This window comes from Xenorhabdus anantnagensis (assembly GCF_028598555.1).
In the GTDB taxonomy this organism is placed as follows: Bacteria; Pseudomonadota; Gammaproteobacteria; order Enterobacterales; family Enterobacteriaceae; genus Xenorhabdus; species Xenorhabdus anantnagensis.
The window spans coordinates 288356-403698 of sequence record NZ_JAQRFN010000001.1 but is presented as its reverse complement, the minus strand read 5'-3'; the positions used below and the strand labels follow the sequence as shown (position 1 = coordinate 403698).

Genomic DNA, 115343 nt, shown 5'->3' with positions numbered 1-115343 from the left:
TTTGTTATTCACCGGGAACGATTGGTGGTGGAAATCATTTTGCTGAATTGCAGCAATTAGATGAAATTTATCAACCGGATATTCTTGAAACCTGGCAGTTGAGCAAACAACAACTTTTGTTATTAGTGCACAGTGGTTCACGCGGCATGGGACAAATGATCCTTGAACAACATGTTCGTGAACATGGGCACGGTGGATTGGTGGCATCCAGTCCACAGGCACGGAATTACTTTCAGCAGCACCAACAAGCGTTGGATTATGCTTGTTTTAACCGCCAGTTGATTGCAGAAAGAATGTTAAAACGTTGGCGAGTGAATGGAGAGCGTCTATTTGATGTTTCACATAATTTGCTTACCCAATGCACTGTCGACGGTACTACTGGATGGTTGCATCGTAAGGGAGCAACTCCCGCTGATGAAGGGCCGGTGATTATTCCGGGATCCCGTGGAGATTATAGCTATCTGGTTCAGCCTTTGAGCAGCGAAAGCAGTTTGTTTTCCCTTGCTCACGGTGCGGGACGGAAATGGATGCGTGGGGAATGTAAGGAGCGTTTGAGTGGGCGCTACAATGCTGTCCAACTTTCGCGTACAGCATTAGGTAGTCGTGTCATTTGCTTAGATAAGCAATTGATTTTCCAAGAAGCACCAGAAGCGTACAAACCTATCAGCGGTGTAATGGACGCAATGCTACAGGCTGGTTTGGTGAAATTGATAGCACGGTTGAAACCTGTTCTGACATATAAAACACGGGGAGGCAACGAATGATTTTGTTGCAAATTTCTTCGGCTCAAGGGCCTGATGAATGCACGCTCGCTGTCAAAAAAGCGTTAGAACGCTTGATTCAAGAAGCCACAAAATTAAATGTTATTGTGGATATTTTGGAAGAAGAACAGGGACAACATGCCGGTACATTACGTTCTGTATTAATTGTCATTCAGGGAGAAAAAGAGCAGCAACTGTTTAAACGTTGGAACGGCACTATCAAATGGATTTGCGAAAGCCCGTGGCGAGAAGGGGCAGGCCGTAAAAACTGGTTTATTGGTGTGACGCAATTTGATCCTATACAAGAAATGATGGAAAGCGACATTAGGTTTGAAACGTCAAAAGCTTCTGGGCCAGGTGGCCAACATGTCAATAAAACAGAGTCAGCGGTTAGAGTAGTACATATTGCTAGCGGAATTAGCGTTAAAGTGCAGTCTGAACGCAGCCAGCATGCTAATCGTCGACTCGCCCGTTTATTGTTGGGGCATAGGCTTCGGCAGTTGCAAAACATGCAGCAAGCACAGCTAAAAGCCGAACGACGTTTATTTCACCATCAGGTTGAAAGAGGAAATGCAGTGCGTACTTTTATTGGGATGAAATTTACGCCGCAAGATTAATATGTGTCCAGTAGCTGTCAAATCACAGCATGACAGTAATTAAATACTGTCAGTCATTGTAATTTGAGTTGGCAGAATTAATGAAGTAGAGCGACAACGTAAGTTAGTCGCTCTACAGGATCTTATTTTGTTCTCTCGGATAAAACATGCTTTGTTTGTGCATTGCATGCTTTGATAGATTTAACCAGCGATTCGTCAAAATGACGAGGGCTTGGGAAGACTTGTTTATTTTTTCTGATTTCTGAGACTGTTTGTTTGATAGATGCAATAAATTCATCTTTATTACTATTGATCTCTTTAAGATCAAATCCTTTGCTACTTAATTCCTTTAAGGCCTTTTGGGCTATCGCATCAGGGGAATCATGGGTTTTAAATGCTTCTACAGAGGCTTTCCCAAACAAGCTACAATAAGTTTCTGCAGTTTTATCTACATTAGCATGTGCGGCATATGAGAAGAGCGGGGCAAGGAAAATCGGCAATAAAAGACGTTTCATAATTTCCTCTTGATCGGCTATACCATTATTGGCTATACCATTATTGGCTATACCATAATAGTGGTGGCAACTGTAACTGAAATGACAACATTAACAATAGTACATAATTCAACGTTTGCGTTGAGTCTCAGTACATAGTGATTTTGATTGAGGAGGTGCTTATTTAATGTTTTTGCTCTATGCACGCCTCCCTTTTACATATCGTACGGAGTGACTTTATGGGATCATTATTTCCGTTTATGTGGATGCGTGTGAGAAGTTTGATATTTTTTGGGGTAATTTTGAGAGCATCAACTTCAAGGTAATTCCCTGAACCAGCAGTGAGTTTGGAGACAATGAGTTCTTTGGAACCATCGCCATTAATGTCAGCAAATGTAATCCTCGGATTTCCATTATCTTCAAGCACTGAACCATCACGTTTAAAGACAGCGCCAGTGACAAAGTCCGTAAGATCTTTATCCTTAAAAATAGCGATAGAATAGCTGCCAATTGATGCACTTTCCAGATCACCAGTCGACAGGACGGCAAATCGTTTATCAGGTAAGTTAATCAATTTCCCCTCTCTTGCTCCCGCCGGGGCTGATAGCAATAGCGTGATTAGAGTCGGAATGGCAATAGTCTTCAAGATGTTATTTATACGCATAAACAATGCTCCATCGTCTGCTATCTTGTTTTAACAAATGTATAGGTGAGATTTAAATCGTAGCACGAATTTGGGAAGAGCATATCCCCAGTGGAAAGAACAGTCCACTGCCTAAGTTAATATTACGATATAGTGCTGAACCCAAAAAACATTATTTTTTCTGATTGTTTTTTGTTGGGAAATGGTGGTTTTTAAGATACAAAACGAAATAATATTTTCTAATAATGGTTGTTTTTGTTGTGCTTACTGAACTTTATTCAGACATTAGTTATGTTGTTTGAATCAACGGGAGTTATAACTCCCGTTTTTTATTAACTTAAACATATAGTAAGCTCTACGTACTGTTTTTTGCTATTTTTTCCACAATCTTATTGTACTCTTTCCAAACAACGGATACTGGTGAGCTTAAACAGCAGATAGAGATTGAACCACCTGTTGCAGGATGATATTCATACTTTGATTTTCCTCTATAAACTCTCTTGGGCAGTATGTTGTCCGCAGGATTCTTTCTTTTTCGCTCTAACATCAATTATAACCTCACTTGCAGATTATCTGATGGCCAGATAGTGGATTATTAACATCTTACTAACCCGTTATTGTTGTTTCCTATTGTAAAAATAACAACTGAAAATTTTAATACGCGATGGTGGCTTTTTCCAACTATCACAGTATTAAAATTTAATAATCTCATTTGGAGAAAGATATTACTATATGTTTTCGTAAATATTAGAAATTTCAAGATTAAATTTTGTAATTCACCCACTTTTTATGATGAATTCGGTGATTACTACATTAGTGATATAGCAGAGCGTGATTATCTAAATTTGCTCTGTGTATTTTGTTTGAGTGACATCAACAACTTCCGATTAACACATTCTTTTCATATGGTTATTGTATTGGTATTGTTTTTCAAAAGTTTTATTTTTGTTGGTGGGATGTTTTGTGTTTTGGAGTTGGCTGTTAATTGATTTATGTCTATTGCTTATATATAAGAAGAAAATCAACCCGCAGTTCGTGTTCGTGAAATGCACTTAATCAGCTTAAAATAAGGAATAAAGCGTTTATGATGAATATATAACTATTTAATTTATCTAAAGTAAATGTAAAAATTTCATTAAAAGTTACACATTGAAATAGATATTGTGTTACATTCTTTCCGTTTTTACTGGCTAGTATCTCTGTGTTTTTGTATACAGAATTGTGTCATTTGTTAATTATAAAGGAAATTAAGCACAATAAAATTTCACCGGATACGGCATTATGGTCAGCTAATGTTTGCTAATTAGTAAGAGGAAAATATCTTGACGGATCTGATTAACTTCATTAACTTTATTAACAACATCCTTTGGGACTACGCACTAATATACCTGCTTCTTGCGGTTGGTCTTTACTTCACTCTGCGTTCTGGTTTTATACAGCTTCGTCATTTTGGTCATATGTTTTCAGTTCTGAAAAATAGTAATAAATCAGATAATTCTGGTATTTCATCTTTTCAGGCTTTATGTACCAGCCTTGCTGCTCGTGTAGGAACCGGTAACTTAGCAGGGGTTGCCATTGCAATTACCGCAGGTGGGCCAGGGGCTATTTTCTGGATGTGGGTAGTGGCATTTATTGGTATGGCAACTTCCTTTGTGGAAAGCTCGCTTGCCCAGTTGTACAAGACGAAAGACGATCAGGGGAATTATCGCGGTGGCCCGGCTTATTACATGGAAAAAGGGTTGAAGAAGCGATGGATGGGAGTACTGTTTTCATTCTTCCTTATTATCGCGTTTGGTCTTGTATTTAATGCTGTCCAAGCAAATTCAATTGCGGAAGCGGCTGCCTTTGCCTTCCATGTCAAACCATTTTATGTCGGTATTGTTTTAGTCATTATTAGTGGCACAATTATTTTCGGTGGGCTGCGTTCCATTGCCCGGGTAGCGGAATTGGTTGTACCGTTCATGGCTGGCGCTTATCTAATACTGGCATTTTGGGTTGTTGGTCACAATATTGAACGCATCCCAGCGGTATTTGCATTAATTATCAAGAGCGCCTTTGGCCTTCAGGAAGCGATAGCCGGAACATTAGGCTACGGCATCTCTCAGGCAATGACTCAGGGTGTTCAACGTGGGTTATTTTCGAATGAAGCAGGGATGGGATCTGCGCCGAATGCTGCGGCATCAGCTTCCCCATATCCACCACATCCAGCCTCTCAGGGTTATGTGCAGATGTTGGGTGTATTTATGGATACGATCGTTATCTGTAGTGCAACGGCCGTTATTATCCTTTCTTCCGGAATTCTCGATGATAATGTCACTGCTATCAGCGGAATTGAATTGACTCAGCGGGCATTGTCAACAGCTGTTGGGGATTGGGGAACGACATTTATTGCGATTGCCATTTTCTTCTTTGCTTTCACATCAATTATTGCCAACTATGCGTATGCTGAAAGCAACATGATATTCCTGGAGCGAAACCATACTGCTGGCTTATTTATTCTGCGGTTGGCCGCATTGGGTATGGTGATGTTTGGTGCATTGGCTGAAGTCCCTCTGGTTTGGAGTATGGCTAATCTATCAATGGCATGTATGGCTATTGTTAACTTGATTGCCATACTGATGTTGTCAGGCGTTGCAATAAAGCTGGCGAAGGATTATAACCGTCAGAGAAAATTAGGGCAGTTGCCAACATTTAATATCAATTCTTACCCAGAGATTCAACAGCAAGTTGAAAAAGGTATTTGGGATAATGACATATCGCATAATAGCGAGAAGGGTAATCGCTGATACTGGAATGCCGCTATAGAGGATATCAGTAACAGGGTATTACTCGCATCAGGTAAAACTTTATTAGCCAGCCATTCGTACGTTCCACGAATGGCTGGCTTTTATTTGTTCTTAAAAGCATGCTGATAAGCAAAAAAACATCACATCTATTTTAGTTTCATCTAGTATATAATCATCATAATGTTATCCTTTCCTGCAAAATAGCTGACCCAACATGATAAAACGATTAATGATATGTATGTTTATCACATTGTTGATTGGTTGTTCTTATTCCCCTGAACGAGAAGATAGAAATGGGTATATTGTTGACCACTCCTATCCTTATTCGACTAAGCAAGATATTGACTCAATTAGATTTCTTGTCCTCCATTATACTGCGTTGGATGATAAAAAATCTTTACGGGCATTAACGGGAGGTCGTGTTAGCATTCATTACCTTATTCCCTCGCAGCCGAAGTATGAGAATAAAGAGCCGATTGTTTTTCAATTGGTTTCAGAAAAGGAAAAAGCATGGCACGCGGGAAAGAGCGAGTGGAATGGATACCAAAACTTAAACCGTTATTCTATTGGTATTGAAATTGTTAATTGTGGATTTAAGCAAGAGTTTATTAAAAAAGAATGGTGTTTATATCATCCGTCACAAATTGATGCCGTTATCCGATTGGTAAAAGATATTATTCATAGGTATAAAATTAAAGCTGTTAATGTTGTGGGTCATAGCGACATAGCACCATTGAGAAAAAAAGATCCCGGGCCTGTTTTTCCGTGGCGTGAGCTTTACGAGCAAGGAATTGGTGCTTGGCCTGATGACGCAACAGTGAATAAATATTTGGCTGGTAGGGCACCTAATTTTCCTGTGTCAGTGATGGCGATCCAGAAAGCACTGGCCCTTTATGGCTATAGTATCCCTCAAACGGGGCTTTTGGATAACGCTTCTTATAGAACTATTCAAGCCTTTCAGATGCATTTTCGTCCGTCAGACATTAGCGGTATCCCCGATGCAGAAACGGAAGCGATCGCTTTGGCATTAATCGAAAAATACCAATAATGATTCGGGAATAGCGGCCTTGGAAAATGGCCGCTGATGATACCGAGCTTCATGGCTCGCAGTTGTAAGTGAGATGTAATGGAACTTTAACTTCAAGTTCAATATCTGTACTTTGGCGAAAATCGTGAGGCGTAATGCCATATTCTTTACGGAACATATAGGTGAAATGGGATTGAGAGCCAAAGCCGAAATCCAAAGCAATATCAAAAATAGGCAAGGAACTATTTTTCAGCAGAAAAACAGCGCCAGCCAAGCGTCGTTGGCGGATGTACTTCCCAAGAGATATGCCGGTAACTTCCTTGAATATTTTCTGCATGTGCCAAAGTGAATAGCCAGAGTAAGCAGCAAGCTCTTCAAGATGAATGACACGGCCAAGATGGTTTTCAATCCATTTACTCAGTGCGCATACAAGTGCTAAGTGGTTATCTTGTGCCATTACAATTTTAAACTGGTTGAAGGTTGAGGAAGTATACACAACTTCTTTTCAAGATGACAAAATCGATTATTATAGGGGTACAATGACTGGATAAAAATTTTAACACGCTATCATCACCCTATCATATGATAACTCGTCATAATATTTTATTTTAAAGTTAACAACAATGGAATAATCATAAGGTGGTCTAATTGAACACTAAATAAGTTTTTTTAACTCTGTGCTCAATATTGATTAACATACATTTACGGTATTCATTCTTTGTAAATGATGTTTTAATATCCACCTGATACGAATTAACACACTCAATATTGCGTGAAATTAGTATATAACTCAATCACTACAATATGTTGAGGGAATCATGTTGAGGAAATTTGGATTCGACAAATTTTGCATAAGTTGGGAAAGGTAGGAAAATGTCTGGTTCAATTCAGATTTAACGATTTAAAACAATAAATTAAATAGCTTTTAATGAGACGGGTTCTAAACATCGTAAAAAGAGGACTAGATGGCGGAACAACAAGAACAACAATCAACGCTTAAGCGTGGTTTAAAGAACAGGCATATTCAACTTATTGCCCTTGGTGGCGCAGTAGGAACCGGGTTATTTCTGGGTATTGCCCAAACCATCAAAATGGCAGGGCCTTCGGTACTCCTTGGGTATGCAATTGGTGGGTTTATTGCATTTTTGATTATGCGCCAATTAGGTGAGATGGTTGTTGAGGAACCTGTAGCGGGATCATTTAGCCACTTTGCTTATAAATATTGGGGAAATTTTGCCGGTTTCCTATCAGGTTGGAATTACTGGGCAATGTTTATTTTGGTTGGAATGGCTGAGTTAACGGCTGTTGGTATATATATCCAATATTGGTGGCCGGAAGTTCCAACATGGGTTTCTGCTGCAATATTCTTTGTACTGATCAATCTTGTCAACCTAATTAATGTTCGGTTATATGGCGAAACTGAATTTTGGTTCTCTCTTATTAAAGTCAGTGCGATCATTGGGATGATTATCTTTGGGAGCTATTTACTGATTAGCGGTAATGGTGGCTCACAGGCAAGCATCACCAACTTATGGCAGTATGGCGGTTTTATGCCAAATGGAATTTCTGGCTTGGTTATGGCGATGGCTGTGATCATGTTTTCATTTGGTGGTTTGGAAACCGTGGGCATTACAGCAGCAGAAGCAGAAAATCCTGAAAAAAATATCCCAAGAGCAACTAACCAAGTTGTTTATCGAATCTTATTGTTTTATATCGGTTCATTGGCTATTTTGCTGTCGCTGTATCCATGGGCGAATGTGGTAGAAGGTGGTAGCCCATTTGTTTTGATCTTTCGTAATCTGGATAGCTTCTGGGTAGCGAATGTTCTGAATGTGGTAGTACTAACTGCGGCATTATCTGTTTATAACAGTGGTGTGTATTGTAATAGTCGAATGTTGTATGGTTTGGCTAAACAAGGTAATGCCCCTCGCATACTTACAAAAGTTAACAAACGTAGTGTGCCGGTCTTGTCTATTGGCTTATCCGCGCTGGCAACATCGATTGGAGTATTGGTTAACTATGTGATGCCTGGTAAAGCATTTGAATTGTTAATGGCATTAGTGGTAACTACTCTGGTCATTAACTGGATTATGATTTGTTTTGCTCACCTGAAATTCCGTGCAGCCAAGAATAAAGAAGGTATCAAAACGAAGTTTCAGGCACTGTGGTATCCATTTGGGAACTATCTGTGTTTGGCATTTTTGGCGTTCATTCTTATCATTATTCTAATGATGCCACCAATTCGTATTTCGGTTATCTTAATGCCGTTTTGGATTGCTGTCTTATGGGGCGGATTCTTAATCGCTCAATCAAAGAAAACTAAGAAATAAGCAGACTGATTGTTAATCCATTCAGAGTTTTTTCAGTCGGTATAATCTCCGGCTGAAAAAACTCTAAGTGTCAATCCCCATCTATTTTTAAGCCATCAAGATCATTAAGTATCCACATTTTTTGAAATCCGTAGTCAAACCCCTTAGGGTATTTCATTATACCTATCTGTCTTTTCTTTATCGTAATCGTAGGTGAAACGATTATTCCATGTGATCACGGGTAAATAGATATCATTTTAAACGCCAACTACTTCAGTACAATGTACTTAATGGGTTCAGTTTATCGTATAGAGGTAAACATATGGAGAAATAGCTAAAAACGTCTTATAAATATTATAATTGAATAATATTTAATAAATGATAGATAAAAAATAAGTTGGTTACATATAAAATAATTATATTGTATGTCCAAAAATGATGATTGAAATTAATCATTCTTTTTATAGTTATCTAAAATGGATTTTGTATAACGATAACTCTCTGGTCTACAACATAACAGATGTGAAAAACAGCACTATGTATTAAACTAATTAAAGTGATTCCTTTGGGTTAAAATTTTATTCTTCCTTTTATTCATATGGTTAGGTTACTTAAAGATTATTGGGTAATTTCAAATTGGAACAGAGATTAAGAGTTTTAAATATGTGCGTTGGCTCCAGCACCTGAAAAAAATGGCTTGCGATTATATAAAGAGTATGTGATAAAACATGTGGGTAAACGAAGTACTATTCTGTTAATTAATAACAGAAACTAATATGGGTTTGTTTATTTTCATGCCAACAGGCTAATAAAGTGATTCAAAGGAAATTTTTGAAATGGCAAAAATCACTGGTACTGTGAAGTGGTTCAACGAGTCTAAAGGTTTTGGTTTTATTACTCCAGCTGATGGTAGCAAAGATGTATTTGTACATTTTTCTGCAATTATGAAAGATGGATTTAAAACATTGTCTGAAGGCCAACAAGTTGAGTTTGAAATTCAGGATGGTCCTAAAGGTCCTGCTGCTGCAAACGTATCAACTTTATAGTAATAAATTTAATTTGGTTAGTATTTGATCGCTGGCTAAATATATTTATCGTCAGTCTGGTTTTATTATCTGATGATAAGTGATTGCAAATATCACTCTATTGGGATACTAATAGAGTGATTTTTATTTTGACTCGGGGCGTTCTTTATTGAACTGAGAAGTACCCGTATTACCTGATCTGGATAATGCCAGCGTAGGGAAGTCATGGTATCTCTAGTTCCGATACCCGCTTTTCTTTAGCTGGTGGTAGGAATCACCATTATGAGAATTAATTCACTGACTATCGCAGGAACAGATCCTAGCGGTGGAGCCGGCATTCAGGCCGATTTAAAAACCTTTTCCGCGCTTGGTGCTTACGGTACGACAGTTATCACTGCGTTGGTTGCGCAAAATACAATGGGCGTACAATCGGTTTATAACCTTGACCCTCTCTTTGTTGCTGCTCAGTTAGAATCAGTGCTTTCAGATGTCAGAATAGATAGTGCCAAAATTGGTATGTTGTCGAATGCTGCCAATATCGTGGCAATAGCAGAAGCATTGCATCGTTATCCTATTCCCTACATTGTATTGGATACTGTTATGGTGGCGAAAAGCGGTGATCCCTTGTTATTACCGGAGGCCATTACAACGATGGTAGAACAATTATTGCCAATCGTCTCTTTGATCACTCCCAACTTACCGGAAGCGGCAGCTATATTGAAATGTGATCTTGCCAATACCGAAGATGAAATGCGACAGCAGGGGCACGCATTACGTTCAATGGGATGTCAGGCGGTTTTATTGAAAGGTGGACATTTGACGAATACGGAAAGCCCTGATTGGCTTTTTACCCCGGAAGGGGAGTGGCGTTTTACCGCTCCGAGAGTAAATACACAGCACACTCATGGAACGGGTTGTACTTTGTCTGCTGCACTTGCTGCATTGCGCCCACGTTATTCAGATTGGCAAAGTACACTGCCGGTTGCGAAAACATATTTACAAAATGCACTAATGCAGGCGGATAGTTTAGACGTTGGTCATGGTATTGGGCCAGTACATCATTTTCATCAATGGTGGTGAATTGAGAATTTTATTTTCTCTGAAAAGACTTTCTTTGGATAATATCGTGCTAAATAATGGGGATACAGAGATCCCCATCTTAACGCTGGTGTGCCCAGAAATTTAGATTAGGCGATAGTAATTTTCTTATCGAGATAGACATCCTGTACGGAGTGGATCAACTCAACGCCTTCTTTCATCGATTTCTTGAATGCTTTGCGGCCAAGAATCAATCCCATACCTCCGGCACGTTTATTGATGACAGCAGTGCGGACTGAATCACTTAAATCATTATCTCCGGAAGCACCGCCTGAATTGATTAATCCAGCGCGCCCCATATAACAGTTAGCAAGTTGATAGCGAACGAGATCAATCGGATGTTCAGTGGTCAAATCACTGTAGACGCGTTTATCTGTGTGCCCGAATCCAATTGCAGTATAGCCGCCATTCGTTTCAGCCATTTTTTGTTTAACAATATCGGCACCGATTGTTGCTGCCAGATGGTTTGCTTGACCGGTTAAATCAGCGCTGGTGTGGTAATCAACCCCATTTTTCTTGAAGGCTGAATTGCGCAGATAAGCCCATAATACGGTGACCATGCCTAGTTCGTGAGCGCGTTCGAAAGCGGCTGAAATTTCTTCTATTTGGCGGCGTGATTCGGGAGAGCCGTAATAGATTGTCGCACCTACCGCAACTGCACCCATGTTAAATGCTTGTTCGACACTGGCATACAACGTTTGATCATATTGAGCCGGATAGGTCAACGCCTCATTGTGATTAAGCTTAACCAGAAATGGAATCTTATGGGCATAACGACGAGAAACAGACGCCAGAACACCATAAGTTGAAGCAACACAGTTACAGCCAGCTTCAATTGCCAGTTCAACGATATTTTTGGGATCAAAATAGAGAGGATTGGCAGCAAAAGAAGCGCTGGCAGAATGTTCAACTCCCTGATCTACTGGCAAAATTGAGAGATAACCAGTGCCTGCCAGACGGCCATGATTCAGTAAGGTTTGCATGGAACGAAGGACAGTATTGGGGCGGTTATTTTCAAGCATTACTCTATCGACGAAATCTGTGCCTGGGAGATAGAGATTTTCACGTGGAATAGTATTGCATTGATGTTGCAATAAACTTTCTGCGTCTTTTCCTAACAACTTAGCGATATCAGTCATAATTGACTCCAGTTTGCAAAAGGCGCTGCTGATTGTTGTTTATATTCGCGCTGATCACAAGGTAAGTAGAGAGGGAAGCCGCAGTGGATCGCTTCAGTTAATACAAATGTTGCTAAAATTTAATCATTTTGCATAACAATAAAGAGAAATAATATGTATCTGGCTGGGTTTATTTGGATTGTTGATAAGTAAATATTGAAGTCATTCATAGGTTGAATGATTTCGATTGTTTTTTCGTAAAATTTCCTTCATTAAACTGAATAAATTTTAACAATATTTATTGGAATACTGTTTTCTTGGTTATCATAATTAGCGTTACTAATGAGAGTTCAATAAATATTCAATACGAATTAGTAACCATTAAATCAATTTATGTCTAATAAAGGTGGAGGTTTCTTTAATGCATTGAATTTATTGATTTATTTATTCTTTAATGTAAAAGAAAAGGCCAGCCCAAGGGAGATTGAGCTAGCCAAGGAGGTGGTTCCTAGTCTTACAGTAAAACTTTTTTAGTTCTTTATTTTTCAGGGATGATAATACGAGAAATAAAATAGCATTGATGTGATCTGTTTCTAAAAAAATAGATCAATTTCTTTAAAATCTTATTTCTAATTATTTCACTTGTAATTCTTGTGGGTGAGGTGTTCTGGTATTGCCACCTTTTAATTTCCGGACAAGTAAAGCATAATCCAGCTCGATTTCTTCAGGAATAGGAAGATAAACGATATGTCCATCACCCGGCGCAACTTCTATGGTTTGGCCTTTTTTATTTGTCATGGATTCTAACGTAAAATTAATATTGCCCGATGGCGTCATGAGTTCCAGATTATCCCCAACAAGAAATTTATTCTTCACGGCGACTTCAGCCAAGCCATTGACCCGATTACCAGTAAGCTCTCCAACAAATTGTTGAGTGTCTGACACTGAATAGCCGTATTCATAGGTTTGGTAGGCATCATGAGTATGGCGACGCAGAAAGCCTTCTGTATAGCCACGGTGTGCCAAACCTTCCAGTGTGGTCATTAACGTTGGGTCGAAGGGCTTTCCGGCAACGGCATCATCTATCGCACGACGATATACCTGAGCGGTGCGGGCACAATAATAGAAAGATTTGGTGCGGCCTTCGATTTTCAGTGAGTGAACACCCATTTTTGTTAATCTTTCCACATGTTCAATGGCACGTAAGTCCTTGGAGTTCATAATATAAGTGCCATGTTCATCTTCAAATGCTGACATATATTCGCCAGGACGTTTGGCCTCTTCTATCATGAATACTTTATCTGTTGGTGCGCCTTGCCCCAGTGTTGGCTCAATATTTTTGACAGGGATAGGATCATGCAAATGGACAATATTGCCGACAGTGTCTTCTTTGCCTTCCTGCACATTGTACTCCCAGCGACAGGCATTAGTGCATGTGCCCTGATTGGGATCGCGTTTATTGATATAACCCGATAACAGGCAGCGACCGGAATAAGCCATGCACAGTGCGCCATGCACAAAAATCTCAAGTTCCATATCGGGTACTTGCTGGCGGATTTCAGCGATTTCTTCCAGTGAGAGTTCACGGGAGAGAATGACTCGCGTCAGTCCCATCTGTTTCCAGAATTTTACAGTGGCCCAGTTTACAGCATTGGCTTGAACTGAAAGATGAATATCTATTTCAGGAAATGCTTCACGCGCCATCATAATCAAGCCCGGATCAGACATAATCAATGCATCAGGCCCCATTTCCACGACAGGTTTTAAATCACGAATAAAAGTTTTCAGCTTTGCGTTATGTGGTGCGATATTGACGACGACATAAAAACGCTTACCCAAGTCGTGAGCTTCCTTAATGCCCTGCGCCAATGTTTCATGATTAAATTCATTATTGCGAACACGCAAGCTATAGCGGGGTTGTCCTGCATAAATGGCATCTGCACCATAAGCGAATGCGTAACGCATGTTTTTCAAAGAGCCGGCAGGAGAAAGTAATTCTGGAGTAAACATATTTTTAACGTTCTCGGTCTGAGTTCAAGTCAGTCCTTACCCAGACTTCATTATCATTACTAAGGGTAAGGTTTAAAGGAGGGGGATTTTAGCGCCTATACCATCATTAGCACAAATATATTATGGAAATATAATGATGCTACGTCCTGTATAAAACTTGAAGAAAGCGCGCCATTGATGTGGCGCGAGCTAATTTAATTAATCGCGTTTGGTCAGATCACGAATGTTTTCTGTCGGCCCGATTTTCATAACAGATTGCATACATTTCTTCATGCTTGTTTCATTGGCATGATTCTCACTGACGCCAACTATCTGGTGGTTCCGGGCTTTCAGGACAAAATAAGGTTTGCCTGATTTACTTATTCTCACCTCATGGCGGGTCTTATCGGGAGAATTGACTTGCACAGAATGGATACCCTTACTGGCGGCAGCCTTGGAGGTATACATTTCACTGTTCAGAATAATGTCACCCTTTGCCGTCACCAGATTGAAATAAAATTGCCCGTTCTTTGCTTTCTTAAGATCATAATGCCCAGTAGCCATAAGAAATTCTCCTGATTGGGTAATTATCAGTTTAAGTTTAGCTTGAATTTCGTACAGATAAGCGGTTTGATAAAAAATATATCTCTCGTTCCTCTATTTTGTAGAGCACTATGACTATTTTGTATTTGTCGATTAATTTATAACTGCTTCCAAATTGGATGCTGCACGAATATATTACAGTATCTCTTATTCAGAGATAATTACATACCGTAACAATAATAACCTGATTAATTCAGCTTCTCATTAGGAGTTCCGCATGCCGGCAGCTATTTGGGCTCTAGCCATAGCGACATTTGGGATCGCTACAACCGAATTTATTGTCGCTGGTTTACTTCCTGAAATCGCAATCGAATTTAGTATTTCAATACCAACTGCGGGGTATATGGTAACCAGTTATGCACTTGGTGTATTTGTTGGAGCACCTATTCTAATAATATTGGGGGGACGAATAGAAAGAAAAAAGATGCTTTCCGTGTTAATGATATTATTTATTATCGGAAATGCGCTGACTACTTTTTCCCTGACATTTTCCCTGGCAATTATCGGTCGAATTGTGGCCTCTTTGACCCACGGTGCTTTTATGGGAATCGGTGCGATTATTGCTGCTGAGCTGGTGCCGGAAAATAAAAGAACTACCGCTATTGCATTTATGTTTAGCGGAATGACACTTGCCAACTTGGTTGGTATCCCGCTTGGAACATGGATAGGGAAAGCAATTTCCTGGCGCGTCACTTTTGCAATAATTACTGTCATTGGCATTATTGCATTGTTCGGGATTTTAAAGTTATTACCTAAATTCGACCAGAAAGCACCCGCCAGTATCAAAAAGGAATTGTTGGCTTTCACCAATATCCATGTCCTTTTGGCGATGGGGATCACAGTGTTGGGTCCGGCTGCATTTTTCACAACTATTACCTATATTGCTCCATTAATGATCAATATTGCAGGGTTTTCTGAGAGTGCAATAACATGGATTCTGCTGGTTTTGGGGCTAGGTTTTTTCTTTGGCAATATTGTTGGTGGGAAACTTGCCGATAAGGCAATGATGCCATTGTTATATTGGACTCTAGGACTACAATCCTTTATTTTGTTTGTTTTCTGGCTTTATGGCGACAATCAATTCATTGCCTGTTTGAGTATATTTCTAATGGCAGCATGTGGTTTTGCCACAGTATCGCCAATCCAGCGTCTGGTGATGGATAAAGCTCAGGAAGCTGGTGCACCTAATCTTGTTTCTTCGGTTAATATTGGATTTTTTAATTTGGGCAATGCAGTCGGTGCATGGCTGGGTGGTGTGATTATCGCATCTAATTATGGCTACACAACTCTCAATCTGGCTGGTGGTTTATTAGCCTTGATGGCCCTGTTATTAGCTGTTATTTCGGGCTTGCTTGATCATAAAAGAACTTAAGCATATACCCTTAGTCTTTCAAGTTGCCTCTTTGTTGGCTGCGCTCCCTTGCTGCCGCGACGCATCTTGAAATCCATTGGGTATAGTCTATAGTCTATAGTCTTAACAGTAACTGACATCATTATTAATGTTGGTTACTGTGCCAACGTTGCAAATAGTACTCAATAAAACCAGTTGTGGTGAATATTGTTACATCAAACGACAAATTTCTGCTTCCCATCGATAACCCAAGCCATAAATGGAGCGGATAAAAGATTTATCTTCATCCAATTGCTCCAGTTTTCTGCGTAAATTTTTAATGTGGCTATCAATAGTACGGTCATTCACAATGCGATGATCGTTATAAAGATTATTCAATAACTGATCACGAGAAAAAACACGTCCTGGTTGAGTGGACATAATTTTGAGCAAGCGGAATTCAACCGGAGTGAGTTCAAGCACTTGTTCAAGGTAACGAGCCTGAAAGTGGTTTTCATCAATGGTCAGTGAGTTTTGCTCGCTAATGATATCTTTTGGGCGGTAACAACGACGCAAAATTACTTTTACTCTGGCGACGATTTCCCGTGGGCTGTACGGTTTGCAGATATAATCGTCAGCGCCAATTTCCAGACCGAGTAAGCGGTCAATTTCCTCTGTTTTTGCTGTCATCATTACAATCGGGATATCTGAAAACTTGCGGATATCCCGACAGATCGATAATCCATCGAGGCCGGGCAGCATAAGGTCAAGCAAGATAATATGGGGTTGGTATTTTTGAACATGAGCGATGACTTCATCACCACGTGTGAGCCATTGGGTTTGGTAATCCGCAGATTGTAGATAATCAACCAGCAATTGCCCCAACTTTGGTTCATCTTCAACGATTAGAACAGTATTTCGGGTAAGATGTGTACTCATTATGTTTCAAGTTTACATGTTTCAAGTTCAGACGATTTAATCAGCGGTAGTACTACGTGAATTTTAATGCCGCCTAAAGGTGATATTTCTGCACGAATTATTCCATCATGGGCTTCAACGATATTATAGCAAATTGCCAGCCCAAGCCCTGAACCTCCGCTTGCACGGTTGCGGGAAGATTCACATCGGTAAAAACGCTCAAAAACCCGCTGGCATTGCTCAACAGTCAGTCCGGGAGCACTATCCTGTAAATCGAATATCCATTTTTGCTGATCAGAATGCCCACGAATAATCACTTTTCCGTGCTTATTGGTATAACGTAGGCTATTTTCCAGCAAATTGTGAAATAATTGTGTCAGTCGATTCGGATCTGCAAATAATGTCACATTTTCTTTTAAATTCAATTCTAAAGAGATTTGTTTATCTGCAAAGCGGCTATGATAATTTGCCACGGATATTTGCAGTAATTCACTGACATTAATAGATTCTTTTCTATAGGCCAGTGAACCTCGATTAGAAAGGGATAATAAATGCAAATCGTCTACCAATTTTGTCAGGGTAGCCACTTCTGTGAGCAAAGAATGGATAGTTTCCTGTGTTGGCTTCCGCAAACCATCTTGCAAGGCTTCCAGCTCACCACGCAAAACAGAAAGTGGGGTGCGTAGTTCATGGGAGATATCGGCCATGTAATCACGGCGCATTTGCTCATTTTTTTCCAGCGTGCTGGCAAGCTGGTTAAAATCTGATGCTAATTTACCGATTTCATCTTTACTGGATGGAATGACACGAACAGTAAAATCACCTGCGGCGAGTTTATGTGTACCTTCCACTAGTCGCTTAACGGGTCTTAAGAGACCGCGAGAGAAAAGAAAAGTGGCGATCAGTGCCAATAAAGTTGAAAAACCCGCAATAACCCAACTAGTGAATTGCTGCTGGTGGGCGAAACTAATGTCGGCCTGACGGGTAATTTTGTCAGATGGGCTGACAATGACCCAACCGACAGTCTTATTTTGATAGGTGACTGATTTGCGATAACTCCTCGCTGGAATATCACTAGAGTGCCCCACTAAACGATTCATTTGAGCGTCAACAATCCAAAATTGAGGGCGCAAACCATGAGATTTGGTTTTCTGATGGAGATCGTTATCCTGTTCAATTGTGCGGATAATTTGAAATATCGCTCGATCATTTTGAGTCAGAAAATGCCAATTACCTTGTTTCTGGTATTGTTCTGTTAATGCTTCCGCCAGCCTATTCGCCTGCATTCGGCTATTTTGTTTGATATAGCCAATAAAACTATGCTGAAAACTGACATGGACTCCCCAGTGCATTGTGACCAATACCAGCATACAAGTAGCAAAAATTGCCAGAAAAAGTTTAGTTCTGATCCCCGTTTTTATCATGTATTTCATCTTGGCTCAGTTACCCGAGTTGGGGAGATGTTGAGAGTTGCCTGACGATGACGCCATTTTTCACGCAGTCGGTCAAAAAACAGATACACCACCGGGGTGGTATACAGCGTGAGAAGTTGACTTACCACCAGACCACCAACAATTGTGATCCCCAGCGGGAAGCGTAATTCAGCCCCATCCCCATTGCTCAGAACCAAAGGTAAAGCACCAGCCAGAGCAGAGAACGTCGTCATCATAATCGGACGGAATCGCAATAAACAGGCCTGCAAAATCGCTTCCTGGGCACTGAGTTTGCCACTTCGTTGCGCTTCAAGGGCAAAATCCACCATGATAATGGCGTTTTTCTTGACAATACCGACCAACAGCATAATTCCAATCATAGCGATTAGGCTAAATGGAGTATTGAATAGTTCCAGAGCCAACAAAGCACCTATTCCCGCAGAAGGCAGGGTAGAAAGAATTGTCAGGGGATGGATGTAACTTTCATAAAGCACCCCGAGCACCAGATAAACAGTGACGATGGCAGCAAGGATCACCAGTAGTTGGGAGCGCTCACTCTCTTGGAAATCCTGTGCTGTACCAGCGAAAGAGCTACGCACTGCTGAAGGAACGCCCAGTTCTGTTATTGTTCTTTCTATTGCACTGATTGCATCGGACAACGTATAGTCGGGTGCCACATCAAACGCAATAGTAGAAGAAGCTGAAAGCCCCTGATGATAAACGTCCAGTGGTGCATTAGAAGGATACCACTGTGCAAAGTAGGAGAGGGGAATGCGTTCTCCCTTGCTATTAATGACAAACATTTTCTCCAGCGCGCTGGGATCTTGGTTATATTGCGGAGCAACTTCCATGACTACTCTGTATTGATTCAGCGGTTCGTAAATCGTGGAAACTTGCCTCTGTCCAAAAGCGTTGTTGAGCAAATTATTTGCTTCGGCAACATTAATGCCCAAATGAGCCATAACATCACGATCATAGGTAATCGCTATTTCAGCAGCTTTAGCCTCTTCATCGTCATCAGCATTGACATCCACCAATTGAGGTATTTTTTCCAATGCTTTCTTAACAATAGGACTCCATTTACGCAGCTCGCCAAAATCATCAGACAGTAAATTAAACTGATAAGTTGATTTAGCTCCCCGTCCTCCGCTTCTTAGATCTTGAACAGGAACTAAATATAAGCGTGCTCCTGCTTCATTGGTCAGTTTGCTTCTTAAGCGGGTAATAACTTGCTGGATACTTTCGGTACGTTCTTTCAATGGCTTCAGAGAAATAAACATAGAGCCTGTATTGATGCTGTCACCACCAGTAGAACCCACGACATTATCCACGGTTGGATTGTCATTGATGACCTGCATAAAGCGTTTCATTTTTTCACGCATGGCCTGAAATGAAATACTTTGGTCAGCTACCACAAAACCCAGCATTTTCCCCGTATCTTGTTTAGGGAAAAACGTTTTTGGGATACTGATATAGAGCCAGATATTCAGGGCAATAATGCCAAGCAATGTCAGTAATACCCAACGAGTATGATTGAGTATCCATTTCAATGAACGACCATAGCCTTGCTGAATTCTCAGCAATACCTTCCCGAATCCCCGTGCCTGCTTCTGTGTGTTTGCTGGTGTGGACTTGAGTAAGTAAGCACACATCATCGGGGTCAAGGTCAGTGAAATGAACAAAGAAATCCCGATGGCGGTTGTAAGTGTGACAGCAAAATCCCGGAATAATCTGCCGAGTAACTCATCGATTAATACGAGGGGAATAAATACCGCAACGAGTGAAAGGCTCATGGCCAATACAGTGAATCCAACTTCTCTGACCCCTTTGAGAGCGGCTTGCACGGGTTTTAACCCGGCATTCAGGTGGCGGGAAATATTCTCCAGTACCACAATGGCATCATCGACAACAAATCCAGTGGCAATGGTTAATGCCATCAACGAGAGGTTGTTCAAACTGAAACCACACAAATACATGGCGGTAAAGGTGCCAATCAGTGATACCGGAACAGCAACTGCCGGAATCAATGTCGCCCGACCGGAACGTAAAAACAGGAACACGACCAGAATCACCGAGGCAACGGCAATCACTAGTGCACTTTTTACTTCTTGCAGGGAAGTTTGAATAGCCGGTGAACGATCCTGAGCAATGTTTAGCTGAATATTGGCAGGTAAAGATGCTTGCAGATTAGGAAGTTGCTCACGAATGCGTTGGACGGTTGAGATAATATTTGCACCCGCTTCACGACGGATAATAAGAACAATAGCAGACTTATTTCCGGACATGCCTGCTGCGCGAATATCCTCGACAGAGTGCTTAACATTTGCGACATCCTGCAACCTGACAGGTGCTCCATTATTATAATGCACAATAATTGAGCGGTAACTGTCAGGCGTTTTCAGTTCGTCATTGGTACGTAGCTGCCAAGTCTGTTTATCGGAATCAATATGCCCCGTTGGAAATTGGACATTAGCATTATTGATGGCATTACCGACATCGTTAAGAGAAACACCTTGATTGAAAAGTGAATTTGGGTTTAGTTCAACACGTATTGCCGGTAATGAACTACCGCCGACACTGACTTTGCTGACGCCTTCTATCTGGGAAATCCTTTGGGCCAATCTGGTAGAAGCAAAGTCATACAGTTGGCCCTCACTATAATTGTCAGAAGTAAGGGTCAAAATCATAATCGGGGCATCTGACAAATTGGCTTTATAATATCTCGGTTTGCTTGGCATACCGGAAGGCAATAGGCTTTGTGCGGCATTGATGGCCGCTTGAACATCCCGTGCGGCACCATTGATATCCCGGTTGAGATCGAATTCCAGATAAATAAAAGAGGCCCCCAGTGAGCTGGCGGAAGACATCTCTTTTACCCCTGAAATCCGACCCAATGCACGTTCCAGAGGCGTCGTCACTGAGGATGCCATGGTTTCTGGTGACGCGCCGGGCATAGAAGCGCGAACCGTTATCACGGGAAAATCAACTTGTGGTAGCGGTGACACAGGCAGCAAGAAAAAACTGAATGCACCACAGAGAGTGATGGCTAAACTCAGCAATGTTGTAGCAACTGGCCGCTGAATAAATAGGGCGAAGAATTTCACAGCGGCTCCTGATGATTAACTGAGGATTTATCAAGCCTTATTTGCTTATCTTTACTGTTTTTTCGGTAATAGCATGCCAGCTGATCAAACAGCAGATAAATAACGGGGGTTGTGAACAAGGTTAGAATCTGGCTCATGATCAGGCCCCCGACCATGCTTGCACCTAAAGGACGACGCAGCTCCGCCCCGATACCGGTACTCAACATCAGTGGCAATGCTCCCAGCAGTGCTGCCATTGTTGTCATCAAGATTGGCCTGAAACGCAACAAACAAGCTTGGTAAATGGCCTCATAAGGCGTCATTCCTTTTTCCCGCTCTGCTGCCAGAGCAAAATCGATCATCATGATGGCGTTTTTCTTCACAATGCCGATCAAGAGAATGATCCCAATGACGGCGATAATATCTAACTCATAGCCACCGATCATCAAAGCCAGCAATGCACCAACACCTGCGGTAGGTAAGGTTGACAAGATTGTAACGGGATGAATAAAACTTTCGTACAGTATACCGAGTACGATATACATAGCGACGACAGCCGCCAGAATCAGCCAAAGGGTGTTACTGAGTGCATCTTGGAACGCCAGCGTTGCTCCCTGAAATTGCGTAATGATGTCTTTTGGCATTTGGATCGCCCGTTCTGTTTCATTGACGGCATTGACTGCTTGTTCAAGGGAAGCATCTTTCGCAACGTTGAATGAAAAAGTGGTGGAAGGAAATTGTTGTAGATGATCGATAGACAAATTCCCCAGCCGCTGCTCGACGGTTGCAATGGCATTGAGAGGTACCATTTTTCCATCATTACCGGTCAGATAAAGATTATTCAGCGCTTCCAGCCCTTGAGCATTCTTCGTATCTTGCTCAAGGATGACGCGATACTGATTTGATTGAGTGTAAATAGTCGAAATCAGGCGTTGGCCAAAAGCGTTATACAAAGCATTATCCACCGCAGCCATAGAGATCCCAAATCGGCTGGCCATATCTCTATTCACATTGAGATAAGCCACTAGCCCTTGATTTTGCCAATTGTTACCGATATCTACCAACTCTGGTCGTTGTTTCAGGGCATTTTGCAATCTAGGAACCCAGACAGCGAGTTCATCAAGTGAAGTGGCCTGCAATGTAAATTGATATTGCGTGCGCGATAATTGGGTATCAATTGTCAAATCCTGTGTTGGTTGCAGGTACAGTGTGACATCAGGGATTTTGGCAATGCGCGCCTGTAGACGTGGGATGACTTCGTCAATGTGAGCGTCACGTTGGCTGAGTGGTTTCAACGTGATTTGAAGACGAGCATTATTCAAGGTTGGATTATTACCATCAACGCCGATAAATGTCGCGATATTATCCACAGCAGGATCTTTTAATAACAGAGTCGTGACTTGTCGCTGTTTATCCGCCATTGCATTGAATGAAATGGATTGTGGCGCTTCCAGCGTGCCCTGAATCAGTCCGTTGTCTTGCAGGGGAAAGAATCCTTTGGGGATCATGATATAGAGCAGGGCAGTCAGAGCCAACGTACCGAATGCAACACTCAGTGTAATCCAAGGGTGATTTAACACCCGTTTCAGGAAGACAGCATAGATTGCAATCATGCGTTCGAAGAAACGTTCGCATGCCTGTTCGAAGCGATTGTGTTTAGTATCGGCTTCGGGTTTCAACATCCTTGCGCACATCATCGGCGTTAGCGTCAATGACACAACAGCAGAAATTAAAATGGCAACAGCAAGGGTAATGGCGAATTCCCTGAACAGCCGACCGACGATATCTCCCATAAACAACAGAGGGATCAGGACGGCAATTAATGAAAAAGTCAGGGAGATAATAGTAAAGCCGATTTCTCCCGCCCCTTTCAGCGCAGCCGCCAGAGGTTTTTCTCCCCGTTCAATGTAACGAGAAATATTTTCTATAACGACAATGGCATCATCCACGACAAAACCGGTTGCAACGGTTAGCGCCATTAAAGTGAGGTTATTGACAGAAAAGCCGCAAAAATGCATAACAGCGAATGTACCTACCAGCGAAAGCGGTACTGCAATACTTGGGATCAAGGTTGCAGTGACATTGCGCAAAAATAGGTAAATCACCATGACGACCAGTGCGATAGCCAGCAATAGTTCAAATTGAACATCCTTGACTGAATTGCGGATCGAAATCGTGCGGTCTGTCAGTAGTTCTACATTGACGGATTTGGGCAGGCTGCTAATCAATTCTGGCAGCATGGTACGAATATTATCCGTAGTCTCAATAACGTTCGCTCCGGGTTGGCGCTGAACATTAATAACGATGGCCGGCTTCTCATTTGCCCATGCGCCTAATTTGCTATTTTCCACACCCTGTTCAATGGTGGCGACATCACGCAGACGAATCGGAGCATCATTTTTGTAGGCTACGATTAAATTGCGGTAATCATCGATAGATTTCATTTGATCGTTGGTGGATATAGTAATGGAGCGGGTTGGCCCGTCAAAACTGCCTTTTGCCGAATTCACGTTGGCTTTCATGATGGCAGAACGGATAACATCGCTATCTAATCCTTGTGAAGCCACGGCCTGTGCGTTCAATTTCACACGTACAGCGGGGCGTTGCCCGCCAGCCAAAGTGACCAAACCGACACCACTGACTTGAGAAATACGCTGGGCAATGCGGGTTTCCACCATATCTTGCACCTGAGTCATCGGCAGGGCATCAGACGTTACAGCCAGCGTCAATATGGGGGGATCAGCCGGATTGACTTTGCTGTAAATTGGCGGATAAGGCAGATCTTCCGGCAATAGATTACTGGCTGAATTGATCGCCGCTTGCACATCCTGCTCTGCCACATCCAAGGGCAATGAGAGCTGGAATACCAGTGTGATAACAGAAGCTCCACCAGAACTTCTGGATGACATTTGTTTTAAGCCGGACATCTGGCCAAACTGTTTTTCCAGCGGAGCGGTAACGGCGGATGTCATCACATCCGGATTAGCACCGGGATACAGAGTTACCACTTGAATTGTTGGATAATCGACTTGCGGCAATGCAGAAACTGGCAGCATCCGATAACCAATTATCCCGGCCAGTAAGATCGCAACCATAAATAGCGTCGTGGCAACAGGACGCAGGATAAACAGGCGAGATGGCCCTCCGCCTGTCATTGAAGAATCAGATTGCATTAGGAATTCTCCACCTTACCGTTTGATTTTTCTGAACTCTTCTCATTTTTATCTGCATCAAGTGATTCGATTGCCAAGGGTTTGACAATCTCGACTTTGGCACCTTCGGTCAGGCTGTCAATGCCATCAGTGACGACGCGATCACCGGCTGACAGGCCACTATTAATGACCACCAACTGATTATTTTGCAGTCCCGCAATGACCTTGTGTTTGCTGACTTTATTGTCTTTATTTATTTTCCAGACGAAATTACCGCTATTTCCCATTTGTAATCCAGCCGTTGGAATAACAACGACATTATTCAGTGTATTGACCTTCATCTGGATATTGACGAATTGATTAGGGAACAGTGCATTATCTTGATTATTAAACTGAGCTTTCATCTTGATTGTGCCAGTAGCTACATCAATTTGGTTATCAATACTGAATAGTTTCCCTTGCGCCAATTGTCGCTGGTTATTGCGATCCCACGCGATGACAGCGACCTTTTCGTGATCTTTCTGAGCTTTTAACACGGTGCTAATATCGTTTTCAGGCAGGGAAAACAGCACATTAATGGGATCGACTTGTGTAATGACCACAATGGGAGTTGCACCTGCACCAGACACATAATTGCCGACATCAATGCGCTTTAATCCAACGCGACCAGAAATAGGCGCCGTAATACGACTGTATGTCAATTTCAATTTGGCTTCATCAATATCGGATTGAGTGGCTTTCACGCTGGCTTCACTCTGACGAACCAAAGAGATTTGCTTATCCAGATCCTGTTGGGAGATAAGTTTACTTTTCGCCAATTGCTGAAAGCGGAGCAAATCCTGTTTAGCATTGGTCAACGTTGCCTGATCTTTGGCATATTGCCCCTGCGCTCTTGCCAGTTTGACTTTCAGGGGACGAGGATCGATTTCCGCCAGTAAATCGTCTTTTTTGACATATTGGCCTTCATTAAAATGTAAAGCCATTAACTGACCTTCCACTTGGCTGGTGACAATCACTGTGTTCGCCGCCATAACCGTTCCTAATCCGCCTAAATAATGAGGTACAGATTTGATTTCAGCCGTTGCTACCTGCACGGGAGGATGGGTTGGATTGTTTAAATTCCGTTCTGATTTTGAACCCTGAGGGTTATTTGATGATGAAGGGGCGTTGAAGTGTTTCCACGTGAAGAAAACTGCCGCGATGATCACGGCTAGCGCCGCAGCGAGACGGAAAAAATAGGAACGGCTTTTGTTATTCATTTGCTCGACATTCTCTTAATGTAGTGGCAGTAATCAGTCATGCAGCATCTCATGCCAAAATAGATGCAAGAATATATTATTAGTGTAACCAATGGGAATTAGTCAATAATGAAGAAAATATGGAGGTTATGTCAAAAAGATAATATTTTGGGTAGTGATTTTTCATGGGATTTGTGATGAGGAATCCAATGGGGTTCAGAGAATTATGTTATGAGAGGAAATCTATTGATATAGAACGCACCATATTCACGGCATTGCTTGGGATTTTTAACATAAACTTAAGATAGATAAGCAACGTTGTTTGCTTCTTTAGACAGACATTCACAATACTTCGTTAAATAATATTTCAAAATAATAGATCACCTGAAGGCGCTTGATCGTCAGGTTACGGAACTGGAACAGGAAATTCAACACTGGCATCAGTAGGGGATGCCAGACACTTCGCTAATGGTCGCCAGCTAGCGGCAGGGCTAGATCTAGTACCCCGGAAACAGGCGACAGCCTCAACTAAAGTTCGGATGTATGGCTGCAATCTTAACTTGGTTATGGTCATGACAAACAATTGTTTGGCAAGCAAGGGGCGTCCATGTATGCATAATAAGGTCATCGGCACGTTCATTGAGCGTGAATACTATATTTAATACCAATCAATGGATTGAATACATGACCTATATTTTTTTATATTCTGTAGGAGTCGCCGCAACCAATTTTTTGAAGTTCCTATGAAAGTGGCTTTGGTCATAAAAGCCTAACTCAGTTGCTACAGACGCTATATTCATTCCCTGCTTCAAAAGTACTTTTGCTTCATTAATGCGCATTGCAATTTGCATAGCATGTGGAGTAATACCATATGTTTTTCGAAATGAGTGGATAATATGATATTCACTCAATTGAGAGTGAACAGCAATATCCTTTACCGATATATTGCTTCGAAAATTTTCATAAATATATTCATACGCCTTAGATATATTATTTTTTGGTACAACTTTATCTAAAGGTATGGAGTTGGACTGTGAAAACAGATTGGAAAAAAAAGAGATGCTCTCTTCTTCCGTTTTCATTTTGTCTTTATCAAGAATGATTGTATTGGCTAATTCTTGAAACTGTACATAAAGTTCTGGAGCATCGGTATGATTAATTGAGAACGGGATAAAATTCGTTACTCTTTCACCTACAACCATCGATTGCACATAGCCTAACCATTTGGGGCATACATACAGCATTTTGTAGCTCCAATTTGTATCTGGTACTGGGTTGCATGAATGAACCTCTAGAGGGTTAATTATGACAAGAGAACCCTTTTGTATTCTACGTTTAATATTACTATTGAAGTAATCACTATGACCGCAATCTACAGCTCCAATGGAAAATTCTTCGTGAGTGTGTTTCCCGTAACAGGCTTTCGAGTTTTTAGAAGAGCGCAGCTCAATGGGTACTGCACTCGAACGATAGAATTTTTGCTTGGTCATCTGTGTTCATACCCTTCTAGGGGTTGTTGATGTTTTGTGAGGGATTATTAGACAACAAGATGATTTGGTATAATTCCGCTAAAAAACAATCAGATCTCACCATCATGCCGCGAACCATGTTAACAGATCTCCATTGGAATAAGCTATCTGCGTTAATGCAACACACGGGTTGGATTTATCGCAAACCTGAACACCGTTTGACCTTTGAAGGCATGTTTTACCGAATGAAAACGAGCATTCCCTGGCGCGATTTACCGCCAGAATTCGGTAAATGGAATAGCGTCTTTCAGAAATCATATTGAACGGCAGGGAGCAATGCCAATTATACCCTACCGAAAAAATAGCCGAAAATCGGATAAAAAGATTGATAAATGTTTATATCGTCATTTGGTGGAAAATGTGTTCGCCAGAGTTAAATATTTTCGTGCAATAGCAACAAGATACGATAAACTTGAACGGAATTATGCCAGTATGTTGGCACTGGCATTTATCATTATCTGGTTACCGATGTGGGTTGAATGAATTATAACCTTAAAACATCAACAGCTTCTAACCTGACATAAAAAAAGTATATACGACCGTAATTGCTAACAATAGCCCCATAGTGAGATTGAAAAGCTTATAATGTTTAGGTATATCCAAAACTGTCCTAATCGTTATTCCCAAAACAGCCCATGCTGAAATTGATGCATAACAGACAATAAAAAAAATCGCACAAAAAAGTAGTAGTGCATTAATCTCTGCATCGTGACTACTAAAAACGGATATACCTGCTAAAGACACAATCCATGCTTTCGGGTTAAGCCATTGGCACATTATTCCTTGTATAAGGGATGGAGCACTGGCCTCTGGTTCATTATCATCCCCGATCATTGGGTTTTGCATTGCAACTTTATATGCCAAGTATAACAAGAAACTGCCTCCTATATAGGTAAGCATTTCGGTTAGATATGGCACCTCATTTATAACTTGAGCTAATCCAAAGCCTAGTAAAAATAGAATCGATACAAAACCAATTGTAGCACCGGTTATATGTGGGATAGTTCGAATATATCCGCAATTGGCTCCAGTAACTGTTGCTATTATGTTTACAGGTCCTGGCGATATAGAAGTTACAAGGGCAAAAACTGCCATTGCCAATAATTGAGTCATAAGCTTCTACCTCCTAAAAATCAGTGACTTCTCCAGAGCCATTAATAAAGCGATGCTCTTGCAAATCAACAATGCGGTATCGTTTTGCCTTGATTTTTCCCTCTTTGCAATAACCAGCTTTGCTTTCCCAAAATCCTTGTTCGAACTCATCAGTAAAGTACAATTCAGACAAGCATTTAACCCCTTTGTACCGATATAGCGAAAAGTCGACTAGACGGATAGGGTAACCTTCTTCCAAAGACAGGGGTTCACCGTCCACCGCCCAAATAATCATCGCTCTATTTTCTAATGCATTACTAAGGGATATTGTAGAGTCATACCCTCCCTTACTTGTGCCTAAACTTATCTGCTTCAAATTGCATGAAAGATGTTTTGCTTGGTTTATCCCTAAATATTTCAATAGGTCTTCTAGTAAAACGCCTGTCCAGTTTCTTCTGATACTCCAATTGCAAACACATACAACTCGGCGGCTTTCTGTTATTGGTGCAATGTTCTTAAGGTCTTCGAATGCAACAAGAATTGGCATTGGCTCATGAGGTAAAAATATCTTGAGCGCCCATTCTTTCATATCAATAGAATCATATGATTCAGGTGGCCCTTCTTGGTAGTAGCGTAAAGAAGAAGGCTTCTTATCAATATATGGAGTTCTCATATTTTCCTTTTTTATGTATTTATTATAGAGATTTGACACAGCGTAAACCTACGATGTTGTCCCGTACTGTTGGAGGGTAGTTATCTCTGCATGTACAGCGCATATAATCTTCATCATGCAGCCCTGAACCACCTCGAACTATATGATCGTCAGTAGGGATACTAAGATAAACGGGATCAATATGAGTTTTGTCCCAACTGTAATTTTGGTAGTAATTATCTAGACACCACTCAGCCAGATTACCTGCCATATCAATACAACCAAATGGGGAGCGATTCTGTGGATGTGCATCCCAATCCGTGGATTTTCGGTTGAGCTCAGCTGGCTCACAGTCTGGGGCATAGTTTGCAATTGTAATAGATGGCTCGCTATTTCCCCATGGATAGAGTCGATTATCGTTCCCTTTCGCAGCAAACTCCCACTGCGCTTCAGTTGGTAATTCCTTACCTACAAATGTTGCGTATGCGACAGCTTCATACCAACTAATGCCGGTTACTGGCTGCTTTGGTTGGTTCCAATTAGAATCATGCCAATATAAAGGTTCTGAAATGCCATTATCTTGGATAAACTGAAAACCTTCTTCTGACCAATATTTCTTACTTCTATAGCCCCCTTGCTCAATGAACACTGCAAACTCAGCGTTAGTCACAGGGTGAACATCAATGAAAAAATCACTAAGAGTAACTACGCGCACAGGCTGCTCATCAGGGCTCAATTCTGAACCGCGTAGATAAGGAGATCCTGTCACTAAAACCATATCAATTAAATTGTTCATCGTATTAACTTCATATTTCCAGTTTGCTTAATGATGACTTTTTTGTCGCCGTACACAGCTATGCCTAAATATTCGATGCTGTCCTCACTGACAGCCTCTAACCTACTTGAGTAATCCTCATAACTCTTAGTGCTTTTTGCCACGTTCGAGAAGTCAACTATCGTAGCGTGTGATTGTAATTGAGAACGAATTTCCTTTATCTCGCTTGCAGTTGCCGCAAGAATTGGAATTGGGATACGAGTGATCCCTAAATGTTCCCCTCCATCACGGTTCTTGATATTGTCACCTACGAGCTCAGGATGAGCCTTGCCAAGGCTAAGAGCTAGCACTGCTGCTGTATTTGCAATGACTCCAAGAGGAAGATCTTTATCGATTACCAATACACACTTTTTGTCATTCATTATGCAACTTTCCTTTTATGAATTTGGCTGTTAGAAAATACCCCCCATGTCATTTCAATGTGTAGAGGGTGAGATATTGCTGTAAGCCCATAATGTTTAATTGCATCCGCATTTGCTAAGCAACAATCAACGTCGCCGTTTACAACTAGTCTCGCTCCATTGCTTGTAGAGTTCGTAATCTCTATTTCTAAATGAGCATCAGATATTCCCAAAATCTTGTCTTCAGCCGATTCAATTAGGCTCTCTAAACGAGATAGAGGCGCATGATGCGTAGCTATTTTTATGGTTTGTTGCTCAGCTATCTTTTTCTCTAAAGCGAGGGAAGTTTTACAACCAAGATAATAAGCGGGAGGTGAATAGAAAAACGACCCAAGTAGAAGGGTATTTTTGTTCATGTAAAAGTTATCTACTCGTTGATATGCATTGGCGACTAGAAAAATGCATGACTCATTCTTTTCCACATACTCAGAGGCGAGTTCAAAAGTATCAAAAAGAAGTATGTCTGAGGGTTTTCCAATTAAATTGGTCAGATATTTCGCTGCTGATTGACTGCTTGTTCCTTCAGGTCCAAGAGTCGCAATTGAAGCAATTTCTGGGGGATTCCTAATCCAAAAGTTATCAGTGTTAAATATCATCTTATAATTCGCTTAAATTAAATTTACATTAACGATATTCCTGCCTAAATGTTAAATATTGTACAAAATTGTTGTTTATAGAATTGGGTTGTGACATCAATTTATTGAATCATGTATAAGGATACCTGTTTGGAGAACGTTCAAATGGCAAAGATTGATGTAATCTGCCCCTCTTGTTATGCAGTTAATACTACAGCCGTAATCGCTCTGTAATCATAAGGTTATCCCGGCGACGATAAAGGCATTGTTGTGCATGGTATTGATGTCGTCGTCGCCAGGATGACCAATGTAAAACCTGCTCGACGCTCTCTCCGGTCTTTTCCATCAATTTTGACAGCAGCTTACGCAGTTCCGCCACACTAAGGGCGATCAATCCCACCGGCGTTTTTTTCTCCCGTATCCGTAAAACGGCCAGAACCGCATGGGCCAGTAGCGATAAGGTAATGTGCCGATACCAACTATGCCATTGCCGCACTTCGTCATGATCCAGCCCGCATTCTCCCTTCGTTTCCTCAAAACCACATTCAATTTCCCAGCGACGGCCTGCCACCTGAGCCAGGATTTTCAGATCAGCCTGTTCTCTGCGCGCATACACCACATAGTAGGCCCGTTCCTGTTTTTCATCCCGGCTGCGCCGAACCAGCAGATGTTGAATCCCATCAGGCGTGCGTTCGCCTATCCATTCCGCCAGTTGCCAGCCATTTTTACGCTCAACGTCACTGAGCAGTCCCCGGAGATAGGCAAGGCTGCGTTGTTGTGGGCCGGGGGGGTGAAACAAGGGAGCTAATCGGGTATACAGTGAGCGCAGTTCCTGTTCCGAAACTGAAAAGAACCCCCAATGAATGGCAAACAATTGCTTCAAATGGACCAAACTTATTCTGTAGCGAACTTCGTTTTGACTTTGACATTATACTCTCTTCATTACGGTATAGTTTGGCCTCTTTTGGCCTATGAATCAAAGAAAGTACAATACTTGCAGTCAGTGATTTGGAAAAAAATTCTATAAAACTAATCAAAATCTGAAACATTATTGGCCTAATAATTTTGTTAAAAGATACCTAGATATATCAAGCAGTAAATTTACCTAATATAATTCAAATAAAATAACATTATAAAAACAAAACATAGTTAAAATATCATTTATTAACACATATCTTTAAAAGGGTTATTATTTGACAAAACAATAGGTAATTCGTAGCCTGGCAAATAAATTTCCTCTTCATTTATATTAATATTTTCTTCATTTATCACATCCTCGCCAAATCTATATATTAAATCAAACTCACCCGAGTTAACTTTTTTACTATAGTTAGCTTGGTTAGCTTTAATCTTAAGATTTTTATCATAATAAGATTCAACAGCTTCGATACCATGACGTTTAGCAATCATGCTAAGTACCACGCTTGGAGACAAAAGTGGAGCAGTTGCATTATTGCCACCAAACCCTTTCGAGTTGACAAATGCTATGTCAATTGCCTCGGTATGATAGTTCGATGTTCTAATGTCAAGGTGCTCTGCATAAACGTCATCGGCGACTTTTTCTATAGTAGAGATACCAGGAACTATATTGTGGCTAAATATACCAAGCGCGACTGCTAGCTGATCACCGCTTGACGCTGCTAAAGTATGACCAAGATAAGCTTTTGGAGCAGTTACTTTCCAATTTGAAATACGAAACGCTTTTGCTACATAGTCAAATACTTGCGATTCAGTCACTCGATTTTGCGGTGTACTTGAACCGTGTGCAATAATACAGCTCCGATTTCGAACAGAATCTTTGCTGGTGATGTTGGCTGCCAATGATACAGCCTTAGTCATGGTAATATAATTACCCGCACCTGGGGCAGTAATGGACTTTTTAATCCCGTCCGCATTTACAAAAACGTCAGGGACAGCAGCCATGATATGTGCTCCCAAAGAAATAGCTAAAGCATCGTCCATTAGCACAATAAATTGAGCACTTTCACCTATTGTAAAGCCGCAATTATTTCCAAATGGCCGGCTCACTCGACTTAAATCTATATTTGCTTCATCCACACCGTCTAACTTTTTAAGACTATCAAGGTCAGCCAAAGCACCCATATTCGCAAAGCCCTCGACAATTTCTGGCGTAATTGCACAGTCTGCACTTCCCACAATAGCGATGCGAGTACGCCCTCCTTGTATATCGTTTACTGCAGATTTCAAATTATAAAGAAATGTTGCACATGCACCAGTCGTTGAAAAAGTTGTGCCTACACTTCCAATAACGTAAGCATTTATAAAGTCTGTAGACATAGAATTTAGCCCTAATGCCAAATTCTTACTATTACTTCTCTCACCTCTGAGACGATTTCCCATCATCCCGCCAAACCCTTCCTTTTGCATTTGACCCGTTAAAGAAGCTGAGTAAGTACCAATTTTGTCTGGCTCTACCAAAGATAGAACTTCGTCCCAATCCAACCCACATGATTTTATAGCATCGGTAGCTGCAAAAATAGTCGCTTGTAATCCTCGAGGGTGGTTACGACTTTTATATAATTTTTCGAGTTCAAACCCCTTAGGTAATTGACCAGCAGCTTTAATTCTATTGTCAAAATAGGCATCATGCTTGACACAAAGATCGCCACGTACTGTAACTTCCACTCGATTATTTTCGAGCGAGGTAACTTCCCAATTTCGAGGTACTGGAGTAGGCAAAGAAGATTTTTCAGTTTCAAAAACCAATCTATCCCCTTTTTTCGCACTTAGTGTCATCTTCTTCTGCCAGTGTGTGGCATCTACATCAAAATGAGACTTATCTATTTTACGAATCAACGTCCCTTGCAATATTTCTTCACCATACTTGGATTCAATCTCATGCAACATGATTGGTTGACCTTCGTGATCGATAAAGCCATTTTTACCAATTGAAACTAAGTTCATTAACGTCGCGAGACCCCAAAAAGTCTCTTGGCGCGCTTCTTGGCTTAATTTATCAATAACAATACGACGAAATCCTTGATGAAATGACGTTCTCCCTGCAGCGTTTATACCACCAGAGCCAACGATAACGGGCAAAGCAAGCATATGATTTTAATTCCTATGAAAAATAATTAGTTGATGAAGATTCTAATTCAATTTAAAATTTTTCATTATGAAAAAAAAGCCAATATTTTATATTTTTCGGCCAATCAATAACTGATAATATATGAAGATAAAAAATGTACACATTGTTATTTTTCCTAATCTCCTGACTAGCAGCATTACCTTACCTATTGAAATGCTTCATGCTGGTTTAGCCTCATCACAGATAGAAAATAAAAGCAGTAACATCAGTATCAATTATATCTCAGACAAGGGTTATGATATTTCGTTGCATGAAAATTTTAAGATTAAGTCAGATTCATCTGCTAATTCTGCCCCCTACGCAGATTTAATAATTGTTCCTAGTATTTGGCGAAACCCAAGGCCTATTATAAAAAAAAGTAGGGATATCTTGAGCTATTTATTAAATCAGTGGAAAAATGGAGCAACAATAGTTGCTGTTGGTACTGGAGTATGCTTGTTAGCGGAGTCAGGTCTATTAGATGGCCTTGCTGCAACGACTCATTGGCATTACTCCAAACAATTTAAAAAAGACTATCCCAAGGTAAACTTAAAGTCAGAATTTTTTATTACTCAATCAAATAGAATCTACTGTGCAGCTAGCCTCAATGCACTAGCAGATATTATGGTTCATTTAGTTTCCCTCCTTTATGGCAGGAAAGCGGCTAAAAATGTACAACGCAATTTTTATCATGAAATACGACGGCCATACGAAGAACAACGGTACCTCGACGGTGCAGTAGATCGACACCCAGATGAGTTAATAAGCGATATTCAATCTTGGTTAAAAGATAACATTAATGAAAACATGAATCTTAATAGATTAGCCGCTTACTTTTCTATTTCACCACGGACATTGACCCGACGATTCAAAAGCTCTACAGGATTATCTACTAAAAAATATATACAAGAGATACGCTTAAATATGGCAAAAGATCTTCTTGCCAAGACTAATTTAACTGTACATGAAATATCTGTAGCAGCCGGATATGAGAGCCAGGCTTACCTTAGTAAAGTGTTCAAGCAACATTTTGATTTAAGCCCGACAGAATATCGACAAATGGTCCGAAAGAAGCTCTTTACACTTTAATTAGAGCATCATTACCATGATTTTTATTAGTAATGTGACAGAATTAGTTTAGCTCTATTAGTATCTAAATTTCAGCTAGGTATTAGATTAAAGAATCTCTAGTCATTACCTCTTGACTTTGTCAAATCATTTTTAGGATCTGCGAATGCGTAAAGTAATTCAGCTATATCCTCATCAAAGAGCCTTCTATATTTGATCACTTTCTCACGCATATGTTTAACTTTCGGGTCAGTGATCCGTAAGAAATTAAACGCCGGTGAGTATAAATTCGGTTCGGAAACTGTTCTAAACGACAGAGATATAGATGGCTTCCCTGGAGAGTTTGTAACAGTGTGCCACCAAAAATGAGGCATAACAAAAAAATCGCTTTCTTCTACAGTACAGCTATAAATTGGCATATATTTATACAGCTCAAATCCTCTCCGGGATATTATAGAATTCGACTCACGTCCATCTACTTTAGAAACATGATAAGTAGGACTATCTTTTATTACAGGATACAGGAAGGGTGAAAAAATTGGCGCTGTTACTTTCCATTTTTTCATGCCTTTAACCGCAACAAAGTAATTATACCCCGGTTCAGTATGCCATAATGTATGGGACCTATCTGACTGAAGAAATAACTGTTTAGACATTACTAGACCAACTGGATGCCTTTTGAAGTACCACTTCTTTTTATAATAATCCAGACCAGACATGTTATGTATATGTTTTATATCACAGTACTCATTAATAAGGGAGCCACCATCCTTATGCATAATATCTTCTATGGCTTTAGCAGAAATCGTCTCTATCAAATATAAAGACATTATTTGCCATCACCATATGGCTGGAACTTCTGGATATAGTGTTTGGGATGAAAGAGTGTATTAATAGATCGAATCTATTAATTACAAAAAACGCCGATTCAGGCATCGGCGTTTTTTATGTAAATTTATAAAACACAATAAAAACTAAACCAAAAATAGTGTCGCCAATCCTAGAAAGATAAAGAATCCACCTGTATCTGTAATTGCGGTAATCATCACGCTGGAGCCAATTGCCGGATCTCTGCCCAATTTCATCATAATAAAGGGTATTAATACACCCATCAGTGCGGCCATCAATAAGTTCAATACCATTGCCATCGTCATGACACCTCCCATTGCGAGGTCACCATAGAGCAGATAAGTGATGACGCCCATGATTCCACCCCAGATAATGCCATTGATAACGGCAACACCCAGCTCTCTCAATAACAGGTAAGAAAAGCTGCCGGTTTGGATTTGATGGAGTGCCAGCGCCCGGACGATCATGGTGATGGTCTGGTTACCGGTATTGCCGCCGATGCCTGCCACGATGGGCATTAAAGTTGCAAGGGCCACGAGCTGGGAAATGGTATGTTCAAATAAGCCAATGACGCGTGAAGCAACGAAAGCGGTACATAAGTTTATGGCAAGCCATGTCCAACGAGTTTTTACTGCCTGACCAACCGGAGCGAAAACATCTTCTTCGCGGCTTAAGCCCCCCATTCGGCGAATATTGGTGTCAGTCTCCTCACTTAAGGTATCAACGATATCTTCAACAGTCAGGCGTCCCATTAAGCGCCCGTTATTGTCCACTACGGCGGCGGAAATCAAGTCGTAACGTTCAAATGCACTGGCAGCATCTTCACCTTTTTGTTCTGGTGAGAAAGTAACAGTATCCATATTCATGACTTCGGATACCAATCTGTCCGGTGCATTGAGCAGTAAGGTTGTGAGGAGCAGCTCCCCTTGAAGGCGATTCTTGCGATCAATGACAAAGATCTTATCTGTCGTTTCAGGAATTGAGCCTCTGGAGCGTAAAAAGCGCTGAACAGTGCTGAGTGTAACATTGCCTCGCACTGTCACGAACTCGAAATCCATCATCTGACCGATACTGTCTTTATGGTACTGCAATACTTCCCGGATGCGATTGCGTTGGCTCGGTTCCAGATAGGTCAGCAGGCGGCGAGTAGTATCACGAGGAAGATGTTCTACGATATAGGCCTGTTCATCTACATGTAGCTTACCAATAGTGCGTAACAGCTCAACGTCAGACATACCTTTGATCAGGTTATCCCAAACAGGAATAGAGGCTTCCACCAAAACCTCACCGCGATGATTATTGTCGATCAAACGCCATAAAGCGAGACGCTCATCATAAGGCAAGGCTTCCAGAATATCGGCAATATCGGCAGCATGCAGGCTGGTCAGCAGTGTACTGACTTCCTCTATTTTCTCCAATAATTGTTCGTCACTGATAGCTGGATATTCATCAGTTTGACCCAATAATGTATCGACAAATAGCTTATCTTGGATAAATAGTGAAAGCAGACGTTGACGAACATGTGCCAACTTTTGGGAATATTGGCTGGCAATAGTTGCATTATCAGGTGTAAAGGTTGGTTGTGACATGGAGCACCTTTAAGGCAGAAAATAGGGCAAAAAATCAGGCGATCGTGATAATATCGCCATAAATTTGAGCGTTATTGGTTATTATATTCTGTTTTTGGGTTATGGAGATATTTCACCGATTGCTGTTGTGTTTACAGATAATGTTCCAATGCTGCCATAAATGAATAGATAAAGCGCCCAAATAATATTAAGAAGCTGATAAACAGTATTAATTTTATAATTTGAACCGTTTTCTTGTTCTTTTTCATAACGCGATATCGTTAAGTCGATTCCTCTTCAATGTGTAATTTCCAGCCAGTCACGTCATGCCAGTAGCTTTGCTCTTTCTCCAGATCGAGCAACACGAGGGCATTCTGTGCTAAATAGTTTTTGGGCAGATAGAGTATCCAATGACCATGATCGGTTTCTAGTCTTAATGTATCCGGTGTTGTGGTAGATTGGCGTTGGTTGTTCAACAAGGTCGCCAATCGCAATATCTTGAGCATGGGAAGGTACTGTTTTTTCTTGTACAAATAGAAGCGGGGATGCTCATGCACTTTAACCGCTTTGCGGTGATAGCGAACCAGTGTTGCCAACAACGATTGTTGTTCTTGGTTGAATCCCGGCAGATCGGTATTTTGCAGGATATAAGCAGAATGCCGTTGCAAGCCACTCAGATTGATGCTTAAACCGACCTCATGCAGCATGGCTGCCCAAAGTAGAATTGACTCCAGTTGTGGATGTACTCGTTTGGAATTTTGTGTTGCCCATTGGCTATAAAGGTTTCTGGCGGTACACCAAACTCGGTCTGCCTGTTCCCGATCGATATTATAGTGTTCAGCAAGGCTTTTGGCGGTTCGCTGGCGAATATCCTGATGACGGAAACGATCCTCCATTTCGTAAAGTACACCTTCCCGCAATGCACCATGAGACAGGCGTAATTCCTGAATATTTAAAGCATCGAAAATACCGCACAATATTGCCAGCCCAGAAACAAAAGTTTGTTTGCGGTCATCGGATAATCCCGGCAATTCCAATGCAGTGAAATCTCTGTATTTCAGGACTCGTTCTACCAGCATGTTTAAGCGTTCTGGCGTAATCAGTCCATCTTTCTCATCCAATTCCATCAACAGTTCGTATACTGACTTGATAGTTCCCGATGCGCCCAAGGCAAAATCCCAGCTTTTTGTCCGAAATTGCCAGACGAGATTTTCCAGTTTTTGTGCCGCCTGAAGCCGCGCCCGGCGAAAGTTATGTTCATTAATCACACCATCCGGGAAAAATTGACGGGCAAAACTGACACAGCCCATACGGCGGCTTTCAATCAGTAGAGGTTCGAAGTCTTCACCGATAACCAATTCAGTGGAACCTCCACCAATATCAATGACCAGCTTCCGGCCTTTTTCTGGTTGTGTATGCTCAACGCCCATAAAAATCAGACGGGCTTCTTCATGACCTGAGATGATTTCAATTGGATAGGGGATAACTTCTTTTGCCCGTTTCAAAAATTCTTGTACATTGGCAGCTTCACGTAAGCTATGTGTTCCCACTAAACAGACATTATTGGCGGAAAAACCCTGCAATCGTTCTGCAAATAGAGAAAGACAATTTAGGCCACGATTTATGGCTTCTTCGCTTAATTCATTTTTACTGTTTAAACCATCGGCAAGATAAACCCGCTTCTTTAAACGTCCAATAACCTGTAGTGCGCCGTTAACAATACGGGCGATTACCATGTGGAAGCTATTGGAACCCAAATCAATAGTGGCAATTTCTTGGGGTTTGGGCATCGGGGTGTCGTGTTTTAACGGCATAAATCAGGCCCTTGGTTCCGGTTGTTCGAGGTTTTTCAAATAATCATAAACAGCAAGCTGCGCGCGGATTTTACGCTTATTTCCTCGTGGAACATAGTGATTACTCAATTCCTTATCAATATATCGTGCTTTGACAGTATCATTGAACTGCAATTCAAGGATATCCATAACCTGTTGTTTCAGAAGGGGATCGAGCAGACAAACCGCCACTTCAATGCGATGGTCAATGTTGCGGGTCATCCAGTCAGCCGAGGAAAGGAAAACTTTTTCATCGCCTTTGTTGGTGAAAACATAAACGCGATCGTGTTCCAGAAAACGATCCACAATACTGGTGACTTGAATGTTTTCACTAAAGCCGGATTGATTGGGAACCAAAGAGCACATGCCACGTACAAGAATGCGGATTTTGACACCAACTTCGGAGGCATCATATAGGCGATCCACCAATTCATTATCTACAAGGTTGTTGACTTTCAGAGTGATCCCCGCCAATTCACCGGCCTGTGCATTCTCGATTTCCTGAGTAATCAGTCGATTGAGCATGCCGCGTGAATTTTGGGGTGATACCATTAAATTATTAAATGTGACAGGTCGATAAGGATTTTCAATAAAATTAAATACCCGACGAACTTCATTAGTGACTTCGGGGTTGGCAGTCAGCAGAGAATAATCGGTATAGAGGCGTGCTGTTTTTTCGTTGAAATTCCCCGTACCTATATGAGCGTAACGAATAATTTCTTCGCCTTCCAGCCGCGAAATAATGAAGAGTTTTGCGTGAATTTTCAGGCCCAGGGCGGAGAAAATAACATGTACTCCCGCTTCAGTGAGGCGTTTTGCCCAATGGATATTAGCTTCTTCGTCAAAACGTGCTTGTAATTCCACCACAACGGTCACTTTCTTGCCGTTATGTGCCGCATGAATCATGGAATCAATAATGCGTGAGTCTTTTGCGACGCGGTAGATATTAATCTTGATCGAAAGCACGCTGGGATCGAAAGATGCCTGACGCAGTAATTCCAGCACATGTTCGAACGTGTGGTAAGGGTAATAAAGCAGGACATCCCTTTCACGGATAGCGTCGAATCCGTTGCGGAAATGGTCAAACCAAGTATGGCGCAGCCGCGGTATGGGTTTGTTCAGAAGGTTCCGGTTTCCTTCATTGGGAAATTTGATGAAATCTTTAAAGTTATGATAGCGACCACCTGCAATTACAGAGTCATCATTCGATAACCCCAGCTTGCTGCGTAGCAGTTCCACCATTTCATCAGGCATATCACGCTGATAGACAAACCGTACAGGCTCCGCAGTCAGTCTTTGCTTCAATGTGGAAGACATCAGTTCCAGCAGACTGGATTCCATTTCTGTTGCAAGGTCATATTCGGAATCGCGGGTCATTTTCATCGAGTAGACGTTCAAAGTATCATAATCGAAGAATCCCTTGAAAATTTCATCCAGTGTGTAACGCAGAATATTATCAAGCAATATCATTGATTTGCGTTTTTTTGGCATCTCTGGGGGGAGATTGACGAAACGCGGGACTTTATCGGATGGAATTTCCAACAAAGCATATTGCGTTTCTTGCCCCCGGATAATTTCAACAGCCAAATAGGTATAATCATCCTTTAAAAACTCAACTAAATTGGTTTCTGAATTGATGACAATTGGTGTTATGTGTGGCCGTAAATGCTGACGAAAATATTGCCGCAGCCAGATTTGTTGATTTGGAGATATCTGACGTTCGTTGATCAAGAAAATTTGATTACGTGCCATTTCCAGCAGCAGGTCGTTATAGAGGGCATCGAATTCCTGATCGATTTTGACAACCTTAGCCTGAATTTTTCTCAATAATTGACGGGCACCAGTGGCGGACCCCCGCTCTTCACTGATAAGAATGCGTCGCTTTACATCGGCAAAACGAACTTTATAAAACTCATCCAAATTATTGGAGTAGATCCCTAAAAACCTCATTCTTTCAATCAGCGGGTTACTTTTGTCAGCCGCTTCCTGAAGTACACGCTCGTTGAAAGAGAGCCAGCTGAGTTCTTTTTCGGTATAAAGGCGATCGTGGGACATTACTACTCCTTACTGCTCCATTTGGTTTTCCATCTGGCTTGATGGTTAGCGTTTAATGAGCCGGCGTGCTGGTCTGAGCTTCACGGGCTTTATTGGCGAAATAGTGGTGTTGGAAAGTACACATTCTAATAGCTGTATGATAAGAGCCGTTTACAAAAAATTCATCGATTAATTCGCCTTCAATATGGAATCCCAATTTATTGTATATGTGAATTGCTTTCGTGTTCTCTTTATCAACGATCAAATATAGTTTGTAAAGATTCAAAACAGCAAAAGCGTATTCCATCGCCAGTTTGGCGGCTACTGTTGCATAGCCTTGTCCTTGATAGGCTGGGGCGATAATAATCTGGAATTCAGCACGACGGTGGACATAATCAATCTCGACTAATTCCACCAGCCCAACTTTGGAGTTCAGGCTTTCGATGATAAAGCGGCGCTCATTTTGATCATGAATATGCTTGTCATAGAGGTCGCATAATTCAACAAAGGCTTCATAAGGCTCTTCAAACCAATAACGCATGACACTGGCATTATTATCAAGTTGATGAACAAAATGGAGATCTTCCCGCTCAAGGGGCCGCAAGTTTACAGATAGGTTTTCTACACCATTGGACATTGGATACCTCAGTGTTTTTTAATGGGTTGTATGAATTGAAACCATGCTTACACCTTTCAGATTTCAAGTCGCCGCTTTGTTGGCTATACCCACTTGTCCAAGCCATATAACTCGCTATGCTCCCAGAAGTTTGTTCTCTCACCACTGCGTATCAAATTGAAATCTATTGGGTATAAATATATTTGATATTAAATAATGTTCGAATAAATAATTATTGCTAGATTTATTTTTAGATTGATAAACAACCAATTCTCTCGTGCATAAAAATAAATCAATCCAAAATAGCAACTTACAATAAAGTATCACTGAAGCATAGCACTTATAAAACTTAGCACTTAAAAAAATACGCTAATAAAATCAGTGAACAGAAAGCTGTAAGTTGAAATCTGCTAGCATAGATTATTCCGACGCGTAACCTTGTGGTGGCAGAACCTTGCCATCCATTATTGCTGTATTGCCTTCCATTGCCAAACGCTGATCTAAAAACCAGCCGATGACCAAAGGATAAATATTGTGTTCTTGGGTTTGTACACGTCCGATAACATCTTCTTCTTTATCTCCCGCAAAAATCGGCACCTTAGCTTGTAAAATAATGGGACCACCATCTAATTCTTCAGTTACGAAATGGATAGAGGTGCCATGTTCTTTATCGCCGTTTTCAATGGCTTTCTGATGGGTATGCAGGCCGGGGTATTTGGGTAAAAGAGAAGGGTGGATATTGAGCAGGCGTCCATAATAGTGCTGTACAAATTCGGGCGATAAAATTCTCATATAACCGGCTAAAACCACTAAATCTGGATCATATTGATCAATGGCTTTGAATAGGGCGATATCATAACTTGTACGATCCGCATAGACCTTCGGATTGATAAAACGGGCAGGGATATCTGTCTGTTCAGCACGTTGCAGACCATAGGCATCAGCATTATTACTGAAAACCGCAGCAATACGTCCATTAATTCGATTTTGTTGGCAGGCGTCTATGATAGATTGAAGATTACTACCATTACCGGATACTAAAACGACAATTTTTTTCATGATTTGTTTTCGCTGAATGGTTATTTTAACGAGTGGTTTTTTTAACGAATGTTTTTTAACAAATATTTTTTAACAAATAGTTTTTTTCACTGCAACTTGAAAGCCATAAGATATATCTTTTTCAGGCTACAGCTTGATTGGCTGTAACCTGAAATCAATTGGGCAGAATATTTATTTGTTAATTTTATCTTGTAATAACGACAGGTTGTTCATCAGCACGGAGTTCAGCAATTGTACCGATTTGCCAGGCATTTTCGCCCGATGCTTGCAGATATGAAATTGCCTGTTTTGCCTGAGATTGTGGAAGGGCGATTATCATACCAACCCCGCAGTTAAATGTGCGGTACATTTCATGCTCGCTGACATTACCTGCTTGCTGTAACCAGGTAAAAATTGCTGGCCACTGCCAACTGTCGGCACTGATTCTGGCCTGCATGTTTTCTGGCAGAACACGGGGAATATTTTCCCAGAAGCCACCACCAGTCAGATGCGAAATCGCATGGACCTCAACTTTTTCGATCAGTTCAAGGACTGATTTAACGTAAATTTGGGTTGGGGCAAGTAAATGGTCTGCGAGTGGTTTTCCTTCGAGCTGGGTCGTCTCTGGATCTGCCTGACTCACCTCAAGGATTTTACGGATCAGGGAGTAGCCGTTGGAGTGTGGTCCACTGGATGCTAGTGCAATCAGAGCATCACCAGCTTGCACCTGACTGCCATCAATAATTTCTGATTTTTCGACAACACCGACGCAAAAACCAGCGACATCATAATCTTCACCGTGATACATACCGGGCATTTCTGCTGTTTCACCACCGACCAATGCACAGCCTGCTTGTTTACAGCCTTCTGCTATCCCTGTAATGACACTGGCGGCTGTGTCGACATCCAGTTTGCCGGTGGCATAGTAATCAAGGAAGAAAAGAGGTTCGGCTCCCTGAACAACCAGATCATTGACACACATGGCAACCAAATCAATGCCGATGGTATCATGGCGCTGTAAGTCCATGGCCAGACGCAGCTTAGTACCAACGCCATCTGTACCGGAAACCAATATCGGTTCACGATATTTCTGTGGCAGGGCACATAATGCACCGAAACCACCTAATCCTCCCATCACTTCGGGGCGACGGGTCTGTTTTACGACACCTTTGATACGATTGACTAAGGCATTGCCAGCATCAATATCGACACCAGCATCTTTATAGCTAAGAGAGGTTTTGTTGGTCACTGCGTAGCTCCCAGGCGGTTGCATTTTTATGAATAAAACAGAACGGTGACAATTCTAACAGCCTAAGCAAACGTTTGCGATAGCTTTGTATAGGTTTCCTGCCGGAGCAGAATAGAAGAAAACGACTCGTGATTGATAAAAATCAATAGATTGGTAGTGGCTTGACGTTGAAAAGACGGTATAATCCCGCGATTTTTTATCTGCTGGCTATATTAGGAGAACCCCATGAAGATCGTTGAGGTTAAACACCCACTGGTTAGACATAAGCTTGGCTTGATGCGAGATCATGATATAAGCACCAAACGCTTTCGTGAACTGGCCTCAGAGGTGGGTAGTCTTCTGACATATGAAGCAACTGCTGATTTAGATGTTGAAAAAGTGACCATTGATGGCTGGTGTGGTCCGGTAGAAGTAGACCAAATTAAAGGGAAGAAAATTACAGTAGTACCTATCCTGCGTGCGGGCTTGGGCATGATGGATGGCGTACTGGAAAATATCCCTAGTGCGCGAATCAGTGTGGTTGGTGTGTATCGTGATGAAGAAACACTTGAGCCTGTGCCCTATTTTCAGAAATTAGTTTCTGACATTAATGAACGCATGGCATTGGTTGTTGATCCGATGTTGGCGACCGGTGGCTCCATGATTGCCACCATTGATTTGCTGAAAAAAGCGGGATGTCCTGTCATTAAGGTGCTGGTTTTGGTTGCTGCGCCGGAAGGGATTGCTGCACTAGAGAAAGCTCACCCTGATGTTGAATTGTATACCGCCTCAATTGATGAATATCTCAATGAACATGGATATATCGTCCCCGGCTTAGGGGATGCAGGTGATAAAATATTTGGTACTAAATAACATTTATAGCCGGCTGAAAAGTCGGCTTTTTTTTGGTTTCTAGCAAAATAATATAAGAGGATATCAATAATGACCCGTCGGACCATTGGGGTAGATGAAAAACCGCCTCTGGCACAAACTATCCCTTTAAGTTTACAACATCTATTTGCCATGTTTGGTGCAACCGTTTTGGTTCCCATTTTGTTTAAAGTTAATCCCGCGACGATTTTGTTGTTCAACGGCATTGGAACATTGCTGTATTTGGTGATTTGTAAAGGAAAGATCCCGGCTTACTTAGGTTCCAGTTTTGCTTTTATCTCGCCTGTATTGTTGTTGCTGCCTTTGGGATATGAGTTGGCATTGGGTGGATTTATTATCTGTGGTTTGTTGTTTTGTCTGGTTGCCCTGATTGTAAAAGTTGCGGGAAGGGGATGGATCAATGCGATGTTTCCGCCTGCCGCGATGGGAGCTATTGTTGCAGTGATTGGGCTGGAGCTGGCAGGGGTTGCTGCTGATATGGCGGGTTTGCGTCCAGTGGCAGGCACTGAGGTCAATACGACCAACCTGACCATATCTATGGTAACGCTGGGCGTAACGATCTTTGGTTCAGTCATGTTCCGTGGTTTTATGGCGATTATCCCGATTCTGATTGGTGTTTTGGCGGGTTATGCGTTGTCATTCTTCATGGGAGTTGTAGATTTAACTCCAGTACGTGAAGCCCCGTGGTTTGCACTGCCGACATTCTATACTCCACGTTTTGAATGGTTTGCTATCATGACAATTTTACCTGCGGCGCTGGTGGTCATTGCGGAGCATGTTGGCCACTTGGTAGTGACGGCAAATATTGTGCAGAAAGATTTATTGAAAAATCCGGGCCTGCATCGCTCAATGTTTGCGAATGGTTTTTCAACGATGATTTCGGGTTTCTTTGGTTCAACACCCAACACGACTTATGGTGAGAATATTGGTGTTATGGCGCTTACCCGTGTGTATAGCACGTGGGTGATTGGCGGTGCTGCGGTGATTGCAATATTGCTTTCCTGTGTCGGTAAATTGGCCGCGGCAATTCAAATGATCCCTGTTCCTGTTATGGGAGGCGTTTCCCTGCTGCTATATGGCGTGATTGGTGCATCAGGTATCCGAGTTTTGATTGATTCGAAAGTTGATTACAGCAAGGCGCAGAATTTGATTCTGACTTCTGTTATTTTGATTATTGGTGTCAGTGGAGCGAAAATTCAGATTGGTGCAGCAGAATTGAAGGGTATGGCACTTGCCACGGTTGTAGGCATTGGCCTGAGTCTGCTTTTCAAATTGATCAGTATTATTCGTCCAGAAGAGCAATATATTAACTCGTCTCTGGAATCGATTGAAGATAACAAAAAGCGTGAAGCAATAGAATAAATTACGTTAGTCAAATTGATAAGAAAGGGCTTTAAAATAATGCCCTTTCTATTTTAAAATTAATCAGATAGTTTAACATCTTTTTTTAAGGCTATCTTAGTTAATCCACTATATATACGTGCTTTTTCTCTTAGTTTATCGGCTGTGATATCAGATAAGTTATTGCAGTAAGGAAGATTTAAAGAACTATTTCTATTTAAATTGCGCAACCTTTGTGGTTTGATAACTGGGCTATTGATTTCGCTAATGTTATAAGGGACTATTTTATCATCTCTTGTCAATATAGTAATATTTCCATCTTGATCAAAAAAAGCCAATTCTACTACACGAAATTTTGAATTTTGGTTAATTGCATTGTATGTTACTGGTTTTAAAGGGGAAAATAAATTATTATATCTTCCTGTGTCAGCTATTTTTTCTCTAATGCTTTTATTTGTTACAAAGCAGTTGCTATTATACCACTCGAGCATTTTACTTTGCCATTTAAAGTGATAAGTTTTTCCTTTACAAATAATATCTGCCCAAGGATCACATATCCATGATTCTGATTGAATAGATGATAGTGCTTCTTTCATCTGTTCTGAACTAATTTTATCTTCCATATGATATATATTTATAAAAATGTGATCGTGAGGTTCCTGAGCCTCATACATAGTTATGTATATTATTTTTTTCGGATCGGGATCTAAATTTTTATAATAATTAAAAATTTCGAGAGAATAATTCTTGATCAAGTAATGAAAAGCATAAGTAGAAAGTTCATCACAATTTCCAACGAGATTGGTTTTGAATTTATTCTCAGTAAAATATTTATAGCATTGAGGAATGCTTTCTGAGCCATTTTGACTATAAATCTGCTTTTCTTTTATACGTAAATTACTAATTTTCTCTTCTTTTTGTTCAATGGTATTTATTAGTTTATGTACGATAGGAGATTCATTCTCACCAACTTTATCAATTTTTTTGGTTTCAAAATAAAACCTGTTGGATGAGCCACCTATAAAAACACTTTGAGTTTTTTTTATCACATTGCGTAATATTGTTTCCATTAACATGTTAACCTCCAATGAAAATAATTTAAGATTGATAAGTTAAAATCTTTAGTCATGTAGCGTATTTTTACTATTGGTAATATTGACTATTGGTAGTGTAGGGTTATCAGATATAAGAACTTTTTTCTCTGGAGTGGACTATACCTAGCTTGCGGAGATAATGGGCTTTGTTTTGTTACAGCGGTATAGTTATGGAAAGCATGTTTTGATACTAACCTGAATGTTCATTATAATACCAGTCAAAAAAGTAAATTTTTACTATCCGATTGGTTGTGAATTACCCCCCATTTTATGGGGTGATGTGCCTCAATAATAACCTCCTGCTTTAAACAAAGCATTCGTTTCATTTATAGAGACCTTTTGTGGTAGACTTAGCGCTGTTCGTTATCCATTCTGTTTGAGGTGCTTCTGAATACACCGTCGCAGCTTTCATTGCCATTATATTTGCCCGATGATGAAACCTTTGCCAGTTTCTTTGCAGGTGAGAATACTTCCTTATTAGCTGCAATAAAATTGGCCATTAGCCATTCACACGGCAGTTATATCTATTTTTGGTCCCGCGATGGCGGGGGCAAGAGCCATTTGCTTCACGCAGCTTGTACCGAATTGTCCCAGCAGGAAGAAGCTGTAGGGTATGTACCACTGGATAAACGTGCCTATTTTGTTCCCGAAGTCCTTGATGGCATGGAACATTTATCATTAGTGTGCATCGACAATATTGAGTGTATTGCCGGTGATCAGGCATGGGAGATGGCTATTTTTAATCTTTACAACCGAATTGTAGAAATTGGCCGGACTTGCCTTTTGATCACAGGTGATCGTCCCCCGCGGCAAATTAACCTGACATTACCGGATCTAGCCTCCCGTTTGGATTGGGGGCAAATTTACAAATTACAGCCTTTGTCTGATGATGAGAAAATTCAGGCATTGCAACTACGGGCAAAATTACGGGGTTTTGAATTACCAGAAGATGTCGGGCGCTTTGTGTTGAAACGGCTCGATAGGGAAATGCAGACGTTGTTTAAAACTTTGGATGAACTTGATCGTGCTTCTATTGTGGCACAACGCAAACTGACTATTCCGTTTGTGAAAGATATCCTTGAGCTTTGAATGAAGAAAGCAGAAAGGAAATGAGATCAGGATAAAAAAGTGATAGAGAATATATTCCTATCACTTTTTTATTTATTTTCTCTGAAAAATATTTAGAACAGAATTTCTTTAACCTGCTCAGGGGGACGCCCCAAACGCGCCTTATCACCAACAACAACAATCGGGCGCTCTATTAATTTGGGGTTTTCCGTCATCACCTGAAGCAATGCTTCTTGAGATAATGTGGCATCACCAAGATTTAACTCTTTATATAGCTCTTCTTTGGTACGCATCAATTGACGGGCATCGCTGAAACCGAGTTGTTTCAATAACACGGCAAGTTGTTCTACTGTAGGTGGCGTATCGAGATAGTGAATGATTTCTGGCGCGATGCCGAGTTCTTCAACCAATTTAAGTGTTTCACGGCTCTTTGAGCAGCGGGGATTATGGTAGAAAGTAACTTGTTGCATGTAAAAATCCTTCATTTTTTATATTGGTTATAACTTTGTTGCAGTTGGCGCAATTGATCAATGCGGGCATCATACCGCTTTTGGGCATAACTACCCAATTTTGCCAATGCACTGGCCTCGCTAAGTTGCGTTATAGCTAAGTCAAATTGACCTTTTAATGCCATGATTTCTGCTTGGGCGGCGAGTGCCTCATCGCGTTTTCCTTGTTTTCCGGCCGTGTTTCTTAACAGTTCCCATCCATTGAGATCGTCTGGATGATTGAAGGTATAACGAAACAGAAGTTGTGATGCCTGAGAATATTTTTTGTCCATAAAATAGGCATTGGCGAGGTTAATTTGCAATATTGGATTATTTTTCTGCTTTTTGAGGGTGTCCTGCAATCGATTGATGGCACTGGTATACTGTTTTTGCTCGATATCAATATCAGTCATTGCATCAATAAACCAAATGTTATCCGGTTGTTTATCCAGCAATGGAGAAAGTATTGTTCTGGCCTCAGTATACTTTTCATCCTTAGAAAGCAAAATAGCCTGTCCATAGGCAGCAGCAAGCTGTTCTTTGGCGGTTCCTTGGCTATATTTTTTTAATAACTCGTCAATATAAGGACGTTGATCGGTCGAATACATTGTTAAAATACGGACACGGGCGAACAGAAAATCTTGCGACTCAGGAACGACTTTAGCTGAATATTGATTTGCCCTATTGCGAGCATCAGCCAAACGGCTGTCAGGTAATGGATGGGTGTATAGCATTTCCGGTAGCGTGGAGTTATAGCGGGATTGATCTGCCAGTATCTGCATAAAGTTAGGCATACCGCGCGGGTCAAATCCTGCTCGACTGAGCGTTCGCATTCCAATACGATCAGCTTCTTGCTCATTCGATTGAGTAAAACTGATCATGCCCTGTTGGAAACCGGCGAGTGTACCACTGAGTGCGGCCATGCCTGCCTGTGGATTGGCCATTATAAGCAAGATAGAACCCAGCGTGCCAGCCCATGCCAGAGGGCTGGTACGTTTTTGTTCTTCTATCAATCGTGCTAAATGCCGTTGTGTAACATGGGAAATTTCATGAGCCATGACAGATGCCAGCTCGCTTTCATTGCGACTATAGCGCAATAGAGCCGAGTGCAGAACAACGTTACCGCCGAAAAACGCATAGGCATTAATGTTAGGATTATTGATTAGATAGAAATGGAAGGGAGTTTTTACTGAATCGGCATGGCTGACTAATTTCTGACCTAGGTTATCAATGTACTGAGTCAGTAGTGGGTCATAAATCAAAGGTGCCTGAGCCCGTATTAAGCGTATATAAAAATCACCCATGGCCATTTCCTGATTGATGCTGAGGGTTGCCCCCGCTGTAGTGCCAATATCAGGTAATGAATCTTCAGCCGGGGCAGATAATACAGGTGTATGACCCAATAACAACAGGCTGATAAAGAGGGTTATCAGGGATTTTTTCGACGTTTTTTTCATAAAGCGATTCTCATAAAACAGTGTGCTCCGTTTTGGCTATCAATTTCATGAATACGTTGATGGTAAAAGGGTACCTTAAAATCGTTAATGATAATAAATTTTAGTGAAAAATAATCATTAGGAGTTATCTCTAAGGAGTTTTATTTATGTTGGATATGATCATGCAATGGTATCGTCGCCGTTTCACTGATCCACAAGTTGTTGCATTATCAGTTATTTTATTGGCTGGTTTTGGGATCATCTACTTTTTCAATGGGATTTTGGCACCTGTTCTTGCAGCTATTGTACTGGCTTATTTGTTGGAATGGCCCACGGTACAATTAGGAAGGTTGGGCTGTAGTCGTACACTCTCTGTTTCTATTGTATTAACAATTTTTATGGGAATCAGCGCGTTAATTATCTTGATTGTTGCCCCGACTGTCTGGCAGCAAGGTTTAAATTTAATTTCTGATCTCCCCAATATGATTAATCGGTTTAATGAGTATGCGCATACTTTACCTTCTCGTTATCCTGCGCTGGTTGATGCCGGTATTATTGATATGGTTGCTGATAATCTGCGTAGCAAACTCTCTTTAGCGGGTGAATCCGTTTTTAAGTTTTCGGTTGCTTCTTTGATTGGATTATTGACGCTGGCGATTTATCTGATCCTTGTTCCCTTGATGGTGTTCTTTCTATTAAAAGACAAAAAACAAATGGTGGTGGCATTACAGCGTATATTGCCACGTAACCGCAGTTTGGCAGGGAAAGTATGGCGCGAAATGAACCAGCAGATCACCAATTATATCCGCGGCAAAGTAACAGAAATGGTTATCTTGACTATCTGTACGTATGCTGTATTTGCTTTTTTTGGCTTGCATTATTCTTTGTTGCTTGCGGTTTTGGTCGGTTTATCTGTGCTCGTTCCTTATATCGGTACAGTACTTGTCACTATTCCAGTTATTGTTGTGGCTTTGTTTCAATGGGGGATTGGGGCTGATTTCTGGACTTTGTTTATCGCATATTTGGTAGTGCAGGGGTTAGATGGAAACCTTCTTGTGCCAATTTTGTTTTCGGAAGCCGTCAATCTTCATCCTCTTGTCATCATCCTTTCTGTGATTGTTTTTGGCGGGTTATGGGGATTCTGGGGCGTTTTCTTTGCTATTCCACTGGCTACTTTAATCAAAGCCGTCATCCACGTTTTGCCGGAAGAAAAATTTGAAGAAAAAGTATGATAAAAGTAACTGCTAATATTACAGAATCACAGATGATTATAGCCTTATCTTTTCAGCAACATCGCAAGCAGGGTTAATTGATATTCGCTTTCTGGTCGAATTGGGTTTCGTTGCGGAATTAAGTCGTGAGAATTAATCGTGAAAAGTAGCGAGTGAAAAAGTAAATAAGTTGCCGCCTGATGGTTGGAGCGGCAACTTGAAAGGCGAAGGATATATGGTGATAGACACAAGATTAATGTTCTTTCACATAATCCAGTACAATTTGATGATGATTGCTCGTTTTAAATTTATCAAAAACGTGTTCAACATCACCTTGCGGGTTAATCAAGAAACTGATGCGGTGAATGCCGTCATAGGTTTTTCCCATGAACTGCTTTTCTCCCCAAACACCAAATTGCTCGGCAACTTGATGGTTAACATCAGAAAGCAATGTGAAATTCAGCATCTCTTTTTCTACAAAGCGGGATAACTTTTCAGGTGCATCTGTGCTGATACCCAGCACTTCAACATTAACTCTTTTCAGTTCTTCCATCGTATCACGTAAGTTACATGCTTGAACTGTGCATCCTGGAGTCATTGCTTTGGGATAAAAATAAACTAAAACACGCTGCCCCTTGAAATCAGACAAATTGATGGTTTCGCCATCTTGGTCAGGAAGGCTGAATTGAGGTGCCTTATCACCGGCTTTCAATGGAGTCATCATTCATTCTCCGTTTAGTCGTTTTGATTTAAATGATTTATCGTTAATGCTGCTATATTCTTACATTAACATGGGTATGCATCACATGTTATACATGCATATGAAATTAAAGTTAAATTTTTTCTTCTTGCCTCATTGTATTCAATATTATTCATATGTATTTATCTTGTTTCACAATAAATATGTACATAGCAGTAAAATGTACATAGTAGCAAACTTTGAGCTTACCATTCAGGGAATCACTCATCATATATCAAATTATATGTCTTGCTACACGAGGGTATTTGATTGAAGCAATAATCTTACTTAAGTAAAATTTTTTGGTGGTTTAGCCGTAGGATGAAATTGCCTTGAACTTTAACAAATAATAAGTGAGGGATTTATGTCTGAAGTTAATAAGCCAGAAAATCAACAACCTGATCTCAAGTGCCCATTTGATCCAGACCAATTCAAAATTAAGATTGATGCTGTAGTGGCACCAATTGGCTCTTTTCCTTGGGCAATCATTCAAGTGTATTTAGGTAATCAGTTGTATCGTAGTGATTGGGAGGATTCTAACGAGTATATTCGCCTTGCCCCCAAGTCGGCGAATTTTTCGCCCCAAATTGAAAAGATCAATGAAAGTGGTGAATTTTCAATTTGGCAGCCAACTCAAGAAGATATGATGGCTTGTGATTGGAAATTTAACTGTATGCTGTCCTTTGATCTTACATCAGGAACCAGCAAGTTTAATCACGGTCAGGATTGGGGATATATAAGCGACGAGGGAGGATGGGTCAGTGGAAGTGAATCTCCTTTTGGAACTCTAAATATAATCTCAAATAAGACAGAAATTACAGATATTCTGGCATTCTATTGGAGTACGTATGATTGGTTGCATTTGATCGTATCTTCGAAAGAGAGCCATGAGAAGGTGGCAGGACTACTTACGAAAAGTATTCATGTGACCGTTGATAACACAATCTATCATCTTGGCGCTTCCTCACTTTTAAGTGGAGACAGCACCAACGATATATACACCGTTGCATATAGCAATAATGACTCACGAAAACTAGGTGAGATACTGAAACAAACAAATAAAACCAAGGCGTTTTGTATCAATTGGCGTTAATTCTGCTTACATCTTGAATGCAAAGCTGCGCTCCGGCGTGGCTTTTTCTTAAGAATCAGCCTCCAAATTGAAGGCTGAGTATCTTTCTTCTCTGTACATACCCATATGCATTCTTTGTTTTTATTTTTTATTTCGTTTTTGTTGTAATATTTCAACTTTTGAATGTTTTTGTACGCTAATGCTGCCTTGTGCATTTAATTCTGTACATAGGTGATGAAAGGTTTCTTTAAATATCGTGCCATTATCATCAGATGGGTTGTGGCCTGTAATTTGAATCTGCAAGCGAGCAGGGTGATTCCCATCGGCTGGTTGAGTTTTTGATACCAGTTCAGCGATATTAAAATCCTGGGCCGTGAATAAACTGGTAAAACGTTCAACAATGCCTGGTGAATCATCTACATCTACTTTTACGGTGATGGTCGAAGGAAATCTTTTCTGAACACCGCATCGTGTGCGTTTCATTACTATGAGTAGTTCAAGCTCTGCGCCCTTCTGTGGCAGGGTGGATTCGATCAAAGTAATGGCGTTCCAGCTACCAGATAGTAACATGATAAAAGTAAATTCTTCGCCAAACATTGCCAGACGGCTATCTTCAATATTACAACCGCATGTACTAACGAGGCGGGTGATGGTATTAACGATGCCGGGACGATCGGTACCCAGGGCTGTGATCACTAAAAAATGCTGTTCTGATGTTGGCAAAGCGATTTTCCTTTAATTTTAATAGATGTCTGCTGTGTATATTGTGTTTAAACATAAAAAATGATCAGGAGAAGGTCAATCGCATTTATTAAGGGAGTTTAGAGTATGATTATAATTTCTGTTTAATTGGCTACACTTGATATTAACAAAATTCATTGAAATCGCGTGCTTAAAGAGTTTTCTTCTGTATAACAAGAAAGTACCATGAACTTCTCATTTGCAGTTTAAGGTTTAACTAAGGGGAAATGGCAATGGTAAGCGAGCATTCTGGTTTTACAGGCAGTATAGTTGCATTGATAACTCCGATGGACTCAGCTGGTCAGATTGATAAGACTGGTTTGAAAAAATTAGTTGATTATCATATCGCCAGTGGTACATCTGCGATTGTGTCTGTTGGAACAACTGGCGAGTGCGCAACACTTAACCATGACGAACACGTTGATGTTGTACTGACAACATTGGAAATGGCTGATGGGCGCATTCCTGTGATTGCAGGAACAGGGGCGAATGCTACGGCGGAAGCTATTTCTCTGACCAACTGTTTTGAAAACACGGGTGTTGTGGGTTGCCTGTCAGTGACACCTTATTATAATAGACCATCGCAGGAAGGTTTATATTTGCACTATAAGGCAGTAGCTGAGAATACTGACTTACCACAAATTCTGTATAATGTGCCATCTCGTACCGGATGTGATTTATTGCCTCCGACTGTCGCACGTTTGGCGAAACTGAAAAATATTGTTGCGCTTAAGGAAGCGACAGGGAACTTAAGTCGTGTTAGTCAGATCCAAGAATTGGTTAATGATGAAAATTTCATTCTGCTGAGTGGTGATGATGCAAGTTTTGTCGATTTCATGCAGCTGGGTGGTAAAGGTGTTATTTCTGTAACCGCAAACGCTGCGGCGGCGGAAATGGCACAGGTGTGTGAATTGGCTAAGCAAGGTGAATTTTTGAAGGCTCGTGGCCTGAACAGCCGACTGATGGGATTGCATCATCAATTATTTGTTGAACCTAGCCCGACGCCAGTTAAATGGGCTTGCCGTCAATTGGGATTGATTGCCGATGATTCATTGCGTTTGCCAATGATTCCGCTAACGCAGGAAGGGCAAATTCCAGTTGGTAAGGCCTTGAAAATAGCTGGATTACTGTAAAATTTTAGGGAATTTTAATGGCAACATTATTGCAAAAATCGAAGGTCATGAAGATTGCTGGTCTATCATTGGTAGTTTTTTTGGCTGCCTGCTCCAGCGATCAGCGCTATAAACGTCAAGTCAGCGGGGATCAATCCTATCTTGACATGCCTCCACTGAAAACATTGAACATCCCTGCGGGAATGATATTACCACTGCAAAATGGCGAGTATAATATTCCGGCAACGGATTCAACAGGGGCAGTGGGAAAAGATTTGGATATACGTCCTCCATTGCAGGTTCTGCCGTTACTGACGGGTTCCCGCGTTGAAAATAGTGCTAACAGCAGTAAGTTGTTGCTTGAGAATACCCCGGAATACAGCAAATTATGGTCACAGATAAACAATCTGCTGGCAGAAAATGGGTATAAAATCAGCCATAAAGATGATTCTGCACAAACCGTGACGACTGATTGGATCACATGGCAACGGGCAGATGAAAATGTTCCTTATCAGGGACGTTACCGTATTTCGGTTACCCAACAAAGTTATCAAACAGTTCTGTCTGTTTCGAATGAAGGTTTGAAACATGGAGAAAAGGAAATTACCGCTCCAGCCGAAATCCAGCGTTACAATGTAATAATGCTTAATAAATTGGTCAGTGGCTTAAGCCTGCAACAGGAGGCTACGAGCCTGAGCAGCGCTAAAAGCTCAGGTGCATTGTCTTTACAAAGTGGCAGTGATAATACCGGGTTACCACAAATCATTGTGCGTGCGCCATACAACGTAGTTTGGAACAGATTGCCATACGTGTTGGAAAGCATTGGTATGCAAATCACGGATCGTACACGCTCCAAGGGAGCGATAGAAGTGACTTATAAAGGACGCAGTTCTTCTGATTGGAAAGCGTTGGGAGTAGAAGCGCCTTCTATCAGCGAAGGAAGCTATAAGTTGCAGGTGGGTGATTTGGATAACCGAAGCAGCCTACAGTTTATCAGTGAGAAAGGTAAGCCGCTGACTCAATCTGAAAATGATCAAATGCTGGCTGTGCTGGAAGCCGCATTTAGCCAATCCAAAGATAAGTAATATAGTAAAGGGGCCAAGGCCCCTTTATATTTTGGAAGCGTTTTTTGTTTAATTATTTACGTTTAAAGATGTCATATTTCTGGAGTATAAAATGCAGAAAAAAGCTGAGTTGTATCGTGGAAAGGCAAAAACAGTGTATGCTACTGACAATCCTGACTTGCTTGTACTGGAATTCCGTAATGATACATCAGCATTGGATGGTGAACGCATTGAACAGTTCGATCGCAAGGGAATGGTGAATAATAAATTCAATCATTTCATTATGAGCAAACTGGAAGAAGCGGGTATTCCGACGCAAATGGAACAACTGCTGTCAGATAATGAGTCCTTGGTGAAAAAACTTGATATGGTTCCTGTTGAGTGTGTTATTCGTAACCGTGCCGCAGGTTCTCTTGTCAAGCGTCTGGGAGTGGAAGAAGGGATGGTGCTTAATCCGCCGCTGTTTGATCTGTTTCTGAAAGACGATGCCAAACACGATCCTATGGTCAATGAATCCTACTGTGAGACATTTGGTTGGGTGAGCAAAGAGCATTTATCTGAAATGAAACGCCTGAGTTACAAAGCCAATGAAGTATTGAGCAAATTGTTTGATGATGCGGGTTTGATTCTGGTGGATTTTAAGTTGGAATTTGGCTTGTTCGAGGGCAAAGTCATATTGGGAGATGAATTTTCACCGGATGGTAGCCGCTTATGGGATAAACAGACGATGGATAAAATGGATAAAGATCGTTTTCGCCAAAGTCTCGGTGGTTTAATTGAAGCGTATGAGGAAGTTGCACGCCGTATTGGCGTTATTTTGGACTAATGACGCAAACGATTACTTAAAAAATATTGTTTAAAAAGTATTGTTTAAAAAGTATTGATTAAAATAAAAGGATGCCCGGCAATAAAAAGGGCATCCTATTTTCTTATTTTACGCGCTTAATCAACGTTAGAGCAGGGATTTGGTTATCTGTTTCCAGCCTTTCTGTTGCATACAGCCATGATAAGATTCTCTTCTGGAACCCTCATTAACATCCATCACATAGCTTTCGGTTACGGGAACATTCTGGCTGTAGTAACCATTTTTTCCGCATTGATCTTTATTTATACAAGGCTGTTGTACCATTTTCATTGTTGATCTCTGGGCTACTTCATTTTTTACAGGAAATTGTTGTAATGCTGACAGCTTGCACTCAACTTTTGCTTCACTGAAAGGGACAGGATTACTTGTTGCAGGTACCCATTGCGTGGTGCAACCTGCCAAGGAGAGGCAGATTATGATGGAGGACGTTAATTTTTTCATATTGCTTATACGAATGCATCTTGATTGCAAACTACTTCTGACAATCTTTCCGCAATTCACCCTGGTAAAAGTGTTGGTATTTATCAGCAAAGCGCAATAAGACTGGCTTGTTACTGACGCTATGGCTAAATTGCCATGTTGTGATGCTTTTTCTTATCAAGAAACAAGGTGCATCTTGATTTGTATGAATAATTATTTATCAATGTTATTACTTAAAGCAAGAGAGTTAACAAACTGCAAGCGGTCACACTGTTCACCCAATTTAGGTATGGTGATTGAAGTATAAGGAAGATCTATTCCATACCACTTTCATTACTGTTTGTTTTATATGTAGATATAATCATTCACCCACTGAATAAAATATTTTTCATTAAATACAAAAATTTTAAGTTATTATCCAGTCCGTGTCATAATTTATGTTGTCTGATTCAAAAATAATCAAACATTGTTTTTATAGTGTCTTATAGGAAATAAAAACTAATGAGTCATATTGATCCTACTTTACTTATTTTGCTTGTACTTGCAGGGCTTGGCATCATCAGCCATAACATGACAGTGACACTTGCCATGCTATTTCTGTTGGTTGTCCGTATCACGCCATTGAATCAGTTTTTCCCTTGGGTGGAAAAGTATGGCTTGACGATAGGTATCCTGATCCTGACTATCGGAGTTATGGCACCTATCGCCAGTGGGAAAATTTCCGCGCAGGAAATTTTTAGCTCTTTCTTAAACTGGAAATCCCTGTTGGCTATTGCTGTGGGTGTTCTTGTGTCATGGTTGGGCAGCCGTGGTGTTGCTTTAATGTCTAGTCAGCCTTCTACGGTTGCGGGGTTATTGGTTGGCACGGTGTTGGGTGTGGCGCTATTCAGGGGCGTACCCGTAGGCCCGCTGATTGCCGCTGGTCTTTTATCGATCATGATTGGTAAGTCGTGACTGTGCATAGCTCATGGATAGCATTGCAGGCACAGATGCAACAACAGGGACAGCGCCGTTTGGTTGTTTTAAGTGGTGATCCTCAATGGAGTGCATTGATCGTCAATCAGCTCACAAAACAGTTTCAAGGGGATTGGCTGACAGTTTCTGCTCATACATCGGGTGTTATAGATCCAACAAAAGCGATTGACCCAACCAAAGCGGTTAGTTTGCTTGGACGTGAATTTCTGCACGGTATCTTTGATGCAACCCTGGGGTTTAATGCTGAAGCACTGGCGATACTGGCTGGCACACTAAAAGCGGGAAGCTGGTTGGTGATGTGTGTACCCGCTTGGTCACAATGGGCAAAACAGCCTGATGAAGATAGTTTGCGCTGGAATGAATCAGTAGGTGACATTCCAACGCCTCATTTTATTTGGCATATTCAGCAGCAAATTCTCGCGTTTCCTGAAGTATTACTATGGCGTCAAGAAATACCTTTTCAGATGTCAGCGTTGCCTCAAACTGAAATGTGGCAGATGCCTGATGGGAACCCAACAGTCAGCCAACAATCTCTTCTTGAAGAATTGTTACAGGTTACACGAGGCGTTTGGGTGATTACTGCACCACGCGGGCGGGGTAAATCAGCTTTGGCAGGTATGTTGGTGCGACATTGGCAAGGTAAATGCTGGTTATGTGCCCCCGCAAAAATAACGACGGAAGTTATTCGACGCTATTCCGGTATCTTAGGGGATGCTGAGCAGAAATCTTTGGAACAAGAAACGCCTTTTTGGGCAGTAGACAATTTATTGAAATATTGCCGAGCGAAAAATGGTGGGCAAGAAAATCAAAGTGATGCTGATTGGTTATTGATTGACGAAGCCGCGGCGATCCCAACACCACAATTGGCAGAATTGATCCGCTATTTTCCACGAGTATTATTGACTTCGACGGTTCAAGGTTATGAAGGAACAGGGCGTGGTTTTTTGTTGAAACTTTGTGCCGCATTACCTGATTGTCATATTCGTGAATTGAAAACGCCCATGCGTTGGGCTGAAAATGATCCATTGGAAGCGTGGCTGGATAGTGCTTTGTTATTCAATGATAAACAGTTATTCAATGATGGGCAGTTATTTAATAATAAGCAGCGGGTTTATGACACACGGTTAAGTGAAGGGCGATCAAGTCAAGAACTTTTGAGTGAAAAATATCTGAGCGAAGAAAAGTTATCTTTTCATCCGATTCATCAGTCCGAATGGTTACAACATTCCACATTATTGCGTCAATTTTATGGATTATTAACCAGTGCGCATTATCGTACATCTCCTCTTGATTTGCGTCGATTAATGGATGGTAACGGGATGACATTCCAGGCTGCCATTACCCATTCTTCAGAGCATAAGCAACAATTGATAGGCGCTTTGTGGATGGTGGACGAAGGTGGTTTGTCACAGGCATTGGCACATGAGATATGGGCAGGGCGTCGGCGGCCAAGAGGAAATTTGGTGGCTCAATCCTTGGCAGCACATAGCGGTTTTCCGCAGGCTGCAATCTTGCGATCACAGCGAGTCAGTCGTATTGCTGTACAAGCCCAATATCGCCGCCGTGGTATCGCGCAACATTTGATAATCCAGCAATGCCGGAAAGCCAGTAAACAAAAGCTGGATTTTATTTCTGTCAGTTTTGGTTATACCGTTGATCTTTGGGCACTGTGGCAAAAATGTGGTTTTCGATTGGTCAGAATGGGAACCCATCGGGAAGCGAGCAGTGGTTGTTATACCGCGATGGCTGTCTTGCCGTTGAGTGAACAGGGGGAACGATTTGCCCAATCCGCACAACAGCGATTATCCAGAGATGCCAGCGGACTGGAATCGTTACTGGGTTTTGCCTTGCCAGTTGAGCATGGCAGTGACGAGAATCTTAATGCCAGTGATTGGCAGGAATTGGCTGGATTTGCATTTGCTCATCGCCCTTTGTCAGCGTCTTATTTTGCATTACAGAGATTACTGTTGATGAGTAATTTGGCTCTGCCTGCGTTGAGAAAACATCTTCAACAGCAACTAAGTATCGAACAATGTGTTAGTGATTTATCTTTGAGTGGCCGTAAGGCATTGCTGACACACTGGCGGGAAGAGGCAGCTGATGCATTGGCAAACATAGATAAAATGCTTGCCAATCACTGGAGAAACTGGGTTATTTCTTGCGATTCTTCTGCGACCAATCATCCTCATCATCATCCCATTGGTCGTTAAGATCTCGATGCGGGGGCAATTCACGTTTGTTATCCAAGAAAGATTTTGGATCGACGCGATTTAGCGCTTTTACCGCATTAATGATAATGCCGATGAGCACTAACAGAACAATCCACCAATAATCTATTAACCAATGCATGGTATTTTCCTCGACATAATATTTTCCTTGGAATGTTAAGAGCCTCTTTCATGAAGCCCAAGAGCCTAATGTGTCATTTCTGATAATTAGCTATTTTTAAGTTAACTGTTTTGGATTTTACTTTTTTAAAGCTGACCATTTTTATGGTCAGCTATTTTGCTAATCTGCCATTTTTCTGATTCACGGTTTTTTAGTCTACTATCCTGATGTACTTTTTAAATATATAGGATAGATTGGATTTCAACCAATCTATCCCGGCAATATCGCGATTCTCCCAAGCACTCAACAGGGTTTGTTCATCGAATAAATTTTCGGCTTCATGAGATAATGGCCAATAACTGATATGCCATGGCTCATAAGCTACGCCTGCGTCATGGCGAGTAAAGGGACGGTAGAAATCATAGCGAGACATATTTTCTGTCAGCCAATGGGTTAATGGCTCAAAGTACCCCCCATTTTCATATTCCCACGGCTCTAGCTGTAATTTTTTACCTTCTGGCAGCAGAAAGGGGTCATAAATATCCAGCTCAGTACCCCAATGATGGCGGCTCGCTCCTGGCAATGCTGACCAACGAAGAATAGCTTCACAAAGTTCACCTTCACTCATTTTCGAGATATCAAGAGGTTGGCTATTGTCATCTAATACTGGACGCTGACCACGGAATTTTTCATTCCAGATAGTTTGCTGGCGCGTGAAATCACGGAACGAACTGGCTGGTTGTGGTTTAAAACCTGCTTTAGTTGCTTCTTTCTGCATGGCAAGAAACGCTTTAGTAGCATTAAACTGCAAGCGGTGATTGCCAGTAAGCGTGATTAAATGATCCGTGGACAGACCGGTTAAGATTTCAGGTGTCATCATTTGATTAATTGCTCCATGATACGTTGATAAATCAGGCTCAATTCTTGTAAATCAGACACTTTGACACATTCATTTGTTTTATGGATTGTTGCATTGATTGGCCCTAACTCCACAACTTGTGCTCCCATCTTGGCAATAAAGCGTCCATCTGATGTACCGCCATTAGTTGATAGCTCTGGCTTATATCCACAATAGTGCTCAATGGATTCAACCACGGCATCAACAAGAGCACCTTTGCAAGTCAGGAAAGGCTGACCTGATAGCCACCAATCAAGCTCGTATTTGAGGTGGTGCTTTTTCAGCATATCTTCAACCTGCTGGCGGATCTCGGCATCTGTCAGTTCGGTGCTGAAACGGAAATTAAATTGAACCCACAATTTACCCGGGATAATGTTATTACTGCCGGTTCCCGCCTGAACATTGGCGATTTGCATGCTGGTGGCAGGGAAAAATTCGTTGCCATTATCCCATTGAGTATTGACGAGTTCTTGCAGAAAAGGCACCGCACGATGAATAGGGTTATCAGCCAACTGTGGATAGGCGACATGTCCTTGGATGCCAAAAATAGTCAGATTGGCAGTCAGAGAACCCCGCCGACCATTTTTTATCATATCCCCAAGGCATTGCTGGCTGGATGGCTCTCCCACCAGACAATAATCCAAACGTTCATGGCGAGACATTAACTCTTCAACCACCTTAACTGTACCATTGTCTGCTTTGGCTTCTTCATCGGAGGTGATCAGAAAAGCCAGACGGCCTTTATGCTCAGGATTCTCTGCAACAAAACGTTCGGCAGCAACAACCATTGCAGCCAGAGAGCTTTTCATATCTGCAGCGCCACGGCCATACAACATGCCATCACGAATAGATGCCTCAAAAGGGGGAGTTTGCCATTGTGAGATATCTCCGGCAGGAACGACATCTGTATGTCCAGCAAGAGCAAAAGTGACTCCGGTTCCACGATAAGCCCAGAAATTCAAGGTATCGCCGAAAGGCATTCGTTCTATCGTGAAGCCAATATCTTGCAGGCGCTGGATAAGAAGTTCCTGACAGCCTTGATCATCTGGGCTGACAGAAGGACGATTGATTAACTGTTGAGCAAGGTCGATTACTGGACAAGTCATGATAGTATCCTTATCTAGCCATGGGAGAAAAATTGTTCATATTGTTCTGCCTTGAAGCCTAGCAAATACTTCTCTGCTTCTGTCCCCTTGTTTTTTGAATCTTCTGTACTCAAGATCAACAGAGGGCGTTTTATGATTGAGGGTTGCTCCAGCATTAGCGCCTTGGCAGCCTCTGCATTGTTAATGGCTGCTTTTTGTTCGTCAGATAATTTGCGCCACGTTGTACCACGAGTATTCAAGAGAGATTCCCAGCCAACTTGGTCAATGAATGATTGAAGCAGCTCAGGGGATAGACCATCAATCCGATAATCATGAAATTGATAAGAGATTTTTTGATCTTCTAACCAACGACGCGCTTTTTTTATGGTATCGCAGTTTTTGATACCGTAGAGAATGGATACTTTGTGAGAAGTGGCATCTGACATGATGAAAGCCTTGGTTTTGTCTTGTTTAACATATCCGATATAATGCGGGAAATTTAGTATTTTATCCAGACAACGCATTCTTGCGCATACTTTTTATCCACCTCTCTATCAACTTCTCTATCCACTTTTTCCTATCATTTATGTTGTGGATGCTTAAACCATCAGTAAAGGCAAATTAACTTCCAATAAAGTAATAAATTATATATAATATCATCATGTATTATATTTTGGGTAAATTAAAAACAAATTAATTTATTATTCTTGATAACTCACAATTTCCCACCGATAAAGATTAGGGAAATTGTGTTTCATATTGGGGACGTTAAGAGAGAATCTAACGTTAAATGAAATCTGTTTTTCTATGTTTTAGAAAGATGATAGTGGCTTCGAGACGGGAGCGGGATTTAAGTTTTTTCAATAAGTTACGGGTATGAACTTTCACGGTTTCTTCTGAAATAAAAAGGAAATCAGCAATTTCTTTATTTGTCATTCCTTCTGCGATTTCTTTTAAGACGTCTAATTCACGTTTGGTTAATTTTGATAACGGATCAACATAGAGATGACGGGTAGATAAATATTGATGGACTTTTTCACTGAAAACTGCATGACCATCTATGGCTTTTTTTATGTTGTTCAATAGAGGAGTAAGCTCGATATCTTTTAATAAATAGCCATTTGCACCGGCATCAACCGCATCGTAAATATCACCTCTGTGATCTGAATCGGAGAGTACCAGAATATAGGAATCAAGCCCTTTTCGTCGGAGGGACTTAATCGTATCAACACCTGAAAGGCCATTAATTTTCAAATCCATCAAAATAATGTCAGGTTTTATTTGGCAAGCGATATTAATCGCATCTTCACCATTGCCGGTTTCAGCAGTCACAATGAGTTCTCGTTCTAGTTCAATCAACTCTTTTAAGCCGTGACGAATGATTGGATGATCATCGACTATCATGACTGAATGATTATGCATATTCTTTCTCCCATATAGAAATGCAGATTCTATGTTTGATAAAACATAAAAAATAGGATTCTGCTTTATGTTAAATTGCTGTGTGATTTTTATGGAGTATATTGAATCATCATTAATGAGATTCTGAAAATATATCCTGATATAAAAATAGAAATATCGCAAACAGGTTTAACCATTCGGATGAAATAAATTCATTTTCATAAGAAAATGCGTTTCCTTAATTGCTGATAATTTTCCAAATAAATTTGAGTGAATATTTTATAGATTAAGTTTTGTTTTTGTAAACTTATTTTAAATATTAATTCTTAAATACAAGTTTAATTAATTTATCAGGTTATTTATTGGTGATAAAATACCTCTCTATAGGTATCGTTAAGATAATATCTATATAATATTGATCAACATGACGTCATTCTTTGTTTGTTTTTTGTGCCTTGATTTTGCAGGTTATGAACAAAATGCTGTTGGCATCATGATTTAACCTTCCGTAACTATTATACTGAGCAAATCTTCACTAAGACATGATGCGTAAAGGATCCGATAATGGATGAAAAATTAAAACAAAGTGCTCTTGATTTTCATGAGTTTCCACAACCTGGAAAAATTACCGTTACACCAACCAAGCCACTGACAACGCAACGTGATTTGGCATTAGCGTACTCACCGGGTGTTGCTGCACCTTGTCTTGAAATAGCAAAAGATCCTTTGGCGGCCTATAAATATACTGCGCGTGGCAATCTTGTTGCGGTTATTTCCAACGGTAGTGCTGTTTTAGGGTTGGGAAATATTGGTGCATTAGCTGGTAAACCTGTTATGGAAGGTAAGGGGGTTTTGTTCAAAAAATTCTCTGGCATTGATGTTTTTGATATCGAAGTAGATGAATCCAATCCTGATAAATTGATTGATATCATCGCGGCCATGGAACCTACTTTCGGTGGTATCAACCTCGAAGATATCAAGGCACCAGAGTGTTTCTACATTGAGCAGAAACTTCGTGAGCGCATGAAAATTCCTGTATTCCACGATGACCAACATGGCACGGCAATTATCTGTACCGCCGCAGTATTGAATGGTTTGCGGGTTGTTGACAAAGATATTGGTAAAGTACGTATGGTTGTATCAGGGGCTGGGGCTGCCTCGATTGCCTGTATGAACTTACTGGTAGCACTGGGCCTAAAACGTGAAAATATTGTTGTCTGCGACTCAAAAGGGGTTATTTATCGTGGCCGCGAAGAGAACATGGAGAAAACCAAGGCGGATTATGCCATTGAGGATAATGGCAGCCGTACACTGGCAGATGTGATCCCTGATGCTGACATTTTCCTCGGCTGTTCTGGGCCGGGAGTACTGACACAAGATATGGTGAAAACCATGGCAAAAAGTCCTCTGATTATGGCATTGGCCAACCCAGAGCCGGAAATCTTGCCACCACTGGCAAAAGCAGTGCGCCCTGATGCAATTATTTGTACTGGCCGTTCTGATTTCCCTAATCAGGTGAATAATGTTCTCTGCTTCCCATTCATCTTCCGCGGTGCATTGGATGTCGGGGCAACAACCATCAATGAAGAAATGAAACTTGCCTGTGTGCGCGCCATTGCTGATCTTGCACTGGCCGAACAAAGTCAGGAAGTTGCTTCTGCCTATGGTGATCAAGACCTGTTTTTTGGCCCGGATTATATTATTCCGAAACCGTTTGATCCTCGCTTGATTGTAAAAATTGCACCGGCTGTAGCGAAAGCTGCAATGGAATCAGGTGTGGCAACCCGGCCTATTACCGATTTCGGGGCATATATTGAGAAACTCAGTGAGTTTGTCTATAAGACCAATCTATTTATGAAACCCATCTTCTCCCAAGCTAAAAAAGAGAAGAAACGTATTGTATTGGCCGAAGGGGAAGATATTCGTGTTCTGCATGCCACGCAAGAACTTGTCTCCTTGGGGCTGGCATTCCCTATCCTGATTGGTCGTCCTAGCGTTATTGAAATGCGGATTAAAAAGCAGGGTCTGCATATTGAAGCCGGTAAAGATTTCGAAGTCGTGAACAACGAGAATGACCCGCGTTTCAAAGAATATTGGCAAGAATATTATCAAATGATGAAGCGCCGTGGTGTTTCTCAGGAGCAGGCCCGTCGCGCATTGATTGGTAATCCTACGTTGATAGGTGCAATCATGGTACAGCGTGGTGAAGCGGATGGCCTGATTTGTGGCACGGTTGGCAGCTATAACGAACATTACCAAGTTGTGAAAGATGTCTTTGGTTTCCGTCAAGGGGTACATACCGCAGGTGCCATGAATGCTTTGATGTTGCCAATGGGGAATACTTTTATTGCCGATACTTATGTCAATGAAGATCCAAGCCCAGAAGAGTTGGCAGAAATCACGCTGATGGCGGCTGAAACTGTTCGTCGTTTCGGAATTGAACCTAAAGTCGCTCTATTGTCACGCTCAAGTTTTGGTTCTGTCGATTGTGAATCTGCCCGAAAAATGCGTAAGACACTGGAATTGGTTCAGCAAATGGCACCATCACTTGAGATTGACGGTGAAATGCACGGTGATGCCGCCCTGATGGAAAGCATTCGCCGTGATATCATGCCGGACAGCCCACTGAAAGGCTCAGCGAATTTGTTGATCATGCCAAATATGGAAGCCGCTCGTATCAGTTATAACTTGCTGCGTGTGACCAGTTCAGATGGTGTAACCGTTGGCCCAGTCCTGATGGGTGTTGCGAAGCCTGTTCATATTCTGACACCGATCGCTTCTGTACGCCGTATCGTGAATATGGTGGCATTGGCGGCTGTTGAAGCACAAACCCACCCTCTTTAAACATCTCTGTCCATTGTCCCGATTTCGCTGTGAGATCGGGATAAAATTGTGATCTACCCTGCTAAGTCTATGCTTAACAGGGTATTTTATTTGTAAATAATTCTCATTATCTATAATATGCGGGCAATTTTTCTTTTTATAATGATTAAGAATGAAAACATCTCCCAGCATAAAATCGACTTTTTTAGCCTGTTCTCTGTTACTTGGTGGTTGTGCCGCAGCACCAAATGATGCTCAGAATACCTCACAAGTAGCACTTCAAGTCCTTCCTGGCGAATTAATGCAATCCGGTGCGCTACTTGATATGAAAACAGGGAAGGCGATAACACCCGATGAACTGCTTGAGCAATTGGCAACCTATCCTCGCATTGTTGTTGGTGAAAAACATGATAATCCTTACCATCACCAAATCGAGTTATGGTTAGTTCAACAACTCGGGCAAAAACGTCCTCATGGCTCCGTATTACTAGAAATGATTAACCCGAACCAGCAAGAAAAAGTGAATAAAGTGAAAAGCTGGTTGCAGGGGAATCCGATTGTCAGGAGTGAACGAATCCAGAACTTACTAGCATGGAATCAGGGGTGGCCGTGGAAATGGTATGGCGATTTGGTTATGGAACTGATGAGAGCGCCTTACCCATTGTTAGCGGCAAACTTAGATCGCAGTGAGATCGATCAAGCGTACAAGAATTACAGGGCTGGAGATAGAACTTCACTGGTTTCTGATGATGTTAAAAAACTCATTGATGCAACCATCAAAAATTCTCATGGTGGAAATATAGATGAACTACATCTTTCTGCTATGAGCAAAATCCAGCAGATGCGTGATCAGCGAATGGCAGAACAGTTAATTAAAGCACCATCACCTGCTTTGCTATTTGCTGGAGAATATCACGCGGTAAAAGCGATGGGTGTTCCTCAGCATGTGAAAAAAATAGCGCCAAATGAAAAAGTGGTCGTATTTGTTATTGCGGAAAAAGGGGTTTCATTAAATAACGAATATGCCGATTTCGTCTGGTTTACGCCAAAAGTGAACGAAAATGTAACCAAATAATGGTAAGTATCACAAGGATGTGAATTATTAATAAATAAAAATAGTTTTCATTTATATATTGAATTGATTATCATTCATATCAATTTATTATTGACATAATGTGCTATAGAGATGTTGACGTATACCACGTATCAAAATGCTCACACTAGTCATGTGACAAAATCCTTTCTCGTTGCGATCACACTTCATGTCTTGTTCGTAGGATGGCTGATCTACAAACCCAAGGATGTGGATATCGAGGAACTTCTTCCTCCGCCAGCGGTAATGGTGGAGCTGTCAGCGCAGACAGAAGCAATACATACAATCCCAAAACAGCCAATTGGCATTGAGCAGCAGCTATCTGTCGTCAGTAAGCAGCAGGAAAGCAAAGTTGACGAAATTAACATGCCAAAATTGGATATAAATGAAAATGCTCTGCTTTTGGTGGATAAGCAGAAGAAAAAAAAGAAAGAACAAGATGCTCCGAAGAGAACACAGCCTGTTAAGCAAGTGAAAGCAGAAGAGCAAGAAAGTGAAAAATCCCGCAGTAGTTCCGCACCAACCACAAGTAGTGCGACGGCTAATAACGTGACGGTTCGTACTGCTGCATCCTATGAAAGTAATTCTGATGCCATTGCTGATGCCAAAGCGGTTTGGCAGGCAGAGGTTACCGGACATTTGAATCGTTATAAAAAATATCCAGAAGATGCCCAGAGAAGAAAACGGACAGGGCGTCCGATGGTGAAATTTACGGTTAACCCATTGGGAGCCGTGCTTGATAGTGAATTAACGCGACGTTCAGGAACTAACTCACTAGACAGGGAAGCAAGGATGGTGCTGGAAAGGTCACAGCCTTTACCTAAGCCACCCGACGTCATTTTAACTAATGGCAGGATCACGGTTGAACTGCCGATAGATTTTTATTTATCTCAATAAAAATACAGGACTGATGGCATGTCACAGAATAAAAAAAAGACAGCGTGCAGTAAGGTTATGCGCGGTAATAGAGTGATGCTTGGTTTTTTGCTCGGTGGTGGTTTGCTCGGTTATAGTTTATTCGGTTACAGTTTTGCTACTACCGCAATGGAGGAAAATATGGTGCCACCTATGGCCACAAAACAGCCACATACAATGGAAACCCACGGGGATGTCCGTATTGATAACTATTACTGGCTACGAGATGATAACCGTCAGGATAAAAACGTTATTGATTACTTAACGGCTGAAAATCAGTATACCGAGCAGATGCTAAAATCGGGTCAGGAATTGCGTGAAACCCTTTATCAAGAAATGGCTGATAGAATGAGTAAAGAAGATCAGTCAGTTCCTTATACCTATAATGGGTATATTTATCGTACCGTTTATGAGGCAGGAAAAGATTTCCCGATCTATCAGCGCAAGCCAGCCGATAATTCAACCGATTGGCAGGTAATGGTTGACGGTAACGAGCGGGCAAAAGGCCATAAGTTTTATCAATTGGGTGGGTTTGCAGTTACCTTGGATAACAAGCGTTTTGCCGTAGCGGAAGATATCCAAGGGCGCCGTAACTACAAAATCTCATTTAAAAATTTCAATGATGCCAACTGGCAGAATAATGTCATAGAAAACACTTCCGGCAATATTTTGTGGGCAAATGATGGCGAGACGCTGTTTTATGTGCACAGAGATCCACAAACGTTACTGCCTTATCAGCTATTCCGCCATCAATATGGAACTGATAGCAAGCAGGATCAAAAGATCTATCAAGAAGAAGATGAGCGTTTCTATCTGTCAATTTCGGAAAGTACTTCGCTTAATTACATTTTGATTTCGAGTTCTAGTTATTCGAGTTCAGAGTATCGACTGATTGATGCCAACAATCCACAATCAGAACCGCAGGTTTTTTCTGCTCGTGAAGCGGGGCGTGAATATGATTTAGACCACTTCCGTGGGCAATTCTACATTCGTTCTAATCATGAAAGCCCATTGTTTGGTCTGTATCGGACAGATACCATTAATAAACCGTGGGAAACCGTGATTGCCCCACAGGAAAATACGGATCTGGAAAATTTTGAGTTGTTCGACAATTGGCTGGTTGTGCAGGAACGTACAAAAGGATTGTCATCAATTCGCCAGATTGATTGGAAAACCAAGCAGGAAAAGCGTGTTCAATTCGATGATCCGGCTTATATGGCATCATTGAGCTATAACCCTGAGCCAAATACCCATTTCTTGCGCTATAGCTACTCATCCATGACAACACCAAGTTCAGTATTCCAATGGAATATGCAAACGGGTGAGCGAGAATTGTTAAAACAACAGGAAGTTAAAGGGTTCAACAAAGAAAACTATGAAAGCCAGCGTATTTGGGTAAAAGCCCGTGATGGCGTAGAAGTCCCGGTTTCTCTGGTATACCGTAAGTCCCTGTTCAAACAAGGTGAAAACCCGATCCTGATTTATGGCTATGGTTCTTATGGCATCAGCATGGACCCTTATTTTAGTTCAGCCCTGCTGAGTTTGTTGGATCGTGGTTTTGTGTATGCATTGGTGCATGTGCGCGGTGGTGGTGATTTAGGCAAGAACTGGTATCTGCAAGGTAAAATCGAAAACAAGATGAACAGCTTCCACGATTTTATTGATGCAACCAAGGCCCTGATTGCTGATGGTTATGGTGATAGCAAGCGCGTTTATGCTGAAGGAGGGAGTGCGGGCGGTTTATTAATGGGAACGGTTATTAACCAGGCTCCAGAATTATACCGCGGCGTAATTGCGAAAGTGCCTTTTGTGGATGCTTTGACAACTATGCTTGATGCATCCATTCCATTGACAACGGGTGAATATGAAGAGTGGGGTAATCCAAATAATAAAGAAGATTACTTCCGTATTAAATCTTACAGCCCTTATGACAATATTAAACATCAACGTTATCCTCACTTGTTAGTTACAACAGGTTTGCATGATTCTCAAGTGCAATATTGGGAGCCGGCAAAATGGGTAGCAAAATTAAGGGAAATGAAACAAGGCGATAGTTTGTTATTATTAGAGACTAATATGGATACTGGTCATGGTGGAAAATCAGGCCGTTTTAATCGTCTGAATGATATTGCCTTTGATTATGGTTTTTTATTAATGTTAGACGACGCTAAAACATATTTTCCAGAATTAAAAGAATAATAAAAAATATATAGTTATTACCTATAGCACTGATAATTTTTTTATCGGTGTTGTAGGTATTTTATACGCAAGTTTGCGAAGCAATGTGAGCAGCAATAAATATTTTTTAATTTAGGATAATAATAATGAAAACTGTGGCAAAAATAGCTGGAGCCAGCGCAATGCTGATTGGGCTTCAGGGGATCGCTTATGCTGAAAATACAAATGACAATAAAAAAGAAAAAGTCATACGATTCAGCAGCCTGAAAGTTTCAGGTGCTCAGGATAATAATAATGCTCCTCAGATTGAAGCAATGGAAAAACCGGGTGCTTATAGCTCTGTGGGCGAAGATAATAAATTGGAGTCCGTGGATAGCGTACTGCGTAGCTTGCCGGGCACTTATACCCAAATGGATGCAAGCCAAGGTCAAGGGATTGTCAGTGTTAATATCCGTGGCTTGAGTGGTTTTGGCCGCGTGAATATGATGGTAGATGGTGTTAGCCAGACTTTTTATGGTTCTTCACCCAGTGAACTTTCACATGGTGGACAGCCTTATAGTCAGTTTGGGGCATTAATTGATCCCAATTTTATTATCCGTGTCGATGTTTCTCGTGGGCAAGCTGATGACGCTGATTCCATCAATGCCTTAATTGGAAGTGCTAATTTCCGTACCATTGGCGTTGATGATGTTGTATTTGAGGGCAATAATCTGGGAGTCCGTAGTAAATGGACATATGGCAACAATGGTGTTGGCCGAAGTGGCATGATGGCTTTTGCAGGAAAAACACAGGCATTCAGCCCAGAAGGTTCCTTGGGTGCCTTATTCGCTGTCAGTGGACATAACATTGAAGCTCACTATAGAAATGCTGATGGTATTAGTAGTGAAGAATTTGGCACTAGGGACACATTCAAACAAAAACCAAATTCTCAATTGATGAAACTAAATATTAAACCTAATGAATTTCATGACTTGGAACTAAGTAGTCGTCTTTACCATAATAAATTCAATCGTCGTCATATTGATAATTATGATTATTATTTGAAATATCACTATACACCATTTACTGAATTGGTTGATACCAAAGTTATGCTTAGTACTAGCAAGGGACAACAGAGTTTTCAAAATCGTTCAATAGGAGTATTGGGTCAGAGTGATGCAAAAAGTACATCTGATTCTATTAATATCCGTAACACCAGCCGATTCAATTATGCTGACACTGATTTTGCATTTACTCTGGGCGGTAAATGGATACGAACTGAATATCGTAAAAAAATAGATACAAGTTCGGATGATGAAAAAGAAGACGGACAGAAACGGGAAAATAATGCCTTTGATCCAAATGGCAAGCAAGATATTTCCAGTATTTACAGTAGATTGAAAATTGAATGGGGAATTTATACCGCTGATCTGGGATTACATTACATGGATTATAGTGCCAAAGGATTAAAACCAGCCTGTGACGAACGTGTAAATTGTTTCCCACAGGGCGAGGCGCAATTAAACTTAAAAGATCGTGGGTTTAATCCAAGTATTTTATTATCAGCAGAAATCATTCCTGAATTTCAACCGTTTATAAGTTATACCCATTCAATGCGAGCCCCCAATATTCAGGAAATTTTTTATTCCAATGAAGGAGGTGCTTCTATTAATCCATTCCTGAAAGGAGAAAAAGCAGATACTTATCAAATTGGATTTAATAGCTACCGTCCGAATCTAATCACGGAAGGGGATTCATTCCGCCTTAAGGCTACAATGTTTCATACTAAAATCAAAAATTATATCCTTAATGAATCTTATTTGCTTTGTGCAAAAGGTAGAATTTGTAAAGATGATGGGACGTTGACAAATGAAGATTGGGCTGGGGTCGATCCTAACTTTAATATGTATATCTATAGTAATAGTCTGACACCAGTAACTATGCGTGGTTATGAACTTTCGATGAATTATGATGCTGGTATATTCTACAGTGTACTGGCATATAGTCAGCAAAAAACACAGCAGCCAACTTCAATCTCAGCATCTTATTTTGGTACAAGCCCTGCATCTCAATTGCCAGAGCGCTATGCTACTCTGGATATGGGAGTACGGTTATTTGATGAAAAAATGCGTATTGGCGCTATTGCAAAATATACAGGGGAATCTTACCACCAAGATCCTGCAATAGAATTGAATGAAGAAAATGGTAACCAAGTAAAAATGAAAAAGGATGGTAAGATACCGACGATTATTGATTTGTATACCGATTATCAAATTAATAAAAATGTTTTAGTTAAATTTTCTATTCAAAACTTAACTAATCGAAACTATTCTGATGCATTGAACCGCATGAACACATCACCAATGATGGCAGATCAAGATACCAAAACCCAAACCGCCCGCGGCCGAACCTACGTGATGGGGGCAGAAATTCGCTTCTAATTTTCTTATGGAGAATTAGAGCAACAGTAGCGGTGAAAATTCACCGCTATTTTGTGAAATCTATTTTAATTTCTTTCTCTTGTTTATTTTTGTAACCTGCGTCACCTGACTCTCAACCCAGCCATCCTGCAACCGTGTTTTCAGCATATCACCGGTTTTTACCTGCTTAACTTGCTTCAACAATTTTCCGTCAGATATTTCACTAATACTGTAACCACGGCTTAACGTTGCCAGTGGGCTAACCGCTTCCATTCGTGAACAGGAAACGGCAAATTTTTCCCGATAATGTCCTAGCTGTCGTTCAATCGCCTGTTTTAAACGAAAATCAAATTGTTGGATAGATTGACTGTAACGCTGAATCTTCCGCTCAGGATGGATTTGTAGCAATCGCTGATTTAACTTCTCATATGAAATTGAGTTCTGTTTTAAACAATGTAAAAAGCTATCAGTCAATTTTTGTCGTAATTCAGCTAAGTGATTTTGCTGACGTGCCAAACGCAAATCAGGACGCTGTTGCTGGAGACGATGCTGTAATAGATTAAATATCTGTTGTTTTTGGGCAAAGAAATAATCTATCGCCATTTCCAGACGTTGTTGCAGAGATTGAATTTGCCGCAATAATTCGATCTGATTACGGCTCACCAATTCTGCCGCCGCAGAAGGCGTTGGAGCGCGTAAGTCAGCGACAAAATCCGCAATTGTCACATCAGTTTCATGTCCGACAGCGCTAACAATAGGAATACGGCTTTGGAATATTGTTCGTGCAACGTGCTCATCATTGAAACACCATAAATCTTCCAGCGATCCTCCGCCACGCCCGATAATCAGAACATCACATTCTTGCCGCGTATTTGCCAATTCGATCGCCCTAATAATCTGTAATGGTGCTTCGGTTCCCTGAACAGCGGTGGGATAAATAACAATTGGCAAGGAAGGATCACGGCGTTTCAGGATATTCAGAATATCGTGCAGTGCTGCGCCGCTGGCGGAAGTAATGACACCGAGTCGTTTGGCAGGAGAGGGCAGCGGTTTCTTATGAATTTGATCAAACAAGCCTTCTGCGGTGAGTTTTTGCTTCAACACTTCAAATTGCTGTTGCAGCAAGCCATCTCCGGCAGGTTGAATACTTTCCACAATCAACTGATAGTCACCCCGAGGTTCATACAGTGTAATCTGCGCCCGAACCAGTACCTGCTGACCATTTTGTGGGCGAAATGTTGCCCTCAGATTGTGACTTCGAAACATGGCGGCACGAATTTGTGCCCGTTCATCTTTTAATGTGAAATACCAATGCCCTGACGATGGCTGAGAAAAATTGGACATTTCGGCGGATAACCAAATTCTGCCCATCTCCAGCTCCAATAGCTGACGAACCGTCTGATTCAGACGGCTAACAGAAAAAATTCCGGTATTGGTTGGTAGTGACATGTGAGCTAGATCAAATTTTAAAACAAGGACTTAATTGACTGATATTAATCTCATTGTATTACTAATCAAGAATTTTTTTCAAAAAATGCTGGAGGCAACCGATTTCGGCCTGTATAATGCCGCGGCAATATTTTATCCCTCTTATTGCTCCATAGCCTGGTGAGATATTGCCCATGTTACGAATTAAAAAAGAAGCATTAACTTTTGACGATGTATTATTAGTTCCTGCCCACTCAACAGTCTTGCCTAACACAGCAGATCTGTCCACTCAATTAACTTCCACCATTCGCCTAAACGTACCTATGCTTTCCGCAGCTATGGATACCGTGACGGAATCCTCATTGGCAATCGCACTGGCACAGGAAGGGGGCGTTGGCTTCATTCATAAAAATATGTCGATTGAACGTCAGGCTGAAGAAGTCAGCCGCGTGAAGAAGCATGAAAGCGGTGTCGTGACTGATCCTGTTACTGTAACGCCACAGACGACTCTGCGTGAAGTCCATGAACTGACGAAACGTAATGGTTTTGCAGGTTATCCTGTGGTAACAGAAGCGAACGAATTGGTGGGTATTATCACTGGCCGTGATGTCCGTTTCGTTACTGATTTGGATCAGCCTGTGACTGCGGTAATGACACCTAAAGAACGTCTGGTGACAGTAAAAGAAGGCGAAGCCCGTGAAGTTGTTTTGCAGAAAATGCACGAGCAACGTGTTGAGAAAGCACTGGTAGTTGATGACAGCTTCCATTTGCTTGGCATGATTACGGTAAAAGATTTCCAGAAAGCAGAACGTAAACCAAACGCATGTAAAGACGAACAAGGTCGTCTGCGTGTTGGTGCTGCGGTTGGTGCAGGTGCTGGCAACGAAGAACGTGTTGATGCATTGGTTGCTGCGGGTGTAGATGTATTGCTTATAGACTCTTCCCACGGCCATTCTGAAGGTGTTTTGCAGCGTATCCGAGAGACTCGCGCTAAATATCCTGATCTGCAAATCATCGGCGGTAACGTAGCGACGGGTGAAGGTGCCAAGGCGTTAATGGAAGCAGGTGTGAACGCGGTTAAAGTGGGTATCGGTCCTGGTTCTATTTGTACGACCCGTATCGTTACCGGTGTTGGTGTTCCCCAAATTACTGCCATTGCAGATGCGGTTGAAGCACTGGAAGGGACTGGCATCCCTGTTATTGCGGATGGTGGCATCCGTTTCTCTGGTGATATCGCCAAAGCGATTGCCGCAGGTGCATCATGTGTGATGGTTGGTTCCATGCTGGCAGGAACCGAAGAATCTCCGGGTGAAATCGAACTTTATCAAGGTCGTTCATTCAAATCTTACCGCGGTATGGGTTCTTTGGGCGCGATGTCCAAAGGCTCTTCTGATCGTTACTTCCAGACTGATAATGCGGCTGACAAACTGGTTCCTGAAGGTATCGAAGGCCGAGTGGCTTACAAGGGCCTGCTGAAAAGCATTGTTCACCAGCAAATGGGTGGTTTGCGTTCCTGCATGGGGCTGACTGGTTGTGCAACTATTGATGAACTGAGAACTAAAGCAGAATTCGTTCGTATCAGTGGTGCAGGTATTCAGGAAAGCCACGTTCACGACGTGACGATCACCAAAGAATCACCAAACTATCGTTTAGGTCTGTAATTTATTTAGAGTGGCCCATCATCGGGCCACTGACTTTTTTATTTTTTTAATTGCCACTTGTTTTTGGAACTCAACTCAAATGACAACTAATATCCATCAGCATCGCATTCTGATCCTTGATTTTGGCTCGCAATATACTCAGCTTATTGCTCGCCGCATTCGTGAACTTGGTGTTTATTGTGAACTTTGGACATGGAGTGTCACTGAAGAGCAAATTCGTGCATTTAATCCAAATGGTATTATCCTTTCTGGTGGACCAGAAAGCACGACTGAGCACAATAGTCCGCGTGCGCCGGAATATGTTTTCAATGCGGGTGTACCCGTGCTGGGTATCTGCTATGGCATGCAAACCATGTCTACGCAATTGGGTGGTCAAGTTTCCAACTCTGATGAGCGTGAATTTGGTTATGCGCAGGTTGAAATCAAGAATGAATGTGAACTATTCCGCGATATTCAAGATGCTCTGAGCGAAGCCGGCAAGCCGTTGCTGGATGTATGGATGAGTCATGGTGATAAAGTGACGGCTATTCCAGCTGATTTCACAACCGTTGCCAGCACGGATACTTGTCCGTTTGCTATCATGGCTAACGATGAAAAACGTTTTTATGGTGTGCAATTCCACCCAGAAGTGACTCATACTCATCAAGGCTTGAATATTCTGAAACGTTTCGTGTTGAATATTTGTCAATGTGAAGCACTGTGGACACCTGCTTCTATCATCGAAGATATCGTCGAACGTCTGCGTGTGCAGATTGGTGATGATCACGTTATTCTGGCACTGTCTGGTGGTGTGGATTCTTCTGTTACTGCACTGCTGTTGAACCGTGCGATTGGTAAGCGTTTGACTTGCGTTTTCGTAGATAATGGCTTGCTGCGTTTGAACGAAGCGGATCAGGTAATGGAGATGTTTGCAGGCAAATTTGATCTGAACATCATCCATGTTAAAGCGGAAGAGCGTTTCTTGTCTGCACTGGCAGGAATTGATGATCCAGAAGCTAAACGTAAAACCATTGGTCACGCCTTTATTGATGTATTTGATGAAGAAGCCTCGAAACAAACTCAGGTTAAGTGGCTGGCACAGGGTACGATTTACCCAGACGTTATCGAATCTGCGGCATCTGCAACTGGTAATGCTCATGTTATTAAATCTCACCACAATGTAGGTGGCTTGCCAGAAGATATGAAACTGGGTCTGGTTGAACCGCTGAAAGAGTTGTTCAAAGACGAAGTTCGCCGTATCGGTTTAGAACTGGGCCTGCCATATGACATGTTGTATCGTCACCCATTCCCAGGCCCAGGCCTTGGTGTTCGCGTATTGGGTGAAGTGAAGAAAGAATATTGTGACTTGCTGCGCCGCGCTGATGCTATCTTTATTGAAGAACTGCATAAAGCGGATTTGTACCATAAAGTCAGCCAGGCATTTACCGTATTCCTGCCAGTTCGTTCTGTTGGCGTTATGGGCGATGGCCGTAAATATGATTGGGTTGTGTCTCTGCGTGCGGTAGAAACTATCGACTTTATGACCGCTCATTGGGCGCATCTGCCATATGATTTCTTGGGTCGTGTATCGAACAGGATCATCAATGAAGTGGCTGGTATTTCGCGGGTAGTCTATGACATTAGCGGTAAACCACCAGCAACAATTGAGTGGGAATGATTAGAGCCTTCCCAAACCTCATCAAATCATCATGATTTTCTAATTAAGGCCCTGATTTCAGGGTCTTTTTCCTTTCCATATCTCACCAAATCACACCCTATCAGCATACAATTTCTGACAGTATCTTTTGGATGAACCTGCATGGCAATGGCCGGATAAGAATTGAATACCTTGTCCTTTGATTAAAGCTTTTGATTGAAGCATTTGATTAAAATTATCAGCATGTGGGATCACTCTTTACTTAACAAAAACAAAGAATGTGATTCTTTTCACGCTTTATGCTCGAATAGGGCAAAATTAGGAAATATTCCTAGTTCAATTAAGACCATGGCTCAAGCCAATTTCTCTCCAGTTTTTTAAACTGTCCAGTAATAACCATACCTATAAAAAATTATATCCACAAAAACTATATCTACGAAAACTTTCGCTTTCTTGTGATTTGCCTTTTTATTTTCACCTGCTTCAAAAAGGCTTTTTCTCGTGATCACCTAAGGATTTAAAATGCTTAAGATTTTAGAACAAATTCGTAAGCCGACACTGGATCTTCCAGTGGAAGTACGCCGCAAAATGTGGTTCAAACCCTTTATACAGTCGTATTTGGTGGTTTTTATCGGTTATATGGCTATGTATTTGGTGCGTAAAAACTTCAACATAGCTCAAAACGATATGATCTCGACTTATGGTCTGTCGATGACGCAGTTGGGCTTGATAGGGCTAGGTTTTTCTATTACTTACGGTATTGGTAAGACTGTCGTTGCTTACTATGCGGATGGCAAAAATACCAAACAATTCCTGCCATTTATGTTGATCTTATCTGGCCTTGCCATGCTAGGGTTTAGCATGAGTATGGGAGGTTCCAGCATCAGTATTTTCTTGATGGTGGCATTTTATGCATTGAGTGGCTTTTTTCAAAGTATAGGTGGGCCTGCCAGTTACTCTACCATTACGAAATGGACTCCCCGTAATAAGCGTGGAACCTATTTGGGTTTGTGGAATCTGTCACATAATGTAGGTGGTGCCGCTGCGGCTGGGGTTGCCCTCTTTGGTGCTCACTATTTCTTTAATGGTCATGTGATAGGGATGTTTATTTTCCCTGCCATTATCGCGTTGATCATTGGCTTCATCGGATTACGTTATGGCAGTGATTCGCCAGAAAGTTACGGTTTGGGTAAGGTAGAAGAGTTATTTGGTGAAACCGTCAGCGAAGAAGATATCGCCGCGGAAGAAAATCAAATGACCAAACGTGAGATTTTTGTTGAATATGTATTAAAAAACAAAGTCATTTGGCTACTTTGTTTTGCCAATATCTTCCTTTATATCGTGCGCATTGGTATTGACCAGTGGTCAACGGTGTATGCGTATCAGGTATTGGGGCAGTCAAAAGAAACCGCCATCACAGGTTTTACCATGTTCGAAATAGGGGCATTGATAGGCACATTAATGTGGGGGTATCTGTCAGATTTAGCGAATGGTCGCCGTGCTTTGGTTGCTTGTGTTTCGTTAAGTTTGATTATTGTCTGTCTTGAATTCTATCAACATGCAACCACTGAATTCATGTATTTGGGATCGCTGTTTGTACTTGGTTTTCTGGTATTTGGCCCACAATTGTTGATTGGTGTGGCTGCTGTTGGTTTTGTACCGAAAAAAGCAATCAGTGTGGCTGATGGCGTCAAAGGAACTTTTGCCTACTTAATTGGTGACAGTTTTGCCAAACTTGGTTTAGGGATGATTGCTGATGGCGTGCCTATTTTTGGTTTGACTGGCTGGAAAGGAACGTTTGTTGCCCTTGATACTTCAGCATTTATATGCCTCAGCTTGCTTGCTTGCGTAGCCATTGCGGAAGAGCGAAAAATTCGAAAAACGAAAAAAGTACATTAAGCCATACTGAAAAAACATATTGATGCTGCTGTATACCCACAGCAGCATTTTTTCATCAATTTTTACCCTGATGTTACATCTTTCTATTTATCGCAAGCCATTGTCTATTGTGAACTATTGCGAAGCTATATCAATAAGAGTAGTTTAGCCCGATTCTTAATTCGATAATAAATAATGATGATTAAAGTAGCATTAGTTGATGATCATGTTGTTGTGCGTTCGGGATTTGCTCAATTACTGAATTTAGAACCCGATATTGAAGTTGTGGGTGAGTTCAGTTCATGTGCTGAAGCCAGGCAAGGGTTACCAGGATCGGGTGCAACAGTTTGCATTCTTGATATTTCGATGAAAGATGAAAGTGGATTATCTCTACTGAAAGATCTCCCTTCTGGCATTAACTGCATTATGCTGAGTGTTCATGATTCTGCCACCATGGTGGAAAGTGCGTTGAAGGCTGGTGCACGTGGTTATCTCAGTAAACGTTGCAGCCCAGACGAGTTGGTTCAAGCTGTGCGTACTACCGCCAATAATGGTTGCTATCTTACGCCAGACATTGTACTTAATTTAACGTCATCAAAGAGCAATCCGGCTTCATTGGAACACCTGACTAACAGAGAACGACAAGTTGGGGAGATGTTGGCTAGCGGTATGGACGTTAAAGCTGTGGCGGCTGAGTTAGGATTAAGTCATAAAACAGTACATGTCCATCGAGCCAATGCGATGAGTAAATTAGGGGTAACGAATAACGTTGGTTTAGCGAATTATTTTGCCACTAGTGATCTCTAATGTGTCGATATCTGATCAATTCATTTTGCGGCTGGTTATTGTTTTCTTGTTGGTGGTTTTGCTTATGGGTCATCGCATACTATTTTGTTAATGACTCTGAATTGGCTATTTTATTTTTTCCTTTTGCCTTGCGTCTCGGTGTTGCACTTCATACACCCAAGCGTTATTGGATGACTATTTATGGCACCGAATGGAAACTTACCATTTGTTTGGCGTTCTTAATGGGCCAACCGCAATGGCTGACTGTATTAACGGCCAGCATAGCCAGTTTCCCGCTTGTTTGGTTTGCCCGCTATTATTATTGTGGCAGTCAAAGTCAATGGCAGCGATTTGCAGTTATGGCAGGCATAATTCTGGTAACTTCCATGATTAATGTGTTGGCGATAAGCAACCATAATTCTGCTTTGAGTATTGCATTCTTGGTGAGTTTAACTGGCGGTGTCATGTTGGTTCCTTTGTGTTATTTAATATGGCACTACCTGTTCCAAAATATTTGGCTTCCTCTGACTGCTAACCTTGTATCACATCGAATTCAGTTTCATCTGAAACACGTTGTTCTTTATATTTTATTGTTTGTACTAAATATTTTTCTTCAGGTTAACCTCCCGAACGAATTGCGTTATTTTGCTCCATTTTGTCTGGTCATTCCAATTATCTTATTGGCTTTTCGTTACGGCTGGCAAGGTGCTGTAGTCGGTACTTTGCTGAACAGTATTGCATTGATTGCCGCGCGCAGTGGTGTATCAAATATGGAGATCACAGATCTCTTGTTATCGCTGTTGGTTCAAACGGTTACTGGGATTATGTTGGGTGTGGCTGTACAACGTCAGCGTGATCTCAATGCACAGTTAAAGCGTCAACTCCATTGTAATCACAGTCTGTCCCGTCAATTGGTGAAAGCGGAAGAATCGGTAAGGCGGGAGATTGCACGTGAATTGCATGATGAAATTGGTCAGAATATTACCGCTATTCGTACACAAGCCAATATTATTCAGCGGGTAGAAGTGGCACCGATTAGTGCTAATTGTGCCAAAACAATCGAGTCATTATCCCTCAATATTTACGATACGACTAAAGGGTTGCTGAGCCGGCTGCGGCCTAAAATTCTTGATGATCTCGGTTTGAAAGAAGCCATAGAACAATTATTGCGGGATATGAAATTTGAATCTCATGGCATATCAGTAGAAATTCATTGGACAACGGATTCAATTATGGCAATTGAGCAACTAAGTGACACAACCAAAATTACGTTATATCGCCTTTGTCAGGAAGCGTTGAATAATGCCATGAAATATTCTCAAGCGGATCGTATTGAACTGTATTTTTCTGTCAACGATATGATCCATTTATCGATTCAAGATAATGGTATTGGCTGTAAAGCCGAAGATCATATGAAAGGATTTGGTTTACGCGGTATGCGGGAACGTGTGCAGGCCCTCGGTGGAAAATTATCCATTCACGGTGAAAAACGACAAGGTGATTCGACATCTTCGGGAACGGATTTATCTATCATTTTGCCTAAATTTTAAGGTAGGGACATGACAGTTTCTTCGCAATCCAAGCCACTAAATGACAAGCATTTATCTGATGGAGAAATTGGAGAACAGTATCGTTACTGGCGCTTGCATATTATGTTGAACCTTTATCTAGGATATGCATTATTTTACTTTACCCGTAAAAATTTTAATTATGCAGTGCCTGCCATGATAACTGATCTCGGCCTTGATAAAGCAGAAATTGGCCTTATTGGCACGCTATTTTATATCACATATGGTTGCTCTAAATTCCTTTCCGGCATTATTTCTGACCGCTCCAATCCGCGTTATTTTATGGGAATAGGGTTAATTGCCACGGGGATTATTAATATCTTTTTTGGTTTGTCCAGTTCGATTGTGATGTTTGCCTTTCTGTGGATTTTAAATGCGTGGTTTCAGGGATGGGGTTCGCCGTCATGCGCTAAATTGCTCACCAGTTGGTATTCTCGCTCAGAGCGTGGTTTTTGGTGGTCTCTATGGAATACTTCACATCATGTAGGTAGTGCATTGATTGCATTATTTGTCAGTTTCTTGACGTTACATTTTAGCTGGCGAGAAGGGTTTATTGTGCCGGGCTGCTTAGGTATTTTGGCCGGAATATTTTTATGTTGGCGATTACGTGATAAGCCCACCACAATGGGGTTACCGACCATTGGTCAATTTCGTAATGATCATTTGGAAAAGGTGCACGAAAATCAAGGGCAAGGGTTAACGACTAAAGAAATCCTGAAAACTTACGTTTTTTGCAATAAGTATATTTGGCTGCTTTCATTTAGTTACGTTCTGGTATACCTCGTCCGTACTGTTATTAATGATTGGGGAAATGTCTATCTGACAGAATATCATCATTATGATTTAGTGAGTGCAAATGCGGTATTATCGCTTTTTGAAGTCGGTGGATTTATGGGGTCACTGGTTGCAGGATGGGGATCTGATAAAGTATTTGGTGGCAATCGTGGGCCGATGAACTTGATATTTGCGATGGGCATTTTTTTATCAGTGGCAGCCTTATGGTTAATGCCTATGACTAATTTGATTTTTCAATCAATAGGTTTTTTTACCATTGGCTTTTTCGTTTTTGGCCCACAATTGTTGATCGGGATGGCTGCTGCGGAATGTTCACATAAAGATTCTGCGGGAGCAGCCACGGGATTTGTTGGTCTTTTTGCTTATACTGGCGCTGCACTTGCTGGTTATCCTTTTGCCGTTATTTTAGAACATTATCATTGGACGGGCTTATTTATTACTATTTCTGTCTGCGCAGTAATGATCGGGTTATTATTACTTCCGTTCCTACAAGCCCAATTTCCTCAACAGAAAGTGCAGGAATTATGAGACTATATATCCGATGGATGAAGGATATAGATATTAAATATGTGGATTTAGTATGGGCTTATTACCTATGACACCATTCATCTTTGGTTATTTCCCAAAATTCACAATCATGTCTTCCTGAGACATATTCTTTTTCTTCTACTTTTATCAGTTTGGCTCCTTGTGACAATGAAATTTTTTTCGAGCCTTGGTTAATACTGGCTTTTTGTGTTCTGAGAACGGATTGTCCCAGCACATGGAACCAATAATCAGTCACTTTTTCACAGGCTTCGCGCATTAATCCTTGGCCTTGGTATTCCAGAGATAGCCAGAAGCCTCTATTGTTATCTTGTTTATCATATAACCCGATCACACCGATTAACTCATCAGGTTGTTTTTTTACTCTAATAGACCATATCCATGCTTTTCCTGATTGTATTGCGGGAAGAGCCACTTTTTTAACAAAATAATCTGCACCATCGTCAGGATAAGGCCAAGAGACTGCGCGGCTATCTAAGTATTTGACAATATCCCAATGAGGAAATTTTTGCTGAATTTGAATAGCATCGTCATAAGCCAGTTTTTTTAACAGAAGCCGCTTGGTTTCTAGATCATCGAATGGCATTTTACTCTCCGAATGTAAATAAGCTGTTATTTTATGGTAGTGAAAAACACTAATTTTAGTGTTGAAAATAGTCAATTCAATTTTTTCACTTTAGCAAAATAGTGGGATGCAAGGTTTGGATTTTAAAAACATGGTATAGTATGCCCCCGATTTTTCCTATCCGCCGGAATGTTATGTCTTATCAATGTCCTTTATGCCACTTACCATTACTGTTTGCTAACCCCCAATCTGCTAACCCCCAATGGCATTGCGAAAACAATCATCAGTTCGATTGTGCGAAAGAAGGGTATGTCAATTTGCTGCCCGTTCAGCATAAACGCTCAAAAGAGCCGGGTGATAGTGTGGAAATGATGCAAGCAAGAAGGGCATTTTTGCATTCAGGCCATTATCGGGCACTGCAACAAAAAGCTATTGAATTACTTAGCGAATATTTACCAGAGTGCGCTAATACTTTGTTGGATATTGGTTGTGGGGAAGGTTATTACACAGCAGCGGTTCAGGAGCAGTTGAATCTTCATCAAGATTTGGTGGTGTATGGATTGGATGTGGCGAAAGTTGCCGTCCGTTATGGTGCCAAGCGTTATCCTGCGGTTAATTTTTGTGTAGCATCCAGCCATCGGTTGCCATTTGCGGATAGTTCATTGGATGGTATTTTGCGTATTTATGCCCCTTGCAAGGCAACAGAATTGGCTAGGGTGGTGAAAACGGATGGTATCGTTCTGACGGTAACGCCAGGTCCTCGCCATCTGTATCAATTGAAGGAGTTAATTTATCAGGAAGTGCATTTACATCCTGAGAATCAGGAGCACTGGAGTGAGTTTGAGTTAGTTGCAACTGAAACGCTGGCTTATGCAATGTCATTGGATGGTGAGCAAGCGCATAATTTATTGCAGATGACCCCTTTTGCTTGGCGGGCATCAGAAGAAGTTAAAGCATATTTGATCTCGAAAGAACAGTTCAATTGTGAAGTAGATTTCACGTTAAAAGTATATCGGCGTATTTGATAATCAGAAGATTACTGTCACTTTTATTAGATCGTAGATCTGGCGTAATTATGTGCGTACTATGCTTAATGGATTTTAAATTTCAGCCAATAAAGCTACCACTTGAAAGACGAAAGCATATATTACTCCAGATCACTGGCATAAATAATAGCTTATTCCGCATACATAAATAATTTAAGATGCTCGAATAATATATTGAAGCCAATGGCAATTAGGACTAATCCTCCAACCAACTCGGCTCTTTTGCCTAATAACGGGCCAATATAGCGACCAATTAACATGCCTAATGTAGCCATAATCATGGTCATGAGGCCGATTGTCATGGCTGTATGTAGAATATCAACTTGCAGGAAAGCAAGGCCGACACCAATTGCCATCGCGTCCAGACTGGTTGCAATAGCAGTGAGCACTAGCGTCACTGAACTATGACGTTGAGGAGGGACCTTAGAGGGAGTTTCAGGTTCATGCTTGAAACTGTCAATTATCATTCGGCAGCCAAGAATTAACAGCAATGAAAAGGCAATCCAATGATCCCATTCCATAATGTATTGGCTGGCATACAGGCCCAATGACCATCCGATTAAAGGAGTACAGGCTTCAACTAAGCCAAAGATGATGCCTGTGCGGATAGCTTCGCGGAAATGAGGTTGGTGAAGGGTGGCTCCTTTTCCTACGGCAGCGGCAAAAGCATCCATGGAAAGGGCGAATGCGAGAATAAGTGTTGCATAGAGATTCATCAAAATAGCCTCGGTTGGGTGATTCCATATCCACACAACACACCCCCAACCAATGGTGCTGTTATGTGTCTATGGTCTTGCCAACCAATTTATACCCGTTATCTTTCAAGTTTCCGCTTTGTGAACTGTAACTTGAAATTTATAGAGCATAAAAACCTAGATTTTATTAGGTTATTTGGTCATTCGTACCACGTTTTATTTTAAACGAGTATGTTGATACGAATTTTCCAGATATTTTCTGGAACAGGCTACTCCCCAATGACTGCTGCGGACAATATCATATTCAGAATAAAAGGCAAAAAATATTTTGTTATATTTTAAATATACAAATGATAATGCTTATCATTATCTAAATTTGTGTTAAGAGGTAAATAAGACCAATGTAAGTTATTGATCTTATCTATCTGGTATTAAAATAAGTGAAATTATTTATTGCTGACAAGGAATTGATAAATTTTTTCTAAGTCATCCAGATTTGTTACTGATATGTATACTTTGTGTTGCTCTAAATCCATCATGAGAATGCCATCTTCAGATAAGTTCATTGCTTTGATTTTTTCATAAGAAAAAAAACGGTTGGCATGATAAAAACCGTATTTTTTAAGAATTAGTTTTGGTGAGCGAATATAACCTAAGTATAGTGTCACCAGTATGATAAATGATAATAAATAGGTAGTGAATGGGTTACCTTGCGATATAACATTATTATAAATAATGATGGCAATTAAAATGATAAAGATCAGGGCGTCAATCCGATGTTTTCTTTTAAGTTTAATATTTAACAGCGTTTTGCCTTTGAGCTGATTGATAATAAATTCATCATAAATCGCAAAAGCGAGCATTAATATAATCAAAACCATCAAGATGATATCATTCAAGCTCATTTTATCCCCTGATTTTATAATCAATAATATAACTTACAATAAATGGGGAGGAATTTTTCCTCCCCAATATTTCTAATTAAAAATGTTTGCCAATCTGATTATTTGGCTATGCCCAGAAAACCAAAATGGTAACCTACGATGCCTATAACAAAGAAACTGATAATAATCCATAACGGGTTTGCTTTTTTCCGTAATAGCCACATACAGCCAAATGTCAATAGAAGTGGGGCAATACCAGGCAGTAGTTGATCCAGAACAGTTTGAATAGTCGTTATTTTAATTTCACCTGTCGTTGGATCAGGTACTTTGGAAATAACGAGAGGGATATTGACTTTGGTCCAACTATTAACCAAGGCCCCCATCACAAACAGACCTAAAATTGACGCTCCTTCTGTCATTTTTTGCAGGAAACCGCCGCCCATATCTTTGACGATATCCATTCCTTTTTTATAACCATAGGCAACGCCGTAATAACGAGTCAGCAAACGTACTAGGTTAAATAAGAAGAAGAATAATACTGGCCCTAACAAGCTACCGCTCATCGCAATGCCTGCACCAAGTGCAGCAAAAACAGGGCGAACGGTACCCCAGAAAATAGGATCACCAACACCAGCCAGTGGCCCCATCAAGCCGACTTTGATCCCGTTGATAGCACCGTCATCAATATCGGCACCATTAGCACGCTGTTCTTCCATTGCCATGGTGACACCAAGGATAGGTGCTGCCACATAAGGATGGGTATTAAAGAATTCCAGATGGCGTTTGATAGCCAGTTTTCTTTCTTCCGTATTTTCGGGATACAGGCGGCGAATGGCCGGTACCATTGAGAAGCAAAATCCCAATGCCTGCATACGTTCAAAGTTCCATGAGCCCTGAAATAAACTAGAGCGGAGGAAGACGCCACGGATATCGCTTTGTGTCAGTTTTTTCTGACCCATGTTTGTTGACTCTGACATGTTGTTCATCCTCTTAATCTAATTCGTTATCAAGGTCATTCGGGGTATTACCAGCAGATGCGGCTACCTGTGATTGATTGTATTTAGGGTTAAGCTGGATATACAGGATCGCCAGAACAGCACCAACGATGCCAAGTATAACGAGGTTTTGCACATATACAGCGGCTACGAAACCTAAGTAGAAGAATGGCATTAGATAACCCGCACGCATCATGTTAATTACCATTGCGTAACCAACAACAACAATCATTCCACCAGCGATATTGAGGCCAGTAGTGACAACTTCTGGAATGGAATGCAGCATATCTTGGACGCCAGATGTTCCTACGGACAATGCTACAGCCAGTGAAGGCAGAGCAATACGCATGGCCTGAAGTACTAATGCTGAAAGGTGGAGAACGCTTATTGCCCGCAGATTGCCATTTTCCGCTGCTTTATCTGCAGCGTGTTGGAAGCCAACAGTCAGAGTACGGACAATGATAGTCAGAACTTGGCCTGCTGCTGCCAGAGGAATAGCCAGTGCGATACCAGCACCAACATTTTGCCCGCCCGCGATAACCAGAATGGTTGAGATTATGGAGGCTAGTGCTGCATCGGGAGCGACTGCCGCACCGATATTCATCCAGCCAAGAGCAATCATTTCCAGTGTACCGCCGATGATAATGCCTGTTTTTATATCGCCAAGCACCAAGCCGACTAATGTACAAGCAACCAATGGACGGTGAAATTGAAATTCATCAAGAATTGATCCCATACCTGCGATACAGGCAACGATGAATATCAACACAAGTTGAACAACGGTAATTTCCATTGTTTTTCTCCTGTAACCAAATGTAATTTGGTAAGAATTTTGTTATTGAGTAATGGCTATTAAAATGACATTTGTTTTTATTTTTAAACTTTTTTCAGTAGATCCATCATGTTTAAACGGGTATCACTGGCAACTTTACGGGCTTCAAGTTCTATGCCACGAGAGTTCAGTTTTTCAAAGGCCTCAATGTCAGTCCCATCAACGGAAATAGCATTATTGATCTGGGTTTTTCCTTGATGGAAAGCCATGCCACCGATGTTTATAGATTCGATATTTACACCGCCTTCTACAATACTCAGGACATCTGTTGGATTGGTGAATAGCAGCATGACACGTTCACCAGCATATTTGGGGTTGTTGTAAACCCGCACGCACTTGGCAACGTCTATGACGTGGGCGCTGACGCCGGGAGGTGCGACTTGTTTTAACAAAGTCGAACGAACAGCATCTTGAGCAACTTCATCACTAACCACAATGATACGCTTGACGTTAGTTTCTTTAGTCCAACGGGTGGCAACTTGACCGTGAATAAGGCGATCATCAATACGGGCGAGGGCAATCTTCATATGACCGCCCGCAGCAGTAGTTGGTGACACAGTAGGCGCTGAGGCAGGTGCAATGGTTGGTTTGACAGGTTCGGATTTAGCTGGCTCTTCGGCTTGCTCTGTTTTAAGAGCCCGAACTCCTTCTTTCCCAGCTTCTAATGCAACAGAAACCAGCTCTTCCATGGATGGATCATCGTCACGACACATGAAAGCTTCAACAAGCATCGGAATGTTTACACCGGTGATGATTTCGTAGTTGTCTTTATCAACAACGATACGGTTTGCGGCATTGAATGGGCTGCCACCCCAAGTATCGACAAAAAACAGAACTCCTTGTTCTGTATTAAGCGACTCCAGTTTTTTATTGTATTTATCAAATAAAGTATCAGCATTTTCACCGGGCACAAAGTCGATATAAGAAACATTTTCTTGCTCTCCAATCAACATCTCTGTGGTATGAAGCAGCTGTTCTGCCGCAGTCCCGTGTGTGCCAATCATAATGGCTATACTCACTTGTTTTCCCCTTTCTTTAACAATTGAATTCAGACCTACTGCAAGCACATACTCAATATTTCTAATGTATTGAATCTCCTATCAATGAATATGATAGTTGTGAATATAAAGCTGTATCGAAAATCTATCTCAAAATTTCATTTCGCATGGTTTTATATTTTGTTACATAAGAAAATATGTCGTTAGATTATCATTTGAAGCCTTCAAGAAAATTGCTATCAGTCAGAAAAATTAAGACTGACTGTTTTAATAGGTTAAAACAAGATTTTATTCTGATTTATTGTAAATTTTTATTTTTTAATATTGTTTTATTTAAATAAATTGGTGTTTATATCTGTTTCCGGTAACATTTTATTAATTTTCTGATAAAAAAATTGTGATGTTTTTGTCGCGAAATGGAAAATAATGTACTTTAGTAATTCGTTTCAGCCAAAAAAATATCCCAACCAAATAGCAGGGATATTATTTCAGATAAATTGTAGATGTAGCAAAGATAGGCAACAATATCACTCATTACAGAGTGAATGAGTGATATTTTATATTAGTCACACTGAACTTTTATTGCCAAGCCACCGCGTGAAGTTTCACGGTATTTCGCGTTCATATCTTTACCAGTTTCATACATGGTTTCAATGACTTTATCGAGCGAAACACGTGGTTCACTGGTACGGCGTAGTGCCATACGTGCAGCATTGATTGCCTTGACTGACGCTATAGCATTACGCTCAATGCAAGGCACTTGCACTTGGCCTGCAACAGGGTCACAAGTCAGGCCAAGATTATGTTCCATGCCAATTTCTGCTGCGATGCAAACTTGCTCAGGGCTAGCTCCAAGTAATTCGGCAATGCCGGCTGCTGCCATAGAGCAAGCAACACCAACTTCACCCTGACAGCCAACTTCAGCGCCAGAAATAGAGGCATTCATCTTATATAAGATACCGACTGCACCAGAAGCCAGAAAATAGCGGGTATACAATTCCGGTGTTACTGGCTCGATGCAGTGGTTGTAATAGGCCAAAACGGCAGGGACGATCCCACATGCACCATTAGTTGGTGCTGTAACAACCCGGCCACCAGCGGCATTTTCTTCATTGACGGCCAATGCAAACATATTGATTAAATCAACAACATTCATTGGGTCATTAGACAATTTGTTCGATGATGTCAGCATACGGTGCAATGCTGCCGCGCGGCGAGGAACACGTAATGGGCCTGGCAAAACTCCTTCTGTGGTCAGGCCACGATCGATACAGGCTTGCATGGTTGCCCATATATCCGCGAAATACTCAGCGATTTCTTCTTTGCTGTGTAAATCCAATTCATTTTTCATCATCAAGCCAGAAACGGACAAACCTGTTTTGCTACAGTTCATCAGCAGTTCTGCTGCGGAGCTGTATGGGTAAGAAACAGGTCTGGTATCTTGGGATGGCTTGCCAAAATGTTCTTCATCAACAATGAAACCACCACCGATAGAGTAGTAGGTTTTGCTGTAGATTTTTTTATCACCCGCGAACGCATGAATTTGCATGCCGTTTTCGTGCAGTGATAGGTTATCGCTACGGAAGTTCATACCACCATCGCGAGGAAAATCGACTTCTTGTAAACCGTTTGCCAGTGGCAAACGTTGAGTTAGCTCAACATCACGAATAAAACCTGGAATTGAATCAATATCAACGGTTGCTGGCATATTACCCGCCAGACCCATGATGATAGCGATATCCGTATGGTGACCTTTCCCGGTTAATGAAAGTGAGCCGTATACATCAACAGCTACACGCGTGATAGAGGACATTACTCCCTGGTTTACAAGATCATCGACAAATTGTTTGCCTGCTTTCATAGGACCAACAGTATGAGAGCTGGATGGGCCAATACCCACCTTAAACATGTCGAAAACGCTAATCACGCCAGACTCCTTTAAGAAGAAAGAGATATAGTTATATATATTGAAGCGCGCTACTTTACTGTTATTTAGTAGTGTTGATAAAGGAGTTTACAGTTTTTTTTTAATTATAATAGCAATTGATATGATTATGGATAAGTAATGCACAGTTTTATCGCGTTTTGTGTCCAACTCAGGGTGTTTTTTGAACTTGTTGTGCTAAGCGATAAATAATGGTGGCAGTTAATCCCCAAATCATATGCTTTTGGTGCCAATAAAAATAGACTCGGTGTTGTCGGTTACGGCGTTTTATATCCAGATACCGATAATGGGGAAGGGAAAGCGCATCAAACAGTGGAATTTCAAAAATGTTTGCTACTTCTGCGGGGTTTGTCTGAAAAGAAACAGGCTCGGAAATCAGCCCGATGACTGGAGTGACACAATAACCTCCAGTACTATCTAAAGGGGCTAATTGCCCCAGTATTTTTACTTTCTCTTGCGGTAAACTGACTTCTTCTTCTGCCTCACGCAAGGCGGTGGCAATAAGAGAAGAGTCTTCAGGATCTGCTGCTCCGCCCGGAAAAGCAATTTGTCCTGCGTGAGAGCGAAGGTTTATAGAACGTTGGGTGAATAATAACGTTGGTTCTGGCTTACATATAATCGGCAATAATACTGCGGCATTCCGTTGGTTGCTCGGCAAATGTGCTGAGTGTGCAGGAAGTTGTAATTGAAACCGATGGATGAAGTCAGAAATCGATATCATGGTATATAGAGTTTCCCTAATTGAGGTAAGATTCGTCCGAGTTTATCAAATGTTTCCTGATATTCTTTTTCAGCGATGCTATCTGCGACTATGCCACCACCAGCCCAACAGTAAATTTTTCCTTTTTCTGTCAGTAAGGTACGGATGGTAATATTGCTGTCCATTGTACCGCAGAAACTAATATAGCCAATAGCGCCGCAATATCCATGTCTGCGATGCGGTTCTAATTCTTCAATAATTTCCATGGCTCGAATTTTGGGGGCACCAGTAATTGAACCACCAGGAAAACAAGCGCGGAGTAAATCAGTAGCATGATAGATATCAGGTAAAACGGCTGTTATGGTGCTGACCAGATGGTGTACGGCCGGAAAAGGCTCAACAACAAATAACTCAGGTACTTTGACAGAGCCTGGTATCGCAACCCGTCCAATGTCATTTCTCAGTAAGTCAACAATCATCAGGTTTTCAGCGCGATCTTTTCGTGAATTGGCTAATTTCTTTGCTTGTAGCTGATCTTCTGTGGGATCTTCCAATCGTGGCAATGTCCCTTTTATCGGGCGGGTTTGAATGTGATTATCTTCCAGAAGAATAAAGCGTTCAGGTGAAACACTGATAATGCAGTGCTCAGGTAAACGGATAAAGGCAGAGAAGGGGGCACGGTTACTTTCATTGAGCTGGATAAATGCTTGCCATTCATCTCCCTTATAATTGGCATGGAACCGCTGTGATAAATTGACTTGATAGCAATCTCCATCTCGTAAGTAGCGATGGATTTGAGCAATTTTTTCTTGGTATTGCTGTGTTGTCATGTTGGATTGCCATTGACTTGTCAGAGTAAGGTCTTCTTTTCTATTTTCTCGCAGAGACTCTAACCATGTCAGTCGTTCGTCAATATTGTGGTAGCTCAGTAATGTCGCTCTCTGTAGCTGATGATCAATAATCAAACCCCAATCGTAGATACCCATGGCCATATCGGGAAAATTCAGTTCATTGACGGCTAATTCGGGTAATTTTTCGATGCGTCGCCCGAGATCGTATCCCCATATGCCTAATGCCCCTCCTTGAAAAGGTAGGTCAGGATCAAACTGGGCATTGATATCATAGGAATGAAGATGTTCTTTTAATAGCAGGAAGGGATCTTCCTGAGAAAGGGAAACCTTACCATTATGATTAATTTCGGTCGATTCCCTTTGGGTGACAAGTGTTGTTACAGGTTCGGCGACGAGAATATCAAATCGATTATGTGGATGTTCCGCAGTTCCAGAATGTAACAGCATGGCCCAAGGTAATGCAGAAAGGGGAGTAAAATAGTGAATAGCAAGATCAGGGGAATAAGGTAATTGTCGTTTTTGTAATGCAATTTTCATGACGGAATCAGTGTTGGTATTTGGCAAATTCACAAGAAATAACATATTAATCCGCGGAGATTATCACACAATCTTACTCCTGACTTGGGATAAAAAAGGCTATAATCGCCATTTGCCATTAATCGTTATGTTTTGTTTGAGGTTATAGCTATGTTTTCAGGTATGCCAGCATTATCCCATGAAGAGCAGCAAGCGGCTGTAGAAAGGATCCATCAGCTCATTTCAGAAGGGATGAGCAGCGGGGAAGCCATTGCCATCGTAGCTCAGGAATTACGTGAAAAGCATCAAGATAATGAGCAGATCCATGTTTTATTTGAGGATGATGAAAAATAGTCACAATGCATTTTTAACAAAACTCACATAATTACTTTCTACTACATGTTAATTTACCGAAACTTTTAATCCATATTATTTGGATGGTAATAGGAGGTAATAATGAAGGCAAGTCAGTTTATTCGTCGTATTGGTTTATTGAGTGCAGGTGTTTTGCTTTCTGTTTCGTTCACGGCAACAGCTGCTGAGAATGAGCGTGTGGCGAAGTTTATTTCTTGTAAAAATTTAACCAAAGATCAGGTAGCGGCACAGGTTAAGCAAGATTTTTTACAAAATCGGATTAATCACTGGGATAAAGACAGAAAGCAATTAGGCACTGCAAAGCTGATTGCATGGGTAAATGTCAATGATATTACTGGTGATGCAAACTCTTTGCAGGTTCCACTTATTGTCCGGGGTACAAAAAAGGACAAAAGTTACAATGTCACAATTGATTGTCAAAAAGAGACGATTAGTTATAGTGAAGTAAAGTAAATAATTTGTCATGCGATCTTTTAAATATGTGCGGGATACTGGGACGGTATCCCGTTTTGTTTAAAGAGTGAAGAGGGCTTTATGACGGAACAACGAAAATTCTATCCTGCTTATGATGCGTATCAAACAGGGTATTTAGATACAGGAGACGGACACCAGATTTATTGGGAATTATGTGGGAACCCGAAAGGTAAACCCGCAATATTCATTCATGGTGGCCCTGGTGGTGGGATCGCAAACTATCATCGCCAGTTATTTGATCCTGAACGCTATCATATTATGTTATTTGATCAACGTGGCTGTGGGCGTTCTAAACCCCATGCTAGCCTGGAAAATAATACAACCTGGCACTTGATTGAGGATCTTGAACGGCTGCGTAATTTGATGGGGGCTGAAAAATGGTTGGTTTTTGGTGGGTCATGGGGGTCAACACTGTCTTTGGCTTATGCTGAAAAACATCCGGATAGTGTATCAGAATTGGTGCTGAGGGGAATTTTTCTGCTCCGTCCACAAGAGTTGAATTGGTATTATCAAGAAGGCGCTTCTCGTTTCTTTCCCGAAAAATGGGAGCGTACTTTATCTATCCTATCGGAAGAAGAGCGTAAAGATGTGATAGCTGCCTATAATAAACGGCTGACAAGTGAAAATCTGCAAGTACAGCTGGAAGCAGCACGTTTATGGAGTCTTTGGGAAGGTGAAACGGTAACATTATTGCCTTCTGAAAGCTCGGCTTCTTTCTCAGAAAATAATTTTGCTTTGGCATTTGCACGCATTGAAAATCATTACTTTATCAATAATGGTTTTATAGATGAAACTCAGCAATTGCTGGATCATATTGATGTAATCAGGCATATCCCTGCCGTAATTATACATGGACGCTATGACATGGCATGTCAGGTACAGAATGCATGGGATTTGGCAAAGGCATGGCCGGAGGCCGAGTTGTGTATTGTGGAAGGAGCTGGTCATTCTTTTGATGAAGCGGGTATTTTGCACCAGTTAATCAAGGCGACTGATAAGTTTGTTGGAAAATAGTTGCGATAACCACCCGCAAAAAGGTGGTTATCTTTTTTAACATTCTCTTAACGACTTCTTGGCTCATAAGGCAATCGTGACAGAAATCTCGATTGCTGGCGGTAGTGGTGCAAACGTTGTTGAAAATATTCTCGCAGATGTGGTAGTTGCGCTTGCTCAACGGTGTCAGGAATGACAGGCATGTTATAGCGCTCTTTAAAAGCAACACCGGATGCTGCTAAATCAACATTGATCTTATCCATCTCATCTTTAGATAATTTGGCTAAGTTATGTTCCATTATGGCCTCTCTGAAAATTTATTTATTTCTCTGGGAAGAAAATTAATCGACTCTTTTTTGTTTAGCAAGTTGTTTAAATAAGGTCAAAAAAACGCCCTGTAAATATAAATAATATCAATTCTCATTTATATTAAAAAATATTTTTTTGAATAAAAATATAATTAAATAAAACTGATTCTTATTTTCTTATATTTAATGAGATTTATTCTTGTTGGTCTGCATAAACAAATCGTTATTTATCAATGTATTAGTTATTTTAATTTTATTTTTGTCTTATGTGATTTTAATTGGCATAATACGCCTAATTTAATGAATTATTAGAAGAGGTGGCCGATGTTAAAACAAGAAATGATCAAAAAATTAAATGAGCAATTAAATTTAGAATTTTATTCTGCGAATTTATACCTGCAAATGAGTGCGTGGTGTAGTGATAACGGTTATGAAGGCGCTGCGGCATTTTTGAGAACTCATTCACAGGAAGAAATGCAGCATATGCAACGCCTGTTTGATTATTTGGGTGACACTGGTTCAATGCCTGTACTGGGTGCTATTCAGGCTCCTCCTGTTGAGTTCAATTCTATCTCTGATGTGTTTAATCAGACTTATGAGCATGAAAAATTGATCACAGAAGAGATCAACAAACTTGCTCATGTAGCGATGATGACACAAGACTACTCCACTTTTAATTTCTTGCAGTGGTATGTTGCTGAACAGCATGAAGAAGAAAAACTGTTCAAATCTATTCTGGATAAATTGGGTATGGTGGGTGAAAGTGGAAAGGCTCTGTTCTTGTTGGATAAAGAGCTTAAGGGATTGTCTATGGCACCAGCGCACGCCTGATATATATTCTTCATCTTCCAATTTGCTGTTTTGCTGGCTACTCTGCTACTTGAAATCGACAGGGTAGAGATAGCCAGATAAACCAATTTGATCTGTTTTTCCACCGTACTTCCTGTTTTTCACGTGTTTTTTCATGCATTGTGAAATTGGTGTTACGGCTTTCTCTTTTTATCTCCATTTTTGCGTAGTGCTTCACAGGTCAAGACATTACTTGCCGATTGCCGCAGATTAAACAAATTTTTTGATATAGAATCCCCGCTCAGGTATAAAAAATTCATCTGCATATTAAAGGCTTATCTATATGTTTATTCTTAACATCCGTTCATTCTGGACCAAATTATCTGCTCTTGTGGTTCTATTTGTCGGTATGTCTTGTCAGCAGGCTTTGGCTCATGCACATTTGAAAGATCAGACTCCCACAGAGAACACAACCGTTGAAGCCGCCCCTCAGGCTATTACTCTGAGCTTTTCAGAACGTATTGAACTTGGATTCAGTAAGGTAAAATTGATTGGTCCAGAAAAGACTGCGATTAAAACGGGCAAGTTGGAACTTGATCCTGAAACCAAAACTAAGTTAATCCTGCCAGTTGAAGGCCTGCTTGCTGCGGGTAAATACAGTGTTGACTGGAGTGTACTCTCTGTCGACGGTCATAAGACAAAAGGCGTTTATATCTTTACTGTAAAATAATGATCTCTCTAGAGGCGCTATACATATTCTGTCGTTTCTCTCATTTTGTAGTCGTTATGTTGATGTTCGGCCTTAGCTTATTCACGGTAATGCTTGTTTCTGGTCATTTATCGACACTAATGAGAGAACGGTTGAAAGTTGGAGTTTTAATTAGTACTGTACTGGCTTTTATAACCTCGATAGTTTGGTTTATCGTACAAGCTGGATTAATGGGGGATGGCTGGTACGATGTTTATGCTCCGGATATCTGGCTAGCTGTATTGGAAACCTCGTTTGGACAAGTATGGAAATGGCAGTTACTGGTTGCTGCTCTTGCTGTTGGTGGTTTGTTCCTTTCCAATATTAGGGTCAGAAATTTTCTGTTATTGGGTTGCTCAATCATTTTACTCTCCAGTCATGCTTTCATTGGGCATGCAGCCATGCATGACGGAAGCATAGGGCTATTACTTCAAGCCAATCAGGTTATTCATTTACTGAGCGTAGGTTATTGGTTTGGGGGGTTGTGGCCATTTTTACTGTGTTTACAATTTCTGCGTTTAAGGCAAACATCAGAAATAAATTTATCCTCTAATAATGCATGTTCAGGTAATGAGGAATATGCAAAAAACAGGGGGGGAAAAACAAGCAATGATATAGGCAACAATCTGGATGATAGTGAAAATATTGCGATTAATCTATATTCAGACAGCGTATCAGCCATGAAAAAATTTTCTCTTTATGGGCATTTTGCTGTTTTTCTGGTGATTATGACGGGAATTGTAAGTAGTGTAATTCTAATTCCAGATTGGCCCATTTCTAGTCGAGCTCTTTCTGAATATCAATCAATGCTATGGCTAAAAATAGTTCTGGTTATTGGAATGGTACTTTTGGCCTTGATGAACCGCTATATTTTAGTTCCAAAATTAAAGCAGAAAAGGAGCTATCAACAATTGATAATCAATAGTTGGCTGGAAATTATTCTGGGTACAACTGCACTGTTATGTGTGGCTATTTTTGCAACACAACCTCCAGCATGATTCTTGAACGATGAGCGCAAATCCGGGTACATAAACAGAAAAATTAGCGATAAAATCATGACATGTATCTATCAGGAGAATGATAATGAAACGACTATTTTGGGCTCTGCCTTTTTTGCTTCTCTCTTTTCAGGGGATAGCCGCACCAATAAAAACCATTAGCAAGCTACAGTTTGGTAAACAATGGGCATTTACTCGCGAAGAGGTTATGCTTGATTGTCGATCAGGTGGTGCGTTATTTGTGATAAATCCCAGCACATTGATGCAGTATCCATTGAACGACCGTGCAACACAACTTACTAAATCTAATAAAGTTATTGCATCATCATTAGACACTATCCTCTTAAATGATCCTGAACATCCCAACCAAAAAATGAGCATTGAGCCATTCCAGAAAGCAGCGTTGGCTTTATGTGATTATTCAGATAATAAATAGGTGATAAGAAGTAATGGTTAATTGATGTATTCGGAAGAAAACCATCACTTCATTCAATCAATAATGATTAAAATTTGGTAAATTATTGCATGTCAACTACGCTTTAGATGATAAGTTGTTCTACGTCTCAATGGCAACTTTTGTGTAAGGCTCTTTAACAGAGCCATTTTTCCCTAGGCCGAGTAGAGGAGTAAACTCGGCCTTTTTTTGTTTATCATAAAGAGCGAGTATTTTTACTCTCTTTTCAATAAATTATTTTATTTTCTTATATGTATAATAAATAAGTGAAAATAAAACAACTGCTTAGAGTAATAGTAAGGTGTTTTATAATAAGAATATGAACAAGGGCACGATTCTGGGTGCAAGTTAGCTTATCTTTTAATATAAGCTGTGATATATCCCTAAATTTTATAAGTAAATACTGGTAAAAATAATTAAAGAAAATTTAAATTCAGTAAGAGAGGTGGCATTTTGAAAAAATTTAAAGTCATAGAGATAGTTTATTCTTAGAAATAGCCTGTTAAATATGGTAAAAATCTTACATGAAATTGTTGCATTTATTTTGTTAAATATTTATCAGTTGTAATAGGAGCTTATGGATAGGAATGAGTTTTATCAAGAGTTAGCGGATGGCTTGATGGCACTGTTATCGGGTGAGTACGACTTTATCGCTTCTCTTGCTAACACAAGCGCATTGTTATATGAACGTTTGGATAATGTTAATTGGGTTGGCTTTTATTTAGTGGATGGTGATACCCTGATATTAGGGCCATTTCAAGGCAAAAATGCTTGTGTTCGTATTCCTATAGGAAAGGGGGTATGCGGAACGGCTGTATCAAATAAGAGCATACAGCGTATTTCTGATGTGCATGCTTTCCCCGGCCATATAGCCTGTGATGTCGCCAGTAATGCTGAAATTGTACTTCCTTTGGAAATCAATGGACAAATTATTGGAGTTTTGGATATTGATAGCACGGTTTTTGGTCAGTTTGACGAGAATGATGAAAATGGCTTGAAAGCCCTAGTTATCAGGCTTTGTGAGCATTTGGAACAATGTATTGTTTCAAAATATCTACAATAGAGCTTAACTTAACATATGTATCACCTAGCATTTATCAGCAACGCCATTATAATGTCGCCTGTTCGTGCCTGCGCTGGTTGGCAAAACCGTTGTAATCAGGAAATTTCATGGAAAAGCAACCTAAGTTGAATAGTAGTAAAGAAGTCATTGCTTTCTTGGCTGAGCGTTTCCCGCTTTGTTTCGTGGCAGAAGGTGAAGCACGTCCTTTGAAGATCGGGATCTTCCAGGACATTGTTGAACGTATTCAGGGTGAACGTATTCAGGGTGAAGAGTGTTTAAGTAAAACACAGCTTCGCTCTGCTCTGCGTTTGTATACTTCCAGTTGGCGCTATCTCTATGGCGTTAAAGAGGGAGCTCAACGTGTTGACCTTGATGGGAATACGTGTGGTGAACTGGAAGTTGAACATATTGAACATGCGCATCAGCAACTGACAGAAGCGAAAGCGCGAGTACAGGCTCAACGTGCTGAACAGCGCGCCAAGAAACGTGAAGCTGAAAACGTATCTGACAAGAAAAGTGAACGCCCTGTGAGTAAAAAGCCAGCTCGTCGTCAGAAGACTTCGGGTGATGGTGAAAAACGTCCAGCTCGTTCGCAAAACCGTATGCAACAATCGCGTAAACCTGCAGATAAAACCACAAAGAAAATTGCACAACCAGAGTTAATCTCAGTTACTGATGTATCCTCTTTGAAAGTCGGGCAGACAATCAAAGTAAATGTAGGAACAAGTTTAATGGATGCATCTGTGCTTGAAATTGCAAAAGATGGTGTAAGAGTGCAGTTACCTACAGGTTTAGCAATGATTGTACGCGCAGAACACTTAAAGTTCTGATACGGAGGCCAACTTGGGCATGAACAAACTCATTACTTTGGCTTTCGTTTTAGGTCTATCATTTTTTAGTACAGGTTATGCAGATACTACTAATGGCAATGCCATTAATGGTCACAACACAGCTGTTATTAGTCTGAATCAGTTGCCAGATTTAAAACCGGAACCGCAGCATCTTACGGTAAGTTCGCGGATTGTTACCCGCTTTCTTCGTTCTCATTATCGCCAGTTTTATTTGGATGCGGATTTTTCAGGAAAAATTTTTGATCGTTACCTGAATCAACTGGATTATTGGCACAATGTTTTTTTGGTATCTGATATCGCGCAGTTTGCGACTCAAAAGGGAAAATTAGGGGAAGAGCTTGAAAATGGGGAGCTAAAACTTCCTTATGACCTATTTAATCTGATGCAAAAGCGCCGCTTTGAACGTTATCAATATGTGCTCTCTCGTTTAGAGCAACCTATTGATTTAAACGGTCATGACACAATTCAAACAGATCGAACTAAAGCTCCGTGGCCAAAAAGTGTTGAAGAACTGAATAAACTTTGGGATGCTAAAATCAAATTTGATTGGATAAATCTCAAGTTATCCGGCAAAAATGATAAAGAAATCAAAGAAACTCTGACCAAACGTTATCGGACGTTGTTGAAACGCCTCACACAAACCAAGAGCGAAGATGTTTTTCAAAATATCATGATGGCTTTTGCCCGCGAAATAGATCCACACACTAGTTATCTTTCACCTCGTGATACAGAACAGTTTAATTCAGAGATGAGTTTATCTCTTGAAGGCATCGGTGCTGTTTTACAATATGACGATGAATATATTTCCATTCGTTCATTACTTGCGGGAGGCCCTGCGGCTAAGAGTAATGCGTTGAAAGTTGGGGATAAAATCATTGGTGTTGGGCAGGTCAGCAAGCCTATTGTAGATGTTGTTGGATGGCGTTTGGAAGATGTTGTTGCTCTTATCAAAGGGCCTAAGGGGAGTAAAGTCCGCCTTGAAATCACTCCAAGTGCGAAAGGGGCAAAAAACCACATTGTTACCCTGACCCGTGAAAATATCCGTCTTGAAGATAATGCTGTCAAGATGTCGGTGAAAACGGTAGGGAAGGAAAAAGTTGGTGTCTTGGATATACCAAGTTTTTATGTCGGCTTGACTAACGATGTAAAAGTACAGTTGCAGAAGCTCACTAAAGAGGGCGCTTCCTCGATCATAATTGATTTGCGAGGCAATGGCGGTGGCGCATTGACAGAAGCTGTATCGCTATCTGGCTTGTTTATTTCTACTGGCCCTGTGGTTCAGATTCGGGATAATACCGGTAGAATTAAAGAAGAATCAGATATGGATTCGGCAATATATTATAAAGGCCCACTGGTTGTTCTGGTTGACAATAGAAGTGCTTCTGCATCTGAAATTTTCGCAGCCGCGATACAAGATTATGGCCGTGGATTAATTGTAGGAGAGCCTACTTTTGGTAAAGGTACTGTTCAGCAATACCGTCCTTTGAATCGTATTTATGACCAAATGCTACGACCTGAGTGGCCAGAGATTGGCTCTGTACAATACACGATCCAGAAATTTTATCGGATAAATGGTGGTAGTACTCAGCTTAAAGGTGTAACACCTGATCTAATTATGCCAACTGGGAAAGAGCCTTCTGATATAGGGGAAAGCAAAGAGGACAATGCGTTACCTTGGGATAGTATCCATCCTGCTCATTATACTTCCTCGAAAGTAATTTCAGAGTTAACGCCGCTACTGACTAAACTGCATAACCAACGGATTGATAATGATTCTGAGTTCAAATATATCAAACAGGATATTGCTTACTACAAAGTCATTAAAGAACGTAATGGCATTTATTCCTTGAACTATGCTCAAAGAGAGAAAGAAAACAAGGAAGACGAAACAAACAAGTTGAATCGTATTAATGAGCGCTTTAAACGAGAAGGTAAAAAACCGCTAAAATCACTTGATGATTTACCAAAAGATTATAAAGGGCCAGATCCTTACTTAGATGAATCTGTAAAAATTGCACTGGATTTGGCGCATCAGCCTTTGAAGTAGCTGTAACGAGATAATTTAAAATTCGTTATACCCAATGGATTTCAAGATGCATTACGGCGGCAAGAGAGCGAATCCCTGAGAGCATAGATAATTGTGTGACTGGGGTAAGTGAGCGTAGCCAACAAAGAGGTAACTTGAAAGACTAAGGGTATATAAACAAAAGGCCGGCTTGATAGTTGGCCTTTTTATCATATTGTAAAGTTATGTTGTTTCTATCGCTTGGCATCTGAAAGAATTTGAATAATATGGGGAAGTCCCCATCTTAATGACTTAGCTCTTAGTTGAACTGTTTGATAATTAAAGGAAGCAAATTTATATGATGAGAATCGTCTTGTTCCTTCTCACGAACCTCGCAGTCATGGTGGTGTTTGGAATAATACTTTCACTTACAGGCATTAAGTCGAATAGTACTATTGGCCTCATGATTATGGCTGGTTTGTTTGGTTTTGGTGGTGCATTTATTTCTTTGTTACTGTCGAAATGGGTGGCTCTGCATTCTGTTGGTGGTCAGGTTATTGAAAAACCTTCCAATGAAACTGAAGCTTGGTTGATGGAAACTGTTCGTCATCAAGCAGATCAGGTTGGCATTACTATGCCACAAGTGGCTATCTATGATGCTTTGGATATTAACGCATTTGCCACAGGGGCGCGCCGTAATGCTTCTCTGGTTGCTGTTAGTACAGGGTTACTGGACAACATGAGCCGTGATGAAGCTGAAGCCGTCATTGCACATGAAATTAGCCATATTGCTAATGGTGATATGGTGACAATGACATTGTTGCAGGGGATCGTGAATACGTTTGTTATCTTCATCTCACGTCTCATTGCGAGGGCTGCTGCAAACTTTTTTTCCGGCAACGATGATGAAAGTAAAAGCAGTGATGGCAACCCAGTCGTCTACATGGTGATTTCCATGGTGCTGGAGATCGTATTTGGTATTCTGGCAAGTATTATTACCATGTGGTTCTCCCGTTACCGTGAATTCCATGCGGATGCAGGATCAGCGAAATTGGTTGGACGTGAAAAAATGATTGCTGCATTGCAACGTTTGAAGACCAGCTATGAACCTCAGGAGGAGGGGCCTGTGAAGGCATTCTGTATTAATGGTAAATCTAAGAGTTTGAGTGAGCTGTTCTTATCCCATCCTCCGCTGGATAAGCGTATTGAAGCTCTTCGTAGCGGTGAATATATAAAATAATACTATAAGTTTCTTTTTGGTAAGAATGAGAAAGATACTTAATCTATAGCAAATATTTAGTAGGTTAGTAGACACAAAGCCGAGAGTCATGATGAATCTCGGCTTTTTTGCTCTTCTTTTTAATGGGTTCGAATTAAAATTGGCTTAACGTTGCTTCTTCGTCTTGCTCAAACGCTTCTTTGTTGGTTTGTCCCATCAATTGACTGGTGATTGTACCAGCAGCCATAGCGCCATTAACATTTAATGCTGTGCGTCCCATATCAATAAGAGGCTCAACAGAAATCAGCAGTGCGACTAAAGTGACAGGTAGCCCCATAGCAGGTAAAACAATTAATGCTGCAAATGTTGCTCCACCACCAACGCCAGCGACACCCGCAGAACTGATAGTCACAATTCCCACAAGAGTTGCAATCCACAATGGATCAAAAGGATTAATACCAACGGTTGGAGCAACCATCACTGCCAACATGGCTGGATAAATACCAGCACAGCCATTTTGCCCAATAGTCGCGCCAAAAGAAGCGGAGAAGCTGGCGATAGACTCAGGGACACCGAGGCGGCGAGTTTGTGTTTCAACATTCAAGGGAATACACGCAGCACTTGAACGGCTGGTAAATGCAAATGTCAGTACAGGGCCTGCTTTTTTAAAGAATTTCAGGGGATTAATCCCAGTAAATGCCAACAGTCCGCCATGTACTACAAACATCAGGCCAAGAGCGATATAGGAAGCAACGACAAAATTACCTAATTGAGTGATATCATTGATATTGGAACTGGCAACAACTTTAGTCATTAAAGCCATTACGCCGTATGGGGTAAGGCGCATAACCAATCTAACCAGCTTAATTGCCCATGCTTGCATAGTATCAATGGCTGCGAGGGCTCGTTCACCACGTTCATGATCATCTTTAAGCATTTGTAGTGCAGCGATACCTAAAAATGCCGCAAAAATTACAACACTAATAATAGAGGTTGGGCGTGCTCCCGTCAGATCAGCAAAGGGATTTTTAGGGATAAAAGAAAGAATAATCTGAGGTACACTCATATCTGCAACTTTGCCAATATAATTGCTTTCAATTGCTGATAAACGAGCAGTTTCCTGAGTGCCTTGAATTAGCCCGGCGGCACTTAGCCCAAATAAGTTGGCGATTACAATGCCGATCAGAGCAGAAATCGCTGTAGTGAACAGTAAAGTGCCAATGGTAAAAAAGCTGATTTTTCCTAAGGAAGAAGCTTTATGTAAGCGCGCAACGGCACTTAGGATAGAAGCAAAAACCAATGGCATGATAACCATTTGTAGTAGTTGTACATAACCATTACCGACGATATTGAACCATTTAATTGATTCTTTCACGGTAACATTGTCTGTTCCATAAATGATGTTTAATGTCAGCCCAAAAACGACACCTACAACTAGAGCCACAAGAACTTTTTTAGACAAGCTCCAATTATTTGAACTCGTTTTTGCTAATAAAATAAGCAGTGCTACAAAAACGAGCACGTTAATGATGAGTGGTAAATTCATCCCTAGTCTCCAAAACTTATATACTCTCTATATTTCTAGTTGCAGTGTGCAGTTAGAAATATATGGATATAAGTGTATCTGTATATGATATATATTTTTTTGCATGATATATAATCGTTCTGGATGATGAGAAAAATACTCTGTATCTTTCTTCCAATTCGCTGATTTATAAATTGTATTTCAATTTGAAATCTATCGAATACATACCATGAAATGCTTAAGGCAGAATGTTATCAGTATAAGAAGTCTCTTACTTATAATTAAATAGAATTTAATATAATTATTTTTTACTAACTAGTTTAATTGGTTATATACTTTAATGTATCTCTGTTTGTTTTTTTGTTCTACTCAGGCCATTAACGTTATAGCTAGGTGCATTAAGAGTTCTTTAGGGAAAACAATAAGAAGTAATTTAAAAGAATTGTTTATATTTTGCTGATAACCCCATTTTTTAAATGGGGTTACGATAGCTTGTTATGTATGGATTGATTAGCTACTTGTAGAAATTCTGTAGCTTATCATGCAATTTATCGAACTGTATTTTGTCAAATTGTACTTTGTCAAAATAGTGAGAGAATGAAAAATTGATATGTTGTGGAAGGATAATCGCGATTACCACTACCAGTACAGCAATGAAGCGTTCGGCTTTTTTGCGCTCCTTGCCTCTAAGAATAGGAATGCAAAAACGTATTCTCAGAGGCCATAAGAGTGGGATACCAGCAGGAGTAAGCATATCAGCAATAAGATGGCTGATATAACCGATAATCATTGCATGGACAAAGTCAGTTGGAATAGGCCAATCAGAAGGCATTTCAGTCTGGAATAATGTAACCCCTACGAGCAGCGCTAATAAACTATGTGTAAATCCACGATGTCCACATAAACGCGCAATTGGAATGGATATAAAGCGGAATAGTCTACCTAAAGTTGAGCTTGGGTGGTCGATATCTGGTAACAATGAAGCCAGAAGCACGCCGGGAAGCATATGTAACCAGTCTCCCTGTGCTATTTCTGGTGTGATTTCTAGCTGGTGAGCCAATACAAGGCTGGCAACGGAAAAAAGAAGATGCCCTTCTGCTGTCATAACGATTTATACTAATTATTCATGCTGATTGCTGTTTAAACATACAGTGGAGCAGTATAGAGGGTTTTGCATAAGGATGATAGAGGGTAAATAAGAAAAATCTTTTATTTATTGATATATCCCCTTTATTTTTTAAGAGGTTAATATTTGCGCTGCCAGGTACAGAGAAATAGATATTGGATAATGGCAGCGCGGTAGTTATTAAGTAATATCTTCTATTGTTAATTTTTCCAGTGAATTCAGTTTAATATCAGCCATTGACCAACGGGGATCATCAAAATGGCTGGCAGCAGGAACGACAATCGAGCGCATTCTTGCTGCTTTGGTTGCTATCATGCCATTAAATGAATCTTCTAATGTGAGACAGTTAATTGGATTGACTCCAAGTTGATTAGCTGCCAACAAATACACTTCGGGATGTGGTTTGCTGTAAGGTAAGTGTGCAGCAGAAACTACAGTATCAAAGTAATGTCGGAGGTTAAATAATTCGAGTACTTGTTCGAGCATCTCATAGGGTGAGGCAGATGCCAAACCGATTTTCAATCCACGTTCGCGGCAGAGATTTAAAGCATATTCTACCCCAGGTAGTAAAGGACGGTTTTCTTTAACTAACTGAACTACGTGATTAATTATACGTTGCTCAACTTCACTTTTGGAGACACCTTGCCAAGGTGATGCTTGATACCATAGCTCAACAACGTGATCGATTCGTAACCCCAATGTATCAGGTAATACTGCTGCTAAATTCAAATCTAGCCCTAATTCACGGAATACACTTTTTTCGCCTTGTTCCCAATAAGGTTCAGAATCAATCAGCAAGCCATCCATATCAAAAATGGCGGCCTCTATAGATAAACAAAATGACATTTCATGTCTCTCCGCGATGATAGTTATGATTAATGAAATTTGATTGTAACAATCCCAGTAAATTAAATCTCGTTATAGGTGATAACAAAGAAGGAAATAATTTTATAGGAAAAATAAGATAATTACCCTACAAATAGGGTTAAAGTTAGTTCCTTATGAGCTATCATTGATTAAAAATAAAATGATTTACACCTATGGGGAATGTAATGACGTATCAACAAGCTGGATATGTTGCTATTGCTAAGCGAATCTTGGGCTGGATTATTTTTGTACCAGCTCTTTTGTCAACGTTTGTTTCCGTGACTAATCTAGCATGGCAACATGGTGTTAAAGGTGATGGTGTTAACGCGGTATTGAATGATTTTCTCAAGATGATGACAGAAATGATTAAATTCAATACACCATTTTTGGATTTTTTCTGGAAACATTCCCCAATCCCTGATCGTATTGTTGGAATTACAGGAGAAAATATTAGTTTTCTAGTTATTTATATTTTGATGTTTGTTGGACTGGCAATGAGTGCGTCGGGTTTAAGAATGTATCGTCAATTCAGATTTATCAAAGAACGTATTGAAGATCAAATGCTCCTTGAGCATGCAAAGGAAAGTGAAATAACCAAAGAACAATTGGAGGCTAAAATTAAATTTCCTCGTCATTCTTTATTCAGTCAGATTTTTATCCTTTATATCTCCCCCATCATTATCGGTGCAATTGCCTATTTTTTATGTAAATTGTTGGGGTGGTAATGCAATTAAATAATAGTTAATAACTGTGCAAGGATGCTCTACCCAGTATTTTAGTTAAAGTAAATTAATATTTTTAATGTCGCGAAAGATATCCATTTCATTAAAAAATAAAGTGTTAACTCAGAGTTAATGAAGAGAACTCAGAGCTAACAACAATAATAATTTTTATTTTCGAAGGTAATATTTTTCATTTTCAAAGATATTTTTAATAAAGTTTTCTCATGTCTATTCAGATAAAAGCTTATCAATCATATTTTGTACTACGATAAAGTTATCTCCTCCGAAAAGATTGCATCTATTCAATAAATAATAGAGTTGGTAAATAGATTGGCGCTCAAGGAAATCTTGAGGTAATGGCCAAACATTTTGGTAACCATCAAATATTTGCAAAGGAAGATCCGGGTAAAGTGGCAGCATTGCCAGATCACATTCGCGATCTCCCCAATAGCAAGCAGGATCAAAAGTAACTGCACAATCATTGTTTAATGATGCACAGTTCATGGGCCATAGATCGCCATGCAGGAGAGAAGGTTGAGGGTGATGATTATGTAATTTCTTACTGATTATTTGGACAATTTGATTAATATCTCCAAATATCATTCCGTTATCTGCGGCAAGTTGCAATTGCCACCCAATGCGTTTTTCGGCATAAAAATGATTCCAGCGTTTTTGCCACCCGTTTGGTTGTATGGTGGTTGCCAGCATGTTATCAAAATCAAAACCAAATTTAGGTTGTTCACTCCATTGATGCAGCTTTGCAAGGTGTTGACCGAAAAGATATGCGCTATGCGCGTTAAATGGTTTCATAGGCAAATGTTCCAGCAACAGGAAGCTATAGTTTCGGTCGTGACCGACACCATAAACATCGGGAACACGGGTTGTTTTGCTGCGAGCCAGCAACTCCAGTTGTTCGGCCTCTGCTTTAAAAATTGGCAACATTTCTTTCGCGTTGGATTTGATAAAGATATGTTGTTCACCATATTCAATGTACCAAGCACGGTGAATATCTCCTCCTGCCAATTCCGTTTTATTGTGAATTTCAGCGTCACCAAAATGCTCACTTAATAGATGGTTCACTGCTTGCCACATGGTTCACCTCATTAAGTTGACAATTGCTCTGCTTATATTACAGACAGATGCAACATTTGAACAGGTTAAAAGGGATTTTAATAGAAATTAATAAGGCCATATCTCAAATTTGATATGGCGCTCTATTTTTTTAATTTGATTTTTCAGGAGTTGATGATAGTCGAGATGGCATTTTTTCAAACGTTTCTTTGTTTGCTTTTTTACGAGCCAATTTTATTTGGTCATAAAGAAGTGCAATAGTGAAGAAAATGGCTTGAATGATTACAATACAGGGGCCTGTTTCGGCATCAATATGGAAGCTGATGATTGTTCCAAGTACGCTGGATGATACAGAAGCAATCATTGCCACAATGAGCATATGATCAAAACTCCGGCAAAGCATAAAAGCAATAATGCCCGGTGAGATTAACATTGCAATGACTAGGATGATGCCAACGGCCTGCAATGATGCGACAATTGTTAGGGCCAACAGAGATAACAATCCGTAATGAAGTAGTTTCACAGGAAGACCAACCACTCGTGCCTGATTAGGATCGAAGCAGTAGAGCATGAAATCTTTTCTCTTTAGCAACACAATAGCCAGCGTGATCCCGGCAAAGCACAGGGTTTGGAATAATTCATGCTGGGTAATGCCGAGTATGCTGCCGAATAGAATGTGTGTCAGGTGTTGATCCGTATCTATACGAGTAAACAGCACTAATCCAAATGCAAACATGCCTGAGAAAACAATACCCATGACAGTATCTTCTTTGATTCTGCTATGTTCTTTGAGATACCCAGTGGCAAATGCACAAAATATACCGGAGAGGAACGCGCCTACTACAAGTGGTATACCTGCGACAAAAGCGAGTACGATACCGGGCAAAACAGCATGGGAAATAGCATCTCCCATCAATGACCAACCTTTTAAAACCAAGAAACAGGAAAGCACCGCACAAACAGCTCCCACAATGATGGCAGCAACGATGGCTCGGCGCATAAACCCATGCATGAAGGGTTCAGTAATTAATTCAATAAATGTGTTCATGAGCGTCGTTCCTGAATCAATGACAGAGATTCTTTTTTAGCTCGTCTGCGGGAGGCCAACATGCCATGTTTTGGGGCAAAGAAGAATGTGAGTAAGAAAATCACTGTTTGCATTGTGACAATGACACCTCCGGTTGCCCCATTGAGGAAATAACTCAAATATGTGCCGATACCACTTGTGAGTGAACCAATGGTGACAGCAATGATCAACAAGTGTTTAAACCTATCTGTTAATAAATAGGCTGTTGCACCCGGAGTTACTACCATTGCGATAACTAAAATAGCACCTACTGTTTGTAATGCAGCAACTGTACAGGCGCTTAATAAAGTGAAGAAAATGATTTTTAACCGTAATGGTGATAACCCGATAGAGCGTGCATGAGTTTCATCAAAGAAAACAACCAACAAATCTTTCCAAAGTACCATTAAGGTAATAAAGGAAATTGCGATAATGATTTCAACTTGTAAAACATCTTCATCAGCGATTCCCAGGATATTGCCCATAATAATGGTTTGTACATTTACAGATGTAGGGTTTAAAGAAACGATCAATAACCCGACGGCAAAAAAAGTAGAGAAGATAAAACCGATCACCGCATCTTCACGTAACCGAGTGATGTGACGAACCAGTGTCATTGACAGTGCGGCGAGCATCCCCGTAAAAAAAGCGCCACCTGCATAAGGTAAACCGAGAGCATAGGCTCCTGCCACGCCAGGTACAACAGAATGGGAGAGGGCATCTCCCATCAACGACCAACCTTTTAGCATCAGGTAAGCGGATAAGAAAGCACAAACAGCGCCAACGATGGCACTTACCCACATGGCTTTTACCATGTAGTTGTAACTGAATGGTTGTAAAAGTAGTTCCATCATGGTTGGTTGTCCTTTTGTTTTGGGCTTTGCCGCGGTGGAACATGATGATCATGTCCGTAAAAGACGGCGGCACGTTCGTCATCAGTAATGACTGTCAGTGAACGTGGGTCATCATCTTCATGCAATTCAGGGCCGGAAAGATTAATATGACGCAAAATACCACCGAAGGTAGTTTCCAGATTTTTTTGAGTAAAAGTGTTTTCTGTTTGACCACTTGCGAGCACAGTGCGGTTGATTAAAATAACGTGATCACAAAATTCAGGAACACTGCCGAGGTTGTGCGTTGATACTAAGATCAAATGCCCTTCGTCACGTAAATCACGGAGTAAATCAACAATGGCATTTTCTGTTTTAACATCTACTCCGGTAAAAGGTTCATCCAGCAGCAAAACTTTCCCTTCCTGAGCCAATGCGCGGGCTAAAAATGCTCGTTTTTTCTGACCACCTGAAAGTTCACCGATTTGGCGATCACGCAATCCTGCCAGCCCGACACGTTCAAGTGCTTCATTGACGATTTCATGATCACGCTTGCTGGGGCGGCGCAAGAACCCCATTTTTCCATAGCGTCCCATCATTACAACATCGGAAACCAAAACTGGGAAATTCCAATCTACATCTTCGGTTTGAGGAACATATGCGATGATATTTTGTTTTAGTGCAGCTTTGATAGGTTGATCGTTGAGGGTAACTTTTCCTTGTGAAGGTGTTACTAATCCCATGATTGTTTTGAATAATGTGGATTTTCCGCTGCCGTTCATACCAACTAGTGCACAAATTGTGCCGCCGGTAATATCAAAACTGGCATCATAAATAGCAGTGTGTCCGTTGTTGTAGGTGACGGTGGCATTATCCACAATTAAATGGGGTTGCTCAAATAATGGCTGTCGGTTTAATGATGAGCGATTCATTGATTAAATCCTTTTGCAATAGTGTCTACAGTGGTATTCAGTAGATCAATATAAGTTGGTACTGGCCCTTTTTGAGCGGAAAGAGAATCTACATAAAGTACTCCGCCGTAACGGGCTCCTGTTTCTTTACTGACTTGTTTTGCTGGCTTATCTGAAACAGTACTTTCACTGAAGACAACTGGGATTTTATTGGCCCTTACTGTATCAATAACACGGCGAACCTGTTGAGGAGAACCTTGTTCCTCAGCATTGATTGGCCATAAGTATACTTCTTTGAAACCATAATCTTGTGTAAGATAACTGAAAGCACCTTCACTGGTTACCAGCCAGCGTTGTTCTTCTGGAATACGAGAAAGACGTTTTCTGAGAGGTACATCCAGTTGAGCTATTTTTTCTGCATAAGCTTTGGCATTGCGATTGTAAACTTCGGCATTCTTTGGGTCGTATTTGACAAAAGCTTTACGGATATTTTCGATATAAATCAGCGCATTTTTGGGTGACATCCAAGCATGGGGATTAGAATTTTTATTGTAGAGTCCTTCACGAATAGGTAAAGGAATAATACCTTCAGTTATAACAGCAGAAGGTATGTCTTTCATATTTTCAAAAAAGCGTTCGAACCAGCGTTCTAAATTTAAGCCATTCCAGAGGATAAGGTCTGCACGCTGTGCTTTGATGATATCTTTGGGAGTTGGTTGATAATCGTGGATTTCTGCACCTGGCTTTGTGATTGATTCGACAATTGCAGCATCCCCTGCGACATTTTGAGCCATATCTTGAATAATAGTGAAGGTCGTGACTACCCTGAATTTTTTCTCTGCATGAGCTTGTTGACTGAATAACACTATTGTAAATAGAACAATAACCAGATTGAATATCGGAAAAGAAGTAAGCGAGCGTTTTTTGTTCATTATGGTAAACCTTACTTGTTATACATATAATTATTGATAATGATTATCAGTATCATCTGAATAAAGTCAAGGTGATAACGAGTGAAATTGATAATAGACTCGATAATCACTCCTTAAGTTTCTGTTGCTTGATACGGTAGTAATAAACCTTATGCGAACAAAAAAACAGCATCTTGTCCAGAGTTAACCCTGATCAATTAAGAAATTTATTTTGATAAATAACGGAAAAATATTTTTGGCTTATCGGTAAAATTATATATGCTTTACAGGGTTAATTTTATTTAGAGGAAGCAGCGTGAAATTTAAACTCCGCTATATTGCGTTTGTATTATTATTAACAGGGTGTGCAGGCCAACAAGTACATCAATCAGACATCAATAGACAAACAGTGGCAAAACGTATGCTTAATAACAATAAGCCTGCTTCTGCTTCCCGCAAATTGACCAATAGACCCGTTACACTATTTGATAGTTTTATTGAACGAGCTGCAAAACGTTATGGTGTTGATGAAACACTTATCAAAGCAATTATTCAGGTGGAATCTGGATTTCGTCCAGAGGTTGTTAGTAAATCTAATGCGGTTGGCTTAATGCAGATTAAAGCATCTACGGCTGGGCGAGATGCTTATAAAATGAAAGGAAAATCAGGGCAGCCAACAATGCGTGAATTAAAAGATCCTGAAACTAACATTGATCTTGGAACGGCTTATATCAGTATCCTGAAAAAACAGCATTTGGAAGGTATTTCCAATCCAGAAACGCTGTACTATGCAACGATAGTTGCTTATGTAAATGGTACAGGAGCCTTGTTGCGAACGTTTGATTCAAACCGGGCTTTGGCAATTAATAAAATCAATCGGATGACGCCAAATGAATTTTATCAATATGTTCAAAATAATCATCCTGCACCACAGGCTCCGCGTTATTTATGGAAAGTAAAAAATGCTTATCGTTCTTTAGCCATTATTGACTAATTGAAAATTACATGGTGGCTGAATGTTTATATTTTCTATAAATATCCAGAACTATCGCGGTATCTACAGATTTTTCTTATATTGGTTTTCGAAAGTATAGGGTAATGGACATTTTGGCTTGTTGAATAAAAAAATAAAATTAAGTGTAATTGTCAATAACACATATAATCTCAATTTCCCTAAATCTTTGTTCTTTGTTTCTAAAGCTCATGAAGGAAAATGTTGTACATTATACATTAAGCTAAATTCTGATAGTTCAGTTCAATCAGTGTCAGAGTATCCAGTAGCAAAGCAACAATCTAAACAAGAAAACCAATGATAAGGCATTTTGCGAAGACGCTAAAATGACCGTCACACTTGCTAAAATGCCGGAATTTCCTGATGGCATACATTTCGAAAACATAATTCTTGATTTCGCAACAGAATAATTATCAAGCAATTGATGAAGCTGATTTAATGTCAAGATGAACTATTTTAACACCTACTCTGTGTGATAGTATGTCGGGCGAGTTAGGGCAAATGTACCGGATACTTTTGAAATTGTGTCCTTAAATGTGTACACATCTTGCGGAGTGAAGCAAGAATTTGTTTCTAACGTGCTGACTAATAATTAATTTGATTTAATGCAAGTGATCTTTCGTGTGGGTCACCACTGTATATAAGGATTTTAAATGCCTGTAATTACTCTTCCTGACGGTAGTCAACGTCAATTTGAGCATGCTGTTTCCGTAATGGATGTAGCTAGTGATATCGGTGCTGGCTTAGCAAAAGCGTGTATTGCTGGTCGTGTTAATGGTGAATTAGTTGACGCCTGTGAATTAATCGAAACCGATGCCAATCTTGCTATTATTACCAGCAAGAATGAAGAAGGTTTGGAAATTATCCGTCACTCATGCGCACATTTATTGGGTCATGCAATTAAACAATTGTGGCCTGATACGAAAATGGCTATCGGCCCTATCATTGACAATGGTTTCTATTACGATGTCGATTTGGATCGCTCTTTGACGCAGGAAGATATTGAGCTGCTTGAAAAACGTATGTTGGAACTTGCCAAAAAAGACTACGATGTC

The 115343-nt window shown here is 40.8% G+C and carries 101 protein-coding genes, 3 pseudogenes and 2 riboswitches (2 of these 106 running past the window's edge); of the genes and pseudogenes, 46 read left to right on the top strand and 58 right to left on the bottom strand.

What is annotated here, in order from left to right; genetic code table 11:
* Positions 1–764 carry the 3' portion of an RNA ligase RtcB family protein gene (locus PSI14_RS01595; protein WP_273574080.1) on the top strand. It extends 358 nt beyond the left edge of the window, so the window shows 764 of its 1122 coding nt (coding positions 359–1122); its start codon lies beyond the left edge, outside the window; its stop codon occupies positions 762–764.
* Positions 761–1378, top strand: a complete 618-nt coding sequence (gene prfH, locus PSI14_RS01590) for a peptide chain release factor H (protein ID WP_273574079.1) — start codon at positions 761–763, stop codon at positions 1376–1378. Before PSI14_RS01595 ends, prfH begins: the two co-directional genes overlap by 4 nt.
* Before the next feature lie 122 nt (positions 1379–1500).
* Here the strand turns inward: prfH and PSI14_RS01585 are convergent, their stop codons facing one another.
* Together PSI14_RS01585 and PSI14_RS01580 are read right to left on the bottom strand one after the other, a co-directional pair.
* Positions 1501–1872 carry a hypothetical protein gene (locus PSI14_RS01585; protein ID WP_273574078.1) on the bottom strand — a complete coding sequence of 124 codons (372 nt, stop codon included), beginning with the start codon at positions 1870–1872 and terminating at the stop codon, positions 1501–1503.
* Between the two features lie 163 nt (positions 1873–2035).
* Complete coding sequence (locus tag PSI14_RS01580) at positions 2036–2515, bottom strand: PliI family lysozyme inhibitor of I-type lysozyme (RefSeq protein WP_273574077.1); 480 nt, start codon at positions 2513–2515, stop codon at positions 2036–2038.
* A gap of 1310 nt (positions 2516–3825) precedes the next feature.
* Between PSI14_RS01580 and PSI14_RS01575 the strand changes: the two genes are divergently transcribed.
* Both PSI14_RS01575 and PSI14_RS01570 read left to right on the top strand, forming a co-directional pair.
* Positions 3826–5280 (top strand): alanine/glycine:cation symporter family protein, encoded by a 1455-nt coding sequence (locus tag PSI14_RS01575; RefSeq protein ID WP_370688802.1) that lies wholly within the window; start codon positions 3826–3828, stop codon positions 5278–5280.
* Positions 5281–5497: 217 nt separating this feature from the next.
* The gene (locus PSI14_RS01570; protein ID WP_273574105.1) at positions 5498–6328 is read left to right on the top strand and encodes an N-acetylmuramoyl-L-alanine amidase; all 831 of its coding nucleotides are present in this window, start codon (positions 5498–5500) and stop codon (positions 6326–6328) included.
* 49 nt (positions 6329–6377) lie between these two features.
* Here PSI14_RS01570 and PSI14_RS01565 read toward each other — a convergent pair whose 3' ends face one another.
* Complete coding sequence (locus tag PSI14_RS01565; protein ID WP_273574104.1) at positions 6378–6764, bottom strand: helix-turn-helix domain-containing protein; 387 nt, start codon at positions 6762–6764, stop codon at positions 6378–6380.
* Between the two features lie 508 nt (positions 6765–7272).
* On the opposite strand from PSI14_RS01565, the gene PSI14_RS01560 reads away from it, so the two are divergent.
* The gene (locus tag PSI14_RS01560) at positions 7273–8637 is read left to right on the top strand and encodes an amino acid permease (protein WP_273574075.1); all 1365 of its coding nucleotides are present in this window, start codon (positions 7273–7275) and stop codon (positions 8635–8637) included.
* Between the two features lie 146 nt (positions 8638–8783).
* On the opposite strand, the pseudogene PSI14_RS01555 reads toward PSI14_RS01560, so the two are convergent.
* A pseudogene (locus PSI14_RS01555) lies at positions 8784–8873 on the bottom strand (lipid IV(A) palmitoyltransferase PagP); the annotation flags it as partial.
* Positions 8874–9452: 579 nt separating this feature from the next.
* Here PSI14_RS01555 and cspE point away from each other — a divergent pair.
* Positions 9453–9662 carry a transcription antiterminator/RNA stability regulator CspE gene (gene cspE, locus PSI14_RS01550; protein ID WP_273555938.1) on the top strand — a complete coding sequence of 70 codons (210 nt, stop codon included), beginning with the start codon at positions 9453–9455 and terminating at the stop codon, positions 9660–9662.
* 124 nt (positions 9663–9786) lie between these two features.
* Positions 9787–9879: riboswitch (TPP riboswitch) on the top strand.
* A 44-nt stretch (positions 9880–9923) separates the two neighbouring features.
* Positions 9924–10721 (top strand): bifunctional hydroxymethylpyrimidine kinase/phosphomethylpyrimidine kinase, encoded by a 798-nt coding sequence (gene thiD, locus PSI14_RS01545; RefSeq protein ID WP_273574074.1) that lies wholly within the window; start codon positions 9924–9926, stop codon positions 10719–10721.
* A 107-nt stretch (positions 10722–10828) separates the two neighbouring features.
* Here thiD and fbaB read toward each other — a convergent pair whose 3' ends face one another.
* The 3 genes from fbaB to PSI14_RS01530 all read right to left on the bottom strand — a co-directional run bounded on the left by fbaB (position 10829) and on the right by PSI14_RS01530 (position 14410).
* A complete protein-coding gene (gene fbaB / locus PSI14_RS01540) occupies positions 10829–11878 on the bottom strand; it encodes a class I fructose-bisphosphate aldolase (protein ID WP_273574073.1) in 1050 nt (349 codons plus the stop codon).
* A gap of 612 nt (positions 11879–12490) precedes the next feature.
* Positions 12491–13867 carry a prephenate-dependent tRNA uridine(34) hydroxylase TrhP gene (gene trhP, locus PSI14_RS01535; protein ID WP_273574072.1) on the bottom strand — a complete coding sequence of 459 codons (1377 nt, stop codon included), beginning with the start codon at positions 13865–13867 and terminating at the stop codon, positions 12491–12493.
* Between the two features lie 198 nt (positions 13868–14065).
* Complete coding sequence (locus tag PSI14_RS01530) at positions 14066–14410, bottom strand: YegP family protein (protein WP_273574071.1); 345 nt, start codon at positions 14408–14410, stop codon at positions 14066–14068.
* Between the two features lie 256 nt (positions 14411–14666).
* Between PSI14_RS01530 and PSI14_RS01525 the strand changes: the two genes are divergently transcribed.
* Positions 14667–15821: an MFS transporter gene (locus PSI14_RS01525; protein WP_273574070.1), complete on the top strand. Its 1155-nt coding sequence runs from the start codon at positions 14667–14669 to the stop codon at positions 15819–15821.
* Positions 15822–16010: 189 nt separating this feature from the next.
* On the opposite strand, the gene baeR is transcribed toward PSI14_RS01525, so the two are convergent.
* The 7 genes from baeR to PSI14_RS01490 form a co-directional block, all read right to left on the bottom strand.
* Entirely contained in the window at positions 16011–16718 is a 708-nt protein-coding gene (gene baeR / locus PSI14_RS01520; RefSeq protein ID WP_273574069.1) for an envelope stress response regulator BaeR, read from the bottom strand.
* A complete protein-coding gene (gene baeS / locus PSI14_RS01515; protein WP_273574103.1) occupies positions 16718–18118 on the bottom strand; it encodes an envelope stress sensor histidine kinase BaeS in 1401 nt (466 codons plus the stop codon). The genes baeR and baeS overlap by 1 nt, the downstream gene beginning before the upstream one ends.
* A gap of 8 nt (positions 18119–18126) precedes the next feature.
* Positions 18127–21234: a multidrug efflux RND transporter permease subunit MdtC gene (gene mdtC / locus PSI14_RS01510; RefSeq protein WP_273574068.1), complete on the bottom strand. Its 3108-nt coding sequence runs from the start codon at positions 21232–21234 to the stop codon at positions 18127–18129.
* On the bottom strand, positions 21231–24386 hold the full coding sequence (locus PSI14_RS01505; protein ID WP_273574067.1) for an MdtB/MuxB family multidrug efflux RND transporter permease subunit: 3156 nt from the start codon (positions 24384–24386) through the stop codon (positions 21231–21233). Before PSI14_RS01505 ends, mdtC begins: the two co-directional genes overlap by 4 nt.
* Positions 24386–25624, bottom strand: a complete 1239-nt coding sequence (locus tag PSI14_RS01500) for an MdtA/MuxA family multidrug efflux RND transporter periplasmic adaptor subunit (protein WP_273574066.1) — start codon at positions 25622–25624, stop codon at positions 24386–24388. The genes PSI14_RS01505 and PSI14_RS01500 overlap by 1 nt, the downstream gene beginning before the upstream one ends.
* Positions 25625–26009: 385 nt before the next feature.
* The gene (locus PSI14_RS01495; protein WP_273574065.1) at positions 26010–26231 is read right to left on the bottom strand and encodes a hypothetical protein; all 222 of its coding nucleotides are present in this window, start codon (positions 26229–26231) and stop codon (positions 26010–26012) included.
* Between the two features lie 61 nt (positions 26232–26292).
* Positions 26293–27093, bottom strand: coding sequence for an AraC family transcriptional regulator (locus PSI14_RS01490; protein ID WP_273574064.1), 801 nt, complete (start codon positions 27091–27093; stop codon positions 26293–26295).
* A 104-nt stretch (positions 27094–27197) separates the two neighbouring features.
* Between PSI14_RS01490 and PSI14_RS01485 the strand changes: the two are divergent.
* Positions 27198–27615, top strand: a pseudogene (locus tag PSI14_RS01485) (transposase).
* Positions 27616–27642: 27 nt separating this feature from the next.
* Here the strand turns inward: PSI14_RS01485 and PSI14_RS01480 are convergent.
* From PSI14_RS01480 to PSI14_RS01450, 7 genes and pseudogenes are all read right to left on the bottom strand, one after another.
* Complete coding sequence (locus PSI14_RS01480; protein ID WP_273574063.1) at positions 27643–28245, bottom strand: LysE family translocator; 603 nt, start codon at positions 28243–28245, stop codon at positions 27643–27645.
* A 13-nt stretch (positions 28246–28258) separates the two neighbouring features.
* A complete protein-coding gene (locus PSI14_RS01475; RefSeq protein ID WP_273574062.1) occupies positions 28259–28936 on the bottom strand; it encodes a molybdopterin-dependent oxidoreductase in 678 nt (225 codons plus the stop codon).
* Positions 28920–29645: a formylglycine-generating enzyme family protein gene (locus PSI14_RS01470; RefSeq protein ID WP_273574061.1), complete on the bottom strand. Its 726-nt coding sequence runs from the start codon at positions 29643–29645 to the stop codon at positions 28920–28922. Before PSI14_RS01470 ends, PSI14_RS01475 begins: the two co-directional genes overlap by 17 nt.
* Before the next feature lie 23 nt (positions 29646–29668).
* Positions 29669–30073 (bottom strand): DUF2000 domain-containing protein, encoded by a 405-nt coding sequence (locus PSI14_RS01465; RefSeq protein ID WP_273574060.1) that lies wholly within the window; start codon positions 30071–30073, stop codon positions 29669–29671.
* Positions 30073–30708: a hypothetical protein gene (locus PSI14_RS01460; protein WP_273574059.1), complete on the bottom strand. Its 636-nt coding sequence runs from the start codon at positions 30706–30708 to the stop codon at positions 30073–30075. Before PSI14_RS01460 ends, PSI14_RS01465 begins: the two co-directional genes overlap by 1 nt.
* A 385-nt stretch (positions 30709–31093) precedes the next feature.
* A pseudogene (locus PSI14_RS01455) lies at positions 31094–31354 on the bottom strand (transposase); the annotation flags it as partial.
* A gap of 497 nt (positions 31355–31851) precedes the next feature.
* The gene (locus tag PSI14_RS01450; protein ID WP_273574058.1) at positions 31852–33756 is read right to left on the bottom strand and encodes a beta-ketoacyl synthase; all 1905 of its coding nucleotides are present in this window, start codon (positions 33754–33756) and stop codon (positions 31852–31854) included.
* A gap of 121 nt (positions 33757–33877) precedes the next feature.
* Between PSI14_RS01450 and PSI14_RS01445 the strand changes: the two genes are divergently transcribed.
* On the top strand, positions 33878–34864 hold the full coding sequence (locus PSI14_RS01445) for a GlxA family transcriptional regulator (RefSeq protein ID WP_273574057.1): 987 nt from the start codon (positions 33878–33880) through the stop codon (positions 34862–34864).
* A 98-nt stretch (positions 34865–34962) separates the two neighbouring features.
* Here PSI14_RS01445 and PSI14_RS01440 read toward each other — a convergent pair whose 3' ends face one another.
* From PSI14_RS01440 to purM, 7 genes are all read right to left on the bottom strand, one after another.
* A complete protein-coding gene (locus PSI14_RS01440) occupies positions 34963–35673 on the bottom strand; it encodes a cupin-like domain-containing protein (RefSeq protein ID WP_273574056.1) in 711 nt (236 codons plus the stop codon).
* A 144-nt stretch (positions 35674–35817) separates the two neighbouring features.
* Positions 35818–37281: a magnesium transporter gene (gene mgtE / locus PSI14_RS01435; protein ID WP_273574055.1), complete on the bottom strand. Its 1464-nt coding sequence runs from the start codon at positions 37279–37281 to the stop codon at positions 35818–35820.
* Between the two features lie 260 nt (positions 37282–37541).
* The gene (gene ppx, locus PSI14_RS01430) at positions 37542–39074 is read right to left on the bottom strand and encodes an exopolyphosphatase (RefSeq protein WP_273574054.1); all 1533 of its coding nucleotides are present in this window, start codon (positions 39072–39074) and stop codon (positions 37542–37544) included.
* 3 nt (positions 39075–39077) lie between these two features.
* On the bottom strand, positions 39078–41147 hold the full coding sequence (ppk1, locus tag PSI14_RS01425) for a polyphosphate kinase 1 (protein ID WP_273574053.1): 2070 nt from the start codon (positions 41145–41147) through the stop codon (positions 39078–39080).
* 52 nt (positions 41148–41199) lie between these two features.
* Complete coding sequence (speG, locus tag PSI14_RS01420; protein WP_273574052.1) at positions 41200–41763, bottom strand: spermidine N1-acetyltransferase; 564 nt, start codon at positions 41761–41763, stop codon at positions 41200–41202.
* A gap of 399 nt (positions 41764–42162) precedes the next feature.
* The gene (gene purN / locus PSI14_RS01415; RefSeq protein WP_273574051.1) at positions 42163–42801 is read right to left on the bottom strand and encodes a phosphoribosylglycinamide formyltransferase; all 639 of its coding nucleotides are present in this window, start codon (positions 42799–42801) and stop codon (positions 42163–42165) included.
* A gap of 184 nt (positions 42802–42985) precedes the next feature.
* Positions 42986–44029: a phosphoribosylformylglycinamidine cyclo-ligase gene (gene purM / locus PSI14_RS01410; protein ID WP_273574050.1), complete on the bottom strand. Its 1044-nt coding sequence runs from the start codon at positions 44027–44029 to the stop codon at positions 42986–42988.
* A gap of 225 nt (positions 44030–44254) precedes the next feature.
* Here purM and upp point away from each other — a divergent pair, with 225 nt between their 5' ends.
* Together upp and uraA are read left to right on the top strand one after the other, a co-directional pair.
* The gene (gene upp / locus PSI14_RS01405; protein ID WP_273574049.1) at positions 44255–44881 is read left to right on the top strand and encodes a uracil phosphoribosyltransferase; all 627 of its coding nucleotides are present in this window, start codon (positions 44255–44257) and stop codon (positions 44879–44881) included.
* Between the two features lie 69 nt (positions 44882–44950).
* Positions 44951–46261: a uracil permease gene (gene uraA, locus PSI14_RS01400; RefSeq protein WP_273574048.1), complete on the top strand. Its 1311-nt coding sequence runs from the start codon at positions 44951–44953 to the stop codon at positions 46259–46261.
* Positions 46262–46320: 59 nt separating this feature from the next.
* On the opposite strand, the gene PSI14_RS01395 is transcribed toward uraA, so the two are convergent.
* A complete protein-coding gene (locus PSI14_RS01395) occupies positions 46321–47316 on the bottom strand; it encodes a hypothetical protein (RefSeq protein WP_273574047.1) in 996 nt (331 codons plus the stop codon).
* 399 nt (positions 47317–47715) lie between these two features.
* Between PSI14_RS01395 and hda the strand changes: the two genes are divergently transcribed.
* Complete coding sequence (hda, locus tag PSI14_RS01390; protein WP_175485901.1) at positions 47716–48423, top strand: DnaA inactivator Hda; 708 nt, start codon at positions 47716–47718, stop codon at positions 48421–48423.
* Positions 48424–48515: 92 nt separating this feature from the next.
* Here the strand turns inward: hda and arsC are convergent, their stop codons facing one another.
* Positions 48516–48872 (bottom strand): arsenate reductase (glutaredoxin), encoded by a 357-nt coding sequence (gene arsC, locus PSI14_RS01385; protein WP_273574046.1) that lies wholly within the window; start codon positions 48870–48872, stop codon positions 48516–48518.
* Positions 48873–48883: 11 nt separating this feature from the next.
* Positions 48884–50347, bottom strand: a complete 1464-nt coding sequence (gene bepA, locus PSI14_RS01380; protein WP_273574045.1) for a beta-barrel assembly-enhancing protease — start codon at positions 50345–50347, stop codon at positions 48884–48886.
* A gap of 146 nt (positions 50348–50493) precedes the next feature.
* Here bepA and PSI14_RS01375 point away from each other — a divergent pair, with 146 nt between their 5' ends.
* Positions 50494–51558 carry an AI-2E family transporter gene (locus PSI14_RS01375; protein WP_273574044.1) on the top strand — a complete coding sequence of 355 codons (1065 nt, stop codon included), beginning with the start codon at positions 50494–50496 and terminating at the stop codon, positions 51556–51558.
* A gap of 232 nt (positions 51559–51790) precedes the next feature.
* Here PSI14_RS01375 and bcp read toward each other — a convergent pair whose 3' ends face one another.
* Positions 51791–52258, bottom strand: a complete 468-nt coding sequence (gene bcp / locus PSI14_RS01370; protein WP_273574102.1) for a thioredoxin-dependent thiol peroxidase — start codon at positions 52256–52258, stop codon at positions 51791–51793.
* Positions 52259–52640: 382 nt separating this feature from the next.
* Between bcp and PSI14_RS01365 the strand changes: the two genes are divergently transcribed.
* Positions 52641–53369 carry a DUF2829 domain-containing protein gene (locus tag PSI14_RS01365; protein ID WP_273574043.1) on the top strand — a complete coding sequence of 243 codons (729 nt, stop codon included), beginning with the start codon at positions 52641–52643 and terminating at the stop codon, positions 53367–53369.
* A 120-nt stretch (positions 53370–53489) separates the two neighbouring features.
* Here the strand turns inward: PSI14_RS01365 and PSI14_RS01360 are convergent, their stop codons facing one another.
* Positions 53490–54071, bottom strand: a complete 582-nt coding sequence (locus tag PSI14_RS01360; RefSeq protein WP_273574042.1) for a glycine cleavage system transcriptional repressor — start codon at positions 54069–54071, stop codon at positions 53490–53492.
* A gap of 251 nt (positions 54072–54322) precedes the next feature.
* On the opposite strand from PSI14_RS01360, the gene dapA reads away from it, so the two are divergent.
* The 3 genes from dapA to purC all read left to right on the top strand — a co-directional run bounded on the left by dapA (position 54323) and on the right by purC (position 57091).
* A complete protein-coding gene (gene dapA / locus PSI14_RS01355; protein WP_273574041.1) occupies positions 54323–55222 on the top strand; it encodes a 4-hydroxy-tetrahydrodipicolinate synthase in 900 nt (299 codons plus the stop codon).
* Between the two features lie 17 nt (positions 55223–55239).
* A complete protein-coding gene (gene bamC, locus PSI14_RS01350) occupies positions 55240–56286 on the top strand; it encodes an outer membrane protein assembly factor BamC (RefSeq protein ID WP_273574040.1) in 1047 nt (348 codons plus the stop codon).
* Between the two features lie 91 nt (positions 56287–56377).
* A complete protein-coding gene (gene purC / locus PSI14_RS01345) occupies positions 56378–57091 on the top strand; it encodes a phosphoribosylaminoimidazolesuccinocarboxamide synthase (RefSeq protein ID WP_273574039.1) in 714 nt (237 codons plus the stop codon).
* Positions 57092–57217: 126 nt separating this feature from the next.
* On the opposite strand, the gene PSI14_RS01340 is transcribed toward purC, so the two are convergent.
* Positions 57218–57571 (bottom strand): hypothetical protein, encoded by a 354-nt coding sequence (locus tag PSI14_RS01340; protein ID WP_273574038.1) that lies wholly within the window; start codon positions 57569–57571, stop codon positions 57218–57220.
* A 480-nt stretch (positions 57572–58051) separates the two neighbouring features.
* On the opposite strand from PSI14_RS01340, the gene PSI14_RS01335 reads away from it, so the two are divergent.
* Complete coding sequence (locus tag PSI14_RS01335) at positions 58052–58504, top strand: DUF441 domain-containing protein (RefSeq protein WP_273556170.1); 453 nt, start codon at positions 58052–58054, stop codon at positions 58502–58504.
* A 35-nt stretch (positions 58505–58539) separates the two neighbouring features.
* Positions 58540–60735, top strand: a complete 2196-nt coding sequence (locus PSI14_RS01330) for a tRNA(Met) cytidine acetyltransferase TmcA (protein WP_273574101.1) — start codon at positions 58540–58542, stop codon at positions 60733–60735.
* On the opposite strand, the gene PSI14_RS01325 is transcribed toward PSI14_RS01330, so the two are convergent.
* From PSI14_RS01325 to PSI14_RS01305, 5 genes are all read right to left on the bottom strand, one after another.
* Positions 60677–60874 carry a YpfN family protein gene (locus PSI14_RS01325; protein WP_273574037.1) on the bottom strand — a complete coding sequence of 66 codons (198 nt, stop codon included), beginning with the start codon at positions 60872–60874 and terminating at the stop codon, positions 60677–60679. The genes PSI14_RS01330 and PSI14_RS01325 overlap by 59 nt on opposite strands.
* 190 nt (positions 60875–61064) lie before the next feature.
* Positions 61065–61733: a M15 family metallopeptidase gene (locus tag PSI14_RS01320; RefSeq protein WP_273574036.1), complete on the bottom strand. Its 669-nt coding sequence runs from the start codon at positions 61731–61733 to the stop codon at positions 61065–61067.
* Positions 61730–62857 (bottom strand): succinyl-diaminopimelate desuccinylase, encoded by a 1128-nt coding sequence (gene dapE / locus PSI14_RS01315; RefSeq protein ID WP_273574035.1) that lies wholly within the window; start codon positions 62855–62857, stop codon positions 61730–61732. Before dapE ends, PSI14_RS01320 begins: the two co-directional genes overlap by 4 nt.
* Before the next feature lie 14 nt (positions 62858–62871).
* Complete coding sequence (locus tag PSI14_RS01310; RefSeq protein ID WP_273574034.1) at positions 62872–63282, bottom strand: ArsC family reductase; 411 nt, start codon at positions 63280–63282, stop codon at positions 62872–62874.
* Between the two features lie 340 nt (positions 63283–63622).
* Positions 63623–64258 (bottom strand): response regulator, encoded by a 636-nt coding sequence (locus tag PSI14_RS01305; protein WP_273574033.1) that lies wholly within the window; start codon positions 64256–64258, stop codon positions 63623–63625.
* A 543-nt stretch (positions 64259–64801) separates the two neighbouring features.
* On the opposite strand from PSI14_RS01305, the gene maeB reads away from it, so the two are divergent.
* The 5 genes from maeB to PSI14_RS01280 all read left to right on the top strand — a co-directional run bounded on the left by maeB (position 64802) and on the right by PSI14_RS01280 (position 73666).
* Positions 64802–67081, top strand: a complete 2280-nt coding sequence (maeB, locus tag PSI14_RS01300; protein WP_273574032.1) for an NADP-dependent oxaloacetate-decarboxylating malate dehydrogenase — start codon at positions 64802–64804, stop codon at positions 67079–67081.
* 151 nt (positions 67082–67232) lie between these two features.
* Positions 67233–68135, top strand: coding sequence for a ChaN family lipoprotein (locus PSI14_RS01295; protein WP_273574031.1), 903 nt, complete (start codon positions 67233–67235; stop codon positions 68133–68135).
* 111 nt (positions 68136–68246) lie between these two features.
* Positions 68247–69050, top strand: a complete 804-nt coding sequence (gene tolA / locus PSI14_RS01290) for a cell envelope integrity protein TolA (RefSeq protein WP_273574030.1) — start codon at positions 68247–68249, stop codon at positions 69048–69050.
* A 159-nt stretch (positions 69051–69209) separates the two neighbouring features.
* Complete coding sequence (locus PSI14_RS01285; protein WP_273574100.1) at positions 69210–71267, top strand: S9 family peptidase; 2058 nt, start codon at positions 69210–69212, stop codon at positions 71265–71267.
* A 125-nt stretch (positions 71268–71392) separates the two neighbouring features.
* Entirely contained in the window at positions 71393–73666 is a 2274-nt protein-coding gene (locus PSI14_RS01280) for a TonB-dependent receptor domain-containing protein (protein WP_273574029.1), read from the top strand.
* Positions 73667–73726: 60 nt separating this feature from the next.
* On the opposite strand, the gene xseA is transcribed toward PSI14_RS01280, so the two are convergent.
* Complete coding sequence (xseA, locus tag PSI14_RS01275; protein WP_273574028.1) at positions 73727–75094, bottom strand: exodeoxyribonuclease VII large subunit; 1368 nt, start codon at positions 75092–75094, stop codon at positions 73727–73729.
* A 173-nt stretch (positions 75095–75267) separates the two neighbouring features.
* On the opposite strand from xseA, the gene guaB reads away from it, so the two are divergent.
* The 6 genes from guaB to PSI14_RS01245 all read left to right on the top strand — a co-directional run bounded on the left by guaB (position 75268) and on the right by PSI14_RS01245 (position 83925).
* Complete coding sequence (gene guaB, locus PSI14_RS01270) at positions 75268–76734, top strand: IMP dehydrogenase (protein ID WP_273556159.1); 1467 nt, start codon at positions 75268–75270, stop codon at positions 76732–76734.
* Between the two features lie 79 nt (positions 76735–76813).
* Positions 76814–78391, top strand: a complete 1578-nt coding sequence (guaA, locus tag PSI14_RS01265; RefSeq protein WP_273574027.1) for a glutamine-hydrolyzing GMP synthase — start codon at positions 76814–76816, stop codon at positions 78389–78391.
* 501 nt (positions 78392–78892) lie between these two features.
* Positions 78893–80269 carry a hexose-6-phosphate:phosphate antiporter UhpT gene (gene uhpT, locus PSI14_RS01260; protein WP_273574026.1) on the top strand — a complete coding sequence of 459 codons (1377 nt, stop codon included), beginning with the start codon at positions 78893–78895 and terminating at the stop codon, positions 80267–80269.
* Positions 80270–80446: 177 nt separating this feature from the next.
* Entirely contained in the window at positions 80447–81055 is a 609-nt protein-coding gene (gene uhpA, locus PSI14_RS01255) for a response regulator transcription factor UhpA (protein WP_273574099.1), read from the top strand.
* Positions 81055–82584, top strand: coding sequence for a signal transduction histidine-protein kinase/phosphatase UhpB (uhpB, locus tag PSI14_RS01250; protein ID WP_273574025.1), 1530 nt, complete (start codon positions 81055–81057; stop codon positions 82582–82584). The genes uhpA and uhpB overlap by 1 nt, the downstream gene beginning before the upstream one ends.
* Before the next feature lie 9 nt (positions 82585–82593).
* Entirely contained in the window at positions 82594–83925 is a 1332-nt protein-coding gene (locus tag PSI14_RS01245; RefSeq protein ID WP_273574024.1) for an MFS transporter, read from the top strand.
* Positions 83926–83986: 61 nt separating this feature from the next.
* Here the strand turns inward: PSI14_RS01245 and PSI14_RS01240 are convergent, their stop codons facing one another.
* Positions 83987–84529 carry a GNAT family N-acetyltransferase gene (locus tag PSI14_RS01240; protein ID WP_273574023.1) on the bottom strand — a complete coding sequence of 181 codons (543 nt, stop codon included), beginning with the start codon at positions 84527–84529 and terminating at the stop codon, positions 83987–83989.
* A gap of 173 nt (positions 84530–84702) precedes the next feature.
* Here PSI14_RS01240 and rlmA point away from each other — a divergent pair, with 173 nt between their 5' ends.
* Entirely contained in the window at positions 84703–85533 is an 831-nt protein-coding gene (rlmA, locus tag PSI14_RS01235; protein WP_273574022.1) for a 23S rRNA (guanine(745)-N(1))-methyltransferase, read from the top strand.
* A gap of 152 nt (positions 85534–85685) precedes the next feature.
* Here the strand turns inward: rlmA and mntP are convergent, their stop codons facing one another.
* The 8 genes from mntP to pabB all read right to left on the bottom strand — a co-directional run bounded on the left by mntP (position 85686) and on the right by pabB (position 93991).
* Positions 85686–86270: a manganese efflux pump MntP gene (gene mntP / locus PSI14_RS01230; protein WP_273574021.1), complete on the bottom strand. Its 585-nt coding sequence runs from the start codon at positions 86268–86270 to the stop codon at positions 85686–85688.
* A gap of 143 nt (positions 86271–86413) precedes the next feature.
* A riboswitch (yybP-ykoY riboswitch) is annotated at positions 86414–86539 on the bottom strand.
* A gap of 156 nt (positions 86540–86695) precedes the next feature.
* Positions 86696–87154 (bottom strand): DUF986 family protein, encoded by a 459-nt coding sequence (locus PSI14_RS01225; RefSeq protein WP_273574020.1) that lies wholly within the window; start codon positions 87152–87154, stop codon positions 86696–86698.
* 98 nt (positions 87155–87252) lie between these two features.
* Positions 87253–88110: a PTS mannose transporter subunit IID gene (locus tag PSI14_RS01220; protein ID WP_370688795.1), complete on the bottom strand. Its 858-nt coding sequence runs from the start codon at positions 88108–88110 to the stop codon at positions 87253–87255.
* A gap of 13 nt (positions 88111–88123) precedes the next feature.
* On the bottom strand, positions 88124–88921 hold the full coding sequence (locus tag PSI14_RS01215; protein ID WP_273574018.1) for a PTS mannose/fructose/sorbose transporter subunit IIC: 798 nt from the start codon (positions 88919–88921) through the stop codon (positions 88124–88126).
* An 83-nt stretch (positions 88922–89004) separates the two neighbouring features.
* Complete coding sequence (gene manX / locus PSI14_RS01210; RefSeq protein WP_273574017.1) at positions 89005–89979, bottom strand: PTS mannose transporter subunit IIAB; 975 nt, start codon at positions 89977–89979, stop codon at positions 89005–89007.
* Between the two features lie 541 nt (positions 89980–90520).
* Positions 90521–91885, bottom strand: coding sequence for an L-serine ammonia-lyase (locus tag PSI14_RS01205; protein ID WP_273574016.1), 1365 nt, complete (start codon positions 91883–91885; stop codon positions 90521–90523).
* Positions 91886–92054: 169 nt separating this feature from the next.
* Positions 92055–92624 carry a CoA pyrophosphatase gene (locus PSI14_RS01200; protein ID WP_273574015.1) on the bottom strand — a complete coding sequence of 190 codons (570 nt, stop codon included), beginning with the start codon at positions 92622–92624 and terminating at the stop codon, positions 92055–92057.
* Positions 92621–93991, bottom strand: coding sequence for an aminodeoxychorismate synthase component 1 (gene pabB / locus PSI14_RS01195; protein WP_273574014.1), 1371 nt, complete (start codon positions 93989–93991; stop codon positions 92621–92623). Before pabB ends, PSI14_RS01200 begins: the two co-directional genes overlap by 4 nt.
* A gap of 150 nt (positions 93992–94141) precedes the next feature.
* Here pabB and PSI14_RS01190 point away from each other — a divergent pair, with 150 nt between their 5' ends.
* The 3 genes from PSI14_RS01190 to pip all read left to right on the top strand — a co-directional run bounded on the left by PSI14_RS01190 (position 94142) and on the right by pip (position 95833).
* Positions 94142–94324 carry a YoaH family protein gene (locus tag PSI14_RS01190; RefSeq protein WP_273574013.1) on the top strand — a complete coding sequence of 61 codons (183 nt, stop codon included), beginning with the start codon at positions 94142–94144 and terminating at the stop codon, positions 94322–94324.
* A gap of 102 nt (positions 94325–94426) precedes the next feature.
* On the top strand, positions 94427–94798 hold the full coding sequence (gene yebF, locus PSI14_RS01185; protein WP_273574012.1) for a protein YebF: 372 nt from the start codon (positions 94427–94429) through the stop codon (positions 94796–94798).
* An 81-nt stretch (positions 94799–94879) separates the two neighbouring features.
* Positions 94880–95833 carry a prolyl aminopeptidase gene (gene pip, locus PSI14_RS01180; protein WP_273574011.1) on the top strand — a complete coding sequence of 318 codons (954 nt, stop codon included), beginning with the start codon at positions 94880–94882 and terminating at the stop codon, positions 95831–95833.
* Between the two features lie 47 nt (positions 95834–95880).
* On the opposite strand, the gene PSI14_RS01175 is transcribed toward pip, so the two are convergent.
* Positions 95881–96111 carry a DNA polymerase III subunit theta gene (locus PSI14_RS01175; protein ID WP_273574010.1) on the bottom strand — a complete coding sequence of 77 codons (231 nt, stop codon included), beginning with the start codon at positions 96109–96111 and terminating at the stop codon, positions 95881–95883.
* Between the two features lie 333 nt (positions 96112–96444).
* On the opposite strand from PSI14_RS01175, the gene ftnA reads away from it, so the two are divergent.
* The 8 genes from ftnA (at position 96445) to htpX (ending at position 104268) form a co-directional block, all read left to right on the top strand.
* Positions 96445–96951 carry a non-heme ferritin gene (ftnA, locus tag PSI14_RS01170; protein ID WP_273574009.1) on the top strand — a complete coding sequence of 169 codons (507 nt, stop codon included), beginning with the start codon at positions 96445–96447 and terminating at the stop codon, positions 96949–96951.
* 301 nt (positions 96952–97252) lie between these two features.
* Entirely contained in the window at positions 97253–97639 is a 387-nt protein-coding gene (gene copC, locus PSI14_RS01165; protein WP_273574008.1) for a copper homeostasis periplasmic binding protein CopC, read from the top strand.
* A complete protein-coding gene (locus tag PSI14_RS01160; RefSeq protein ID WP_273574007.1) occupies positions 97639–98655 on the top strand; it encodes a CopD family protein in 1017 nt (338 codons plus the stop codon). Before copC ends, PSI14_RS01160 begins: the two co-directional genes overlap by 1 nt.
* Before the next feature lie 85 nt (positions 98656–98740).
* Positions 98741–99091: a YebY family protein gene (locus PSI14_RS01155; RefSeq protein ID WP_273574006.1), complete on the top strand. Its 351-nt coding sequence runs from the start codon at positions 98741–98743 to the stop codon at positions 99089–99091.
* Between the two features lie 595 nt (positions 99092–99686).
* The gene (msrC, locus tag PSI14_RS01150; RefSeq protein WP_273574005.1) at positions 99687–100172 is read left to right on the top strand and encodes a free L-methionine (R)-S-oxide reductase MsrC; all 486 of its coding nucleotides are present in this window, start codon (positions 99687–99689) and stop codon (positions 100170–100172) included.
* Positions 100173–100279: 107 nt separating this feature from the next.
* Positions 100280–101002 (top strand): RNA chaperone ProQ, encoded by a 723-nt coding sequence (gene proQ, locus PSI14_RS01145; RefSeq protein WP_273574004.1) that lies wholly within the window; start codon positions 100280–100282, stop codon positions 101000–101002.
* Positions 101003–101021: 19 nt separating this feature from the next.
* Positions 101022–103070 (top strand): carboxy terminal-processing peptidase, encoded by a 2049-nt coding sequence (gene prc, locus PSI14_RS01140; protein ID WP_273574003.1) that lies wholly within the window; start codon positions 101022–101024, stop codon positions 103068–103070.
* Between the two features lie 316 nt (positions 103071–103386).
* Complete coding sequence (gene htpX / locus PSI14_RS01135) at positions 103387–104268, top strand: protease HtpX (RefSeq protein WP_273574002.1); 882 nt, start codon at positions 103387–103389, stop codon at positions 104266–104268.
* A 133-nt stretch (positions 104269–104401) separates the two neighbouring features.
* Here htpX and PSI14_RS01130 read toward each other — a convergent pair whose 3' ends face one another.
* The 3 genes from PSI14_RS01130 to hxpB form a co-directional block, all read right to left on the bottom strand.
* A complete protein-coding gene (locus PSI14_RS01130; protein WP_273574001.1) occupies positions 104402–105793 on the bottom strand; it encodes an L-cystine transporter in 1392 nt (463 codons plus the stop codon).
* A gap of 493 nt (positions 105794–106286) precedes the next feature.
* Entirely contained in the window at positions 106287–106877 is a 591-nt protein-coding gene (locus PSI14_RS01125) for a metal-dependent hydrolase (protein WP_273574000.1), read from the bottom strand.
* A 201-nt stretch (positions 106878–107078) separates the two neighbouring features.
* Positions 107079–107744 carry a hexitol phosphatase HxpB gene (gene hxpB / locus PSI14_RS01120; RefSeq protein WP_273573999.1) on the bottom strand — a complete coding sequence of 222 codons (666 nt, stop codon included), beginning with the start codon at positions 107742–107744 and terminating at the stop codon, positions 107079–107081.
* A 206-nt stretch (positions 107745–107950) separates the two neighbouring features.
* On the opposite strand from hxpB, the gene PSI14_RS01115 reads away from it, so the two are divergent.
* On the top strand, positions 107951–108490 hold the full coding sequence (locus tag PSI14_RS01115; protein WP_273573998.1) for a YniB family protein: 540 nt from the start codon (positions 107951–107953) through the stop codon (positions 108488–108490).
* Positions 108491–108715: 225 nt separating this feature from the next.
* Here the strand turns inward: PSI14_RS01115 and PSI14_RS01110 are convergent, their stop codons facing one another.
* The 5 genes from PSI14_RS01110 to PSI14_RS01090 all read right to left on the bottom strand — a co-directional run bounded on the left by PSI14_RS01110 (position 108716) and on the right by PSI14_RS01090 (position 113297).
* Positions 108716–109579, bottom strand: a complete 864-nt coding sequence (locus PSI14_RS01110; protein WP_273573997.1) for a fructosamine kinase family protein — start codon at positions 109577–109579, stop codon at positions 108716–108718.
* A 130-nt stretch (positions 109580–109709) separates the two neighbouring features.
* Positions 109710–110606 carry a metal ABC transporter permease gene (locus PSI14_RS01105; protein ID WP_273573996.1) on the bottom strand — a complete coding sequence of 299 codons (897 nt, stop codon included), beginning with the start codon at positions 110604–110606 and terminating at the stop codon, positions 109710–109712.
* Complete coding sequence (locus PSI14_RS01100; RefSeq protein WP_273573995.1) at positions 110603–111478, bottom strand: metal ABC transporter permease; 876 nt, start codon at positions 111476–111478, stop codon at positions 110603–110605. The genes PSI14_RS01105 and PSI14_RS01100 overlap by 4 nt, the downstream gene beginning before the upstream one ends.
* Entirely contained in the window at positions 111475–112386 is a 912-nt protein-coding gene (locus PSI14_RS01095; protein WP_273573994.1) for a manganese/iron ABC transporter ATP-binding protein, read from the bottom strand. The genes PSI14_RS01100 and PSI14_RS01095 overlap by 4 nt, the downstream gene beginning before the upstream one ends.
* Positions 112383–113297 (bottom strand): metal ABC transporter substrate-binding protein, encoded by a 915-nt coding sequence (locus tag PSI14_RS01090; protein WP_273573993.1) that lies wholly within the window; start codon positions 113295–113297, stop codon positions 112383–112385. Before PSI14_RS01090 ends, PSI14_RS01095 begins: the two co-directional genes overlap by 4 nt.
* Positions 113298–113592: 295 nt before the next feature.
* Here PSI14_RS01090 and PSI14_RS01085 point away from each other — a divergent pair, with 295 nt between their 5' ends.
* Positions 113593–114270 carry a transglycosylase SLT domain-containing protein gene (locus PSI14_RS01085; protein WP_273573992.1) on the top strand — a complete coding sequence of 226 codons (678 nt, stop codon included), beginning with the start codon at positions 113593–113595 and terminating at the stop codon, positions 114268–114270.
* A 671-nt stretch (positions 114271–114941) separates the two neighbouring features.
* A protein-coding gene (thrS, locus tag PSI14_RS01080) for a threonine--tRNA ligase (RefSeq protein ID WP_273573991.1) crosses the window boundary here: on the top strand, positions 114942–115343 show its beginning. The gene runs 1527 nt beyond the window's last position; the window shows 402 of its 1929 coding nt (coding positions 1–402); its start codon is at positions 114942–114944; the stop codon falls past the right edge of the window.

Excerpts from the sequence above, each read along its gene's own strand:
- PSI14_RS01095 (WP_273573994.1), bottom strand. The coding sequence starts at position 112,386 with ATGAATCGCTCATCATTAAACCGACAGCCATTATTTGAGCAACCCCAT.
- bcp (WP_273574102.1), bottom strand. The coding sequence starts at position 52,258 with ATGACTCCATTGAAAGCCGGTGATAAGGCACCTCAATTCAGCCTTCCT.
- fbaB (WP_273574073.1), bottom strand. The coding sequence starts at position 11,878 with ATGACTGATATCGCTAAGTTGTTAGGAAAAGACGCAGAAAGTTTATTG.
- PSI14_RS01100 (WP_273573995.1), bottom strand. The coding sequence starts at position 111,478 with ATGATGGAACTACTTTTACAACCATTCAGTTACAACTACATGGTAAAA.
- upp (WP_273574049.1), top strand. The coding sequence starts at position 44,255 with ATGAAGATCGTTGAGGTTAAACACCCACTGGTTAGACATAAGCTTGGC.
- PSI14_RS01495 (WP_273574065.1), bottom strand. The coding sequence starts at position 26,231 with ATGACCTTATTATGCATACATGGACGCCCCTTGCTTGCCAAACAATTG.
- PSI14_RS01115 (WP_273573998.1), top strand. The coding sequence starts at position 107,951 with ATGACGTATCAACAAGCTGGATATGTTGCTATTGCTAAGCGAATCTTG.
- PSI14_RS01585 (WP_273574078.1), bottom strand. The coding sequence starts at position 1,872 with ATGAAACGTCTTTTATTGCCGATTTTCCTTGCCCCGCTCTTCTCATAT.
- guaA (WP_273574027.1), top strand. The coding sequence starts at position 76,814 with ATGACAACTAATATCCATCAGCATCGCATTCTGATCCTTGATTTTGGC.
- rlmA (WP_273574022.1), top strand. The coding sequence starts at position 84,703 with ATGTCTTATCAATGTCCTTTATGCCACTTACCATTACTGTTTGCTAAC.
- PSI14_RS01320 (WP_273574036.1), bottom strand. The coding sequence starts at position 61,733 with ATGATGACACCTGAAATCTTAACCGGTCTGTCCACGGATCATTTAATC.
- PSI14_RS01500 (WP_273574066.1), bottom strand. The coding sequence starts at position 25,624 with ATGAATAACAAAAGCCGTTCCTATTTTTTCCGTCTCGCTGCGGCGCTA.
- PSI14_RS01330 (WP_273574101.1), top strand. The coding sequence starts at position 58,540 with ATGCAACAACAGGGACAGCGCCGTTTGGTTGTTTTAAGTGGTGATCCT.
- mgtE (WP_273574055.1), bottom strand. The coding sequence starts at position 37,281 with ATGTCACAACCAACCTTTACACCTGATAATGCAACTATTGCCAGCCAA.
- PSI14_RS01465 (WP_273574060.1), bottom strand. The coding sequence starts at position 30,073 with ATGAATGACAAAAAGTGTGTATTGGTAATCGATAAAGATCTTCCTCTT.
- pip (WP_273574011.1), top strand. The coding sequence starts at position 94,880 with ATGACGGAACAACGAAAATTCTATCCTGCTTATGATGCGTATCAAACA.
- PSI14_RS01215 (WP_273574018.1), bottom strand. The coding sequence starts at position 88,921 with ATGGAAATTACCGTTGTTCAACTTGTGTTGATATTCATCGTTGCCTGT.
- ppx (WP_273574054.1), bottom strand. The coding sequence starts at position 39,074 with ATGCCGTTAAAACACGACACCCCGATGCCCAAACCCCAAGAAATTGCC.
- cspE (WP_273555938.1), top strand. The coding sequence starts at position 9,453 with ATGGCAAAAATCACTGGTACTGTGAAGTGGTTCAACGAGTCTAAAGGT.
- PSI14_RS01240 (WP_273574023.1), bottom strand. The coding sequence starts at position 84,529 with ATGCCATTCGATGATCTAGAAACCAAGCGGCTTCTGTTAAAAAAACTG.
- PSI14_RS01220 (WP_370688795.1), bottom strand. The coding sequence starts at position 88,110 with ATGTCAGAGTCAACAAACATGGGTCAGAAAAAACTGACACAAAGCGAT.
- PSI14_RS01505 (WP_273574067.1), bottom strand. The coding sequence starts at position 24,386 with ATGCAATCTGATTCTTCAATGACAGGCGGAGGGCCATCTCGCCTGTTT.
- arsC (WP_273574046.1), bottom strand. The coding sequence starts at position 48,872 with ATGCAACAAGTTACTTTCTACCATAATCCCCGCTGCTCAAAGAGCCGT.
- uraA (WP_273574048.1), top strand. The coding sequence starts at position 44,951 with ATGACCCGTCGGACCATTGGGGTAGATGAAAAACCGCCTCTGGCACAA.
- PSI14_RS01200 (WP_273574015.1), bottom strand. The coding sequence starts at position 92,624 with ATGATATCGATTTCTGACTTCATCCATCGGTTTCAATTACAACTTCCT.
- ppk1 (WP_273574053.1), bottom strand. The coding sequence starts at position 41,147 with ATGTCCCACGATCGCCTTTATACCGAAAAAGAACTCAGCTGGCTCTCT.
- baeR (WP_273574069.1), bottom strand. The coding sequence starts at position 16,718 with ATGAGTACACATCTTACCCGAAATACTGTTCTAATCGTTGAAGATGAA.
- PSI14_RS01105 (WP_273573996.1), bottom strand. The coding sequence starts at position 110,606 with ATGAACACATTTATTGAATTAATTACTGAACCCTTCATGCATGGGTTT.
- guaB (WP_273556159.1), top strand. The coding sequence starts at position 75,268 with ATGTTACGAATTAAAAAAGAAGCATTAACTTTTGACGATGTATTATTA.
- PSI14_RS01480 (WP_273574063.1), bottom strand. The coding sequence starts at position 28,245 with ATGACTCAATTATTGGCAATGGCAGTTTTTGCCCTTGTAACTTCTATA.
- proQ (WP_273574004.1), top strand. The coding sequence starts at position 100,280 with ATGGAAAAGCAACCTAAGTTGAATAGTAGTAAAGAAGTCATTGCTTTC.
- msrC (WP_273574005.1), top strand. The coding sequence starts at position 99,687 with ATGGATAGGAATGAGTTTTATCAAGAGTTAGCGGATGGCTTGATGGCA.
- PSI14_RS01565 (WP_273574104.1), bottom strand. The coding sequence starts at position 6,764 with ATGGCACAAGATAACCACTTAGCACTTGTATGCGCACTGAGTAAATGG.
- tolA (WP_273574030.1), top strand. The coding sequence starts at position 68,247 with ATGTTGACGTATACCACGTATCAAAATGCTCACACTAGTCATGTGACA.
- speG (WP_273574052.1), bottom strand. The coding sequence starts at position 41,763 with ATGTCCAATGGTGTAGAAAACCTATCTGTAAACTTGCGGCCCCTTGAG.
- PSI14_RS01295 (WP_273574031.1), top strand. The coding sequence starts at position 67,233 with ATGAAAACATCTCCCAGCATAAAATCGACTTTTTTAGCCTGTTCTCTG.
- PSI14_RS01245 (WP_273574024.1), top strand. The coding sequence starts at position 82,594 with ATGACAGTTTCTTCGCAATCCAAGCCACTAAATGACAAGCATTTATCT.
- PSI14_RS01090 (WP_273573993.1), bottom strand. The coding sequence starts at position 113,297 with ATGAACAAAAAACGCTCGCTTACTTCTTTTCCGATATTCAATCTGGTT.
- pabB (WP_273574014.1), bottom strand. The coding sequence starts at position 93,991 with ATGAAAATTGCATTACAAAAACGACAATTACCTTATTCCCCTGATCTT.
- purC (WP_273574039.1), top strand. The coding sequence starts at position 56,378 with ATGCAGAAAAAAGCTGAGTTGTATCGTGGAAAGGCAAAAACAGTGTAT.
- PSI14_RS01160 (WP_273574007.1), top strand. The coding sequence starts at position 97,639 with ATGATCTCTCTAGAGGCGCTATACATATTCTGTCGTTTCTCTCATTTT.
- PSI14_RS01325 (WP_273574037.1), bottom strand. The coding sequence starts at position 60,874 with ATGCATTGGTTAATAGATTATTGGTGGATTGTTCTGTTAGTGCTCATC.
- ftnA (WP_273574009.1), top strand. The coding sequence starts at position 96,445 with ATGTTAAAACAAGAAATGATCAAAAAATTAAATGAGCAATTAAATTTA.
- mntP (WP_273574021.1), bottom strand. The coding sequence starts at position 86,270 with ATGAATCTCTATGCAACACTTATTCTCGCATTCGCCCTTTCCATGGAT.
- dapE (WP_273574035.1), bottom strand. The coding sequence starts at position 62,857 with ATGACTTGTCCAGTAATCGACCTTGCTCAACAGTTAATCAATCGTCCT.
- prc (WP_273574003.1), top strand. The coding sequence starts at position 101,022 with ATGAACAAACTCATTACTTTGGCTTTCGTTTTAGGTCTATCATTTTTT.
- PSI14_RS01580 (WP_273574077.1), bottom strand. The coding sequence starts at position 2,515 with ATGCGTATAAATAACATCTTGAAGACTATTGCCATTCCGACTCTAATC.
- PSI14_RS01175 (WP_273574010.1), bottom strand. The coding sequence starts at position 96,111 with ATGGAACATAACTTAGCCAAATTATCTAAAGATGAGATGGATAAGATC.
- bepA (WP_273574045.1), bottom strand. The coding sequence starts at position 50,347 with ATGAAAAAAACGTCGAAAAAATCCCTGATAACCCTCTTTATCAGCCTG.
- PSI14_RS01310 (WP_273574034.1), bottom strand. The coding sequence starts at position 63,282 with ATGTCAGATGCCACTTCTCACAAAGTATCCATTCTCTACGGTATCAAA.
- PSI14_RS01460 (WP_273574059.1), bottom strand. The coding sequence starts at position 30,708 with ATGATATTTAACACTGATAACTTTTGGATTAGGAATCCCCCAGAAATT.
- PSI14_RS01335 (WP_273556170.1), top strand. The coding sequence starts at position 58,052 with ATGAGTCATATTGATCCTACTTTACTTATTTTGCTTGTACTTGCAGGG.
- copC (WP_273574008.1), top strand. The coding sequence starts at position 97,253 with ATGTTTATTCTTAACATCCGTTCATTCTGGACCAAATTATCTGCTCTT.
- PSI14_RS01125 (WP_273574000.1), bottom strand. The coding sequence starts at position 106,877 with ATGACAGCAGAAGGGCATCTTCTTTTTTCCGTTGCCAGCCTTGTATTG.
- uhpB (WP_273574025.1), top strand. The coding sequence starts at position 81,055 with ATGTGTCGATATCTGATCAATTCATTTTGCGGCTGGTTATTGTTTTCT.
- bamC (WP_273574040.1), top strand. The coding sequence starts at position 55,240 with ATGGCAACATTATTGCAAAAATCGAAGGTCATGAAGATTGCTGGTCTA.
- maeB (WP_273574032.1), top strand. The coding sequence starts at position 64,802 with ATGGATGAAAAATTAAAACAAAGTGCTCTTGATTTTCATGAGTTTCCA.
- prfH (WP_273574079.1), top strand. The coding sequence starts at position 761 with ATGATTTTGTTGCAAATTTCTTCGGCTCAAGGGCCTGATGAATGCACG.
- htpX (WP_273574002.1), top strand. The coding sequence starts at position 103,387 with ATGATGAGAATCGTCTTGTTCCTTCTCACGAACCTCGCAGTCATGGTG.
- thiD (WP_273574074.1), top strand. The coding sequence starts at position 9,924 with ATGAGAATTAATTCACTGACTATCGCAGGAACAGATCCTAGCGGTGGA.
- PSI14_RS01225 (WP_273574020.1), bottom strand. The coding sequence starts at position 87,154 with ATGAGCTTGAATGATATCATCTTGATGGTTTTGATTATATTAATGCTC.
- yebF (WP_273574012.1), top strand. The coding sequence starts at position 94,427 with ATGAAGGCAAGTCAGTTTATTCGTCGTATTGGTTTATTGAGTGCAGGT.
- hxpB (WP_273573999.1), bottom strand. The coding sequence starts at position 107,744 with ATGTCATTTTGTTTATCTATAGAGGCCGCCATTTTTGATATGGATGGC.
- PSI14_RS01110 (WP_273573997.1), bottom strand. The coding sequence starts at position 109,579 with ATGTGGCAAGCAGTGAACCATCTATTAAGTGAGCATTTTGGTGACGCT.
- PSI14_RS01445 (WP_273574057.1), top strand. The coding sequence starts at position 33,878 with ATGAAGATAAAAAATGTACACATTGTTATTTTTCCTAATCTCCTGACT.
- PSI14_RS01305 (WP_273574033.1), bottom strand. The coding sequence starts at position 64,258 with ATGCATAATCATTCAGTCATGATAGTCGATGATCATCCAATCATTCGT.
- PSI14_RS01190 (WP_273574013.1), top strand. The coding sequence starts at position 94,142 with ATGTTTTCAGGTATGCCAGCATTATCCCATGAAGAGCAGCAAGCGGCT.
- PSI14_RS01130 (WP_273574001.1), bottom strand. The coding sequence starts at position 105,793 with ATGAATTTACCACTCATCATTAACGTGCTCGTTTTTGTAGCACTGCTT.
- PSI14_RS01285 (WP_273574100.1), top strand. The coding sequence starts at position 69,210 with ATGGTGCCACCTATGGCCACAAAACAGCCACATACAATGGAAACCCAC.
- uhpA (WP_273574099.1), top strand. The coding sequence starts at position 80,447 with ATGATTAAAGTAGCATTAGTTGATGATCATGTTGTTGTGCGTTCGGGA.
- PSI14_RS01490 (WP_273574064.1), bottom strand. The coding sequence starts at position 27,093 with ATGACCAAGCAAAAATTCTATCGTTCGAGTGCAGTACCCATTGAGCTG.
- PSI14_RS01450 (WP_273574058.1), bottom strand. The coding sequence starts at position 33,756 with ATGCTTGCTTTGCCCGTTATCGTTGGCTCTGGTGGTATAAACGCTGCA.
- PSI14_RS01440 (WP_273574056.1), bottom strand. The coding sequence starts at position 35,673 with ATGTCTTTATATTTGATAGAGACGATTTCTGCTAAAGCCATAGAAGAT.
- dapA (WP_273574041.1), top strand. The coding sequence starts at position 54,323 with ATGGTAAGCGAGCATTCTGGTTTTACAGGCAGTATAGTTGCATTGATA.
- PSI14_RS01365 (WP_273574043.1), top strand. The coding sequence starts at position 52,641 with ATGTCTGAAGTTAATAAGCCAGAAAATCAACAACCTGATCTCAAGTGC.
- PSI14_RS01395 (WP_273574047.1), bottom strand. The coding sequence starts at position 47,316 with ATGTTAATGGAAACAATATTACGCAATGTGATAAAAAAAACTCAAAGT.
- PSI14_RS01155 (WP_273574006.1), top strand. The coding sequence starts at position 98,741 with ATGAAACGACTATTTTGGGCTCTGCCTTTTTTGCTTCTCTCTTTTCAG.
- purN (WP_273574051.1), bottom strand. The coding sequence starts at position 42,801 with ATGAAAAAAATTGTCGTTTTAGTATCCGGTAATGGTAGTAATCTTCAA.
- trhP (WP_273574072.1), bottom strand. The coding sequence starts at position 13,867 with ATGTTTACTCCAGAATTACTTTCTCCTGCCGGCTCTTTGAAAAACATG.
- PSI14_RS01530 (WP_273574071.1), bottom strand. The coding sequence starts at position 14,410 with ATGGCTACTGGGCATTATGATCTTAAGAAAGCAAAGAACGGGCAATTT.
- PSI14_RS01340 (WP_273574038.1), bottom strand. The coding sequence starts at position 57,571 with ATGAAAAAATTAACGTCCTCCATCATAATCTGCCTCTCCTTGGCAGGT.
- PSI14_RS01525 (WP_273574070.1), top strand. The coding sequence starts at position 14,667 with ATGCCGGCAGCTATTTGGGCTCTAGCCATAGCGACATTTGGGATCGCT.
- PSI14_RS01280 (WP_273574029.1), top strand. The coding sequence starts at position 71,393 with ATGAAAACTGTGGCAAAAATAGCTGGAGCCAGCGCAATGCTGATTGGG.
- PSI14_RS01375 (WP_273574044.1), top strand. The coding sequence starts at position 50,494 with ATGTTGGATATGATCATGCAATGGTATCGTCGCCGTTTCACTGATCCA.
- xseA (WP_273574028.1), bottom strand. The coding sequence starts at position 75,094 with ATGTCACTACCAACCAATACCGGAATTTTTTCTGTTAGCCGTCTGAAT.
- PSI14_RS01560 (WP_273574075.1), top strand. The coding sequence starts at position 7,273 with ATGGCGGAACAACAAGAACAACAATCAACGCTTAAGCGTGGTTTAAAG.
- uhpT (WP_273574026.1), top strand. The coding sequence starts at position 78,893 with ATGCTTAAGATTTTAGAACAAATTCGTAAGCCGACACTGGATCTTCCA.